Raw genomic sequence first — 112,914 nt, 5'->3', positions numbered from 1 at the left:
CCTCGGTCCTGCAGCCCGACGCCGCGACCGCCGCGCAGACCCCCGGCGCCGAACCGAGGAACGCCCCCGCCCACATCGCGCCGCCCGACCCGGCCGCCGTGGTCTTCCCCCTGGAATGCGGCCCGGTCAAGGCCGTCGTGCAGAAGGAGGCGACCGGCGACCTCGACGGCGACGGCCGTCCCGAGACGGTGGCGGTGGTGCACTGCGACGCCCCCATGGGCACCCCGCCCGACGGCGTCTACGTCCTCACCCGCGGCACCGACGACGCCAAGCCCCGCGTCGTGGCCACCCTCGTGAACCCGGCGGACCGCCGCACGGCCACCGCCCTCGCCGTACGCGGCGGCGAAGTCCACGCCACACTGCTCGGCTACTCGTCGGCCGACGTGCCCAGTTGCTGCCCCGACGTCACCGACGACGTGAAGTGGCAGTGGAAGAACGGCGCGTTCGTCCGCGACACGCCGTCCCAGGCACGCACCGTGTGACCGACGACCCCGATAACCCCGGGACAGATGAGGTGACCCGCCACACGGTAGTCACTCAGCGTACGGATTGAGTTACATTTTGGTCACTCTGCGTCCGGGCCGTAGACCTCGGCCCTGTCCGAAACGCGACGCACATGGATGCACTCACCCGGACACTCCTTCGCGGAGTCGACCACGTCCGTGAGGAGCGGCAACGGCACGGGCGTTGCCGCCCCCGGACTCTGCAGCAGCTCGTCGCCGACGCCCTTCACATAGGCCAGACCGTCGATGTCCAGCTCGAACACCTCGGGCGCGTACTGCGCGCAGATGCCGTCACCGGTACACAGGTCCTGGTCGATCCAGACCTCCAAGGCCTCGCCGTCGACTCCGGCCTCCTGCTGCACGCTCATCTCTCCTGCCGTCTCCTGCGCCCGAGCCGACCGGGAATCCGGCCAGCTCTGACGGGTGTTGAACGCTTCGACCCTACCTCCGCCTGGGTTCCATCCACGTTCCGTGGGTATTCCCCTGGCGTGAGGGAGAGCGCAAGGGTGAAGATCGGACACACCCCGACAGTCTTTGTGATCTAGGGGTTTCAATCGACACCCACCCAGGTAGGGTCTGGAAGCGTCCAGCTCCCCTTGGAGGAGGTGAGGACCGTGGCAGCCCACGACGACGACATGAACCGCGGCATCCGCCCGGGACGCGGGTCCGAGGACCCGGCCGGGCAGGTGGCCTACCTTGAGCAGGAGATCGCCGTCCTGCGACGCAAGCTCGCCGAATCTCCGCGGCACACGAGAATTCTCGAAGAGCGGATCGTCGAACTGCAGACCAACCTGGCCGGCGTGTCCGCCCAGAACGAGCGACTCGCCAGCACCCTCCGCGAGGCCCGCGACCAGATCGTGGCCCTCAAGGAGGAGGTCGACCGGCTGGCCCAGCCACCGGCAGGCTTCGGCGTCTTCCTGCAAGCCAACGAGGACGACACCGCCGACATCTTCACCGGCGGCCGCAAACTCCGGGTGAACGTCAGCCCGAGCGTCGAGCTCGACGAGCTACGGCGCGGCCAGGAAGTGATGCTCAACGAAGCACTCAACGTGGTCGAGGCCATGGAGTACGAGAGCGTCGGCGACATCGTCACCCTCAAGGAGATCCTCGAGGACGGCGAGCGAGCCCTGGTGCTCGGGCACACCGACGAGGAGCGCGTGGTGCGGCTCGCCGAGCCGCTGCGGGGCGTCACCATCCGCCCCGGCGACGCCCTCCTGCTCGAACCCCGCTCCGGCTACGTCTACGAGGTCGTCCCCAAGAGCGAGGTCGAAGAACTCGTCCTCGAAGAGGTCCCCGACATCGGCTACGAGCAGATCGGCGGCCTCGGCGGACAGATCGAGATGATCCGCGACGCGGTCGAGCTCCCCTATCTCTACCCCGACCTCTTCAAGGAGCACGAGCTGCGTCCCCCCAAGGGCGTCCTGCTCTACGGGCCCCCCGGATGCGGCAAGACACTCATCGCCAAGGCGGTCGCCAACTCACTGGCCAAGAAGGTCGCCGAAGTGACCGGCCAGGCCGCCGGCAAGAGCTTCTTCCTCAACATCAAGGGCCCCGAGCTCCTCAACAAGTACGTCGGCGAGACCGAGCGGCAGATCCGCCTCGTCTTCCAGCGAGCCCGTGAGAAGGCCAGCGAGGGCACCCCCGTCATCGTCTTCTTCGACGAGATGGAATCCCTCTTCCGCACCCGCGGCTCCGGCGTCAGCTCCGACGTGGAAAACACCATCGTCCCGCAGCTGCTCGCCGAGATCGACGGCGTCGAAGGCCTGCAGAACGTGGTCGTCATCGGCGCCTCCAACCGCGAGGACATGATCGACCCCGCCATCCTGCGCCCCGGCCGGCTCGACGTGAAGATCAAGATCGAGCGTCCGGACGCCGAAGCGGCCAAGGACATCTTCGGCAAGTACCTCACCGAACGCCTCCCGCTCCACGTCGACGACCTCGCGGAGCACGAGAAGGACAAGGCGGCCACCGTCCAGAGCATGATCCAGACGGCGGTGGAACAGATGTACGCCGAATCCGAGGAAAACCGCTTCCTGGAGGTCACCTACGCCAACGGCGACAAGGAAGTCCTCTACTTCAAGGACTTCAACTCCGGCGCCATGATCGAGAACATCGTGGGCCGCGCCAAGAAAATGGCGATCAAGGACTTCCTCGAAAAGAACCAGAAGGGCCTCCGCGTCTCCCACCTCCTCCAGGCATGCGTGGACGAGTTCAAGGAGAACGAGGACCTGCCCAACACCACCAACCCGGACGACTGGGCCCGCATCTCCGGAAAGAAGGGCGAACGGATCGTGTACATCCGTACGCTCGTCACCGGAAAGCAGGGCGCCGACACCGGACGCTCCATCGACACGGTGGCGAACACCGGTCAGTACCTGTAAAAGGCGGGGCGGCTGCGGGTCCCCACAGCGGGTACCCGCAGCCGACTGTTTTCCGGAGCCCCGACTGGAGCAAGGCAATGCCGCAAATGATCTCCCCACCAGCGCAAAGGCGTTCTAGGCTCTTCCATACCGCCGAGTCGCGCAGTGCGGGGACGGGCACCGCACACGCATCGGAGCGCCAGCGGTACGCGAGCGGCACCCACCACGGGCGCCGCCGGGCAAGGAGGGCCGCATGACCGTACGGCGAGTAATGGGCATCGAGACGGAGTACGGAATCTCCGTCCCCGGCCACCCCAACGCCAATGCCATGCTCACCTCATCCCAGATCGTCAACGCCTACGCGGCGGCGATGCACCGGGCCCGCCGGGCCCGCTGGGACTTCGAGGAGGAGAACCCGCTGCGGGACGCGCGAGGCTTCGACCTCGCCCGGGAGGCCGCCGACTCCAGCCAGCTCACCGACGAGGACATCGGCCTCGCCAACGTCATCCTCACCAACGGAGCACGGCTCTACGTCGACCACGCCCACCCCGAATACAGCGCCCCGGAGGTCACCAACCCCCGCGACGCCGTCCTGTGGGACAAGGCCGGCGAACGCATCATGGCCGAGGCCGCCGAGCGGGCCGCCCAGCTGCCCGGCGCCCAGCCCATCCACCTCTACAAGAACAACACCGACAACAAGGGCGCCTCCTACGGCACGCACGAGAACTACCTGATGAAGCGGGAGACCGCCTTCTCCGACATCGTGCGCCACCTGACGCCCTTCTTCGTCTCCCGCCAGGTCTTCACCGGCGCCGGCCGCGTCGGCATCGGCCAGGACGGCCACGAACACGGCTTCCAGATCAGCCAGCGCGCCGACTACTTCGAGGTCGAGGTCGGCCTGGAGACGACGCTGAAGCGGCCCATCATCAACACCCGCGACGAACCGCACGCGGACGCCGAGAAGTACCGGCGCCTCCACGTGATCATCGGTGACGCGAACCTCTCCGAGATCTCGACCTACCTGAAACTGGGCACGACCGCCCTGGTCCTGTCCATGATCGAAGACGGCTTCATCGCGGTCGACCTGGCCGTGGACCAGCCCGTCCGCACCCTCCACCAGGTCTCGCACGACCCGTCCCTGAAGCGCCTGGTCACCCTCCGCAGCGGCCGCACACTCACCGCCGTCCAGCTCCAGATGGAGTACTACGAGCTGGCCCGCAAGTACGTGGAGGAACGCTACGGCGCCGACGCCGACGACCAGACCAAGGACGTCCTCGGCCGCTGGGAGGACACCCTCAACCGGCTCGAGAACGACCCGATGAGCCTGGCCGGCGAACTGGACTGGGTCGCCAAGCGGGAACTCATGGAGGGCTACCGGCGCCGCGACGACCTCGACTGGGACGCCGCCCGGCTCCACCTCGTCGACCTCCAGTACGCCGACGTACGGCCCGACAAGGGCCTCTACAACCGCCTGGTCGACCGCGGCCGCATCAAGCGGCTCCTGGACGAGAACGAGATCGAGCGGGCCCGCACCAAGCCGCCGGAGGACACCCGCGCCTACTTCCGCGGACGCTGCCTGGAGCAGTACGCGGACGACGTCGCGGCGGCCTCCTGGGACTCGGTGATCTTCGACCTCCCGGGGCGTGACTCCCTCCAGCGGGTCCCAACCCTGGAACCGCTTCGCGGAACGCGTAATCACGTCAAGGAGCTCCTGGACCGCTGCCGCACCGCGGAAGACCTGGTCAGGGTCCTCACCGGCGGGTGAGCGGACGGAACGGGTACACGAACGAGACCGTCGGACGGGGTGGAAACCCACCCCGTCCGGGAACCATCGAGATGGCCCCCGTTCGTTGGAGAAACGCGGGGCCGATGTCGGACCCGGCTTGTAGGGTCTGATCTTGACCGAGCAACTGTGTCGGGCGAACCGAGCGGGGTGAGGGTTATGGCGACCAAGGACACCGGCGGCGGACAGCAGAAGGCCACCCGGTCCAACGAGGAGGTCGAGGAGCAGGCGCAGGACGCGCAGGCCTCCGAGGACCTCAAGGAACGCCAGGAGAAGCTGAACGACGACGTGGACTCCGTCCTGGACGAGATCGACGATGTGCTCGAAGAGAACGCAGAGGATTTCGTACGCTCGTTCGTTCAGAAGGGCGGCGAGTAGCCTTCGGAACGAAGGCTACAACGGGGGTTCGCTTGTCGATCGAAGATTCTGGTAGGCGTTGCTCGCGGTGCAAGGACCATAAGCCGCGGGCGGCGTTCGCACGGAACAAGGCGATGCGTGACGGGCTGCAGGCCTACTGCCGGGAATGTGCTGCGGCCTATCACCAAGAACGCCAGGTGGCCAAGGGGCGCAACGTCCGCCCGCGAGTGGAGGTGCCCGAGGGGCATAAGCTCTGCCGGACGTGCGGGGACATCAAGCCCCACAGCGAGTGGCCCCGGAACCGCACAGCTTCAGACGGTCTGGCGACGCTCTGCAAGTCGTGTAAAGCGGCGCAGGGGCGAGCAGGCCATCTGAAGCGTCAGTACGGCATCACCGAAGCAGAACGTGATGCCCTGATCGCAAGTCAAGGCGGCGTCTGCTGCATATGTCTTGCCGCTCCCGCCGCACACGTGGATCACTGCCACGAGACGGGTAGGGTCCGTGGCGTACTGTGCTTCAGCTGTAACGCAGCCCTGGGGCAGTTCAAGGATCGGCCCGATGCCATAAGGCGGGCTGCAGCTTACGTGGAAGGAATCGCGTGGAAGCCAACACTCGTAGCACCGGGCGTCTACCAGCTGCCTTCCTGACGCCTGGGTCCTCCTCCTTCATGGACTTCCTCGGCGAGCACCAGCCGGAGATGCTCCCGGGCAACCGGCAGCTGCCCCCGGTGCAGGGTGTCGTCGAGGCGCCGCACGGCACGACGATCGTGGCGGTGACGTTCCCGGGTGGTGTGGTCCTCGCCGGTGACCGGCGGGCCACGATGGGCAACATGATCGCCCAGCGGGACATCGAGAAGGTCTTCCCGGCCGACGAGTACTCGGCGGTGGGCATCGCCGGTACGGCGGGGCTGGCCGTGGAGATGGTGAAGCTGTTCCAGCTGGAGCTGGAGCACTTCGAGAAGGTCGAGGGCGCGCAGCTGTCCCTGGAGGGCAAGGCGAACCGCCTGTCCACGATGATCCGGTCGAACCTGGGCATGGCGATGCAGGGGCTCGCCGTGGTGCCGCTGTTCGCGGGGTACGACGTGGATCGCGGCCGGGGGCGGATCTTCTCGTACGACGTGACGGGCGGGCGGTCGGAGGAGCAGAGCTACGCGACCACGGGGTCGGGGTCGATCTTCGCCCGTGGTGCGATGAAGAAGCTGTTCCGTGAGGATCTGACCGAGGAGCAGGCCACGACGCTCGTGGTGCAGGCGCTCTACGACGCGGCGGACGACGACTCGGCGACCGGTGGTCCCGATGTCGCGCGCCGGATCTACCCGATCATCACTGTGATCACCGAGGACGGCTTCCGCCGGCTGGGTGAGGACGAGTCTTCGGCGCTCGCCCGCTCGGTGCTGGAGCGGCGGCTGGAGCAGCCCGACGGTCCGCGGGCCGCGTTGCTGTAGCGGGCGGCGGTCGGTCGTGTTGTCAGGTGGTTCAGTGACTTCTCCAGAAAGGGACGGATAACCGGTGTCGACGCCGTTCTATGTCTCACCCCAGCAGGCGATGGCGGACCGGGCGGAGTACGCCCGCAAGGGCATCGCGCGTGGCCGCAGCCTGGTCGTGCTGCAGTATGCCGACGGCATCGTGTTCGTCGGCGAGAACCCGTCCCGTGCGCTGCACAAGTTCTCCGAGATCTACGACCGGATCGGCTTCGCGGCCGCCGGCAAGTACAACGAGTACGAGAACCTGCGGATCGGCGGGGTGCGCTACGCCGACCTGCGTGGTTACACCTATGACCGGGATGACGTGACGGCTCGAGGTCTGGCCAACGTCTACGCGCAGACGCTGGGCACGATCTTCTCCAGTCAGGCCGAGAAGCCGTACGAGGTGGAGCTGGTCGTCGCCGAGGTCGGTGAGAGTGCCGACGGGGACCAGATCTACCGGTTGCCGCACGACGGTTCGATCGTGGACGAGCACGGTTCGGTCGCGGTCGGGGGCAATGCCGAGCAGATCAGCGGGTTCCTGGATCAGCGGCATCGTGACGACATGACGCTGGCCGAGGCGCTGAAGCTGGCGGTGCAGGCGCTGTCCCGGGACACGAACGGCAGTGAGCGGGAGATTCCGGCGGAGCGGCTGGAGGTCGCGGTGCTGGACCGTACGCGGCCGCAGAAGCGGAAGTTCAAGCGGATCGTGGGGGCTCAGCTGTCGCGGTTGCTGGATGCGGGCGCGGGAGCCGGGGCCGGGGCCGGTGACGATGCTGAAGACCTGGCCCTGCCGGACGAGGACGAGGGCGACAAGTAGCGGGGAGCCGCTGCGCGAGAGCCTTCGAGCGGCGCCGGGTGCCATGTGCCCCGGCGCCGCTCAGGTTTGTGCCGGTGGCGCCGTGGAGCCCCGTACGACGAGGTGCACCGGGATGTCACCCTCCTGCGGGGTCCGTCCTTCCATGACGGCCAGCAGAGCCCGCATCCCGCGCTCGCCGAAGAGTTCCGCGTCGAGGCGTACGGTCGTCAGTTCGGGGTCGATGGCGGTGGCGAGGCCGAGGTCGTCGAGGCCGGTGACCGACAGGTCGTCCGGGATGCGCAGCCCTGCCCGCCTCGCCGCTTTGTAGGCGCCGGCCGCGAGTTTGTCGTCGTCGCAGACGAGTGCGGTGGGCCGGGGGCCGGGAGCGGCGAGGGCGGCCTCGGTGGCGGTCAGAGCGCCGTCGATGGAGATGGGGGCGCGGGCGGTGCGCAGGTCGGTGCCGGGGGTGTTTCCCAGCCGCGCGGCCAGTTCGCGGGCGCGGATCTCGAAGGTCCACGACGGTACGTCTGCGGCGAGGTGCAGGAAGCGTCGGTGGCCGAGGGCCAGGAGGTGTTCGGCGACCTGGCGGATGCCGTCGGTGATGTCGAGGTTGACGGTGGCGGCGCCGAGGCTGCCTTCGGGGTCGCTGTCGAGCATGACGAGGGGGAGCTGGTCGCCCCGGATGGCGGTGAGTGCGTCTGCGGCCATGGAGGAGGCGATGACGCCGTCGAGGGCGGCCTGGGCGGAGGCGAAGGGGTCTCTGGCGGGGCCGACGCCTTCGGGGGAGGGGTAGAGGACGACTCCGAAGCCGTGTTCGGCGGCGACTCGTGCGGCGCCGGTGTAGACCTCCGCGAAGAACTCGGTGGTGAGTGCGGGGACGACCAGCAGGACGGTGCGGGTGCGGCCGAGGCGGAGGTTGCGGGCGGCGAGGTTGGGGCGGTAGCCGAGCTGGTGTGCGGCGTCGCGGACGCGCTGTGCGGTGGGTTCCGAGACCCGGCCGCGCCATTTGTCGCCGAGGACCAGGGAGACGGCGGCCTGGGAGACGCCGGCGGCCTGGGCGACGTCGCGGCTGGTGGGGCGGGTGCTGCCTCGTGCCACCGTTCGGCCTGCGCTTTCGTCTGGTCGTCTGGACTCGTGAACAGCCGCCATGGTACGTATGACGGAACACGTTATACGTAAAACCTCGTGGGGCTCGTTCGGAAGGGGCTGTCGTGGTCGCCGGGTACCTGGACATTCTTCGGGCGCGGCACGCCGTCCGGCTGCTCGTCGGCACGCTCGTGGGGCGGCTGCCGAACGCGACGGCGGCGATCGCGATCGTGCTGTTCGTGCGCGCGGAGGGCGGTTCGTACAGCCTCGCGGGTGCGCTGGCCGCGGTGTACGGCGTCGCCAACGCGGTGGGCCAGCCCGTGCTGGGGCGGCTGGTGGACCTGCACGGGCAGCCGCGGGTGCAGTTGCCGGCCGCGGTGCTGTCGGCGCTGGCCATGGGCGTCTTCGCCTTCGCCGGTACCGGGCAGGCCGCCGTCGCGTACCTCGCCGTGGGTGCCGCCGGGCTGTTCACGCCGCCGCTGGAGGGCGGCCTGCGGGCGTTGTGGCCCAGCGTGCTGCGCAAGGAGGACCAGGTGCACACGGCGTACGCGATGGACGCCGTGGCCCAGGAGGTCATGTTCACGGTCGGGCCGTTGCTGGTGACGGTGTGCGTGTCGCTGTGGTCGCCGCAGGTGGCGCTGCTCGTGCTGAACGCGGTGGGTGTGCTCGGGGCGCTGTCCGTGGTGGTGTCGCCGCCGTCGCGTGCGTGGCGGTCGGCGCCGCGCGAGGCGCACTGGCTGGGTGCCCTGCGTTCGTCGGGGCTGCTGGCGCTGCTGGGCGCTTTCCTGTTCATCGGGATGGCGCTCGGGTCGATCACCGTGGCGTCCGTGCCGTACGCGGACGAGCACGGCGGTGACGCCGTCTACGGCTGGCTGATGGCCGCGCTCGGGCTCGGTGCGCTGGTGGGCGGTGCCGTGTACGGGGCGCGGCAGTGGACCGGTGAGCCGGCGCGGCGGCTGCGGCTGCTGGTGGCCCTGCTGGCGGTGTGTTACCTGCCGTTGACGCTGATGCCGGGTGTGGTGGCCATGGTGCTGCTCACGGTGGTCGCGGGTGTGTTCCTGGCGCCGTGCATCGCCTGTGCGTTCGTCCTTGTCGACGTGCACGCGCCGCGGGGCACGGTGACGGAGGCGTTCTCGTGGCTGGTGACGACCTTCACGGTGGGTGCCTCGGTGGGGACGGGTCTCGCGGGGCCGGTCGTGGAGCACGGCGGGGCGCTGTGGGGGTTCGCGGTGCCCGCGGCGGCCGGCGGTGTGTCGCTGCTCGTCCTGATGTGCACCGGGAGGGTCCTCGCAGCTCCCGTGCGGGCGGCGGTGGTTGCGGCTTCATCGGAAAATGATCCAAACCGTGCCGTCGAACCCCGTTTCAGTTCGGGTCATCAGGCGTAATGTTCAGTCATGGACCGCCGCATTTTCGGGCTGGAGAACGAGTACGGCGTCACGTGCACGTTCAGGGGACAGCGCCGCCTGTCGCCTGACGAGGTGGCGCGGTACCTCTTCCGCCGTGTCGTGTCATGGGGCCGCAGCAGCAATGTCTTTCTGCGCAACGGGGCCCGCCTCTATCTCGACGTGGGATCGCATCCGGAATACGCCACACCCGAATGTGACAACGTGACCGAACTCGTCACCCACGACAAGGCGGGCGAGCGCATTCTCGAAGGACTCCTGGTGGACGCCGAACGACGCCTGCACGAGGAGGGAATCGCGGGCGACGTCTACCTCTTCAAGAACAACACCGACTCCGCCGGCAACTCCTACGGCTGTCACGAGAATTACCTCGTGGCCCGGCACGGGGAGTTCTCGCGGCTCGCGGACATCCTCATCCCGTTCCTGGTGACGAGGCAGTTGCTGTGCGGTGCGGGCAAGGTGCTGCAGACACCGCGTGGTGCCGTGTACTGCGTCAGCCAGCGGGCCGAGCACATCTGGGAGGGCGTCTCCTCGGCGACGACGCGTTCCCGGCCCATCATCAACACCCGTGACGAGCCGCACGCGGACGCCGAGCGTTACCGGCGGCTGCACGTCATCGTGGGTGACTCGAACATGTCCGAGACGACGATGCTGCTCAAGGTCGGCGCCACCGACCTGGTGCTGCGCATGATCGAGGCGGGCACGGTGATGCGCGACCTGACCCTGGAGAACCCGATCCGGGCGATCCGCGAGGTCAGCCACGACATCACCGGGCGGCGGAAGGTGCGTCTGGCCAGCGGCCGGGAGGCGTCCGCCCTGGAGGTGCAGCGGGAGTACTACGAGAAGGCCGTGGACTTCTGCGAGCGCCGCGGCATCCGCACGGGCACGGTCGAGCGGGTGCTGGAGCTGTGGGGTCGCACGCTGGAGGCGATCGAGACCGAGGACCTCGACCGCATCGACACCGAGATCGACTGGGTCATGAAGTACAAGCTCCTGGAGCGGTACCGGGCCAAGCACAACATGACCATGTCGCACCCGCGGGTCGCGCAGATAGACCTCGCCTACCACGACATCCACCGCCGTCGTGGTCTCTACTACCTGCTGGAGAAGAAGGGCCAGGCCGCCCGGGTCGCCAACGACCTGAAGATCTTCGAGGGCAAGTCGGTGCCGCCGCAGACCACTCGGGCGCGGCTGCGCGGCGACTTCATCCGGCGTGCTCAGGAGCAGCGCCGTGACTTCACCGTCGACTGGGTCCACCTGAAGCTCAACGACCAGGCGCAGCGCACGGTGTTGTGCAAGGACCCGTTCCGTTCGGTGGACGACCGGGTGGAGAAGCTGATCGCCGGTATGTGAGCCCGGCGGAAGGGTGAGACGGATGTTTCTCCCGTGAAAGGGCGGAACGTCACAAGGGCACCGTACGTTAGCCGTACGGTGCCCTTCTCACGCCGTAGAGTTGCGCGCACGCCATTCATGACATGAACACCGACCGACACCGATACGAGGCCCCCACCGTGCGTCGACGCTCACTCCTCATCGCCGTCCCCGCCGGACTGGTCACGCTCGCCGCTTGCGGTGACGAAGACTCCGGCTCGAGCAGCGCGGGCGACAGCGCGACGCCGGAGGCGTCGGGCACGTCGGCACCGCCGCCCCCGAAGATCGTCGACGGCCCGCTGCCGGCGATCACCGCGGGGACGAAGTTCGACGAGAAGCCGACGGTCGCCAAGGGCAGCGGGGACCCCTCCAAGGATCTCGCGGTGAAGACGGTCATCGCCGGCGGCGGCAAGGCCGTCGCGGAGAACGACTTCGTGTCGGCGAACTACCTGGGCCAGGTCTGGACGAGCGCCAAGGTCTTCGACAACTCCTACGACCGCAAGACACCCCTGATCATCCAGCTCGCCCAGGGCAGCATCATCGACGGCTGGCGGTACGCGCTGGCCGGCAAGAAGACCGGCAGCCGCGTCCAGTTCTCCGTGCCGCCGGCCTACGGGTACGGCGAGCAGGGCAACGAGCAGGCGGGCATCAAGGGCGACGACACGCTGGTCTTCGTCGTGGACGTGCAGGACACGTTCAACGCGAAGAGCTCCGCCAAGGGCAAGGAGGCCGCTCAGGACGACGCCGCACTGCCCAAGGTCGGCACCAACACCGACGGCAAGGCGCCCTCCATCGAGGTGCCGAAGGCCGACGCGCCGAAGAAGCTCGTCGCCGAGTACGTCCTGGAGGGTGACGGCGCGGAGGTCGGCGCCCAGGACAGCGTGCTCGTGCAGTACAAGGGCGTGGTCTGGGACGGCGGCAAGGAGTTCGACTCGACGTACGGCAGGAAGGAGCTGACGTCGTTCTCGCTCCAGCAGGTCGTCAAGGGCTGGGCGCAGGGCCTGACCGGCAAGAAGGTCGGCAGCCGCGTCCTCATCGTCATCCCGCCGGACCTGGGCTACGGCGACAACCCGCCGCAGGGCAGCGGCATCGAGAAGGACTCCACGCTGGTGTTCTCCGTGGACATCCTCGCGAAGATGTGACGCCCCGGGATGTAAGACTTGGGGACGTTGCCTTTTCGCAGACAAGCAGGAGCTGAACACGTGAGCATCGACAAGCCCGAGGTCGACTTCCCGGGCGGCGAGCCCCCGGCGGACCTCGAGATCAAGGACATCTGGGAGGGCGACGGCCCGGTTGCCGAGGCCGGTCAGACCGTGACCGTCCACTACGTGGGCGTGACCTTCAGCACGGGCGAGGAGTTCGACGCCAGCTGGAACCGCGGTGCGCCGTTCCGCTTCCCGCTCGGTGGCGGCCGCGTCATCAAGGGCTGGGACCAGGGTGTGCAGGGCATGAAGGTCGGTGGCCGCCGCCAGCTGACCATCCCGGCCCACCTCGCCTACGGCGACCAGAGCCCGGCCCCGGCGATCCCGCCCGGCTCGACGCTGATCTTCGTGGTCGATCTGCTCGGAGTCTGATCGGAGTCCGAGGGACAGCGATCAGAGCCGGTCACCTGGGGTCCATGCCCGTCCGGGCATGGGCCCTCGGCTTTTGCGGGGCCGCCGCGGGGCGGTACGGTCATCCGTCGTAAGCACCATAGGGAGAAGGGCGTCGATGGCCATTGCCAAGGCCGAGCGGCTGATGAACCTGGCGCTGTGTCTGCTGGGGACACGGCGGCCACTCAGCAAGCGTGAGCTGCGCCAGTCCATCGAGGCCTACCTGGAGGCGGGCTCCGACGACTCCTTCAACCGCATGTTCGAGCGGGACAAGGACGACCTGCGGGAACTCGGGCTGGTCATCGAGACCGTGGAGAGCCTCGACGGCGAGGTCGGCTACCTGGCCCGCCGCGACAGCAACCGCCTGCCGCCGATCACCCTGGACGCCGAGGAGGCCGCCGCGCTGGGACTCGCCGCCAAGGTGTGGCAGCAGGCCCGCCTCGCCGGTGCCGCCAGCGGCGCCCTGCAGAAGCTGCGCGCGGCCGGACTGCCCGAGGACGTCGACCCGTACGAGGCGCACAGCGCGCTGGAGCCCCGTATCCCGGTGCACGAGGCGGCCTTCGAGCCGCTGATGCTGGCCTGCCGCGACCGTCGGCCGGTCGTCTTCGACTACCGCAAGGCCAACGCCGCCCAGCCCGAGGCCCGGCACGTGGAGCCGTGGGCCCTGGAGTGCTGGCGCGGCCACTGGTACCTGGCCGGTTTCGACCGGGACCGTGGCGCGGAACGGGTCTTCAGGCTGTCCCGGATCACGGGGAAGGTGCGCTCGCGCGGGGCGCGGTTCACCGCTCCCGTGCCCGACGTGGTCACCGTCCGCGAGACGGTCGCCAGCTGGGCGGGGGAGACCGCCGACCGTTCCGCGCTGATCCGGCTGCGCACGGGCGCCGGCTACCCCCTTCGGGCGAAGGCGACCGTGGTGCGGGAACTCGGTGACGGCTGGGACGAGTTGCAGATTCCGTACGGGCACGGTCTGGACGCGTGGCTGGTGGAGTTCGGGCCGGACGTGGTGGTGCTGGAGCCGGCGGAGCTGCGCGCGGACGTGGTGGACCGGCTGCGTGCCGTGGCCAAGGGCTGAGGGGGAGCGGACAACACAGTGGCAGGCAAACCGGTCAGGCCCGTGAACGCCATCGACCAGACCCGGCGGATGCTGTCCTTGGTGACGTATCTGCGCGAGCGCCCCGGCGCCCGGGTCGAGGACGTGGCGCGCGCCTTCGGCATCACCGAGGACGAGCTGGTCTCCGACCTCGATGTGCTGCCGATGTGCGGCACCAGCTTCCGCGGCGGCGACCTCCTCGATATCGACACCGACGGCGAGCGCATCTGGTGGCACAATCCGGCCGCTCTGGGCGCGGACGCCGCCGAGCCGCTGCGGCTGGCCGCCGACGAGGCGACCGCGCTGCTGGTGGCCGCCCGGGCCGTGGCGACCCTGCCGGGGCTGCGGGAGAGTGACCGGCAGGCGCTGCTGCGGGCGACGGCCAAGGTGGAGACCTCGGCCGGCGAGGCCGCGGGCGCCAGCTCGCGGCTGTCCGTCACCTTCGAGTCCGAGGGCGGCGTCTTCGCCGATGTAGACCGGGCGATCTCCGAGCGCCGCCGCCTGTGGATCCGCTACTACTCGCCGGCCCGTGACGAGGTCACCGAGCGCGAGATCGACCCCATCCGCCTGGTCAGCGTCGGCCACACCTACGTGGAGGCCTGGTGCCGCCGCTCCGAGGCCCGGCGCACCTTCCGGCTCGACCGGGTCGCCGAGATCCGCATCCTGGACGAGCCGTCCGCGCCGCCCGAGGTGGAGCTGCGGGACCTGTCGGAGGGGCTGGTGCAGCCCGCCGCCGAGGATCCGGAGGTCGTGATCGAGGTCGGCCCCGGCGGACGCTGGGTCGCCGAGTACTACCCGCACGACAGCGCCGATGAACTTCCCGACGGCGGACTGCGTATCACCCTGCGCACGCCCGACCCGGCCTCGCTGCGGCGGCTGGCGCTGCGGCTTGGGCGCGACGGCCGGATCGTCTCGCCGCCGGAGCTCGCCGGCAGCGCACGGCAGGCGGCCCGCGATGCGCTGGCGGCGTACGACGGGATCGAGGCGGCCGGAGCGTCCCGCGGCACGGGTGAGGGACGGCACGAGCGTGAGGGGCGGGAGCGGGAACTGTGAGCGACTCCGTGGGGCCGGGTGCGGCGGGCATGACGGCGGCGACCGCGTTCGCCGGCATGAGACGCGTCCCTCCGGTCGTGTTCAAGGCCGGCTGCCCGGACTGCCGCGGCCGGTTCGAACTCGCCGCGAGCGCGCTGCGCCTGGCGATCGGCGCCACGAGCCGCACCACGTTCTACTCGTTCACGTGCCCCGAGTGCGGCTCCGCCGTGCGCAAGCCGGCGGGGGAGCGGGTCGTGGAGCTGCTCACGGGCGGCGGGGTCAGGACCCTTCGGCTGCACTCCACGGTCTAGGCTCGACGTCATGTTCTGGCCGATGTTCGCGGTTGCCGTGGGTTTTGTGTCTCTCGCCGTGCTCGCGGTGCTCGCCGTGAAGGTGTTCGTGGAGGCGCAGCGCCTGGGGCGGCAGGTGACGGACTCGGCCCACCGCATCAGCCGGGCCGCTGAGGACCTGGAACGCGCGACCGAGAGCGCCACCCGCGCCGTGGACGCGCTGTGACCCGCGGTTTGGGGCACTTCGCCCTGTCACGTCACAGGTCGCTGAAGGTACGCTGCTCGTCGCGGACCGGAAAACGAGGCCCGGCCGCGGACGGGAGTACGCACGGGGATTGCCTCACGTTCACCCCTGAGCGTTACGATCGCTGCACAAGACGATCGATCGGACGCATGTCCGACCGGTCGGACAGCACCCCCACCCAGCCGCCTCGGTGAGAAGGTAAAGACTTATGTTCGGAAGGCTCGGCGCCCCCGAGATCATTCTCATCCTCGTCGTCATCATCCTGCTGTTCGGCGCGAAGAAGCTTCCGGACATGGCGCGCTCGCTGGGCAAGTCCGCCCGCATCCTCAAGAGCGAGGCCAAGGCGATGAAGAGCGAGAGCAAGTCCGACGACTCCGCTCCGGCGGATCCGCCCAACCCCGAGCAGTCCGCGGCGAAGCGCACCATCCAGGCCGCCCCCGGCGACGTGACCAGCTCCCGGCCGGTCACCGAGCCGACGGACACGACCAAGCGCTGACGCAGGGCCGGTGACCTCCGGCCCGCCGCACGAGATGGGAACGTGGGTTGCTGAAGTCTGCCCGCAACAAGGAGAGGGACCCCGAGGGGCGGATGCCCCTCGCGGAGCACCTTCGTGAGCTCCGCAACCGGCTCGCGAAGGCCCTGCTGGCCATCGTCGCCGTCACCGTCGTCGCCGCCTTCTTCTACGAGGAGATCATCAACGTCCTCACGGAGCCGATCCTCGAGTCGATCGGCTGCGAGAAGTCGTTCGCGGAACTGGCCGAGGCGAAGGCCGGCTCGGAGCCGTGCGCGCAGATCACCCTCAACGGTCTGCTCGGTCCCTTCACCCTGGCCCTGAAGGTGTCCCTGACGGCCGGCATCGTGCTGGCCTCCCCGGTCTGGCTCTACCAGCTGTGGGCGTTCGTCGCCCCGGGCCTGCACAAGAGCGAGAAGAAGTACGCCTACGCGTTCGTCGCCACCGGCGCGCCGCTCTTCCTCATCGGTGCCTACTTCGCCTACGCGGTGCTGCCCACCTCGGCGAAGGTGCTGATCGAGTTCACGCCGAGCAACGTCGACAACCTGCTGCCGCTGGACGAGCTGCTCGACCTCGTCACCCGCATGGTGATCGTCTTCGGCCTCTCCTTCGAACTGCCCCTGCTGCTGGTCATGCTCAACCTCACCGGAGTGCTGACCGGCAAGCGGATGCTCGGCTGGTGGCGTGCCATGATCATGGGTATCACGCTGTTCGCGGCGATCGCCACGCCGAGCACCGACCCCTTGACGATGGTCATGCTGGCCGGGCCGATCTGGGTGCTGTACTTCGCCGCGGTCTCCGTCTCCCTGCTGAACGACCGCCGCAGGAGCCGTCGCGAGGCCCTCGAGCCCGACGACGACGAGGCGTCCGAGCTGGACCTCACGCCCGAGGACATCGGCGAGATCGAGCCCGTGACCACCGCCCGCGCCCTGCCCGAGCAGGCCACGAAGGACCGGGTCAACGGCTACGACGACGTGACCTGAGGCACACCGGGGCGGTGACGGCACACGCGTCGCCGCCCCCGGGAGGGGCCGCACGGAGCCGATCCCGATAATGATCGTCCTGTTGTCAGTGCGGCCCGGTACGCTCGAAAGCACGATGACAGAGGATCTCTCCCCGGCCGAGCGGTATGCGGCAGCGCGGCGACGCGCTGTCGAGCAGGCCACCGCGCTCGCCTCGTTCCGCGAGATGTACGACTTCGGCCTCGACCCCTTCCAGATCGAGGCCTGCCAGGCACTCGAGACCGGCAAGGGCGTGCTGGTGGCCGCGCCCACCGGTTCGGGCAAGACGATCGTCGGCGAGTTCGCCGTCCACCTCGCCCTCCAGCAGGGCAAGAAGTGCTTCTACACGACGCCCATCAAGGCGCTGTCGAACCAGAAGTACGCCGACCTGTGCCGCCGCTACGGCACGGACAAGGTGGGCCTGCTCACCGGCGACAACAGCGTGAACTCCGACGCCCCGGTGGTCGTGATGACCACCGAGGTTTTGCGGAACATGCTGTACGCGGGCTCGCAGACCCTCCTGGGCCTCGGGTACGTGGTCATGGACGAGGTGCACTACCTCTCCGACCGCTTCCGCGGCGCCGTCTGGGAGGAAGTGATCATCCACCTCCCCGAGTCCGTGACCCTGGTGTCACTCTCGGCCACCGTGTCCAACGCGGAGGAGTTCGGCGACTGGCTCGACACCGTGCGCGGCGACACCCAGGTGATCGTCTCCGAGCACCGGCCCGTGCCGCTGTTCCAGCACGTGCTGGCCGGGCGCCGGATGTACGACCTGTTCGAGGAGGGCGAGGGTCACAAGAGGGCCGTCAACCCGGACCTGACGCGCATGGCCCGCCTGGAGGCCAGCCGCCCCTCGTACCAGGACCGGCGGCGCGGCCGGCACATGCGGGAGGCCGACCGCGAGCGGGAGCGCAGACAGCGCTCGCGCATGTGGACGCCCGGCCGTCCCGAGGTCATAGAGCGGCTCGACGCCGAGGGACTGCTGCCCGCGATCACCTTCATCTTCAGCCGGGCCGCCTGCGAGGCCGCCGTGCAGCAGTGCCTATACGCCGGGCTGCGGCTCAACGACGAGGAGGCGCGGCACAAGGTCCGCGCCCTGGTCGAGGAGCGCACCGCCTCCATCCCCACCGAGGACCTGCACGTCCTCGGGTACTACGAGTGGCTGGAGGGCCTGGAGCGGGGCATCGCCGCCCACCACGCGGGCATGCTGCCGACCTTCAAGGAGGTCGTCGAGGAGCTCTTCGTCCGCGGGCTGGTCAAGGCCGTCTTCGCCACCGAGACCCTCGCCCTCGGCATCAACATGCCCGCCCGCTCGGTGGTGCTGGAGAAGCTCGTCAAGTGGAACGGCGAGCAGCACGCCGACATCACCCCCGGCGAGTACACCCAGCTCACCGGCCGGGCCGGCCGGCGCGGCATCGACGTCGAGGGCCACGCGGTGGTGCTATGGCAGCGCGGCATGAACCCTGAGCACCTCGCCGGGCTCGCCGGCACGCGCACGTATCCGCTGCGCTCCAGCTTCCGGCCGTCGTACAACATGGCCGTCAACCTGGTCGAGCAGTTCGGCCGGCACCGCTCCCGGGAACTGCTGGAGACCTCCTTCGCGCAGTTCCAGGCGGACAAGTCGGTCGTCGGTATCTCCCGGCAGGTGCAGCGCAACGAGGAGGGCCTGGAGGGCTACAAGGCCTCCATGACCTGCCACCTCGGGGACTTCGAGGAGTACGCGCGGCTGCGCCGCGAGCTGAAGGACCGGGAGAACGAACTCGCCCGGCAGGGCGCCAACCAGCGGCGCGCCGAGGCCGCCGTGGCGCTGGAGAAGCTGAAGCCGGGCGACGTCATCCACGTGCCGACAGGCAAGTACGCGGGCCTCGCCCTGGTCCTGGACCCGGGCCTGCCCGCCGGGCGGTCCAACGGCCACCGCGGCTTCGAGCAGCACGACGGGCCGCGCCCGCTGGTGCTCACCGCCGAGCGGCAGGTCAAGCGGCTCGCGTCGATGGACTTCCCGGTGCCGGTCGAGGCCCTGGAGCGGATGCGCATCCCGAAGTCCTTCAACCCGCGCTCGCCCCAGTCCCGCCGCGACCTCGCCTCCGCGCTGCGGACCAAGGCCGGGCACATCCCGCCGGAGCGGGCTCGCAAGAAGCGCTCCCAGGCCGCCGACGACCGGGAGATCGCCCGGCTGCGCAAGGCGCTGCGCGCGCACCCCTGCCACGGCTGCGAGGACCGCGAGGACCACGCCCGCTGGGCCGAGCGCTACCACCGGCTGCTGCGCGACACCTCGCAGCTGGAGCGGCGCATCGAGGGCCGGACGAACACCATCGCCCGCACCTTCGACCGGATCGTGGCGCTGCTGACGGAGATGGACTACCTGCGCGGCGACGAGGTCACCGAGCACGGCAAGCGCCTCGCGCGGCTCTACGGCGAGCTGGACCTGCTGGCCAGCGAGTGCCTGCGCGAGGGCGTCTGGGAGGGGCTGTCCCCGGCCGAGCTCGCCGCCTGCGTCTCGGCGCTGGTCTACGAGTCCCGGGTCGCCGACGACGCGATGGCCCCCAAGGTGCCCTCGGGCAAGGCCAAGGCCGCGCTCGGCGAGACCGTCCGCATCTGGGGCCGGCTCGACGCCCTGGAGGAGGACTTCCGGATCCGCCAGACCGAGGGCGTCGGCCAGCGCGAGCCCGACCTCGGCTTCGCCTGGGCCGCGTACATGTGGGCCTCCGGCAAGGGCCTCGACGAGGTGCTGCGCGAGGCGGAGATGCCGGCCGGTGACTTCGTGCGCTGGTGCAAGCAGGTCATCGACGTCCTCGGCCAGGTCGCGGCCGCCGCGCCGGGTGAGGGATCGACGGTCCCGAAGAACGCGCGCAAGGCGGTCGACGGACTGCTGCGCGGAGTGGTCGCCTACTCGTCGGTGGGCTAGCTCACGCGGTCAAGAAGACCCGGCGGTTTCACCGCCGGGCCTTCTTGCTGCGTGGATTCCGAACACCCGGACCCAATTACAGTGCGTGTTCGAATGCTCTCTCCGTGTGTAAATAGGTCCGAGGCTACTCCAGCCCCCGCGTCCGTTTCAGGCGCTTGCTGAATATGACACGGCGATGATCCGCTCGGACTAAGCTCGCCCGCAGCGCACCGAGTTGGGGTGAAATCGCGCGTTTGTTCCTCACGCGCCGAAGATCCCGACAACTCCCAGAGATACCCCACCGCAAGCTCCCCCATCCCCGCCGATTCGTTTTCAGAGGGCCTACATGGTGAGTGTTGATTCCCCTCCAGGGCGCCGCGAACTTCCCTACGCGCGCACACTGTTGCTGCCGGCCATACTGATGGCCGCGGCCACCGGGGCCGCCGTCGCCCTCGTGACGGAACCGGCCCGGCTCGCCGTCGGCCTGTGCGGCGCCCTCGCCACCCTGCTGGTGAGCCTCGCGGGCGCCGAAGTGGTGCGCCGGGGCCGTGAGATGCGAGTGATGCGCGAGGAGCACGCCCGCAACAGCGCGTATCTGGAACGACGGGCCGCGAGCCACTACGACGAGATGGTCCGGCTCGGCGGCGAAGTCATCCCCAACGCGCTGGACTTCATGCGCCGGGGCCACACGCCCGCCGAGGTGATGCGCCGCATCGCTGAGCTGGACCCCTCCTACGCCGAACTCGGCGAGCCCCAGCGCAAGCTGATCCGCATGGTCTGCCAGATGGTCGACCACGAGGACTCCATGCGTGAGTCCGCCGAGCGCTCCTTCGTCGACATCGCCCGCCGCGTCCAGGCCATCGTCCACCAGCAGAACAAGGAACTCCGCGAGATGGAGGAGGACCACGGGCGCAACCCCGAGGTCTTCGACGACCTGCTGCGCATCGACCACGGCACCGCGCTGATCGGCCGCCTCGCCGACTCGATCTCCGTCATCGGCGGCGGCCGGCCCGGCCGCCAGTGGCCCGAACCGGTCGCCCTCTACAGCGTGCTGCGCGGCGCGATGTCCCGCATCCTGCAGTACGGCCGGATCAACCTGGCCTCCATCGCCAAGGTCAACATCAAGGGAACCTCCGTCGAGCCGGTCATCCACGCCGCGGCGGAACTCCTCGACAACGCCACCCGCTACTCGCCGCCCGGCGCCAAGGTGCACGTCACCGCGACCGAGGTGCAGAGCGGCGTCTGCATCGAGATCGAGGACGCCGGCGTCAGCCTCAGCGAGGAGTCCCGCGCCCGCATCGAGGGCCTGCTGGAGGACGCCAAGCGCGGCACCGACGTGCAGGACCTCGCCCAGCACCCGCGCCTGGGCCTGTCCGTAGTCGGCCGGCTGTGCACCCAGTTCGGCATGGACGTCGCGCTGCGCGCCTCGGCGTACGGCGGCGTCCGGGCCATCCTCATCGTGCCCAGCAAGATGATGACCACCGAGCCCGGCGTCGGCCTCGCCCACGGCATCGGTGCCACCGCCATCGGCACCCCCGGCCCGGACGTGCTCCCCGGCCCCGAGCGCAAGCCCAAGAAGCGCCGTCCCACCAGCCCCCGCATCCCGGCGGGCGTCTCCTTCGAGGACGACGTGCCGGAGGTCACCGAGTGGACGGCGGGCGGCCTCCCGCAGCGCCGCAGCCGGGTCAAGATGCCGCTCAGCCAGCGCCTGGCCGAACAGGCGAAGTGGGAGCGGGAGGACGCCGAGCGCGAGGCCCGCCTCGCCGCCGAGCGGGCCCGCAACGGCATCCCGGCGCCCGCCCCGGAACCCGAACCGGAGAAGACCGAGGAACTCCCGCCGGGGCACTGGATCGGCGCCTTCTGGGAGGGCCTCAAGCAGTACCCGGGCATCACCCAGGCCCACCAGCAGTCCAGCAGCAGTGAGCCGGCCCACGCCCCGGCCGACGACGAGGGGAACCTCAAGTGATCGAGCAGCAAGGCAAGTTCGACTGGATGCTCAAGGATCTCTACGACGGTGTTCCGGGCATCGAGATGATCGTGGTGCTGTCCGCCGACGGCCTGCGCATCGCCCGCTACTCCGGTGATCCGGACGCCGCCGACCGGGTCGCCGCCGCCTGCGCGGGCCTGCAGAGTCTGGCGGGCGCGGTCGCGCAGGAGATCCCGACCAGCGACGGCGACATGAAGATGGTCCTGATCGAGATGAACGGCGGCTACTTCTACCTGATGGCCGCCGGCCCCAACGCCTACCTCGCCGTGCTCTCCGACGTCTGCTGCGAGCCCGGCAGGATGGGCCTGAGCATGGCCGACCTGGTCGCCCGGATCGGTCCTCACCTGACGAGCCCCGCCAGGCGCAACGGGCAGACCGTATGACTCCTCCCCAGCGCCAGCGGCGATCCCCCGGGCAGCAGCCCCCGGCCTCGTTACCCGCCTCCGGCCCGGCCAAGGAAGGCGAGAACCGCAACCCCGAGCGGCTGTTCGTCATCGGCGGGGACGACGCCGGCGAGCGCGCCGACATCGACCTGGTGACGCTGATCGTGGCCCGCGCCGAGCCGCCGGTGTCCGCCACCCCGGAACAAGCGGCCGTGCTGCGGCTGTGCGTCGCGCCCCTGTCCGCGGCCGAGCTGTCGGCCTATCTGAGCCTGCCGTTCAGCGTGCTGACCGTGCTGCTCACCGACCTGCTGGCGAAGGAACTGGTGCAGGCCCGCGCCCCGATCGTCCGTCAGAAGGTCGCCGACCGAAACCTCCTCGAAGCGGTGATGCATGGACTTCAACGACTCTGACACGATCCCGGGCCCACGGACGGAGGACCGGCTGCCGCACACGGCCGAGGCCGCCGTGAAGATCGTCATCGTGGGCGGCTTCGGGGTCGGCAAGACCACCATGGTCGGCTCGGTCAGCGAGATCAGACCGCTGACCACCGAGGAGACGATGACCCAGGCCGGCATCGGCGTCGACGACAACTACGGCTCGGCCTCCAAGACCGCCACCACGGTGGCCATGGACTTCGGCCGCATCAGCATCACCGACGAACTGGTGCTCTACCTCTTCGGCACACCCGGCCAGGAACGCTTCTGGTTCCTGTGGAACGGGCTGTTCGAGGGGGCCCTCGGCGCGGTCGTCCTCGTCGACACCCGGCGCCTGGAGGTGAGCTTCGACGTCATGGGCCGGCTGGAGGAGCGCGGCGTGCCCTTCGTGGTCGCCGTCAACTCCTTCCCGGACGCCCCCCGCTACCCCCTGGCGGAGCTGCGGACCGCGCTCGACCTGTCGGAGGAGATCCCGATCCTCGACTGCGACGTACGGCGCCGCGCCTCCAGCCGGGACGTCCTGCTGACCCTGATGCGCTTCCTGCACTCCCTCGCCATGAAGGGCGCGCTCACCTGACCCGTCGAGGCCGGACGACCCCCGGCCCACACCCCTTTCTTGCGGAGCGACACTGTGACGCCTGAACGCCACGCCCCCACCTCCACGGGCGACCCCCTCCTCGAACCACCGCCCGGCTGCCCCGCGCACGGCCTCGGACCGGGCAGCCCCGGACCGGGCAGCCTCGGACCGGGCGGACTGCACCGGCTGCACGAGGCGGAGGACCTGGAGGAGCTGTACGAGAGGCTGCGCGAGCAGCACGGGCCGGTGGCCCCGGCGCTGCTCCACGACGACGTACCGGTGTGGGTGGTCCTCGGGCACGCCGAGAACCTGCACATGGTGAGCACGCCCGCCCAGTTCTGCCGTGACAGCCGCATCTGGACCCCGCTCAACGAGGGCATGGTCAAGCCCGACCACCCGCTCATGCCGCACATCGCCTGGCAGCCCATCTGCTCGCACGCCGAGGGCGAGGAGCACAAGCGGCTGCGCGGCGCGGTCACCAGCGCCATGTCCGACATCAACTACCGGGAGCTGCGCCGCCACATCAAGCGGTACACCCAGCGCCTCGTCAACAGGTTCTGCGAGGAGGGCCGCGCCGACCTGGTCGGCCAGTTCGCCGAGCACCTGCCGATGGGCGTGATGTGCCACCTCCTCGGCATGCCGGAGGCGTACAACGACCGGATGGTGGAGGCGGCGCGGGACGCCCTCAAGGGCACCGAGACCGCGCTCGCCAGCCACGCCCACCTCATGGACGTCCTGGGCCGGCTCGCCGCCGAGCGCCGGGCCCGTCCCGGGGACGACATCGCCGGCCGGCTTGTCAGCCACCCGGCGGGACTCACCGACGACGAGGTGAGGGAGCACCTGAGGCTGGTGCTCCTCGCGGCGTACGAGGCGACCGTCAACCTCATCAGCAACGTCCTGCGCGTGGTGCTCACCCACCCCGGCTTCCGCGCCCAGCTCAGCGGCGGCCAGATGCCGGTGTTCGAGGCGGTCGAGCAGTCCCTGTGGGACGAGCCGCCGTTCAGCACCGTCTTCGCCTACTTCGCCAAGCAGGACACCGAGCTGGGCGGGCAGCGCATCCGCGCCGGCGACGGGCTGCTGCTGGGCATCGCGCCCGGCAACGTCGACCCGCGCATCCGCCCCGACCTGGAGGCGAGCATGCAGGGCAACCGCGCCCACCTCGCCTTCGGCGGCGGACCGCACGAATGCCCCGGCCAGGACATCGGGCGGGCCATCGCCGACGCCGGCATCGACGCGCTGCTGATGCGGCTGCCCGACGTCCAGCTCGACTGCGACGAGGACGACCTGAAGTGGCGGTCGTCCATCGCGTCACGGCACCTGGTGGAGCTGCCGGTGCGGTTCGAGCCCAAGGCGCAGCAGGACATCAGGTCGCAGCCGAGCCACGCCCCGGGCGCCTCGGAGCGGACCGACTGGCACATCGGCATGCCCCGCCGGAAGGAACGGCCCGAACCCGAGGTCTCCGCGCGGCCGCCGGAGCCCGTGTCGTTCACGGCCGCGCAGCCCCAGCCGGGGCCGGCGCCACAACCGCCCCGTCCGCGCGGTGCCTGGCAGCGCTTCCTGCTCTGGTGGCGCGGCTACTGACGCCCCGGCCCGGCGGCGTACGCCGCCCAGTCGTCGTACGCCGTCCAGGCGCCCAGGGACCGGGCGCTGCGGAACAGGTGCTCCCGCCCGGTGACCGGATCGGTGAACGCCAGCTCCCGTGCCAGCAGTTGCAGCGGGCGCCGGAAGTCGCCGGGCGGCACGGGCGGCGTGACCTCGGGGTAGAGGGGGTCGCCGAGGATCGGCAGGCCGAGCGCGTTCATGTGGACGCGCAGCTGGTGGGTCTGTCCGGTGCGGGGCACCAGCCGGTACCTGCCCAGCCCGCGGTCCCGGCCGGGGCCGCCGGCCGGGCGGTGCTCGATCAGCTGCACGCGGCTCACCGCGTTCGGCTCGCCCTCGACCTCCCGGGCGGCCAGGACACCGCGTTCCTTCAGGATCCGGCTGCGTACGGTCCGGGGCAGGGCGAGCGCGGGGTCGTACGGGGCGACGGCCTCGTACGCCTTGCGCACCAGCCGGTCGCGGAACAGACCCTGGTACGCGCCGCGCTCCTCGGGGCGCACCGTGAACAGCACCAGTCCCGCGGTGAGCCGGTCCAGGCGGTGCGCGGCGCCGAGGGACGGGACGTCCAGCTCGCGGCGGAGCCGGGCGAGCGCGGTCTCGGTGACGTGGCCGCCGCGCGGCGTGGTGGCCAGGAAGTGCGGCTTGTCGACGACGACGATGTGCTCGTCGCGGTACACGGTCTCCAGCGGGAACGGCACCGGCACCTCGGCGGGCAGCTCCCGGTGGAACCACACGTACATCCCGCCTTCGTAGGGGGCGTCGCCCGGCACCGGCCGCCCGTCCGCGCCCACGACCAGCCCGCTCTCGAACATGTTGTCGACCACCCCCGGTCCGGCGCCGGACAGCCGCTCCGTCAGGTGTTCCCGCACCGTGCCCCACGCCCCGCCCGCGGGCAGCCGCACCCGCACCGCGTCGACCCCGTCGCGCTGGGGGAGGGGTGAGGGCGGGGGAGCGGTGCGGCGTCTCATCGCCTGCCAGCGTACGAAATCCGCTGGGCCGCCGGCCGCACCCGTTGGCAGGATGCCGGCATGCCCTACCTGACGAGCCCGGTCCTGCCCCCGGGCACCCTCTCCCGCACCCCGCAGCCCACGCTCCCCACCGGCGACGGGCTGCTGCTGCGCCCGTGGCGCACGGCGGACGCGCCCGCCGTCCACGCGGCCTTCCAGGACCCGGTGATGCACCAGTGGCACATCCGCGCCGCCGACTCCGAGGAGGAGGTGCGCGGCTGGATCGCCGAATGGCAGCGAGGGTGGCAGCAGGAGCGCGACGTCCAGTGGGCCGTCGCCGACGCGGCCGGCGACCGGCTGCTCGGCCGGGTGGCGCTGCGGCAGGTGGAGCTGGGCGACGGGGTCGCCGAGGTCGCCTACTGGACCACGGCGGCGGCCCGCGGCCGTGGCGTCGCCGCCCGCGCCACGCGGACGCTGGCCCGCTGGGCCCTGGACGACATCGGCTTCCAGCGTCTGGAACTGTCCCACGCCGTCGCCAACGAGGCCTCCTGCCGGGTGGCCGCCAAGGCGGGCTTCGCCCTGGAGGGCACCAAGCGCAGCGCCCTGCGGCACGCCGACGGCTGGCACGACATGCACCTGCACGCGCGGATACGCGGCGACTGAGCGGGGTCCCGGAACCCCGCGTACTCCGGGCCCGTAGCCGTAGCCGTAGCCGTAGCCCGGAGTGCTACGCCGCCGAGGCGGTGCCCTCCTGCTCGGCCTCGATGCGGGCGTTCCACTCCGGCTTCGACGCCTGCCAGCCGTCCTCGTTGTGGCCGAGGCGCCAGTACCCGGAGATGGAGAGGTCCTCGCGGGGAATTCCGCGCTCCACCCGCAGGAGCTTGCGCAGTTCCTTCACGCAGGCCGCCTCGCCGTGCACGAAGGCCTGCACCCGGCCCTCGGGGAAGTCCAGGCCGCGCACGGCCTCGACCAGGGCCCGGCCCACCGGACGGCCGTCGCGGTGCAGCCAGACGACCTCCACGTCGGAGTCGATCTTCTGCTCCTCCTGGGGGCCGTCGACCTCGACGAAGGCGAAGGCGCGGGCACCGTCGGGCAGCGCCTCCAGGGACCGGGCGATCGCGGGCAGGGCGCTCTCGTCACCGGCGAGCAGGTGCCAGTCGGCGGCGGGGTCGGGGGCGTAGGCGCCACCGGGGCCCAGGAAACGCACGGTCTCGCCCGGCTGGACCCGCTTGGCCCAGGGCCCGGCCAGTCCCTGGTCGCCGTGGATCACGAAGTCCAGCGTCAGCTCTCGGTGCTCGGCGTCCCACTGGCGCACCGTGTAGGTCCGGGTCACCGGCCAGTGCTCGCGCGGGAACTCCTCGCGGATGCGTTCCATGTCGAAGGGCTCCGGGTAGGTCACGCCCTCGGCCGGGAACAGCAGCTTCACGTAGTGGTCGGTGCAGGTGTCCGCCGAGAAGGCGGACAGTTCCCCGCCGCCGAGCACCACGCGCTGCATGTGCGGGGTGAGCCGCTCGGTGCGCACCACCTGCGCGGTGTGCGGCTTGCGCGGTTTGCGTCCCGGACGGTCTGCCATGACGGCCTCCCTGCTCCCTGCGTGGGGGTTCCCTGAGTTAGGTATACCTAAGTTAGCATCCCCGCCTCGCTCGCCGCGTCATGGACGAAGAGCTCCTCGACGTGCCCTCCCGCGCGCAGGTTACGGCTTCCCCTCCTCGGAACTCCGATTCACCGGGCGAGCCTTGCCCGCCCGTACGGCACGCCTCAGGCGGAGAGTGTCGTCAGCAGCCGCTGCAACGAGCCGCCCAGCCCCCAGCGCGCCGCCAGTCCGTCCAGTGCCGCCGCGTCCCGGGGAGCGCGCGGCAGCGCGGTGTCGACGTCCGGCAGCGGTACGTCGTCGGCGACCCGGACGACCTTCGGGGCGACCGCGAGATACGGCTTGGCCTCGGTCAGGCGCTTGCGCTGCGAGGGCGTGAGCCTCGCCCGCGGGTCGTCGACCGCCGCCTGGATCCCGGCCAGGTCCCCGAACTCGGCGAGCAGCTTGGCCGCCGTCTTCTCGCCGATGCCCGCCACGCCCGGCAGGCCGTCGCTCGGGTCGCCCCGCAGCAGCGCCAGATCGGCGTACCCGCGCCCGTCGACGCCGTACTTCTCCCGCAGCGCGGCCTCGTCGGTGAGCGCGAGGGTGCCGACACCCTTGAGGGGGTACAGCACCCGCACGCCCCGCGCGTCGTCCACGAGCTGGTAGAGGTCCCGGTCGCCGGTGACGATGTCGACGGGCCCCGCCGCCCGCGCGGTATAGGTGCCGATGACGTCGTCCGCCTCGTACTCCGCCACACCGACACGGGCGATGCCGAGCGCGTCGAGGACGGCCTCGATGACCGGGACCTGCGGCGAGAGCGTGTCGGGGACCTCCTCGGTGTCGGGGCCCGACGCCTGCTCCTCGGCGACGCGGTGCGCCTTGTAGGTGGGGATCAGTTCCACCCGCCACCCCGGTCGCCAGTCGGCGTCCATGCAGGCGACCAGGTGGTCGGGCCGGTGGTCCTTCACCAGGCGGTCGATGAAGTCGAGGAGTCCGCGCACGGCGTTCACGGGCGTGCCGTCGGGTGCCTTCACGGAGTCCGGCACGCCGAAGTAGGCGCGGAAGTAGAGGGAGGCGGTGTCGAGGAGCATCAGTCGTCCGGTCACACCTCGCATCATGCCCCAGGGGATGTGGGCGATCGATGGAGGGTGTGTGAACTGGGTCACTCAAATGTTTGGCCCATAAAGATCGGGGCAGGCGCGCAGCCGGGCCGAAGCTGGTTGATGCATTCAACTGTTAGCGAGTCTTCGTATCGAAGATCCCTCGCTCGACGAGTCTGCGCATGAGCGAGTCTTCACGACCCTGTCCCTGCCCCCGATCCAAGAGGTAAGCGTGTCAGCCAGGCTAGAGGCCGAGAACCTGTACAAGGTCTTCGGCAGGAAACCGGACCAGGCAGTCGAACGACTGCGCAAGGGGGCAGCAGACCGGGAGGAACTGCGCGCCGACGGAACCACGGCCGCCGTCATCGACGCGTCCTTCACCGTGGAGCCCGGCGAGATCTTCGTGGTCATGGGCCTGTCCGGGTCCGGCAAGTCCACGCTGCTGCGCATGCTCAACGGTCTGTCGGAGCCGACCGCCGGACATGTCCGCTACGGCGGCCAGGACCTCACCGAGCTCAGCGACCGCGAGCTGCGCGAGGTCCGCTCCAAGAAGATCAGCATGGTCTTCCAGCACTTCGCGCTCTTCCCGCACCGCAGCGTCCGTGACAACGCCGCCTACGGCCTTGAAGTGCAGGGCGTGCCCCGCGCCGAGCGCGAACGCCGCGCCGACGAGGCGCTCGCCCTGTGCGGCCTGGCCGGCTGGGAGAAGTCCTGGCCGGACGAGCTGTCCGGCGGCATGCAGCAGCGTGTGGGTCTGGCCCGCGCGCTCGCCACGGACGCCGACCTGCTGCTGATGGACGAGTCCTTCAGCGCCCTCGACCCGCTGATCCGCCGCGACATGCAGGACCAGCTGCTCGACCTGCAGAAGACCCTGAAGAAGACCATCGTCTTCATCACCCACGACCTCAACGAGGCCATGCGCCTGGGCGACCGCATCGCCGTCATGCGTGACGGCGAGATCGTGCAGATAGGCACCGCGCAGGACATCCTGATACGTCCCGCCAACGACTACGTCGCCTCCTTCACCCAGGACGTCGACCGCTCCCGCGTGCTCACCGCGCGCGCCGTCATGGAGACGGAGCTGCGCGGCGACGAGGCCGACTGCGGCTGCGAGACCGCCACGCCCGACACCCCGTTCGCGGAGCTGTGCGCGATCAGCGCCCGCGTGCCCCACTCGGTGGCCGTGCTCGACGGCGACCGCCGGCTGGTGGGCGTCGTCCCGGCCCGGCGTCTCGTCGGCTTCCTCGGCGACGAGGACACGGCCCCCGCCGTCTGCGACACCCCGCGCGACAAGGGCGGCGAGAAGGTGATGTCCCGTGCCTAGGATTCCTCTCGGTGACTGGGTCAACAGCGCCGTCGACTGGCTGCTCGACAACGTCTCCTGGCTCTTCACCTTCCTCAAGAGCATCTTCACCGGCGCCTACGACGGCATCAACGCCGTCCTCCAGGCGCCCGAGCCGCTGCTGCTCGCCGGCATCTTCGCCGTGGTGGCCTTCTGGCTGCGCGGTGCGCTCGCCGGTGTCCTCTCCTTCGCCGGGTTCGCCTTCATCGACTCCATGGGTCTGTGGGAGAACGCGATGGTGACCCTGGCGCTGCTGCTGGTCGCCACGATCATCGCCCTGGTCGTCTCGGTGCCGGTGGGTATCTGGGCGGCCCGGTCCGACCGGGTCAGCGCGGTCGTCCGGCCGGTGCTGGACTTCATGCAGACGCTGCCCGCGATGATCTACCTCATCCCGGCGATCCTGTTCTTCGGGACCGGCTCCGCCCCGGGCATCGTGGCCACCCTGATCTTCGCGCTCGCCCCCGGCGTGCGCATGACCGAGCTGGGCATCCGCCAGGTCGACAAGGAACTGGTCGAGGCCGCCGAGGCCTTCGGCACCACCCCCCGCAACACCCTGCTGCGGGTCCAGCTCCCGCTCGCGCTGCCCACGGTGATGGCGGGCGTCAACCAGGTCATCATGCTCGGCCTGTCCATGGCCGCGATCGCCGGCATGGTCGGCACCGGTGGCCTCGGCGGCGACGTCATGGAGTCCATCGGCCAGCTCAACGTCGGCCTCGGCGCCGAGGCCGGTGTCGCCATCGTGATCCTCGCGATCTACCTGGACCGTATGACCAGCGCGCTGGGCACGCACGTCTCGCCGCTGGGCCGCCGCGCCGCCGCCAAGGCCCGCGCCGCCAAGGGCCTGAAGATCTGGTCCTACCGCCCCCAGCCGCAGGTCGCCGTGATCGGCATCGTCATCCTCGGCCTGGTGGCCGGCGGCATGGGCGTCTTCGGCGGCAGCGGCGAGAAGTCCGAGACGGTGGCCGGCGGCAAGAACGTCGGCGAGGGCAAGAAGATCTCCATCGGCTACATCCCCTGGGACGAGGGCGTCGCCTCCACCTACCTGTGGAAGGAGATCCTGGAACAGCGCGGCTTCGAGGTCGAGGCCAAGCAGTTCGAGGCCGGCCCGCTCTACACCGCGCTCGCGCAGGGCAGCATCGACTTCCAGACCGACTCCTGGCTGCCGACGACCCACGAGCAGTACTGGAAGAAGTACGGCAAGCAGCTGGAGGACCTCGGCTGCTGGTACGACGAGACGTCGCTGGAGCTGACCGTGCCGGCCTACATGGAGGACATCGACTCCATGGAGGACCTCAAGGGCAAGGCCGACCTCTTCGGCGGGAAGATCACCGGTATCGAGCCCAGCGCCGGTGAGATGAACCTGCTCAAGAGCAAGGTGCTCAAGGAGTACGGCCTCGACAAGGAGTACAAGGTCGTCGACAGCTCCACGCCGGCGATGCTGGCCGAGCTGAAGCGGGCCTACAGCAAGAAGGAACCGATCGTCGTCACGCTCTGGTCGCCGCACTGGGCGTACAACGACTACGACCTGAAGAAGCTGAAGGACCCGAAGGGCTCCTGGGGCAAGGGCGACGGCGTGCACACGCTGTCCCGCAAGGGCTTCTCGGACGACAACCCGGTCGTCACCAAGTGGCTCAAGGACTTCTCCATGACGGAGAAGCAGCTCACCAGCCTCGAGGCCGAGATCAACAAGGCCGGCAAGGGCAACCAGCAGGACGCCGTCCGCACCTGGCTGAAGTCCAACCCGGGCGTCGTCGACAAGCTCGCCCCGGTCCAGGGCGGCTCCGGCGCCACCCCGGCCGAGGCCAAGCGTCCGCTGGACGTCGCCTGGTTCCCGTGGGAAGAGGACGTCGCCGTCACCTACCTGTGGAAGAACGTCCTGGAGCGGCGCGGCTACAAGCTGAACCTGAAGCAGATGGACGTCGGCCCGGTCTACACCGGACTCGCCTCCGGTGACCTGGACCTCAACTTCGACGCCTGGTTGCCCCACGCCCAGAAGAACTACTGGGACAAGCACAAGAACAACCTCACCGACCTGGGCACCTGGTACGAACCGACCTCCCTGGAGATCGCCGTCCCCTCGTACGTGAAGGACGTCAAGTCCCTCGCGGACCTCAAGGGCAAGGCCGACCTCTTCGACGGGAAGATCATCGGCATCGAACCCGGCACCGGTCAGATGCAGCTGGTCAAGAACGACGTCCTGCCGGCCTACGGCCTTGAGGACGAGTACGAGGTCGTCGACGGCTCCACCCCGGCGATGCTGGCCGAGCTCAAGCGCGCGCTGGCGAAGAAGGAGCCGGTCGCGGTCACGCTCTGGTCCCCGCACTGGGCGTACAGCGAGTACGAGCTGACCAAGCTGAAGGACCCGAAGAAGTCCTTCGGCGCGAACAACACGATTCACACCATCGCCAGCAAGGCGTTCCCCGAGCAGTACCCGCAGCTCACCGAGTGGATCAAGAACTTCCGCATGAGCGAGGACGAGCTCGGCACCCTGGAGGCGGAGATCAAGGACCGTGGTCAGGGGCAGGAGGAGGAAGCCGTGGCCGCGTGGCTCGAAGAGCACCCGGACATGGTCGGCCGGATGACCCCGCAGTAGGACCACCGGCGCCCCGAGGGGTGGGCCCGGGACGCGCTTCCTTTCGAAGCCGCGTCCCGGGCCCAGCCCTTTGACGTGTGCGGTCGGCACACGGTAAGGATTCGGTCAACCACGGAGCGCCAACCCACCGCCCGAGCCTCACGCGACCGGGACATGAGGGACTGGCGGGAACACGTGGGACCGTCCGGACCTTGAACCGGTAAGGCGTCCGGCACCGCCGACGGGAGGCCCTGGGATGGCGAGAAACGTGAGATCGCGGCCACCGCACCGTGACGTCGATGTGACGGCCGCGTGAAACGGTTTGCCGAACATGCGTAGGGTGCAGAGAACTCATCAGGGATACGGCGACGGGTGAAGGAGGGAGCCGGAGCGATGGGCGACCACAAAGAGCAGCAGCTCCGGGTGGGCGCGGCCGTACGGCGGCGGCGCCGGACCCTCGAACTCACCCTCGCCGTCGTCTCCGAGCGCAGCGGCCTGTCCGTGCCCTTCCTGAGCCAGATCGAGAACGACCGGGCCCGGCCCAGCCAGAGCTCCCTGGAGAAGGTGGCCGACGCCCTGCGCACCACCGCCGTCGAACTGCTCGCCGCCGCCGACCCCGCCTGCAGCGTGGACGTGGTACGCGCCGAGGACCCCGACCCCGAGCTGGCCCCCAGGGTGCGCTCGCTGGTGCGCGGGCACCACCAGATGCACGCCTCGGAGTTCACCGGCGACCACGACGCGGGCCGGGAACTGCAGTACCGCAACGACCAGTTGATGTTCGTCACCGAGGGCGCCGTGGAGATCGAGGCCGAGGGCCGCGCCTACCGGCTCGGGCGCGGCGACACGCTGTACCTGACCGGCGGGGTGCGGCACCGCTGGCGGGCCACGGTGCCCGACACCCGGCTGATCGTGGTCGCCGTCGCCGAGCACATCGAGGCGGTGCGGGAAGGGCCCCGCAGGTGAGGGTGGTCTCGCTGGTGCCGTCGCTGACCGAGGCGGTGGCCCGTACGGTGCAGGGCGCCCTGGTCGGTGCCACCGACTGGTGCACCCACCCGGCCGGTCTCGACGTCGCCCGCGTCGGCGGCACCAAGAACCCGAAGACCGACCGCGTCCTCGCCCTCGCCCCCGACCTGGTGATCGCCAACGAGGAGGAGAACCGCGCCCCGGACCTGGACGCCCTGCGCGCGGCGGGCGTCGAGGTGCTGGTGACCGAGGTGCGCACGGTCCCGCAGGCCTTCACCGAACTGGCCCGCGTGCTGACCGCCTGCGGGGCGCCGTCCCGCCCCCGGTGGCTGGACGAGGCGGAGGCCGCCTGGACCGCTCCGCCCCGCCCCGAGCGGCGCACCACGGCCGTCGTACCGATCTGGCGCAGGCCCTGGATGGTGCTGGGCAGCGACACCTTCGCGGGCGACGTACTGGCCCGCCTCGGCGTCGACCACCTCTACGCGTCCCACCCCGAGCGCTACCCGAAGGTCCCGGTCGAGGAACTGCGGGCGGCCCGCCCGGACCTGGTGGTCCTGCCGGACGAGCCCTACCGCTTCACCGCCGACGACGGCCCGGAGGCCTTCCCCAGCCTGCCCTGCGCCCTCGTCGACGGGCGGTACCTCACGTGGTACGGGCCGTCGCTGGCGAAGGCGCCCCGGGTGCTGGACGCGGCCCTGCGAGCAGCACGCCGCTGAACAGGCCCCGCGCGGTGTGCACGGCCGCGACGGCCCAGGCGGTGACGAGGACGCCGTACAGGACGACGGCGAGCACGTCGTAGGCGGCGAGCCCGGTGTGCCGGGCCAGCGCCGCGGCGCCGGTGACACAGGTGCCCACCGGGAAGGTGAACGACCACCAGGTCATCGAGAAGCCCATGCCCTCCCGGCGCGCCCGCACGACGTGGGCGACGGCGAGACACAGCCACATCAGCGCGAAGCCCGTCACCGGCACGCCGTACAGGACGGCGAGGACCCCGAACCCCTCGGCGTACGGTCCCGGCAGGACCCCGGGGGCCACGTCCGCGAACTTCCCGACGGCGGTGGTCGACTGCCCGAGCGGGCCGAGCACCAGGAACAGCGACGGGGTGAGCGCGAGCGGCAGCGGGCCGCCGGTGAGCAGCCGGCCGAAGATCACCGGCAGGGTCACCAGGGTCGCGAGCAGACTCACCCCGAACATCGCGACACAGGCGAGCAGCAGCGTCTCGCGGGGCTGTCCCGGCGGGAGGTGCGGCACGAGCAGCGGCCCCACGGCCGCGGACACCATCGGCGCGACCAGCGGCAGCAGCCATACCGGACTGGCCTGCCCCAACTCTGTCCGGTGCCGTACGGCCATCAGATAGGGCACGGCGACCGCCGCCGCCAGCCCGACGACGGTACCGGCGGTGAACAGCACGGTGTCCAGGGCCACCGCGGCCGAGGTGCCGATCCAGTCCCGGCCGACGGTCACGGCGCCGCCGCCGACAGCCAGCAGCGCCATCGCCAGGCAGCCGTAGAAGGGGGCCGCCGCCGGGTCGAGCAGATGGGCGCGGGCCTGGTCGCGGTGGTGCAGCCAGTGCAGGGACCGGGCCACCAGCAGGACCGCCAGCAGCGCGAGCGACAGGGCCCAGACGGCGGTGCAGAGGGCCCGCAGCCCGGGCACCTGCCAGGGGAGCGCGGCTCCCGCGGTGCCGACGATGGCGGTGCCCATGACGCAGGCGTACCAGTTGGGCCCGAGGTGACGGACGGCCGGGACCCGCCGGGACGGGACGGAGGTGGGTGACAAGGGCTGGGCTGCGGTGACCATGTGTCCACGGTCCCGGCGGCAGAAGCCGCTGACCAGGGACCATGTCCCTATGAGGGCATAAGCTGGGGTTATGAGCAGCGGTGCGGGCGGTACGAACGGTACGGGCGACGCGGAGGGCGGGTACGACGTACGGGGGCGGCACGTGACGGGCTCACTGGCGCACCGGGTGCCGGATCTCGGGGCGCTGGAGCTGCTCCTGGCCGTGGCGCGGCTCGGCAGTCTCGGCGGCGCGGCGCGGGAGCTGGGCATCACCCAGCCGGCCGCCAGCAGCCGCGTCCGCTCGATGGAACGGCAGCTGGGCGTCGCTCTGGTGGACCGCTCGCCCCGCGGCTCCCGGCTCACTGACGCCGGCGCACTCGTCACGGACTGGGCGCGCCGGATCGTGGAGGCGGCCGAGGCGTTCGACGCGGGCGCGCAGGCCCTGCGGGACCGGCGGGACTCGCGGCTGCGGGTGGCGGCGAGCATGACGATCGCCGAGTACCTGCTGCCGGGCTGGCTGGTCGCGCTGCGCACCCAGCTGCCGGACACCGCGGTGTCGCTGCTCGCCGGAAACTCGGCGGTGGTGGCGGAGCGGCTGCTGGCCGGCGAGGCCGACCTGGGCTTCGTGGAGGGGGTGAGCGTCCCGGCGGGCCTCGACTCCGCGGTCATCGCCCACGACCGGCTGATCGTCGTGGCGGCACCGGGCCACCCGTGGACCCGGCGCAGGCGTCCGCTCCAGGCGGCGGAACTGGCGGCGACCCCGCTGATCCTGCGGGAGAAGGGCTCGGGTACCCGGCAGGTCCTGGACGCGGCTCTGGGCGGCCTGGCCCGCCCCCTGATCGAACTCTCGTCGACCACCGCGGTGAAGGCCGCCGCCGTGAGCGGCGCCGGCCCCTCCGTCCTGAGCGAACTCGCCGTCGGCGAGGAGCTGTCCAACCGGCGCCTGGTGAGCGTCCCGGTCGCGGACGTCGCCCTGGCCCGCGACCTGCGCGCGGTATGGCCCACGGGCCACCGCCCGACGGGCCCGGCCCGGCAGCTCCTGTCCCTGACGCGGGGGTAGGGGCGCGGGGCGGGCGGTGACGGGCCGGGGGCTGAGCGGGCCCCTCGCGCCGTCGTGCCCGTCGTGTCCACCGGGCCGCCGTGCCGTCGTGGCCGCCGTGCCGGCCGGCGTCAGGCGGAGCGGCGGACGGTCGCGTGCGCTGTGCCGGGGGCCGGCTGGCCCCGGTATGCCCGGCGTCGGCCCACGCGATGGGCCTGGAGCCGCGGCCGCCGAGAGGGGCGGCCGACCGCGCGTGCGGGGAGCACGGGGCGGAGTCGGCCGACTTGCTCCGGTGTGTGTCGGGCACGAGTGCCGGGGGCCGCCGGCGTACGGATGCCTGCCGCCCGGAAGTGGCGGCGCGTCGCCCGTCCGGCGCTCCGGCCGCGCGGGTCAGCCCGCCCCCGCCGCCTCCACCAGGGCCCGCATCACCCGTACGTCCTCGCCCATCTCCGGATGCCACTGCACCCCGAGGACCCAGCCGGGCCCGGACGGCAGTTCCAGGGCCTCCACCGTGCCGTCCGCCGCGTGGGCCGCGGGGACCAGGCCCGCGCCCAGCCGGTCCACCGCCTGGTGGTGGTAGGTCGGGACGAACAGCTCCTCGGGCACCACACCCGCGTACAGCGTCCCCGGCACCGGCTTGACCGGGTGGCCGCCGAAGACGCCCACCACCTCGGCGTGGCCGTCGATGTGCTGGACGAGGGTGCCGCCGAGCGCGACGTTGAGCAGCTGCATGCCCCGGCAGACGCCCAGCAACGGGACGCGCGCGGCCAGGGCCGCCTCGATGAGCGCCAGTTCCCAGGTGTCCCGGGCCCGGGCGGGAGGGCCGGTGCGCGGGCCGGGCTCGGCGCCGTAGCGGGCCGGCTCCACGTCCGGGCCGCCCGCGATCACCAGCCCGTCCAGGCGGGCGACGGCGGCGGCGGCGTGCTCCGGCGCGTCCGGCGGGAGCATCGCGGCCAGTCCGCCCGCCCGCTGCACGAGCCGCGGATACCCGGCCGGCAGCAGCGCCGCCTCCAGCTCCCACACGCCCCAGCGCGCGCCGTGCTCCAGATACGTGCTGACGCCGATCAGTGGCCTGCCCGCCATCGTCCGACCTCCCGCGGCCTGCCCGCAATGGACCGTACGCATACCTTTGCCGGGAAGGCCTCCCGAGGCAAGACGCCCGCCCGCGCTCACGCCAGGAACCCGCGCAGCAGCGCCGCCGTCCCCGCGCAGTGCTCCCGCGTGATCTCCCGCGCCCCGTCCGCGTCCCCGTCGAGCACCGCCTCCACCAGCGCCGTGTGCTGACGCTGGGAGTGCTCCAGGTTGCGCACCAGCAGCGGGATGCAGTCCAGGAGGTCGTTGAGGGTGGCCCGGACGGCCGCGTACTGGGCGGCGAGGGCGGGCGAGCCGCACAGTTCCCCCAGGGTGAGGTGCAGCATCGTGTCCAGCCGCCGGTACTCCGCCAGCGGCGCCTCCCGCGTGCCGGCCAGCGCCGCCCGCAGCCGCGCCGCCTGCGCGCCGGTCAGCCCGTGCGCCGCGCACAGCCCGGCCGCGCCCACCTCCAGCACCTCCCGGAAGCGCAGCACGTCCTCGAGGTCCACCCCGGCGACTCGGCGCCGCAGTTCGTCCTCGCCGCCCGCGTCCGTCCGCGGCAGCACGAACGTTCCGCCGTACCGCCCCCGCCGCGCCTCCACGAGCCCCTGGTCCTGAAGCACCCGCAGCACCTCGCGCAGCGTCACCCGGCTGATCCCCAGCCGCTCCGCCAGCTCCCGCTCGGCCGGCAGCCGCTCGCCCCCGGACACCAGACCCAGCCTGACGACCTGGAGGATCTGCTCCAGCGCCTCCTCGAACCCGTTGCCGGCCCGCACCGGCCGCAGTACCGGCGCGAGCCGGTCCGTCACGCTCCCCGGGGTTTCCTCCGGCATGCGGCCGCGCCCCCTTTCCAAGCAATGGTCCGCCGCAATACCTTATGGCTCCCGGCCGAAGGAGGCTCCCCCCGTGGCAGCAGACCGCACGCCCCCGCTCGGGGTCGAGGAACTGCACGCCCTCGTCGCCGCCGGCGACCTCGACACCGTCGTCCTGGCCTTCCCCGACATGCAGGGACGCCTCCAGGGCAAGCGTTTCGCCGCCCGCTTCTTCCTCGACGAGGTCCTGCGGCACGGCACCGAGGGCTGCAACTACCTGCTCGCCGTCGACGCCGACATGAACACCGTCGACGGCTACGCGATGTCCTCCTGGGACCGCGGCTACGGCGACTTCGCCATGCACGCCGACCTGGCCACCCTGCGCCGCCTGCCGTGGCACGAGGGCACCGCGCTGGCCGTCGCCGACCTGGCCTGGGAGGACGGCTCCCCGGTGCTCGCCGCGCCCCGCCAGATCCTGCGTCGCCAGCTCGAACGCCTCGCCGGGCACGGCCTCACCGCGCGGGCCGGCACCGAGCTGGAGTTCATCGTCTTCCGCGACACCTACGAACAGGCCTGGGACGCCGGCTACCGCGGCCTGACCCCGGCCAACCAGTACAACGTCGACTACTCGGTCCTCGGCACCGGCCGCGTCGAACCCCTGCTGCGCCGCATCCGCAACGAGATGGCCGGCGCCGGCCTGACCGTCGAGTCCGCCAAGGGGGAGTGCAACCCCGGCCAGCACGAGATCGCCTTCCGCTACGACGAGGCCCTGGTCACCTGCGACCAGCACGCGGTCTACAAGACCGGGGCCAAGGAGATCGCCGCCCAGGAGGGCATGTCCCTCACCTTCATGGCCAAGTACAACGAACGCGAGGGCAACTCCTGCCACATCCACCTCTCGCTCGCCGACGCCGACGGCCGCAGCGTCATGGCCGGCGACGGGGAAGGCGGCATGTCCGACGTCATGCGGCACTTCCTCGCCGGACAGCTCGTGGCCCTGCGCGAGTTCTCCCTCCTGTACGCCCCGCACATCAACTCCTACAAGCGCTTCCAGCCCGGCTCCTTCGCCCCCACCGCCGTCGCCTGGGGCCACGACAACCGCACCTGCGCCCTGCGCGTCGTCGGCCACGGCCGCTCCCTGCGCTTCGAGAACCGGCTCCCCGGCGGCGACGTCAACCCGTACCTAGCGGTGGCCGGCATGGTGGCGGCGGGCCTGTACGGCGTCGAACAGCGGCTGGAGCTGCCCGAACCCTGCCCCGGCAACGCCTACGCCGCCGACTACGAACACGTCCCGGCCACCCTGCGCGAGGCCGCCGAGCTGTGGGAGAACAGCACCCTCGCCAAGGACGCCTTCGGGGACGAGGTCGTCGCCCACTACCGCAACATGGCACGCGTCGAACTCGACGCCTACGACGCCGCCGTCACGGACTGGGAACTGCGCCGCTCCTTCGAACGCATGTGAGGCACCGTTGTCCGACCTGCCCGACCTGCTGCGTGTACTGAACCCCGCCACCGAAGAGGTCGTCGCCACCGTCCCCGCGGCATCGGCGTCCGACGTCGACGCCGCCGTCGTACGGGCCGTGCGGGCGCAGGCCGGCTGGGCCGCCCTCGCCCCCGGCGACCGCGCCCGGCTGCTGCGCCGCTTCGCCGCCGCCGTCGACGGCCACCTGGAGGAACTGGCCCGGCTGGAGGTCATGGAGGCCGGGCACACCGTCGGCAACGCCCGCTGGGAGGCCGGCAACGTCCGCGACCTGCTCGACTACGCCGCCGGGGGAGTGGAGCGGCTCACCGGACGGCAGATCCCGGTCGCGGGCGGGCTCGACGTGACGATCCTCGAACCGCTGGGCGTGGTCGGCGTCATCGCCCCCTGGAACTTCCCGATGCCCATCGCGGCCTGGGGCACCGCACCGGCGCTGGCGGCGGGCAACGCCGTGCTCCTCAAGCCCGCCGAGACCACCCCGCTGACCGCGCTCCGCCTGGCCGAACTGGCCCTGGAGGCAGGCCTTCCCGAGGGACTGTTCCAGGTCCTGCCGGGGCACGGACCGGTCGCGGGTGACGCCCTCGTCCGGCACCCCGGCGTCGCGAAGATCGTCTTCACCGGCTCGACGGCCGTGGGCCGGCGGGTGGCCGCCGAGGGCGCCGCCCTCCTCAAGCCCGTCACCCTCGAACTCGGCGGCAAGAGCCCCAACATCGTCTTCGCCGACGCCGACCTGGAGGCCGCCGCGGCCGCCACCCCCATGTCCTTCCTCGACAACTCCGGCCAGGACTGCTGCGCCCGCACCCGCGTCCTCGTCCAGCGCACCGTGTACGACCGTTTCCTCGCCCTCCTGGCCCCCGCGATCGAGTCCGTCCGCGTCGGCGACCCGGCCGACGAGAGCACCGACATGGGCCCGCTGATCTCCCGCGCCCAACTGGACCGCGTCCGCTCCTACGTCCCCGACGACGCCGACGCCATCCGCGGCAAGGCCCCCGAGGGCGGCCCCGGCTTCTGGTTCCCGCCCACCGTCCTCACCGGCGTGGACGCGCACGCCCGCGTGGCCGTCGAGGAGGTCTTCGGCCCCGTCGCCGTCGTCCTGCCCTTCGAGGACGAGGCCGACGCGGTCCGCCTGGCCAACGCCACCGACTACGGCCTCTCCGGCTCGCTGTGGACCCGGGACGTCGGACGCGCCCTGCGGGTGTCGAGCGCGGTGCGCGCCGGGAACCTGTCGGTCAACTCCCACTCCAGTGTGCGCTACTGGACCCCGTTCGGCGGCTTCGAGCAGTCCGGTCTCGGCCGCGAACTCGGCCCCGACGCGCTCACCGCCTTCACCGAGACCAAGAACGTCTTCATCAGCACGGAGGCATAGCCACTCATGACCGAGGACATCATCTGCCGCCGTCTGGCCGGCCGCACCGCCGTCGTCACCGGGGCCGGCAGCGGCATCGGCCTCGCGTCCGCCCGCCGGCTCGCCTCCGAGGGCGCCCACGTCGTCTGCGGCGACGTGGACGAGACCCGGGGCAAGGCGGCGGCCGAGGAGACCGGCGGCACCTTCGTCAAGGCCGACGTGACCGACCCGGAGCAGGTGGAGGCGCTGTTCGAGGCGGCGTACGACACCTACGGCAGCGTCGACGTCGCGTTCAACAACGCCGGCATCTCGCCGCCCGACGACGACTCCATCCTGGAGACGGGACTGGAGGCCTGGAAGCGCGTCCAGGAGGTCAACCTCACCTCCGTCTACCTGTGCTGCAAGGCCGCCATCCCCTACATGCGGCGCCAGGGCAGGGGCTCGATCATCAACACCGCGTCCTTCGTCGCGCGGATGGGTGCCGCCACCAGCCAGATCTCGTACACCGCGTCCAAGGGCGGTGTCCTCGCCATGTCCCGGGAACTGGGCGTGCAGTTCGCGCGGGAAGGCATCCGCGTCAACGCCCTGTGCCCCGGCCCGGTCAACACCCCGCTGCTGCGGGAGCTGTTCGCCAAGGACCCGGAGCGGGCCGCACGCCGCCTCGTGCACATCCCGCTCGGGCGGTTCGCCGAGGCCGAGGAGATCGCCGCCGCCGTCGCCTTCCTGGCCAGCGACGACTCCTCCTTCGTCAACGCCACCGACTTCCTGGTGGACGGCGGGATCTCCGGGGCGTACGTCACACCGCTGTAGACCGGGGCGGGCGGCGTCCTACAGTGCCGGAATGAGCATGACGCCGCCGCCCGGCTGGTACCCCGATCCGTCGGCCCCGCACCAGGAACGCTGGTGGGACGGCACGGCCTGGACGGAGCACCGTCGCGTGCCCGGGGCCCCCGCCGGATACGGGCCGCCCACCGGGTACGGGCCCCCGGAGCCGCCGCCGTCGTCGACCGTGCCGCTGTTCACCGGCGGCGGCCCCGGGCAGCGCGGGCCGGCGGGCGGCGGCGGGCGGGCCAGGGCGATCGCCCTCACCACCGCCGCGGCGGTCCTGGTGGCGGCGGTCGTCACCGGTGTGTTCCTCCTGGGTGAGGACGACGGCGACGCACCCGAGGCACGGACCCCGCCGGTCACGGCCACCACCGGCGCCCCGGCGCCGACGAGTACGCCACCGTCCTCCTCACCGGCCGCTTCCGAATCCTCCGCCGACGACCCGGCCGTGGTCGAGGACCCGCTGAACGGCATCACCTTCCCGCTGCCGGACGGCTGGGTGCGTCCCCGGTACATCGCCGAGGACGACGTCATGATGACCACGGACGGCACCTACGACTGCCCCGGCGACGGCGGCGTCTGCCGGCACGGCCTGGTCATCTCGCGCACCGTCACGGGCAGCACCGAGTCCTCCCCGAAGGCCCTCGCCGAGCAGGACATCGAGGACGCGGCCGAGGACGCCTACGACCGCGATCCGGTCGGCGGCGAACCCTTCGGCGGCATCGAGTCCCACGAACAGGTCGGGGCAGGACCGGTCGCGGTCGCCGGACGCGCCGGGTACTACGTGCGCTGGCGGGTGACGACGGCCAAGGGCCCCGGCGGCTACGTACAGTCGCTGGTCTTCCCCTCCACCGTCGGCACCGAGTCCCCGATCCTCGTCCGCTACGTCTTCGACGCGGGCGAGGAGGGACCGCCGCTCGCCGTGATGGACGAGATCACCGACGGCATCCGGCCCGTCGGCGACGCGGACACGGGCGGTGGCGTGGGCAGCGGCATCGGCCCGTCCGACTGAGCCGCCGGGCGGCGGGTCAGAGGAAGGTGTGCCCCTCGCCCCGGTACGTCGGCACCGTGGCCGTCACCGCGTCCCCCTCCACCAGGTGCAGGGTGTCGAACCGTTCGCACAGCTCGCCGGCCTTGGCGTGCCGGAACCACACCTTGTCGCCGATCAGCAGATCGTCGGCCGGAGTGCCGAGCAGCGGCGTCTGCACCTCGCCGGCGCCCTCCTGGGGGTCGTAGCGCAACCCCTCGGGGAGGTACGGCACGGGCAGCCGGTCCTTCCCGGCCGCACCGGAGGCGGGGTAGCCCCCGCCGAGCACGGTCACGGCCCCGACCCCCGGGCGCCGCACGACGGGCTGGGCGAACAGCGCGGCGGGACGGCCCCGGAACGACGTGTAGTTGTCGAACAGCCGCGGCACGTACAGCCCCGACCCGGCGGCGATCTCGGTGACCGCGTCCTCCGCGGCGGTGTGCTGCACGCTGCCCGTGCCGCCGCCGTTGACGAACACCAGGCCGGGCGCCACGGCCCGGACCGCCCGCACCACCGCCGCGCGCCGCTCGGCCAGTTCCCGGCGGGCGGCGGCCTGCATCAGCCGCACGGCACGCGACCGCAGCGGCCGCCCCGCCACCGCGTCCCCGACACCGGCCACATGCCCCTCGTACGCCATGACGCCGACGACCTCGAAGCCGGGCCGGCGGGCCACCGAGCGGGCCAGGTCGGCGACTTCGGCGGGGGAGTGCAGCGGGGAGCGCCGGGCCCCGACCCGCACCCGCCCGCCGAGCAGCTTCAGCGAGGTGTCCAACTCCAGACACACCCGCACGACTTCCCCGCCGCCGTCGCGCGCCGCGTCGATGAGGTCCAGCTGCGCCGGGTCGTCGATCATCACGGTGACGGCGGAGGCGAGCTTGGGATCGGCGGTCAGCTCGGCGTACCGGGCGCGGTCCGCCGACGGGTAGGCGAGCAGCACGTCCTCGAAACCGGAGCGCGCCAGCCACAGGGACTCGGCCAGCGTGAACGACATGACGCCCGCGAAGCCCTCCCGGGCCAGGACCCGTTCCAGCAGCGCACGGCAGCGTACGGACTTGCTGGCGACCCGGACCGGCTTCCCGCCGGCCCGGCGCAGCAGGTCGTCGGCGTTCGCGTCGAAGGCCTCCAGGTCCACGATCGCCACGGGGGCGTCCAGATGGGCGGTGGCCCGGTCGTAGCGGGCCCGGTCGGCGGCGCGTGCGGTCATGACCGCAGCCTGCCAGACAGGATTACCGCAGGGTAGGGGGACGTTCCGGGCCAATGCCACGGGCGCGCGGACTGGTTCCCCGCCGGGCGGGGTCACGCCGTAGAGTGACGCGCACGCACGGCGGGGCGACCCCGGCGGCCGGGCCCCCGGGGCTCAGGCCGGGATGGCGGTCCTCCCGTGCGGGTATGCGTGCCCGGGACGGAACGTTCCGCGCCGGGCCGGGGCAGGAGACGACATCACCGGCCCGCGCCGGAGAATCGGCCCGGGCCCGAGGAACGGGGGGTGCATGAGCACGGAAGCGCGCCGCGCCTCCCTCCCCCCACGCCCCGACACCCCACCCAACTCTGCGGCTCCGCCCCGCCCCGGGACGCCGCCTTCGGCGAGGGCGGTTCAGTCCCAGGGCGACGAACGCCTGCGCTCCGGCGGTGAGCTGCGCGGCGACGCCTCGCTCCAGCCGGGAACGCCGTCTTCGCCGGAAGGTCCGTCCGGTACGGGTGAGCGCTCCGGGGGCGGACGCCGCCCGGACACCCCGCCGCGCCCCGCGGCGCCGCCGTCCACGGGAGCCCCGCCCCGCCCGGACGGGCACCCCGGCTCCCCGGGGCCCTCGGCCGCACCGGACCGTCGGCAGGCGCCGCCCCGCCCGACGGCGACGCCGCACAGCGGTGCCGCGGACAGCGGCCGCCCGCACGAATCCGCGTCCCCGGGCAGCGGTCGCGTACCCGCACCCCCCGCTGACGGCCGGGAGGGCGACTGGGCGGCGCCGCGCGGGGAGGGAAACCGCGCAGAGACGCGTCGGGCCAGTGACTCGTACACCCCGCACACCTCGGACGGCGCCCCACACCACTTCCCGCGTTTCCGGGCCACCGATTCCGCGCCGCCGCCCCGGGCGTCCGCCCGCTTCCCGGACACCCCGCCGACCGTCGGCCGCGAGGCCGGTGAGGGAAGCGGCACGCCGCGGACACCGCACCGGACGACGCCCGCGTCCCCGTCCGTCGGCCCCGGCGCCCCCGCCGAGGCCTCCCGGGCGGGCGCCGCACCCGCCCCGTCGCCCCGCCGCCGTCCTGCCGTGCCCGCGACGCCCGCGTCCCCGTATGCCGGGGAGCCCTCCGGGAGTGGCACGCCGCAGACACCGCACCCGACGACGCCCGCGTCCCCGTCCGTCGGCCCCGGCGCCCCCGCCGAGGCCTCCCGGGCGGGCGCCGCACCCGACCCGTCGCCCCGCCGCCGTCCTGCCGGGCCCGCGGAGCACGCGTCCGAGACGACCAGGCGTCTCCGCCCCGTCCCGGCGGAGCCGGAGCCGGATCGGGCACCCGCACCGGAGTCCGCAGCCGCGCCCCGCCCCGCCCCCCGCCCTGCGGACGAGGCGGCCGCCGCCCCCGACCCCGCGCTGTCCTGGAGCGCCCCGGTGGCCCCGGGCGACGGGCGGCCCTGGGTGTCGTTCGGGGAGCCCGAGGGGTACGACGGACTCGCCCGGCCGCGTTCGCTCGGTGGGCGCGGCAGGCCCCAGGCGGTCGCCGCGGCCGTCTGCCTCGTACTCGGGCTGGGACTGGTCACCGGCGCCGTGACCGGCAGCTGGCTCGCCGGGGACTCCGGGGACGGCGGCGCGCGCGACGCGTTCGCCGCGGCCGGGGACCTGTGGCACAGCGTGCCGGTCGACCAGCTCTTTCCGCCCACCGTCCAGGGGCGGGGCGCCGGCCCCGGTGGCGCCGACCGCACCTGGACCCGGGTCGCCGTCGCCCCGGACGGCGACTGCGCCGGCGCCTTCGACCCGCTGCTGGCCAAGGTGCTCGACCCGGTCGGCTGCACGCGCCTGCTGCGCGCCACCTACACCGACGCCACCCAGAGCCACGTCACCACCGTCGGCCTGCTCTTCGCCAAGGCCGACGCCGCCGCCATGACCGCGCTGGCCGGCCGGTTCGAGAAGGAGGGCCTGGGCCGCCGTGCCGACCTCATGCCGCTGCCGTACGCCGCCGAGGGCACCGTCGCCGCCGGGTTCGGTGCGCCGCAACGGGCCTCCTGGACCGTCTCTGTCCTCACCGACGCCCCGGTGGTCGTCTACGCCGTCTCCGGCTGGGCCGACGACCGCACCGTCGACGAGCCCGAGCCCGCCGAACAGGCCTTGGAATCCGGCGCCGCCTCGGCCCCCGCCCAGGCCGGCCTCGGCCACGAGGCGCAGGGCCTCGCCGACCGCGTCGAACGCGCCCTGCGGGGGAACGTCGGCGCGCCCACGGAGCACCCCTCGTGAACACCAACGGAACCCGTGCGACGGGAGCCCTGAGCCTCCTCCTCGCCGCCGCCCTCGTCCTGGTCCCGGCACCGGCCGCGCACGCCGACGGCATCCGCGCCCAGCAGTGGTCCCTGGACGCCATGCACACCGCGAAGGCGTGGCAGACCACCAAGGGCGCCGGCGTCACCGTCGCCGTCCTGGACACCGGCGTCGAGGCCGACCACCCGGACCTGGCCGGCAACGTCCTCACCGGCAAGGACCTGGTCGGCTTCGGCGCGAGCGAGGGCGACCGCGCCTGGGCCCGGCACGGCACCGCCATGGCCGGGATCATCGCCGGTCACGGCCACGGGCCCGGCAACTCCGAGGGCGTCATGGGCGTCGCCCCGGAGGCGAAGATCCTGCCCCTGCGCGTCATCCTGGAGGACGGCGACCCCTCCCGCGCCAAGGCCCGCAAGACCCGCGGCAACGCCCTCGCCGAAGGCATCCGCTGGGCCGCCGACCACGGCGCCGACATCATCAACCTCTCCCTCGGCGACGACTCGGCCTCCGCCCACCCCGAGCCCGCCGAGGACGAGGCCATCCAGTACGCCCTGAAGAAGGGCGTGGTCGTCGTCGCCTCCGCCGGCAACGGCGGCGAGAAGGGCGACCACATCTCCTACCCGGCGGCCTACCCGGGCGTCATCGCCGCCACCGCCGTCGACCGCTACGGCACCCGCGCCTCCTTCTCCACCCGCCGCTGGTACGCCACGGTCAGTGCCCCCGGCGTCGACGTGATCATCGCCGACCCCGACCACCGCTACTACGAGGGCTGGGGCACCAGCGCCGCCTCCGCCTTCGTCTCCGGCGCCGCCGCCCTGGTGAAGTCGGCCCACCCGGACCTCACCCCGGCCCAGGTCAAGAGCCTCCTGGAGGACACGGCCCGCAACGCCCCGGCCGGGGGCCGCGACGACTCCCGCGGCTACGGCTTCGTCGACCCCGCCGCCGCCATCGAGGCGGCCGGACGGCTGAAGCCGCAGGGCCTGAGGTCGGCGGCGTACGGCGAGAAGTACTTCGGCCCGGGCCCGGACGCCCCCGCCTCCGACGACGGCACCTCGGCCTGGGCGGCGCCCCTGGCGGGCAGCGCGGGCGGCGTCATGATCGTCGCGGCCGTCGTCCTGTGGCGCGGCCGCCGCGAACGCTACGACGACTTCTGACCCTGGTCGGCGCTGCCCGCCGACGCGAACACGGACACCGCCGCCTTCGCCGCCTCCTCGGTCAGCGAGACCCCCTCCGCCATGGTCGTGCTGCCCCGCGAGACCACCGCGACCAGGAGGTCGTGGCCACCGGACGTGACCCGGCCGATGCTGTTGACCACCCACAGCCCGGTGGTGCTGCGCCGCAGCCAGCCGTTCTTCAGCGCCCACGCCGAACCGTCGGCCGCCGCCGACACCCCCCAGCGCTGCCCCGGGGCTATCCGCTCCATCAGCCCCCGCACATACGCCCGTGACGCCTCGCTCAGTTGCGAACCGTCCGCCACGAACACCTGCCGCAGCAGGGCGACCTGATCGGCGGGCGTCGTCTGCGTCATCCCCCACACCGGTCCCTCACCGCCCTCGGTCGAGGTCAGCCCGAAACGTTCGTTGGCCGCGTCGAGCCCGTCCGCCTTCCCGATCGACTCCCAGAGCGCGGACGTCGACGCGTTGTCGCTCTTCTCGATCATCGCCACGGCGTACGCCTTCTCCGCCGCGGTCAGCGTCCGCCCCGCGTCCTGTGCCTGGAGAAGCAGCGCGGCCAAGATGTCGACCTTGACAATGCTCGCCGTGGCGAAGGGGCCCGCGCCGTACGAGGCGCCATCCTCGGTTTCCGGGTCGAGCACCGCCACCGCGATCTCGACGCCGTCCGCCACGGTCACCGACGACATGGCCGCGGCCAGCCGCGGGTCTCGGTCCTGGACCGGCTCGAGCGCCTTCACCGATGCCTCCGCTGATGCCTTCACCGACGCCTTCCCTCCTGCCGGTACCGCGGCCGACGAGGGCGCGGCGTCACCCGCGCCGGAGCGCGCGTGCCCTGGCCAGTACACCGTCCAGGCGGCCGTACCGCCCGCGACACCGAACGTGACCAGGGCACACCACATCAGGGCGCGTCGCCGCCGCGCTCGTCGGACCCGCCGGGCTTGCCGTCTTCGCTGGACTCTGGAAGGCTCCATGGCCGCGATCTTAGGCATGGGCTTCACGCTCGGTGACGCGGAGTAGGAGTGGCCCAGCAGCCGTGAGAGGCCGGTGAGGACGGCCGTCCGGCCCCCGATAGGCTCGGGGACCGTGGCGAACAAGAACATCCCCGACTCCGCCTTCTCCGACGACGACGGCTCCGCCGACCCCCGGCTGAGCGCCGCGCTCGCCGCCTGGGCCGAGGACCGCACCGCCCTGGCACCCGTGCTGGAGGCGCTGAAGAGCGCCCGGCTGCTCGTGCCCGTGGTGGCCGTCCTCGGTGAGGTGGAGGAGGACGAGAACGGGCTGCGCCGCGAGAAGACCAGCGACATGGCCGTACCGACGCTCAAGGCCGGCGGCCGGACCGGGCTGCCCGCCTTCACGTCCACCGAGTCGCTCGCGCGCTGGGACCCGAAGGCCCGCCCCGTGGCCGTACCCGTGCATCAGGCGCTCCAGGCCGCCGCGCACGAGAAGGCGGACACCGTCGTCCTGGACCTGGCCGGACCGGTGCCGTTCGAGCTGACCGGACGGGTGCTGCTCGCACTGGCCGAGGGACGTACGACGACCGACCCGCTCGCCGACCCGGCCGTCGCCGACGCCGTACGCGCCGCCCTGGCCGCCGAGCCCGCCGTGCTGCGCGCGCACCTCGGGCCGGGACAGGCCGACGGCACCCTCGCGCTGCTCCTGGACCCCGGGGCCGAACCGGCGCGGGCCGCCCGTGCCGTCGCCGAGCGGCTGGCCGCCGACGAGACACTGAGGGCCCGCCTGGTGCGCGGCCTCGACCTGGCACTGCTGCCGGCCGGGGCGATGCCGCCGGGCGAGCCCTTGTACGTGCGGGGCAGCTAGGCCCTGTCCGGCGGATCATGCCGCAGACGCGTGGGCCGGCACGCCCTCCCCCACTGCCTGAAGGGCGTGGGAGGTGCCCCCCCAGCGGCGTTGTCGTCGGTTGCCGACTCCCGCACGCTCGGCTTCGCTCGCGCTCACCTGCGCCGACGAGGCGCCGCACCTTTCCTGCGACCTGAATCCGCCGGACAGGCCCTGAGCTCGGGCCGGCCGGAGCCGTTTCAGCTGTAGACCGGGCCGGTGTACTTCTCGCCCGGACCCTGGCCCGGCTCGTCCGGGACGAGCGACGCCTCGCGGAAGGCCAGCTGGAGCGACTTCAGGCCGTCGCGCAGCGGCGCCGCGTGGAACGAGCTGATCTCGGTCGCCGTCGCGTCCAGCAGACCGGCCAGCGCGTGCACCAGCTTGCGGGCCTCGTCCAGGTCCTTGTGCGCCTCGCCCTCCTCGGTCAGTCCGAGCTTCACGGCGGCGGCGCTCATCAGGTTGACGGCGACCGTCACGATCACCTCGACGGCCGGCACCTCGGCGATGTCGCGGGTCATGGCGTCGAAGTCGGGATTCGCCGAGGATTCAGGAGGGGTCTCACTCATGCCGCTCACGATAGGCGCAGGGCGGCCCGCCGCCCCACTCGGTCTCGGTTAGCCGTTCCCCCGCCGAGCTGCTAACCTTGTGTAACGACCGGTCGGACACGCGCGCCCCACGGCAGCGAGCCCGGCCCACAAGTGGAGGCTCCGAACTCCCACCTGGCCGTCCTCAGGACGGCGGGTCACCGGTCAGGCGGTCCCGTCCCAGCGGCGGCGGCCGGCCCGAAATCGCGCCCCGCGATCACATCGCGGCGGTGCTCCGGTAGTAACGAGGAGCCCCGCCTGTGATCGTCCGGGGCATTTTTGTTGCGCCGGCGCGGTTAGGTCTATCGAACACAGACGTTACGCGGCTGTCCGCCAGACCGTCGCGTGGTGCTACCGAGGAGGATCCATCAGCGCCGAGCCCCGCATCAACGACCGGATTCGCGTTCCCGAGGTGCGACTTGTCGGTCCCAGCGGCGAGCAGGTCGGGATTGTCCCGCTTGCCAAGGCCCTGGAGCTTGCGCAGGAGTACGACCTCGACCTCGTCGAGGTCGCGGCGAACGCCCGTCCGCCCGTGTGCAAGCTCATGGACTACGGGAAGTTCAAGTACGAGTCGGCCATGAAGGCCCGTGAGGCGCGCAAGAACCAGGCGCACACGGTCATCAAGGAGATGAAGCTCCGGCCGAAGATCGACCCGCACGACTATGACACCAAGAAGGGTCACGTCGTCCGGTTCCTCAAGCAGGGCGACAAGGTCAAGATCACGATCATGTTCCGTGGTCGCGAGCAGTCCCGGCCGGAGCTCGGCTACCGACTGCTGCAGCGTCTCGCGGAGGACGTGGCCGACCTCGGGTTCGTGGAGTCGAACCCGAAGCAGGACGGCCGCAACATGATCATGGTCCTCGGTCCGCACAAGAAGAAGACCGAGGCGATGGCCGAGGCTCGCCAGGCGCAGGAAGCCCGCAAGGCGGACGCGAAGGCCAACCCCGGCAAGTCGCAGAACGCCGCGGAGACCGACGCCGTGGACGCCGAGGCCCCGGCCGAGGCTCCCGCAGAGGCGTGACCCCGGGGGGCTCCGGCCCCCAGGACGTAACCGATACAAGAGCGATGCTCCACCGTGCCCGGTTTCACGACCGGGCATCGGAGCGCCACCGACGAGGAGAGAACGGCGCTATGCCGAAGAACAAGTCGCACAGCGGTGCCAGCAAGCGCTTCAAGATCACCGGCTCCGGCAAGGTGCTCCGTGAGCGCGCCGGCAAGCGCCACCTGCTCGAGCACAAGTCGTCCCGCGTGACGCGTCGCCTCACCGGCAACGCCGAGATGGCCCCGGGCGACGCCGCGAAGATCAAGAAGCTTCTCGGCAAGTGACGTACGGGCGCCACTGAGCGCCGTACGGCAGGACCGGGACCCATTCGACACCGGGCCGCGTGAGCACCACCGCGGCCCCGCTACAAGGAGTTAACAAGTGGCACGCGTCAAGCGGGCAGTCAACGCCCACAAGAAGCGCCGGGCGATCCTCGAGCAGGCCTCCGGCTACCGCGGTCAGCGTTCGCGCCTGTACCGCAAGGCCAAGGAGCAGGTCACCCACTCGCTGGTCTACAACTACAACGACCGCAAGAAGCGCAAGGGTGACTTCCGCCAGCTGTGGATCCAGCGCATCAACGCCGCTGCCCGCGCCAACGGCATCACCTACAACCGCTTCATCCAGGGTCTGAAGGCCGCCAACATCGAGGTGGACCGCAAGATCCTGGCCGAGCTGGCCGTCAACGACGCCAACGCGTTCGCCGCGCTGGTCGAGGTCGCGCAGAAGGCGCTGCCGAGCGATGTGAACGCGCCGAAGGCGGCGTGACGCTGCGCTGGCTTGAGCCGTAGTCGAAGGGACCCGCAGGCCTGAAGCCTGCGGGTCCCTTCGATTGCCGTTGTTCGGTTCGTCGTCTGCCGCGGGTCCGTTGGAGCTGGTCGCGCAGTTCCCCGCGCCCCTGAGGGGGCGCCTCAGCCCGCGTCGATTTACTTGTAAAGGTGAGTAGAGTGCGTCCCGCCTCCCCCGAGCTGATCTCCCCCCGGTCCCCCCGTGTGCTTGCCGCGCGGCGGCTGGCCAAGCGGAACTTCCGGGGGAAGGAGCGGCTGTTCCTGGCCGAGGGGCCGCAGGCCGTGCGGGAGGCCGCCGGGTACGGGGAGACGCTGGTCGAGCTGTTCACCACCGTCGAGGCGGCCGAGCGGTACGCCGACATCGTCGGGGCCGCACGGGACGCCGGGGCCCGGGTCCACCTCGCCGCCGAGGCGGTGATCGAGGACATCTCCACCACCGTCACCCCGCAGGGCCTGGTCGGGGTCTGCCGGTTCCTGGACACGCCGTTCGAGGAGATCCTCGCCGCCAGGCCGAAGCTGGTCGCCGTCCTCGCCCACGTCCGCGACCCCGGCAACGCCGGCACCGTACTGCGCTGCGCCGACGCCGCCGGCGCCGAGGCCGTCGTGCTCACCGACGCCTCCGTCGACCTGTACAACCCGAAGGCCGTACGCGCCTCCGTCGGCTCCCTGTTCCACCTGCCCGTCGCCGTCGGCATCCCCGTCGAGCAGGCCGTGGCCGGGCTCCGGGACACCGGGGTGCGTGTCCTCGCCGCCGACGGGGCGGGCGAGGACGACATCGACGCCGAGCTGGACGCGGGCACCATGGGCGGCCCCACCGCCTGGGTCTTCGGCAACGAGGCCTGGGGACTGCCGGAGGAGACCCGCGCCCTCACCGACGCCGTCCTGCGCGTCCCGATCCACGGCAAGGCCGAGAGCCTGAACCTCGCCACCGCCGCCGCCGTATGTCTCTACGCGTCGGCGCGTGCACAGCGCGCCGCCGGAGGGTGCCGCTCCGTCACCGAGGCCTAGTAGGGTGACCAGCTCAGGGCCCCCGCACGGCTGAGAGGTGGGGTACGGGGATGAGCGTCGGCACGAGCAGCGCACCGGGAGCACGGGAAGCGCCGCGTCCGCCCGCGCCGCGCACGCCCGGTGATCCCGCCGGCCTCGGCATCGACCCGGACCAGCTGCCCGACGGGCTCGTCGTCGCCGACGAGCACGGCCGCGTCGTCTGCTTCAACTCCGCCGCCGCGCGCATCACCGCCACCCCCGCCGACCAGGCCCTCGGACAGCGGCTGGAGACGGCGCTGCCCCTGGAGGACCTGGAGGGCGGGCGCTGGTGGCAGTTGACCGACCCCTACGGCGGCCTCGCCATCCGCGTCCGCCAGCCCGAGCGCAACCTCCTGCTGCCCGGCGGCCGGGAGGTCCTCGTCTCCGCCCGCTACGTCCGCGCCCAGCGCCTCGGCCCCGTCCACCGCGTCGTCGTCACCCTCCGCGACACCGAGGCCCGGCGCCGCACCGAACGCAGCCACGCCGAGCTGATCGCCACCGTCGCCCACGAGCTGCGCTCCCCGCTCACCTCCGTCAAGGGCTTCACGGCCACCCTGCTGGCCAAGTGGGAGCGGTTCACCGACGACCAGAAGCGGCTGATGCTGGAGACCGTCGACGCCGACGCCGACCGCGTCACCCGCCTCATCGCCGAGCTGCTCGACATCTCCCGGATCGACTCGGGCCGCCTCGAGGTGCGCCGCCAGCCCGTCGACATCGGCGCCGCCGTCGGCCGCCACATCCAGGCGTACGTCGCCGCCGGCCAGGAGGCCGACCGTTTCCTGCTCCGCCTCGCGCAGCCGCTGCCCGACCTGTGGGCCGACCCGGACAAGATCGACCAGGTGCTCAGCAACCTGCTGGAAAATGCCGTGCGGCACGGCGAGGGAACCGTCACCATTGACGTCACGCCCACGGAGTCACCCCGCGAGGGGGAGGACACCGGCACGTCGGTCACGGTGAGCGACGAGGGGGCGGGCATCCCGGAGGAGTCCATGAACCGCGTCTTCACCCGCTTCTGGCGGGGCAGCAAGCGCGGCGGCACCGGCCTCGGGCTGTACATCGTCAAGGGCATCGTCGAGGCCCACGGCGGCACCATCACGGTCGGACGAGCCGCCGGCGGCGGCGCGGAGTTCCGATTTACGTTGCCCGTGGCGGCACCGGCCTACCTGGCCTGAGCACCGCGGGCGCATTCGCCTCCCTCCGCCCCGTTAGACTCGGCCATTGGCACCTTTGTGTCCCGCAGGCGGAGACGCTCGACGCAGACGCTTCGTCCACGAGCCGGTGACGGGGACCATCAGCCAGCCAATCGGAAGCACGGGAAGAGATGTCGGCACCGAATAAGTCGTACGACCCTGTCGAGGTCGAGGCGTTGAAACCGGAAGAGATCGAGCGCATGCGGGACGAGGCGCTCGCCGCCTTCGCCGCCGCGGACTCCCTCGACGCGCTCCAGGAGGCCAAGGTCGCCCACACCGGCGGCACCTCCCCGCTGTCGCTGGCCAACCGCGAGATCGGCGCCCTGCCCCCGCACGCCAAGGCCGAGGCCGGCAAGCGCGTCGGCCAGGCCCGCGGCGCCGTGAACAAGGGCCTCGCCGCCCGCCAGGCCGAGCTGGAGGCCGAGCGCGACGCGCGCGTCCTGGTCGAGGAGGCCGTGGACGTCACGCTGCCCCACGACCGCGTCCCGGCCGGCGCCCGCCACCCGCTCACCACGCTCTCCGAGCGCATCGAGGACGTCTTCGTGGCCATGGGCTACGAGGTCGCCGAGGGCCCCGAGGCCGAGGCCGAGTGGTTCAACTTCGACGCCCTCAACATCGGCCCGGACCACCCGGCCCGCGGCGAGGCGGACACGTTCTTCGTGCGGGGCGAGCAGGGCGGCTCCGAGTCCGGCGTCGTGCTGCGCACCCACACCTCGCCCGTGCAGATCCGCTCCGCGCTCTCCCGCGAGCTGCCGGTCTACGTGATCTGCCCCGGCCGCGTGTACCGCACCGACGAGCTGGACGCCACGCACACCCCCGTCTTCCACCAGGTCGAGCTGCTCGCCATCGACGAGGGCCTGACCATGGCGGACCTCAAGGGCACCCTGGACCACATGGTCCAGTCGCTGTTCGGCGCGGAGATGAAGACCCGGCTGCGGCCGAACTTCTTCCCCTTCACCGAGCCGTCCGCCGAGATGGACATGCTCTGCTACGTCTGCAAGGGCGCGTCCGTCGGCAACCCCGACCGGCCCTGCCGCACCTGCTCCAGCGAGGGCTGGATCGAGCTGGGCGGCTGCGGCATGGTCAACCCGCGGGTGCTCACCGCCTGCGGCGTCGACCCCGAGAAGTACAGCGGCTTCGCCTTCGGGTTCGGCATCGAGCGGATGCTGATGTTCCGCCACAACGTCGAGGACATGCGAGACATGGTCGAGGGTGACGTCCGGTTCACCCGGCCGTTCGGGATGGAGATCTGATGCGGATCCCGCTTTCTTGGCTGCGGGAGTACGTCGACCTGCCGGCGACGGAGACCGGCCGTGACGTACAGGCCAAGCTCATTTCGGCCGGGCTGGAGGTCGAGACCGTCGAGCACCTCGGCGCCGACCTCAAGGGCCCCCTCGTCGTCGGCCAGGTGCTGACCATCGAGGAGCTGGAGGGCTTCAAGAAGCCGATCCGCTTCTGCACCGTCGACGTCGGCCAGGCCAACGGCACCGGTGAGCCCCAGGAGATCGTCTGCGGCGCCCGCAACTTCGCCGTCGGCGACAAGGTCGTCGTGGTCCTCCCCGGCGCCACCCTGCCCGGCGGCTTCTCGATCAGCGCCCGCAAGACCTACGGCAAGACGTCCCACGGCATGATCTGCTCCAGCGACGAGCTGGGCATGGGCGACGACGGCACCCACGGCATCATCGTGCTGCCGCCCGAGACCGAGGTCGGCAAGGACGCCATCGAGCTGCTGGAACTGGTCGACGAGGTCCTGGACATCGCCGTCACCGCCAACCGCGGCGACTGCCTGTCCATCCGCGGCGTCGCCCGCGAGGCCGCCATCGCCTACGGCCTGCCGCTGCGCGACCCGGCCCTGCTGGACGTGCCCGCGCCGAACGCCTACGGCTACCCGGTGAAGATCGCCGACCCGAGCGGCTGCGACCGCTTCACCGCCCGCACGGTGACCGGCCTCAGCGCCGAGGCGCGCTCCCCGATCTGGCTCCAGCGCCGGCTCCAGAAGGTCGGCATGCGCCCGATCTCCCTCGCCGTCGACGTCACGAACTACGTGATGATGGAGCTGGGCCAGCCCCTGCACGCCTACGACCGCTCCCTGGTCCAGGGCACGATCGGCGTCCGCCGCGCCGAGGAGGGCGAGACGATCGTCACCCTCGACGGCACCGAGCGGAAGCTGCACGCCGAGGACCTGGTCATCACCGACGACCGTGGCCCGATCGGCCTCGCCGGTGTCATGGGCGGCGCCAACACCGAGATCGCCGACCACGGCGACACCGAGAACGCGACGAGTGACGTGGTCATCGAGGCCGCCCACTTCGACCAGGTGGCCATCGCGCGCACCGCCCGCCGGCACAAGCTGTCCTCCGAGGCCTCCCGCCGCTTCGAGCGCGGCGTCGACCCGCAGGCCGCGGCCGCCGCCGCGCAGCGCACCGTCGACCTGCTGGTGCTGCTCGCGGGCGGCACCGCCGAGGCCGGCGTCACCGAGATCAGCGCCCCGCCCGTGCCGCACACCATCACCGTGGCGGCCGACCACCCCGACAAGGTCGCGGGTGTGGCGTACGGGCGCGAGACCGTCGTACGCCGCCTCCAGGCGGTCGGCTGCGACGTGTACGGGCAGGACGAGCTGATCGTCACCGTCCCGTCCTGGCGGCCAGACCTCGACGACATCAACGACCTCGCCGAAGAGGTCATCCGGCTGGAGGGCTACGAGAACCTGCCCTCCACGCTGCCCCGGCCCCCGGCGGGCCGCGGCCTGACCGCCCGCCAGCGGCTGCACCGCCGGGTCGGGCGTGCCCTGGCCGGTGCCGGTTACGTCGAGGCGCCGAACTACCCGTTCGTGAGCGAGCAGGTCTTCGACCAGCTCGGCCTGGACGCCGACGACCCGGCCCGCCGCGTCGTCAAGCTGGTCAACCCGCTCAGTGACGAGGAGCCCGCGCTGCGGACCTCGCTGCTGCCGGGCCTGCTCGGCGCCCTGCGCCGCAACGACGGCCGCGGCTCGCACGACCTGGCCCTCTTCGAGACCGGCCTGGTCTTCCACCCGCGCGACGAGCAGCGCGTCGCCGCCAACCTGCCCGTCGACCGGCGCCCCAGCGAGGACGACCTCGCCGCGCTGGACGCCGCGCTGCCCGACCAGCCGCGGCACGTCGCCGTCGTCCTGGCCGGCGCCCGCGAACAGGCCGGCTGGTGGGGCAAGGGCCGTCCGGCCGACTGGGCCGACGCGGTCGAGTCCGCCCGGACCGTCGCCCGCGAGGCCGGCGCCGAACTGGGTATCCGCAAGGGCCAGTACGGGCCGTGGCACCCGGGCCGCTGCGCCGAGCTGTTCATCACCGTGGACGGCGAGGACCGCGTCGTCGGACACGCCGGTGAGCTGCACCCGCGCGTCCTGAAGACGCTGGGCCTGCCCGCGCGCACCTGCGCGATGGAGCTGGACCTCGACGCGGTGGCGGGCGTCGGCGACGACACCCCGCAGGCGCCGGGCATCTCCACGTTCCCGGTCGCGACGCAGGATGTCGCCCTGGTCGTCGAGGAGTTCGTCCCGGCGTCGGAGGTCGAGGCGGCGCTGCGCGAGGGCGCGGGGGAACTGCTGGAGTCCATCCGGCTGTTCGACGTCTACGCCAACGCGGAGCAGCTGGGTGAGGGGCGCAAGTCCCTCGCGTACGCGCTGCGCTTCCGCGCGGGGGACCGGACGCTGACGGTCGACGAGGCGTCGGCCGCGCGCGATGCCGCGGTTGCCCTCGCGGGCGAGCGGGTCGGAGCGGTGCTGCGCAGTTAGGGGTTCGCGTTCGCCCGAGGGGCGGGGGGCTTCTGCCGATTGGCGACTGCGGGTAGCCGGTGGCTGGTCGCGCAGTTCCCCGCGCCCCTGGGGGACGTCACCCTGACGCCGATAAGGGGCGCGGGGAACTGCGCGAGCAACCACGACGCGCCCCGCACTCGACGACGCACCCGCACCCTGAACGGCGTTCACTCGCCCCGCACAACCGGCGGAGCCGTCCGCCCCGCCACGGAGTGTCGGGCAGGCAGCTGGGCGGACGGCGTGCACTCGGGCCGCCGCACTGTACGAGGGGGAGCCGGCGGCCCGGCCGGCCTCTTTCGAGGCCCTTCAGTCAACCGGCCCCGAACTCTCCGCGACAGCGCGCACACGCTGCGGATGCGCGTACTCCGTTCACACCCCGTGTGAAGACCGACGCACTACGCTGTCGGCACCGAGTCACCGGGGGCACCCATGCAGCCCAACACCCTGCTCGACGCGATCCTCGACGAGGCCGGGATCTCGCACGCGGGACTGGCCGCGCACGTCAACCAGGCGGGCCGGGCCCGGGGGCTCGTACTGAGGTACGAACACACCGCCGTCGCACGGTGGTTGAAGGGGCAGCGGCCGCGCGGCCAGGTGCCCGACCTGATCTGCGAGGTCCTCGCGGCCCGGCTGCACCGGTCCGTCACCCTCGACGACATCGGCCTCGGTGTCCCCGGCGAACCGGCCGCCCCGCACACCGGTTCACTGTCCGGGTTCGTGGAGCGGGCCACCGCCCTGTGGCGCTCCGACCAGCAGCGGCGCCCGCACATCCTCGGCGCCCCCGCGCTCACCGGCACGCCCGCCGTGATGCCGGTGTGGGAGTGGGAGAACCCGCCCGAGGACGTCGACGTCTCACGCGGCGGCCGGCACCCAGTCACCCCGGCCGACCTGGAGTTGCTGCGCTGCGCCCGTGCCCACTACGAGCAGATGTACCGCAAGGCCGGCGGCATGGCGACCCGCTCCCGCATCGTCGGGTTCCTCAACTCCGAGGCCGCCCCGCTGCTGCGCGGCAGCTACACCGACGCCACCGGCCGCCAGCTCCACCGCGCCACCGGCGGCCTGGTCGCGGTCGCCGGCATCTGCGCGTACGACTCCGACGCGCACGGCCTCGCGCAGCGCTACTTCCACCAGGCCCTGCGGCTGGCGAAGGCCAGCGGCGACCGGGGCCTCGGCGCCTACGTCATCGCGCTGCTGGTCAACCAGGCGCTGTTCATGCGGGAGTACCGGCAGGCCGTCGCCTTCGCCGAGGCCGCCCTGCGCACCGCCGGTCCGCACACCACCCCGGCGCTCGCCTCCGACCTGTACGCGATGCAGGCGAAGGCGTACGCCCACCTCGGCGACGGCACGAGCGCGCTGTCGTGCATCCGGCGGGCCGAGCAGGCCGCCGAACGCATCCGGCGGGGCTACGAACCCGACGAGACCGGCTATGTCCAGCCCGGGCTGGTCAACGTCCAGGTGGCGGAGGCGCTGCTGAGCCTCGGCGAGCTGACGGCGGCGGCCGAGCACGCCGCCGCGGCCGTCGACAACCCGGCGCACGACCGCGGCCGGGTGCACCGGCTCGCCATGCTCAGCACGATCGAACTGCGCCAGGGCAACGCCGACAAGGCGGTGGCCACCGCGGTGGAGATGACCGAACAGGCCCGGGGAATGGAGTCCCAGCGCCTGCGCGACCGACTCCGCGCGGTGCGCGAGCACCTGGTGCGCAGCGGCTGCGCCGGTACGGCCGAGGCCGCCGAACTCATCGACGGTGCGCTGCGCGTACCGCTCTGACGTCCCGGCCCGGGCCCCATTGCGCCACCGCTGCGCCCAGAGCGGGCACCGTGCGCCTGCTGTGGGGCCGCTCCGGCTGCGATATTGCCACCTACCTCAGGAAAGGTGGCAGAACCGTGCAGTGGACGAAGCAGAACGAACAAACTGTGTACTCAAACCGCTGGTTCAGCGTCAATCTGGCCGATGTCGGGCTGCCGGACGGCCGGCACCTCGACCACTTCCTCATACGCATGCGCCCCGTGGCCGTGGCCACGGTCGTGAACGAGGCCGACGAGGTCCTCCTGCTGTGGCGGCACCGCTTCATCACCGACAGCTGGGGCTGGGAACTCGCGGCCGGCGTAGTCGAGGACGGCGAGGACGTCGCGGTGGCGGCGGCCAGGGAGCTGGAGGAGGAGACCGGCTGGCGGCCGGGGCCGCTGCGCCACCTGATGAGCGTGGAGCCGTCCAACGGGCTCACCGACGCCCGGCACCACGTCTACTGGGCCGGGGAGGGAACGTACGTCGGACACCCCGTGGACGACTTCGAGTCGGACCGCCGGGAATGGGTCCCCCTCAAGGTCGTTCCCGACCTGGTCGCCCGCGGGGAGGTCCCGGCCGCCAACATGGCGGCCGCGTTACTCCTGCTGCACCACCTCAGGTCCCAGAGCCGTCAGCCGTAGGTGTAGAAGCCCGAGCCGCTCTTGCGGCCCAGCCGGCCCGCGTCGACCATGCGCTGGAGCAGCGGGGGAGCGGCGTACAGCGGCTCCTTGTACTCCTCGTACATCGAGTACGCGACCGAGGCGACCGTGTCCAGGCCGATCAGGTCGGACAGCTTCAGCGGGCCCATCGGGTGGGCGCAGCCCATCTCCATGCCGTTGTCGATGTCCTCGCGGCTGGCGATCCCCGACTCGAACATCCGGATCGCCGAGAGGAGGTAGGGGATGAGCAGCGCGTTGACCACGAAGCCGGAGCGGTCCTGGGCGCGGATGGCGTGCTTGCCGAGCACCTTCTCGGTGAACAGCTGAGCCCGGCTGAGCGTGCCCTCGGAGGTGGTGAGCGCCGGGATCAGCTCGACCAGCTGCTGCACGGGGGCCGGGTTGAAGAAGTGGATGCCGATGACGTGGTCGGGCCGCGAGGTGGCGACGGCCAGCTTCACCAGCGGGATCGAGGAGGTGTTGGAGGCCAGGATGGCGTCCGGCCGGGTCACGACCTGGTCCAGCACCTGGAAGATCTCGGTCTTGACCTGCTCGTTCTCGACGACGGCCTCGATCACCAGATCACGGTCGGCGAACTCGCCGAGGTCGGTGGTGAAGCTCAGCCGCGCCTGCGTCGCGTCCCGCTCCTCCTCGGTGATCTTCCCGCGCTCGGCGGCCTTGGTCAGCGAGTTGTACAGCCGGGTCCGGCCGATCTCCAGCGCCTCGCCGGTGGTCTCGGCGACCATCACGTCCAGACCGGAGCGGGCGCACACCTCGGCGATGCCCGCTCCCATCTGACCGCAGCCCACCACGCCGACGCGTGCGATATCTCCCGAGATGCCGGTCACATCGTCCCTTTCGCTGACTCCACGGCTGGCAGCACGCACGCCGGGGTCCCCGGTGCCTGCTCCGATCGAGCACGTTACCCCCGAATGGTCACGGATCCGTCTCCCGGGTCCGGCATGCTGAGTGCCCGTACACGATCCGTGACCGTGCGGATCCGCAGCGTTCAGGAGGTCTCCCCATGGGCGGTGTCTCGCGTCGTGCCTTCGCGGTGGCGGCGTTGTCGGCGTTCACGATGGCGCCCCGGGCGTCGGCGACGCCGGTTCCCTCGGCCGTACCGGGCCCCGCGGAGGGACCCCGCGGGGGCGGCGTGGCCACCGCCGGGATGCGAGGCATGTGGCTGGCCACCGTGGCCGGCCGCGACTGGCCCAGCCGCGCGGGGCTGCGCGCGGCCGAGCAGCGGGCGGAGCTGGTCGAGTACCTCGACACGGCGGTCCGGCACGGACTCAACACGGTGATCTTCCAGGTGCGGCCCACGGCCGACGCGCTGTGGCCCTCGGCGTACGAGCCCTGGTCGGAGTACCTGTCCGGCAGCCAGGGCCGGGACCCGGGCTGGGACCCGCTGGGCACGGCCGTCGAGGAGGCGCACGCCCGCGGCCTGGAGCTGCACGCCTGGTTCAACCCGTACCGCGTCGCCACGCACGACGTCCCCAGCCGCCTGGTGCCGTCCCACCCCGCGCGCAAGCACCCGGAGTGGGTGGTGCCGTACGGCGGGAAGCTCCACTACAACCCGGGGCTGCCCGAGGTCCGGGCCTTCGTCCAGGACGCGATGATGGACGCCGTCGAGAAATACGCCGTGGACGGCGTCCACTTCGACGACTACTTCTACCCCTACCCGGTGGCGGGCCAGAGCTTCGACGACGGCGGGACGTTCAGCACGTACGGCGGCGGCTTCGCGGCCAAGGCGGCCTGGCGGCGGAACAACATCGACCTGCTGGTGCGCGAGACCGCGGAGCGGGTGAAGAAGATCCGGCCCGCCGCCCGCTTCGGCGTCAGCCCCTTCGGGGTGTGGCGCAACGCCGCCACCGACGCCGCGGGCTCGGACACCAAGGCCGGCGTGCAGACCTACGACGACCTGCACGCGGACACCCGTAAGTGGGTGCGCGAGGGCTGGATCGACTACATCGTGCCGCAGCTGTACTGGCACATCGGTCTGGAGGCCGCCGACTACGCCGAGCTCGTGCCGTGGTGGGCGGAGGTGGCCAGGGGGAGCCGGACCGAGCTGTACGTCGGCGAGGCGCTGTACAAGGCCGGTGACCCGGCGCAGGGCGCGGCCTGGCAGGACCCGGCGGAACTCTCCCGGCACCTCACCCTCGCCCAGCGGCACCCCGAGGTGCGCGGGCACGTCTACTTCTCGGCGAAGGACGTGGCCGACGACCGGATCGGCGCGATGGCACGGGTGAACGCCGACCACTACGCGCGGCCGGCCCGCGCCCCGCGCCCCTGAGAAGTAGGGCTACAGCCGGATCTCCCTGTGCCGGATCTCCGAGTCGGGGCCGGGCGAGCACACCGCCTCGTGCCCGTCCTCGAACCGGACCCGGTACGGGGGAGCGCCTTCCTTGCCCATCACTTCGACGATCTCCGCGACCTTGTCGTGCTCACCCACCACCCGGCCGTGCTGGATCAGCTGGTCGCCCTTGGTTGCGTGCATCTGTGAGGCCTCCTCACGTGTGTGCCGCTCAGCCCCGGGCCCGCTGGGTGACCGCGATGCACACCAGTACCGCCGCGGCCGTCAGCGGAGCGGCCACCGTCAGGTGCTCGCCCAGGAGAAGTACCGACCACACCAGTGTGAGCAGCGGCTGCGCCAGCTGCAACTGGCTGGCCTTCGGAATGCCGATCGCCGCCATGCCCCGGTACCAGACGACCAGCCCAAGGAACTGCGAGCCCACCGCCACCCACAGCAGCCCGGCCACCCCGTGCCCCGTCAGGTGCACCGGCTCGAACGACAGGGCCACGGCCGCCATCGGCACCGTCACCGGCAGGCACAGCACCAGCGCCCAGCCGATGACCTGCCAGCCCGGCATCACCCGGGCCAGCCGTCCGCCCTCGGTGTAACCGGCCGCGCACACCAGCAGTGCCCCGAAGAGGTAGGCGTCGGCCGTGGTCAGGGCGCCGCCGCTCTGCTGCACCGTGAAGGCGATGACCGCCGCCGCGCCCGCCAGCGCCGCGATCCAGAAGGTGCGCGAGGGGCGGGTGCCGATGCGCAGCGCGGACAGCAGCGCGGTGGTCAGCGGAAGCAGCCCGACCACGACGGCGGCGTGCGCGGTCGTCGAGGTCTGCAGGGCGAGCGTGGTCAGCAGGGGGAAGCCCAGGACGACGCCCGCGCCCACCACCGCCAGCCCGAACCAGTGCCGCCGCTCGGGAAGGGGCACGCGCAGTGCCAGCAGACAGCCCCCGGCGATCACCGCCGCGAGGATCGAGCGCACGGCGATGAGGGACCAGGGGCCGAAGCCCTCCAGCCCCCAGGCGGTGGCGGGGAAGGTGAGCGAGAAGGCGACGACGCCCAGGGCCGCCTGGAGGGTGCCGAGGGACCGGATGCCGGACGCGGTGTCCGGGCTGTCCACTGCTATCGCCGAAGGGCGGGTAGCGCTACTCTGTGCTCTCATGCAAGAGCGTAGCAGTGTCGCTGACCTGGTGAACCAGCTGAGGAGTGAGCTCGACCGCTACTCTCCCGGCGGAAAGCTCCCCTCCAGCCGGGCCCTGGTCGACCGTTTCCGGGTGAGCCCGGTGACCGTCTCCCGCGCCCTGGCGCAGCTGGCCGCCGAGGGGCTGGTGGTCACCCGGCCCGGCGCTGGTGCCTTCCGCGCCCGGCCGCGCTCGTCCGCGACGTCCGGCGGCGACACCTCCTGGCAGGAGGTCGCGCTCAGCGCCGACGGCGCCGCCGACCTCGTACCGCGCTCGGTGGACGCCTCCGGGGTCCTGGTCTCGCTGGCCGCCCCGCCGCCCGGCGTCGTGGAGTTCAACGGCGGCTACCTGCACCCCTCGCTGCAGCCGGAGCGGGCGATGGCGGCGGCCCTGTCCCGGGCCGGGCGGCGGCCCGGTGCGTGGGGCCGGCCGCCGATGGAGGGGCTGCCGGAGCTGCGGGAGTGGTTCGCGCGCGGCATCGGCGGGGCCATCACGGCGGCGGAGGTGCTGGTCACCTCGGGCGGACAGTCCGCGCTGACCACCGCCCTGCGCGCCCTCGCCCCGCCCGGCACCGCCGTCCTCGTCGAGTCCCCGACGTACCCCGGCATGCTGGCCATCGCCCGGGCGGCCGGCCTGCGCCCCGTGCCGGTCCCCGTCGACGCGGACGGAGTGCGTCCGGCGCTGCTCGCCGACGCCTTCCGGGCGACCGGCGCCCGCGTCTTCGTCTGCCAGCCCCTGTTCCAGAACCCGACCGGCGCCGTCCTCGCCCCCGAGCGGCGCGGCGAGGTGCTGCGCATCGCCCGCTCGGCCGGCGCCTTCGTCGTCGAGGACGACTTCGTGCGGCGGCTGGTGCACGAGGACGCGGGGCCGCTGCCCGCCCCGCTCGCCGCCGACGACCCGGACGGCGTCGTGGTGCACGTCTGCTCGCTGACCAAGGCGACCTCGCCGAGCTTCCGGGTGAGCGCCCTGGCCGCGCGCGGACCGGTGCTGGAGCGGCTGCGGGCCATCCAGGTCGTCGACACCTTCTTCGTGCCCCGCCCCCTCCAGGAGGCGGCACTGGAGCTCGTCGGCTCGCCCGCCTGGCCCCGCCACCTGCGCGCGGTCTCGGCGGAGCTGAAGGCCCGCCGGGACGCGATGACGTCCGCCCTGCGCCTGCACCTCCCTGAGATCTCCCTGGCGCACATTCCCTCCGGCGGCTACCACCTGTGGCCCCGGCTGCCCGAGGGCACGGACGAGACCGCCCTCACCGCGGCCGCCCTGCGCGCGGGCGTCGCGGTCACCCCGGGCCGCCCGTACTTCAGCGCCGAGCCCCCGGCCCCCCACCTGAGGCTGAGCTTCGCGGCGGTGGCGGGCGCCGGCGAGATCGCGGAGGGTGTACGGCGCCTGCGCACGGCCTGCGCGGAGGTGTGGGGGCGGCGCCCGTGAACCCCGCGGGCTCGACGCGGCCCCGCCACCCTGCGAGCATCCCCGCATGATCCCCACGCCGAGCCTGCCCGAGGGCTACGAGATCTCCACCGACCCGCACCGCATCGACGCCGCACGCGTGCACCGCTGGCTGTCCACCGACGCGTACTGGGCGCTCGGACGCTCCCGGGAGAAGCAGGACCGCGCGATCGAGGGCTCGCTCAACTTCGGCGTCCACGAGGAGCTGACCGCACAGCAGGTGGCGTACGCGCGGGTGATCACCGACCGGGCCACCTTCGCCTGGCTGTGCGACGTGTACGTTGACCCCTCGGTGCGCGGCAAGGGCATCGGCACGGCACTGGTCGCGGCGGTGCGCGAGCACCTGCGGCCGTACGGACTGCGGCGGATCCTGCTGGCCACGCACGACGCGCACGGCGTTTACGAGAAGCTCGGCTTCACGGCACTGGACCGGCCGGACCAGTGGATGGCGCACACCTTCGGCCCGTGAAGCCGGGCGCACCCTCGGTAACCCACAAGTAACACCTCTTGACCTGCGGACCCCCGCGCAGCACCATCACCGCATGGCGCTTCGGGTCACGTTCGTCGCGGCCGCACGCAGCTCACCGCTGCTCGCGGAGCGCTTCGACGACGACCGGCCGCTGGACCAGGCCGGCTGGGACGAGGTACTGCGGGTGGCGGGCGACCTGCTGCCGCTCGCGGCGGCCGAGCTGCGCTACTGCTCGCCGACGCCCCGCAGCCGCGCCACCGGTGACGCGATCGGCTGCTGCCCCTTGGTGCAACTCGCACTCAGGGACTGCGACATGGGCCGCTGGCGCGGACTGACCCTCGGCGAGGCCATGGCCCGGGAGCCCGGGGCCGTCGATGCCTGGCTCGCCGATCCGCGGACCGCGCCGCACGGCGGGGAGTCGCTGCTGGGCTTCATCACCCGCGTCGGCGGCTGGCTCGACACGCGCCCCGGCGAGGACGGCGACCGCATCGTCGCCGTGGCCGAGCCGTCCGTGATCCGGGCCGCTCTGGTCTACGTCCTGAAGGCGCCGCCCGCGACGTACTGGAACCTGGACGTGCGCCCGTTGTCGACCACGACCGTCACCGGTCGCGCGGGCCGCTGGAACCTCCGTCTGGAAGGAGCCGCTGCCTAGGGCCCGTCCGGCAATCATGCCGCAGACGCGGGGGCCGGCACGCCCTCCCGCACTCTCGACTCCGCTCGAGCGCAGGGACCCCCATGCGCGGGAGGGGCCCCCATCGCCCCAGCTCACCCGCGCCGACGAGGCGCCGCACCTTTCCTGCGACCTGATCCGCCGGACAGGCCCTAACCCGCCTCGCGGGTGTAGTCCGTGACGAGCAGCAGGTCCTTCGCCGGGCCGCCCACCCGCCACACGGTCCGCCAGCGGTCCGGGTCCCGGACGGTGAACTCGCCGCGGTAGAGGTCGGCGGCGCACGGATGGTCGGCCACGTGCCGGCCCGACGTCAGGTCCAGGCCGTGGAAGGGCCGCCCGTCCGCGAAGCGCACGTCGGCGGTGCCGGGCCCGGCCCCCGGTGCGTAGCGCAGCGTCCGCTCGGCGGGGCGGGTCACGCCCTGCCAGGTGAAGGCCCCGGACTCCCGGCTCAGCAGCCCGCCGTCCGCGAGCGCGTCGAACGCCGTCGCGCCATCGAAGCGGCCCTCCGCCCCGCTCGCCAGGTCCCGCACCGTCCGCTCGGTGCGCCACCGGCCCGCGAGATACGCCAGCACGTCCGGCACCGGCCACAACTCGCCCATTTCCACCCGCTTTCCGCCTCCGGCCCCCTGGTTGCCGCGCGACCCATTGACGCGCCTCCACCCCCTCTCTATCTTGCCGTTCGAAGTGCTGACCAATGTCCGATATTTCGAACGACCAGAGAGCCGCGGAGTATCCATGTCATCCCTGTCACGCACCCGCTGGAGAGTCGGTCTCGGCGCGACCGCCCTCCTGACGGCGTCCGCCCTGCTGCCGTCCCCCGCGCACGCGGAGGCCGCCGCCACCGACTACACGATCACCGTCGACCCGTCCGCCGAGGGCGCCGCGATCGGCGACACGATGTACGGCGTCTTCTACGAGGACATCAACCGGGCCGCCGACGGCGGACTGTACGCCGAGCTGGTGCAGAACCGGTCCTTCGAGTACTCGACCGCCGACAACGCCTCGTACACGCCGCTCACCTCCTGGACGGCCGACGGCACCGCCGAGGTCCGCGACGACGCCGGCCGCCTCAACGAGCGCAACCGCAACTATCTCTCCCTGGGAGCTGGTTCCTCCGTCGCCAACAGCGGCTACAACACCGGAATCCACGTGGAGAAGGGAAAGAAGTACGACTTCTCGGTGTGGGCCCGCGCCGGGAGCGGCACGACCCTCACCGTCACCCTTGGGGACGCGGCGGGCCCGCTCGCGAAGACGCGCCAGGTCGCCGCCGAGGGGGAGTGGCGCAAGTACACCGCCGCCTTCACCGCGACCCGCACCAGCAACCGCGGCCGCCTCGCCGTCGCCACCACCGCCCCCACGGCCCTCGACATGGTGTCCCTCTTCCCCCGCGACACCTACAAGGGCCAGTCCAACGGCCTGCGCAAGGACCTCGCCGAGAAGATCGAGGCGCTGAACCCCGGCTTTCTGCGCTTCCCGGGCGGGTGCCTGGTCAACACCGGCTCCATGGAGGACTACAGCGAGGCGAGCGGCTGGGAGCGTGAGCGCAGCTACCAGTGGAAGGACACCGTCGGGCCGGTCGAGGAGCGCGCCACCAACGCCAACTTCTGGGGCTACAACCAGAGCTACGGCCTCGGCTACTACGAGTACTTCCGCTTCGCCGAGGACATCGGCGCGATGCCGCTGCCCGTCGTACCGGCCCTGGTCACCGGCTGCGGCCAGAACAAGGCCACCGACGACGACGCGCTGCTGAAGCGGCACATCCAGGACACCCTGGACCTGATCGAGTTCGCCAACGGCGCCCGGACCAGCGAATGGGGCGCGAAGCGCGCCGAGATGGGCCACCCGAAGCCCTTCGGCCTCACCCACATCGGCGTCGGCAACGAGGAGAACCTCCCCCGGGAGTTCATGGCCCGCTTCGAGCAGTTCCGCGCCGCCATCGAGGCCGAGCACCCGGACATCACCGTCGTCTCCAACTCCGGCCCGGACGACTCCGGCACCACCTTCGACACCGCCTGGCAGCTGAACCGCGAGGCCGGCGTCGACATGGTCGACGAGCACTACTACAACAGCCCGCAGTGGTTCCTCCAGAACAACGACCGCTACGACTCCTACGACAGGAACGGCCCCAAGGTCTTCCTCGGCGAGTACGCGTCCCAGGGCAACGCGTGGCGGAACGCGCTCTCCGAGGCCGCCTTCATGACCGGCCTGGAGCGCAACGCGGACGTCGTCGAGCTCGCCTCCTACGCCCCGCTGCTCGCCAACGAGGACTACGTGCAGTGGAGCCCGGACATGATCTGGTTCAACAACCACGCGTCCTGGGGCTCGGCCAACTACGAGGTCCAGAAGCTCTTCATGAACAACACCGGCGACCGGGTCGTCCCCTCCACGGCGACCGGCACACCGGCCGTCAGCGGCCCCATCACCGGCGCTGTCGGCCTGTCGACGTGGGCGACCAGCGCGGCGTACGACGACGTGCGGGTGACGTCGGCGGACGGGGAAACCCTGCTCTCCGACGACTTCTCCGGCGACGCGTCGCAGTGGAGCCACACGGGCGCCGGCTCCTGGACCGTCCAGGACGGCGCGTACGTCCAGACCGACACCGCGGCCGAGAACACCATGGTCACGGCCGGTGACCCGGCCTGGCAGAACTACGACCTGCACGTGCGGGCCACCAAGAAGTCAGGCAACGAGGGCTTCCTGATCGCCTTCGGCGTCAAGGACACCGGCAACTACTACTGGTGGAACCTGGGCGGCTGGAACAACACCCAGTCCGCCGTCGAACAGGCCTCGGACGGCGGCAAGTCGACGCTTCTGTCCAAGGCGGGCTCGATCGAGACGGGCCGCGCCTACGACATCGACGTCAAGGTGCGGGGCCGCCAGGTGACCCTCTACCTCGACGGCGAGGAGTGGGGCAGCTTCACCGACGACAAGCCCGCCGAGCCGTTCCGCCAGATCGTCACCGAGGACGACCGGACCGGCGAGCTGATCGTCAAGGTCGTCAACGCCCAGGACACGGCGGCCCGCACCGCCGTCGACCTCGGCGGCGCCAAGGTCGCCCGCAAGGCCCGCGTCACCACGCTGGCCGCCGACCAGGACGCCGTGAACACGGAGACGGACACCCCGGTCACCCCGGTACGGTCCACCTTCTCCGGGGTGGCGAGCGAGTTCACGTACACCTTCCCGGCGAACTCGGTGACCTTCCTGCGGATCAGGCAGCGGTAGTCATCGGCCGGCCTGGGGCGGCCTCACCAGTGGGCGCGGTCGTCCCAGGCCTCGAATCCGGCGAATGCCGGCGGCGCCCTCTGCGGAGCATGGCGCGGCCACACGACCAGTCTCCTCGACGCTCATTGGTGGCAGAACACGCACCCCTCCCAGTACGGCAGCCCGCTCAGCACCCGGTGCCGTACGCAGCAGGCCATGAGGGGCGTGTCCGGGAGCGCGTCGTCGGGGTCGGCGTCGGCGGGGTCGAAGGCCGCGACGATCTCCCGGAACCGCCGTACGTACCCCTCGGCGAACGGCGGCTCGTAGTCCAGCTCCTCCCACCGGTGGCGCCGCGCCGCCAGATCCAGAACGTTCAGCACGAACGCCTTCGCCGCAGCCCGCTCCTCACTCGTGGCGCCCCAGTCGAGGTCCGCCAGGTCGAACCCGACGGCCCCGTGCCCCATCATGCTCTGGTCCTGCATCGCCACCAGCGCCGCGAACCGGTGGTCGCAGGGCCCGTCGGCCAGTGCCGACACGGCGAGGGTCAGCACGTCGACGAAGACGGCGGTGCCCCCGTTGGACAGGTACAGGGTGTCGCCGCCGGCGCCGAACGTGTTGCCCATGGCGGGCAGGCTACGGGGTGACCGAGCACTTCGTCGGAGGACCCGGGCGGCTCAGGCGTCCAGGGGGCGCCAGGCGAGGCCGGTGCCGTCCCGCCGGACATGTCCGAACACCACGTCGGCGAAGTGGATACCGAAGCCGATCGTGCCGGGCTCTTCCAACTCGGAGACGAGACGCCGGCGATGGCCGGCGGCCCGGGCGGGATCGTGGTCGAAGGCCGAAGACCATTCGGGGTGGTCGATCTGGATCGGCGAGTGCAGGGCGTCGCCGAAGGCGATCAGCCGCTGACCACCTGAGGTGATCATGTACTCGGCATGCCCGGCTGTGTGGCCGGCGGTGATCCGCATCCGTACACCCGGGAAGATTTCCTGCCCGTCCGCCACCGTACGGACGCGCGCCGCGAGCCCGGTGACCTCCTCGGCCATGCCGTCCGCCGCAAGCAGGTCGCACTGTGCCCATTCCGGCTCGGACACAAGGTAGTCGGCATGGGCGAACGCGGACCGGGCGCCGCCCGGGGCGGGGTGCCAGGCCCAGCCGATGTGATCGGGGTGGAGATGGGTGAAAGCGACCGCTCCGATGTCCTCGGGCCGTCGGCCGAGTCCGGCCAGGCTGTTCAGGAGCGCGCCCCCATGGATGGCACCGCGCGGTCCGTCCGGCGCGGGCGGCCAGGACTGAGGCCCGAACCCAGCGTCGATCAACAGTGCGCGGTCGCCGTTCTCCACCAGCAGGCCGCCGATGCTCGCCACGAGACTGCCGGACTCGTCCAGGAACTCGGGACGGTCGGCCCACACCTCGTCGGTGGTGTCGGGGAACAGATCACGCGGCCTGAGCCGCACCGCCCCGTCCGGCACGTAGGACACCCTCGTGTCGCCCAGTCGCACCGAACGGATGCCCGCCGGCCGCCGCAGTCGCTCATCCCGGTCAATCGTGGAGTACGCCATGGCGTCACCATAAACATCAAGTTAGAACCATGCAAGTTAGAATCATGTGAACTTGAAATATTCTCGCTTGATGGACTTGCTAGGGTGGGATGCATGACGACGCCCTCGGAGCCGCACGCCATCGCCGAGCGGGAGCTGTGTGGTCTGGTGACCGGGCTGGCCCAGCAGATCGCCGTCCACGTGCGTGAACGCGCCGTCACTCTGAACCTCACCGCGGCCCAGGCGACCGCGTTGCGGGAGATGACTGGGCCGATGACCATGCGAGAGCTCGCCCAACGCATGACCTGCGAGCCGTCCAACGCCACCTTCGTCGTCGACAAGCTGGAGAAGCAGGGCTTGGTCGAACGTCGTGCGCACCCCACCGATCGCCGCGCGAAGCAACTGGTCCTCACCGCGGAAGGCGGCGCCCTCCGGGAGCGGCTCCTCGATCTCCTCGCAGAGGGCTCACCGCTGGCCGGCCTCGGCCCTGAACAGCAGCGCGTTCTTCAGGGTCTGCTTGAGCAGGCAATGGTGCGCCCGTAACCGAGGACGGCAAGGCAACGGTCACTCCGCCGGTTCAGGGCTGCTGCGCCGGCCGGCGTTGAAGCGTGCCTTCTTCTGGCGGTTCCCGCACGTGTTCATGTCGCACCACCTGCGGGTGCGGCTGCGGCTGGTGTCGAAGAAGGCGGCTCGGCAGGTCGGTGACGCGCACAGGGCCAGCCTTCCGTCCCGCTCGCCCGAGACCACGCTGATCGCGTCGGCGGCGATCACGCCGAGGGCGTCTTCCACGGGGGAGGTGGGGTCGAGCCGCCAGTGCCGCTTGCCCTCGGGCGTCAGTACGGCCGCGGCCCGCCCCTGGGTGCTGCGGTCGTTGATCACGCGGACGGCGGCCGCGGGGAGGGTGTCCTGGAGCGCGGCCGCCGTCGCGACGGCGTGGATCGACTCCCTCAGTTCCCGGGCGAGGTCGAGCTGGGCGGTGGTGCAGGAGTCCACGGCGAGGCCGTACACGGCCAGCCAGTCGACGAGCCGGTGCGGCACGGGAATCCGCTCCACGGCGTCGCCGTGACGCTCCGACAGGGTCCCCGTGAAGCTGGTCGCCAGCACCGAACCGAGGCGGAAATCAGGGAAGTCGGCACGCATGGAACCACCATAGCCGGTTGCGGTGTGGCTCGGACGCCTGCTAGAACCGTCATAGCCGGTTCCGCGAACCAGGAGGTCTCATGTCCGGTCCAGTCAGTGACGTGCAAGCATTCGAATCCCGCGCAACCGACGCCGACCTCGACGATCTGCGCGCGCGGCTGGCCGCGGCGCGGCTGCCGGAGGCCGAGACGGTCCTCGGCGCCGGGCCCGGCTCCCGCCGATGGGAGCAGGGGGTTCCGCTCGCCGACCTCGTCGATGTCGTGAACTACTGGCGCACCGGGTACGACTGGCGTTCGTTCGAAGCGCGCCTCGACCGGATCGGCCAGTTCCGTACGACCGTCGACGGTCTGGGTATCCACTTCCTGCACCGCCGGTCCGCGCGCGCGGACGCCACTCCGCTGATCATGACGCACGGCTGGCCGGGGAGCGTCGCCGAGTTCACCGACGTGGTGGAGGAGCTGGCGGATCCGAAGGACGCGGACGCGCCGGCGTTCCATGTCGTGGCGCCGTCGCTGCCGGGCTTCGGGTACAGCGACAAGCCCGCCGTCACCGGCTGGGGGACCGAGAAGATCGCGGCCGCATGGGTCGAGCTGATGGGGAGGCTCGGCTACGGCAGGTTCCTGGCCCACGGCGGCGACTGGGGAGGCAACATCACCACGGTCCTCGGCGGCAGGTTCCCGGCGCACGTTCTCGGTATCCACACGACGTTCGCGGAGGCGCCGCCCGGGTTGACGACGGATGGGCTGACGGCGGTCGAGCGCCGGTGGACCGAGGAGACCCGCGACTTCTGGCAGCGCCGCGCGGCGTACGCCAAGCAGCAGGCGACCCGGCCGCAGACCATCGGCTACTCGCTCGTCGACTCACCGGTCGGGCTCCTCGCCTGGATCCTCGACAAGTTCGCCGACTGGTCGGATACCGAGGACAGCCCGTTCGAGAGGATCTCCAGGGACCGCATTCTGGACGACGTCACCCTGTACTGGCTGACGCGGACCGGTGCGTCGGCGGCCCGCATCTACTACGAGAGCCACAACTCACTCGACCCCGGCCTCCGGGTGGACGTCCCCTCTGCCATCACCATGTACCCGCGCGACATCGAGAAGAGCCCGCGCCCCTGGGCGCAGGAGAGGTACCGCCGGATCGTCCGCTGGAGGTCACCCGAAGCCGGGGGGCATTTCCCGTCGCTGGAGGTCCCCCGGTATTTCGTCGAAGACCTGCGCGAGGGCCTCGCGGCAGTGCTGGCCGCTCGGGAGATTGCATAGAACGCAGCAGATTGCATAAACGTGCAGCGTTACGTATAGTCATGCCATCACGGATGGAGGATGTCATGGCGGTACGTGCGGCGGTGGCCGGAGCGAGTGGGTACGCGGGCGGTGAGCTGCTGCGTCTGCTGCTCGCGCACCCCGAGGTCGAGATCGGCGCCCTGACCGGCAACTCCAACGCGGGACAGAAGCTCGGCGCCCTGCAGCCGCACCTGCCGCCGCTGGCCGGCCGGGTGCTGGAGCCGACGACGCCCGAGGTGCTCGCCGGGCACGACGTGGTGTTCCTCGCGCTGCCGCACGGCCAGTCCGCCGCCGTCGCCGAGCAGCTCGGCCCGGACGTACTGGTGATCGACATGGGCGCCGACTTCCGGCTGAAGGACGCCGCCGACTGGGAGAGGTTCTACGGCTCCCCGCACGCCGGCACCTGGCCCTACGGCCTTCCCGAACTGCCGGGTGCCCGCGCCGCGCTGGAGGGGTCCAAGCGTGTCGCGGTGCCCGGTTGCTACCCGACCGCCGTGTCCCTGGCGCTCTTCCCGGCCTACGCCGCCGCGCTCGCCGAGCCCGAGGCCGTGATCGTCGCCGCCTCCGGCACCTCCGGCGCGGGCAAGGCGGCCAAGCCGCACCTGCTGGGCAGCGAGGTCATGGGCTCCATGTCGCCGTACGGCGTCGGGGGCCTGCACCGGCACACCCCCGAGATGATCCAGAACCTCGGCGCGGTGGCGGGAGAGCCGGTCACCGTCTCCTTCACCCCGACCCTCGCGCCGATGCCCCGCGGCATCCTCGCCACCTGCACCGCCAAGGCCAGACCCGGGGTCACCGCCGAGTCCGTCCGCGCCGCCTACGAGAAGGCCTTCGCCGACGAACCCTTCGTGCACCTGCTGCCCGAGGGCCAGTGGCCGGCGACCGCGTCCGTCTACGGTTCCAACGCCGTTCAGATCCAGGTCGCGTACGACGCCGCCGCGGGCCGCATCATCGCGATCAGCGCCATCGACAACCTGGCCAAGGGCACCGCGGGCGGTGCCGTCCAGAGCATGAACCTCGCCCTCGGTCTCGACGAGACCACCGGACTGACGACGATCGGAGTCGCGCCGTGAGTGTGACGGCAGCAAAGGGATTCACGGCGGCGGGCATCGCCGCCGGGATCAAGGACAGCGGGAACCCCGACCTGGCCCTCGTGGTCAACAACGGCCCCCGACGCGCCGCCGCCGGTGTCTTCACCTCCAACCGCGTCAAGGCCGCGCCGGTGCTGTGGTCCGAGCAGGTGCTCAAGAGCGGGCAGCTGTCCGCCGTCGTCCTCAACTCCGGCGGAGCCAACGCCTGCACCGGCCCCAAGGGCTTCCAGGACACCCACGCGACCGCCGAGAAGGCCGCCGAGGTGCTGGGGACGGGTGCGGGCGAGGTCGCCGTCTGCTCCACGGGACTCATCGGCGTACTGCTGCCCATGGACAAGCTGCTCCCGGGCGTCGAGACCGCCGCCGGTCAGCTCTCCGAGCACGGCGGTGAGAAGGCCGCCATCGCCATCAAGACCACCGACACCGTCCACAAGACGTCCGTCGTCACCAAGGACGGCTGGACCGTCGGCGGCATGGCCAAGGGCGCCGGCATGCTCGCGCCGGGCCTCGCCACCATGCTCGTCGTGATCACCACCGACGCCGACCTGGAGGCCGACGCCCTCGACAGCGCGCTGCGCGCCGCCACCCGGGTCACCTTCGACCGCGTCGACTCCGACGGCTGCATGTCCACCAACGACACCGTGCTGCTGCTCGCCTCCGGCGCCTCCGGCGTCACCCCGGCCCACGACGACTTCGCAGAGGCCGTCCGTACCGTCTGCGACGACCTCGGTCAGCAGCTCATCCGGGACGCCGAGGGCGCCAGCAAGGACATCAAGGTCGAGGTCGTGAACGCCGCGACCGAGGACGACGCCGTCCAGGTGGGCCGCACCATCGCCCGCAACAACCTCCTCAAGTGCGCCATCCACGGCGAGGACCCCAACTGGGGCCGCGTGCTCTCCGCGATCGGCACCACCTCCGCCGCCTTCGAGCCCGACCGCCTCAACGTCGCCATCAACGGCGTCTGGGTCTGCAAGAACGGCGGCGTCGGCGAGGACCGCGAGCTGGTCGACATGCGCTACCGCGAGGTCCACATCGTCGCCGACCTCGCCGCCGGTGACGCCACCGCCACCATCTGGACCAACGACCTCACCGCCGACTACGTCCACGAGAACAGCGCGTACAGCTCATGAGTACGACCAGGAAGCACACCGCGCTCCCCAAGGCCCAGATCCTCATCGAGGCGCTGCCCTGGCTGACCCGGCACCACGGCAAGACGGTCGTCATCAAGTTCGGCGGCAACGCCATGGTGGACGAGGACCTGAAGGCCGCCTTCGCCCAGGACGTCGTCTTCCTGCGCCACGCCGGCCTCAAGCCGGTCGTCGTGCACGGCGGCGGCCCGCAGATCAGCAAGGCGCTCGACAAGGCCGGCATCGTCAGCGAGTTCAAGGCCGGCCTGCGCGTCACCACCGAGGACGCCATGGACGTCGTACGGATGGTGCTGGCCGGGCAGGTGCAGCGCGAGCTGGTCGGGCTGCTCAACCAGCACGGACCGCTCGCGGTCGGTCTCACCGGCGAGGACGCGCACACCATCACCGCCACCAAGCACCGGCCCGAGATCGACGGCGAGTCCGTCGACATCGGACGGGTCGGCGAGATCACCGAGATCGACACCGGCGCCATCGAGGCGCTGCTGGCCGACGGCCGCATCCCGGTCGTCTCCTCGATCGCCCGTTCCCAGGACGACGGACATGTCTACAACGTCAATGCTGATACGGCGGCTGCGGCACTCGCTGCGGCGCTCGGTGCCGAGACGCTCATGGTCCTCACCGACGTCGAGGGCCTGTACGAGGACTGGCCGCACTCCGACGAGGTGATCAGCCGCCTCACCGCCGCCCAGCTCGAGAAACTGCTGCCCGAGCTGTCCAGCGGCATGGTGCCGAAGATGGAGGGCTGCCTCCACGCCGTACGCAACGGCGTCACCACCGCCCGCGTCATCGACGGCCGGGTCCAGCACTCGATCCTGCTGGAGATCTTCACCGACGAGGGGATCGGCACGATGGTCGTGCCGGACGGACAGGGGGAGCCGTGAGCAACGCGGAGCTGACCGAGCGGTGGCAGGGCACGCTCATGAACAACTACGGCACGCCGCGCCTGCCGCTCGTGCGCGGAGAGGGCGCCCGGCTCTGGGACGCCGACGGCAAGGAGTACCTGGACTTCGTCGGCGGCATCGCGGTCAACGCGCTCGGCCACGCGCACCCGGCGGTGGTCGACGCGGTGAGCCGGCAGATCGCCTCCCTCGGCCACGTCTCCAACCTCTTCATCGCCGAGCCGCCCGTCGCCCTCGCCGAACGGCTGCTCCAGCACTTCGGCCGCGACGGCAAGGTCTACTTCTGCAACTCCGGCGCCGAGGCCAACGAGGGCGCCTTCAAGATCGGCCGGCTGACCGGGCGGCCACACATGGTCGCCACCGACGGCGGCTTCCACGGCCGCACGATGGGCGCCCTCGCCCTCACCGGCCAGCCCGGCAAGCAGGCGCCCTTCCTGCCGCTGCCCGGCGACGTCACACACGTGCCCTACGGCGACGCGCAGGCGCTGGCCGCCGCGGTCACCGAGGAGACGGCCCTGGTGATCATCGAGCCGGTCCAGGGCGAGAACGGCGTCGTCGTCCCGCCCCCCGGCTACCTGAAGGCCGCCCGCGCCATCACCGCCGCCACCGGCGCGCTGCTGGTGCTGGACGAGGTGCAGACCGGCGTCGGCCGGACCGGGCACTGGTTCGAGTACCAGGCGCACGAGGGCGTCCTGCCGGACGTCGTCACCCTCGCCAAGGGTCTGGGCGGCGGACTCCCGCTCGGCGCGACGGTCGCCTTCGGCCGCGCCGCCGAACTCCTCCAGCCCGGCCACCACGGCACCACCTTCGGCGGCAACCCCGTCGCCTGCGCCGCCGGACTCGCCGTCCTCGACACCATCGCGGACGAGGGACTGCTGGACAACGTCAAGCGGCAGAGCGAGAAGATCCGCGGCGGCGTCGAGGCGCTGGGCCACCCGTTGATCGACCGCGTCCGGGGCGCCGGCCTCCTCCTGGGTATCGTGCTCACCGAGCCGCTCGCACCCCGGGTGCAGCAGGCGGCTCAGGACGCCGGAATCCTGGTGAACGCGCCCGCACCCGATGTCGTACGGCTGATGCCGCCGCTGAACCTCGGCGACGACGCGGTGGACGCGTTCCTCGGGGCGCTGCCCGGCATCCTTGACCAGGCCCACGCGGCCGACGGGGACGGACGATCCGGAGAATGAGACGACGATGAGCCAGGCGCAGGAGCACGAGCAGACCGGTGGGCCTGCCGTACCGCAGACCCGCACCGCACGCCACCGCCGGATCGTGGACATCCTCAACCGGCAGGCCGTGCGCTCGCAGAGCCAGCTCGCGAAGCTGCTCGCCGACGACGGGCTGACCGTCACGCAGGCGACGCTCTCCCGGGACCTGGACGAGCTGAACGCGGTCAAGATCCGCAACAACGACGGCGACCTCATCTACGCGGTGCCCAGCGAGGGCGGTTTCCGCACCCCGCGGGCGCCGCTCGGGGAATCGGCGAAGGAGGAGCGGATGCGGCGGCTCTCCGCGGAGCTGCTGATCTCCGCGGAGGCGTCGGCGAACCTCGTGGTCCTGCGGACCCCTCCGGGAGCGGCGCAGTTCCTCGCCTCGGCGATCGACCAGGCGGAACTGCACGACATCCTGGGCACGATCGCGGGTGACGACACGCTGCTGCTGATCAGCAGGGAGCCGACGGGTGGGCAGGCGTTGGCGGACCATTTGCTGCGGTTGGCTCAGAACGGGGGGTGAGCGCGGCGGGGGCCGGTACCGGGGGCCGGGTGCGGGCGGTCGGTGGCTGGTCGCGCAGTTCCCCGCGCCCCTCGGGGGGTCGCAGTCACCCCAACCACCCCGCCAAACCCGCGGTGCACCGCACCCCACCCCCCGCCGTCACCAACAGCCCCTCCACTCCGTCCAGCGACTCCAGCCACCGCAACCCCTCCCGCGTCCCCATCGCGAACGCCGCCGTCGCCCAGCAGTCCGCCCACGTCAGCCGCGCCGCCACCACCGTCACCGACACCAGGTCGGTCACCGCGGGGCGCCCCGTGCGCGGGTCGACGATGTGCGCGCCCCGCTCCGCCGTGCCGGACGTCGCCACCGCCAGCTCGTCCGCCCCGGCCGCCGACACGACCGCCGCCAGCCCGCCCGGGCGCAGCGGGTCCGACACGCCCACCCGCCACGGCCGCCCCGCCCCCGGCGTCCCGAGCAACTGCGCGTCCCCGCCGCCGTTGACGCTCACCCCGCTCGCACCGGCCGCCGCGACCCGCCGGGCGGCGCACTCCACGGCCCAGCCCTTGACGATCCCCGTCGGATCGAGCCACCCCCGGTACGAGGGGCTGAACCAGCCGTCGCTCACCCGCTCCGCCTCCGCGGCCAGCTCCAGCACCTCGGCGACCTCGGGCACGCACTCCGCGAGAGTCGTCTCACCGCGCGCCAGCCGGGAGACCTCGCTGCCCTCCCGGTAGGTGCTGAACACCTCGTCGGCCCGCCGCAGTCCCGCCACCGCCTCGTCCAGCGCGGCCCGTACGGCCGTGGGTTCCCCGCCGCGGACGTCGAAGGAGAAGACGGTCCCCATTGTCTCCTCCACCCGACGTACCACGGCGGGAGCCTGTGCTGACTCGGCCACCGGATCAACCACCGGCCTGGTCCAGTGCGGACTGGAGCGACTGCTTGTATCCGGCGCTGGTGTAGGTGGCGCCGGAGACGGTGTCGATGTCGGCGTCGCCGGCGGTGATGGCGGCCTGGTTGAGTTGGGGTACGGCGTCGGCGGTGACCTGGTCGCTCTGTCCGCCCTTGGGGGCCTGTACGGCCTCCGCGCCGGTGATCTTCCCGCCGTTGACGGTGACCCGGACCTGCACGGGCCCGTACTGGGTCTGGGCGACGGCACCGGTGAGCGTCCGCGTGTCCGGGCCGCCGTCCGCCCCGGCCTTCACCTTGTCCAGTGCGGATTGCAGTGACTGCTTGTATCCGGCGCTGGTGTAGGTGGCGCCGGAGACGGTGTCGATGTCGGCGTCGCCGGCGGTGATGGCGGCCTGGTTGAGTTGGGGTACGGCGTCGGCGGTGACCTGGTCGCTCTGTCCGCCCTTGGGCGCCTGCACGGCCTCCGCGCCCGTGATCTTTCCGCCGCTCACCGTGAGCCGGACCTGCACGGGCCCGTACTGGGTACTGGCCGCGTCACCCGTCACCGTGCCGGCCCCGGCACCGCGCCCGCCCTGCGGCGACTGCGCGGCCACCGGCGGGGCCGCGCCGCCCGCCGCCGAGGCGGAGCCCGGGTCGGACGCCGGTTTCAGCGACAGCAGCAGCACGATCCCGGACACGGTGGCGGCACCGGCGAGCACGGCACGCCGGACGGGGTGGCTTTTCCTCATCTGTCCTGGACTCCTGATGTCCGTCGCTCACATCTCGAACGACTCGTGATGGATACGGCGGGCGGGGACTCCCGCGCCGCGCAGTGCCTCGTACACCGACTGGGCGAAGCCGGGCGGCCCGCACAGGAAGACGTCGTGACGCTCGACGTCCGGGATCTTGCGGCTCAGGGTCTCCGCCGAGATGTCGGGGCGCTCCCCGTCCGGGCTGTTGACCGCGTACATCAGCCGGGCGCCGCGCTCGTCGGCGATCCCGGCGAGCTCGTCCCACAGGGCCAGGTCCTGGGTGCTGTTGGCCCGGTAGAGCAGCGTGATGTCGCCGGACGCGCCGGGCAGCGTCTCGAACAGGGCCCGCATCGGCGTGATCCCGACCCCGCCCGCCACCAGCAGCACCTTGCCGCGGCTGCGGCGCTGGGCGGTCAGGGCGCCGTACGGGCCCTCCGCCCACACCCGGGTGCCGGGCTCCAGCTCGCGCAGCCGGGCGCTGTGGTCGCCGATGGCCTTCACAGTGATCCGCAGCATGTCCGGGCGCGGCGCCGCCGACAGCGAATACGGGTGGGAGCTGAACCGCATCCCCGGTGCCAGGAACCGCCAGCGGAAGAACTGCCCGGCCTCCGCGCCCATCCGGTGCAGCCGGCGCCCGCCGATCAGCACCGACACGATGCCGGGCGTCTCCTCGATCACCGCCTCGACCCGCATCCGGTGCCGCAGGTTGAGGCGCAGGGGAGTCAGGATGCGGTACCAGAGGACGAGCGCGGTCACCGCGCCGTACAGCGCGTACCAGACGGTCTTGGCGACCGGCTCGACGGCGAAGTCGTTGCCGGTGGTCAGCTGGTGCCAGAAGGTCAGGAACACCGCCGCGTAGGTGAGCAGGTGCACGTGGTACCAGGCGTCGTACGGGATGCGGCGGCGCACCGGGCCGGCGGACAGCAGGCCGATGAGGACCAGCAGGCCGGTGCCGATGGCGGCCTTGCCCATGTCCGGCAGCTGGTTGACCGAGTCGACGGTCTGCTGGACGACGTCGCCCAGTCCCTTGCCCGCCTGGGCGGCGTAGCCCCACATGATCAGGAAGACGTGGGCGAGGATGAGGCAGAGGGTGTAGCGGCCGGTCATGGCGTGCCAGCGGGCGACCCGGTCCGAGCCCACCCGCCGCTCCAGGGCGGGCACGCGCGCCATCTGGAGCACGACCAGCGCCATCAGGTACCCGGCGAGCAGCCCGGTGATCCGGCCCGCGTTCAGGATCATGCCGGTCCGGTCGGAGATGGCGGGCGTGTTGCGCCACCACAGCCACAACACGCCCGCCGCGCCCGCCCACACGGCGAGCAGCAGGGGGACGGCGGGGGAGCGGCGCGGGCGGATGCGCCGCATCGTCTGACGGCGGGCGGCACGGCCGCCGGCGAGCGTGGTGGTCACGGTTCCTCCGTGGGACTCGGCCCTTGGCCCACAGATACGCGCCGGGCCGGCCGAGCGTTCAGCGTTCGCCGGTCCCGTCGCCGCCGCTCAGTAGCGGTTGATCGCCGTGGCCCCGTCCCGGGTGCCGATGGCGATGTGCGGCCGCTGAGCCGGCTCGGCCCACCGCAGGATCCGCCGCATCGCCTCGCGCGGCACCGACACGCAGCCCGCCGTCGCCCCCCGCCCGTCGACGTGCAGGAAGATGCCCGCGCCGCGGCCGCGTACCGGGCGGTCGTAGTTGAAGCCGACGACCAGGGCGTGTGCGTACTGCGCCCGGTAGGTGATCAGGTGCTCGGCCTCGGTGGCGCGGCAGTCGGCGGGGCGGGGTTCGGTCCAGCGGTTGTAGGCGCGGGAGGCGTTGTCCTGGCACCACCAGGAGTCCTGGCGCACCGGGCGGTACCGGTACTCCGTCCCGCGCGGCGCGGGCTCGATGCCGAAGGCGTACGGGAGGTCGTACAGGCCGGTCGGGGTGGTGTTCGTGCCCTGCTCGCGCGTCGCCCCGTCGGTGAGGCCGCCCGCACCGAAGCGGGCGGGTGCGGAACCGGCCTTCACCCACCGGCCGCCCGCGCCACCTCTGCGGTCCCACCAGGTGACCCGGCCCTCGGTCGAACCGGTGCCGGGCGCGACGGCGGTGATCAGCTGGGTGCCGCCGCCGGTGTCCGCCATGCGCGCCGGCAGGGGCCGTGGACCGGACCCGCCGGGGGGCGCGGCACCGAGCACGAGGAGGGAGGCGGACAGCAGGACGGCGACGACACCGGGGCGCATGGCTCAGACGCTAGGGCCTGTCCGGCGGATCAGGCCGCAGGAAAGGGGCTGTGTCTGATCAACGCTGGTGAGCGGGGGCTGGTGCGTCCAGCTGCAAGGCGGAGGAGGGCGTCGACGCGGAGCGTCGGCAACCGACGACAACGCCGCAGATGGGCGTGCCAGCCCCCGCGTCTGCGGCCTGATCCGCCGGGCAGGCCCTAAGGCGGGGGCAGCGGCAACGGCAGCCCGGGAAGGCCGTCCATGCTCGTCGCGATGTACTCCTTCTTGGTGAAGTACGCGCTGAGCGAGGCGTCGTCCTCGCGCGCGAAACGCTTGCCGTGCAGATCCCGGTCCGACTCGTACGCCATGAAGGGGACGCCGTAGCCGCAGGTGTCCCGGACCAGTTCGGCGGTCACGACGATGACGGCGCGCAGCCCGTGCTCGCTCGGGTCGATGTCCGGGAAGTGGGTGAGCAGCTCCGGGAAGCGGGGGTCGTCGCGGAAGACCGGCTCGCCGCGGCCGTGCACCCGGACGATGTTCGGCGGCCCCTGGAAGGCGCACCACATCAGGGTGATCCGCCCGTTCTCGCGCAGGTGGGCGATGGTCTCGGCGTTGGAGCCGGCGAAGTCGAGGTAGGCCACGGTGAGTTCGTCGAGCACGGCGAAGCTGCCCGTGAGGCCCTTGGGGGAGAGGTTGACCGTGCCGTCGCCGGCCAGCGGCGCGGTGGCGGTGAAGAAGACGGGCTGAGCTTCTATGAAGGTGCGGAGTCTGCCGTCGATGCGTTCGTAAGTCTTTCCCATGTCTAACGATTATGAGGGTGCGGGGCGCGCTGTGTGTCGCCTACCTGCGAAATTGACGAAGCATGCAGAGTTCTGCATACTCATGCATAACACTGACCGTACGGTGAGGAGCGACCCAAGTGAGCAGCAACAGCGGTGACGTCCGGCTCTGGGGCGGCCGTTTCGCCGACGGTCCCGCCGAGGCGCTGGCGAAGCTGTCCGCGTCCGTCCACTTCGACTGGCGGCTCGCGCCCTACGACATCGCCGGCTCGCGTGCCCACGCGCGCGTGCTGCACAAGGCGGGGCTGCTCACCGAGGACGAGCTGACCCGGATGATCGCCGGGCTCGACCGGCTGGAGTCCGACGTCGCCGACGGCTCCTTCACCGGCACCATCGCCGACGAGGACGTCCACACCGCCCTGGAGCGCGGGCTGCTGGAGCGGCTCGGCCCCGACCTCGGCGGCAAGCTGCGTGCCGGCCGGTCCCGCAACGACCAGGTGGCCACCCTCTTCCGCATGTACCTGCGGGACCACGCCCGTACCGTCGGCGGCCTGATCGCGGACCTCCAGGACGCGCTGGTGGGCCTCGCCGAGGCCCACCCGGACGTGGCGATGCCCGGCCGCACCCACCTCCAGCACGCCCAGCCGGTGCTCTTCGCCCACCACGTCCTCGCCCACGTCCAGGCGCTCGGCCGGGACGCGGAGCGGCTGCGGCAGTGGGACGAGCGCACGGCCGTGTCGCCGTACGGCTCGGGAGCGCTCGCGGGCAGCAGCCTCGGCCTGGACCCGGAGGCAGTCGCCCAGGACCTGGGCTTCGAGCACGGCAGCGCGGGCAACTCCATCGACGGCACGGCCTCCCGCGACTTCGTCGCCGAGTTCGCCTTCATCACCGCGATGATCGGCGTCAACGTCTCCCGGATCGCCGAGGAGATCATCATCTGGAACACGAAGGAGTTCTCCTTCGTCACGCTGCACGACGCCTTCTCCACCGGCTCGTCGATCATGCCGCAGAAGAAGAACCCGGACATCGCCGAGCTGGCCCGCGGCAAGTCCGGCCGCCTCATCGGCAACCTCACCGGCCTGATGGCCACCCTCAAGGCCCTCCCCCTCGCGTACAACCGCGACCTCCAGGAGGACAAGGAGCCGGTCTTCGACTCCATCGACCAGTTGGAGATCCTGCTCCCGGCCTTCACCGGCATGATGGCCACCCTCACCGTGCACCGCGAGCGGATGGAGGAGCTGGCCCCGGCCGGCTTCTCGCTCGCCACCGACATCGCCGAGTGGCTGGTGCGGCAGGGCGTGCCGTTCCGCGTCGCCCACGAGGTGGCCGGCGAGTGCGTGAAGGTCGCCGAGGCCGAGGGCAAGGAGCTGGACGAGCTCACCGACGAGCAGTTCGCCAAGATCTCCGAGCACCTCACCCCGGAGGTCCGGCGCGTCCTCAACGTCCCGGGCGCCCTCGCCTCCCGCGACGGGCGCGGCGGTACGGCGCCCAGCGCGGTCGCCGTCCAGCTGGCCGAGGTGAAGGCGGACGTGGCGGCCCAGCACGCGTGGGCGAACGCCAAGAAGTAGCAGCCGGTGTGCCCGAAGGGCATCACGGTTACGTTGGTCAACAGCTCAGCAGCTGCAACAGCTTCAGCAGTCGACCGAACGGAGCCCGCGATGCCCTTCGCCCGCCTGGCCGCGGCGACCACCCCCACCTGCCACATCGGACTGGGTCTCGCCGCCGTCGGCCGCCCCGGCTACATCAACCTCGGCCGTGACCGGGACCTGCCGGCCGACCGCACCGTCGAAGCGATGCGCGAGCGCACCCACGACCTCCTGGACGCCGCCTACGCCCAGGGCGTCCGCTACTTCGACGCCGCCCGCTCCTACGGCCGCTCGGAGGAGTTCCTGGCCGGCTGGCTGAGGGACCGCCCCGACATCGACGACGTCGTCGTCGGCAGCAAGTGGGGCTACACCTACACGGCCGAGTGGTCCGCCGACGCCGACCAGCACGAGGTCAAGGACCACGGCGCCGCCACGTACGAGCGTCAGCGCGCCGAGACCGACGCCCTGCTCGGGGGCCGGCTCGACCTCTACCAGATCCACTCGCTCACCCCCGACAGCCCGGCCCTCACCGACAAGGACCTGCACGCGAAGCTGGCCGAGGCCGCCGCGCGGGGCGTCACCATCGGCTTCTCCACCAGCGGCCCCGCCCAGGCCGACGCCATCCGCGCGGCGCTCGCCGTGACCGTCGACGGCGAACCCCTCTTCCGCACCGTGCAGTCGACGTACAACATCCTGGAGACGTCCGCCGGGCCCGCGCTCGCCGAGGCGCACGACGCGGGGCTCACCGTGATCGTCAAGGAAGGCATGGCCAACGGCCGTCTCGCGGAGCCGCACGCGCCCTACGCACTGAAGGTCGTGGCGGAGGAGACGACCCTGGGCTGCGACGCGGTCGCCCTCGCACTGGTCCTGCGCCAGCCCTGGGCCGGCGTCGTCCTCTCCGGAGCCGCGACGGTGAACCAGCTCGGCTCCAACCTGCACGCCGCCGTGGTCGACCTGGACGACGACCAGGTGGCCCGCCTCGACGCGCTCGTCGAGGACCCGCGCGCCTACTGGGAGCGGCGCGGGCAGCTGCCCTGGCACTGAGCCTGACTCCGGCCGCGTGACTGACCCTGAGAGGTGAGTCACGTATGCCTCTGATGAGACAAAGATGTCTCATGTGGGTTATCGTTGTCTCATGGCCGTCGATCGTGAACAGGTACTGCGCAGCGCCGCGGCCCTGCTGACCCGGAAATCCACCGCGACCATGGACGAGGTCGCGCGGGCCGCCGGGCTCAGCCGGGCCACGCTGCACCGGCACTTCGCCGGACGCGACGCCCTCGTCCGGGCGCTGGAGGAGCTCGGCATCGCCGAGTGCGAGGCGGCCCTGGAAGCGGCCCGTCCGGACGAGGGGCCGGCGGCCGACGCGGTGCGCCGGCTCGTGCGCGGCATCGAGCCCTCCGCCGCCCTGCTCGCCTTCCTCTACACCGAGAACCAGCTGTTCGAGGGCGAGGAGCAGAACGAGGGCTGGGCGCGCATCGACGCCCGGCTCACCGACCTGTTCCGCCGGGGCCAGGAGAGCGGTGAGTTCCGCATCGACCTCACCCCGGCCTGGCTCACCGAGGCCCTGTACGGCCTGCTGGGCGCCGCCGCCTGGGCGGTGGCCGAGGGCCGCGTGGCCCGCAACGACTTCAACCACATGATCGTCGAGCTGCTGCTCGGCGGCGCGCTTCGGAGAGAGTGAACCATGACCCGCACCCCGCAGTCGGCGCAGACGACCGAGGCGGTGAAGCGCCCCGGCCGCTGGCTGGCGCTCGCCGTCCTCGTGCTGGCCGTACTGCTGGTGGCCGTCGACGCGACCGTACTCGGTCTCGCGACCCCCTACATCAGTGAGGACCTCGCCCCCTCCAGCACCCAGCTGCTGTGGATCGGCGACGTCTACTCCTTCGTCATCGCCGGTCTGCTCGTCTCCATGGGCAGCCTCGGCGACCGGATCGGCCGCAAGCGGATCCTGCTCATCGGCGCCACGGCGTTCGGTCTGATCTCCGTCCTCAACGCCTACGCGCACACCCCCGAGCTGATGATCGTCGCCCGGGCCCTGCTCGGCGTTGCGGGCGCCACCCTGATGCCCGCCACCCTCGCGCTGATCCGCAACCTCTTCCACGACCCGCGCGAACGCTCTCTCGCCGTGGGCATCTGGGGCGCCGCGGCCTCGGCGGGCGCGGCGGTCGGTCCGGTCGTCGGAGGCTTCCTGCTGGAGCACTTCTGGTGGGGCTCGGTCTTCCTGATCAACCTGCCCGTCATGGCCGTCCTGGTCCTCGTCGGCGTCAAGCTGCTGCCGGAGTCGCGCAATCCGGACCCCGGCCCGTGGGACCTGCTCAGCGTCGTCCTCTCCCTCGTCGGCATGGTCGGTGTCGTGTACGCCGTCAAGGAGGCCGCCGCGCACGGATTCGCGTGGGCCACGCTCGCCGCGGGCCTGCTGGGCGCCGCCGCGCTCTACGGCTTCGTCCGCCGTCAGCTGACCATGCCGACCCCGCTGCTCGACATGCGGCTGTTCCGCAGCCGCGGTTTCAGTGGCGCGGTCCTGGCCGACCTGCTGACCATCCTCGGCCTGTCCGGGCTGGTGTTCTTCCTCTCCCAGTACCTGCAACTGGTACAGGGCAGGCGCCCCTTCGAGGCGGGCCTGGCCGAACTGCCCGCCGCGATCGGTGCGGTGGTGGCGGGTTTGCTCGCCGGCCGCGCGGCCCGGCGCTTCTCGGTCCGCTCGGTCGTCTCCGGCGGACTGGCCGCCGTCGGTCTGGCGCTGGCCGCGCTGACCGTCATCGGCCAGCACACCGGGTACCCGCTGCTCGGTGCCGCCCTGCTGGTGGTCGGCGTCGGCGCCGGCCTCTCCTTCACCGTCACCGCCGACGTGATCCTCTCCAGCGTGCCCAAGGAGCAGGCGGGCGCCGCCTCCGCGGTCTCCGAGACGGCCTACGAACTCGGCGCCGCCCTCGGCATCGCCGTGCTCGGCTCCATCGTGACCGGTGTCTACCGCGACTTCACCGGCCCGGCCGGCACCCCGGACGCGGCCCACGAGTCACTGGGCGGTGCGGTGGAGGTCGCCGCCCACCTGCCGGCCCCGTCGGCCGGGGCGCTGCTGGACGCCGCCCGCCAGGCCTTCGTCGACGGCCTGACGCTCGCGGCGGGCGTCGGCGCGGCGGTGCTGCTGGCCGCCGCGGGCGCCGCCTGGTTCCTGCTGCGGGGCCAGCGCCTGGAGGACGGGGTGGAACACCCGTAGCCGTACGGCGGCCTCAGGGCCGGACAGGTGGACGGCGGGCCGCTCACCGAGCGGCCCGCCGTCCACCTGCGTACGTCGCGCGGCCCTACGCCGCCTTCGCCTTGCTCGCGTACATGTCCACGTACTCCTGGCCGGACAGCCGCATGACCTCGGTCATCACGGAGTCGGTCACGGCCCGCAGGACGTAGCGGTCGCGGTCCATGCCCTCGTAGCGGGAGAACTCCATCGCCTCGCCGAAGCGGACGGTGACCTTGCCGGGCCGGGGCAGGCCCGCGCCGCCCGGCTGGAGCTTGTCGGTGCCGATCATGGCGAACGGGACGACGGGGGCCCCGGTCATCAGGGTCAGCCGCGCGATGCCGGTGCGGCCCCGGTAGAGGCGGCCGTCGGGGGAGCGGGTGCCCTCCGGGTAGATGCCGAAGATCCTGCCCTCCTCCAGCACCCGGCGGCCGGTCATCAGTGCCGCGACCCCGCCCCGGCCGCCGTCGCGGTCGACCGGGATCATGCCGACGCCGGTGAAGAACCAGGCCATCAGCCGGCCCTTGAAGCCCTTGCCGGTGACGTACTCGTCCTTGCCGATGAAGACGACCTGCCGGTCGCAGACGAGCGGGAGGATCATCGAGTCGATGAAGGTGAGGTGGTTGCCGGCCAGGATCACCGGGCCGTCGCCCGGGATGTTCTCCACGCCCTCCACCCGTGGGCGGAACATCAGGCGCATGATCGGGCCGAGCACTGCCTTGATGAGCGCGAAGCGGGACAACGGGTCCTCCGGTGTCGGGGATGCGGTATGAGTCTGTGCAGGTGAGGACATTACTCGCGGCGCGGGGGATCGCGCACGTCGGGTCACCCGGACCTTACGCAGTGTTGACGTGCGTTCACCTGCGGTGCAGGGGCGTTTCGCGGAGGTGATGGCGGCCCGGCGTGTGAGACAGCTCGCATCCCGGCGCCGGTGAGGCACCGCCACGGCGAAACCCGCGGCCACCGACCGCGTACCCCGGCTCGCCGCTCCGAAGCCGACGGCACGTCACACCTCCCGTCCCACCGGCCACTCCACGCCCGTACGACATCCCGGCGCACCCGCGTGTTCCCGTCGCGGTCTCCCACTCGTCATGTACGCGCCCCTACGATCGGCCCGCACCGACGGTCAACGACAGGAGGCCCTGATGGGAACGCAGGAGTCGGACGAGCAGACGGGCGGCACCGGACGGCGGGCGCTCCTCGGGGCGGCGGTGCTCGGCGCGGGCGGAGCCGTACTCGGCCTGTCCGGTACGGCGAGAGCCGCCGACCCCCGGCACGGCGGCGGACGCGGCGGGGGCGTGAAGAGCCTGCCCGTCCCGACGGTCATCGGCCACCGCGGCGCCAGCGGCTACCGCCCCGAGCACACCTTCGGCGCCTACGAACTCGCCCTCGACATGGGCGCCGACATCGTCGAGGCCGGCGACCTGGTCCCCACCAGGGACGGTCACCTGGTCTGCCGGCACGAGCCGGAGATCGGCGGCACCACGGACGTCGCCGACCACCCCGAGTTCGCCGACCGCAAGCGCACCAAGTCGCTCGACGGCGTCTCCGTCACCGGCTGGTTCACCGAGGACTTCACGCTCGCCGAGCTCAAGACGCTCCGCGCCACCGAGCGCATCCCGGCCAACCGCCCGCACAACACCCTCTACGACGGCCGCTGGGAGATCCCCACCTTCGAAGAGGTGCTCCGCTGGCAGAACGAGCAGACCCGCAAGCGCGGCAAGCAGGTCTGGATCTACCCCGAACTCAAGCACCCCACCTACTTCCGGGGGCTGGGCCTGGGTACGGAGGAGCGGCTCGCGCGGCTGCTGCGCAAGTACGGCAAGGACCGGAAGAACTCGCCCGTCATCATCCAGTCCTTCGAACCCACCAGCATCCAGCGGATGAACAGGCTCGTCGGCAACCCGCTGGCCGTCCTGCTCTCCGGCGCCAAGAGCCGCCCCTGGGACTTCGTGGAGAGCGGCGACCCGCGCACCACCGCCGACCTCATCACGCCCGAGGGCCTGAAGGAGATCGCCTCCTACGCGCAGGGCATCGGCCCGACGCTGGACCTGATCATCCCCAAGGACTCCGCCGGGCGGCTCACCGAGCCGACCACCCTGGTCCGCGACGCGCACCGCGCGGGCCTGATCCTGCACCCGTACACGATGCGCAACGAGAACCCTTTCCTGCCCGCGGACTTCCGCGAGGGCAGCGACCCCGACGCCTACGGTGACGTGTTCGGCGCGTTCCGAACCTACTTCGCCACCGGCATCGACGGAGTCTTCACCGACCACCCCGACACCGGCGTACTGGCCCGAGAGGACTTCCTCGACGGCTGACTGGTCGACGGCGGACTCGTCAACAACTGAGCGTCCGACCCCGGTTGGGGTGACCTTCGGCCGCCCGGGCAACCCACCGCCCGGGCGGCCGCGTCGATCCGCATATGACATCCGACCTGGTCGCCGCGCTGCATCCTCTGCTCACCGCCGAGGCCTCCGCCGAGGCATATGCGTCCGGAACCGAGCCCGGTGACCTGGAACAGGCCGTCTGGCTGCGCCTCCTCGAGCGGCTGGAGGCCGAGGGACCGCCCCGCGACCCCCATGGCTGGCTGCGCAGCGCCGTGCGCACCGAGGCCCGCCTCACCCGCCGGGCGGGCCGCGACGAACGGCCGTACGACACCGAACCCGCCGGCGCCGCCGAGCACCAGCCGGAACAGCTCGTCCTCGCCGCCGACCGCCGCCGCGCCCTGCGCGACGCCGTGCGCCGGCTGCCCGGCCGCTGCCCCCGGCTGATCGAGGCCCTGCTGTCGCCGAAAGACCTCACATACCGGGAGATCGCGGGGGAGTTGGGTATCTCACAGGGCAGTCTCGGCCCGGAACGTTCCCGATGTCTGGGATGTCTGCGGCGATTGCTGACGCCGGAGGTTGCGGTGCGCCGAGGACGGGGATAGGAGTGGGGGACCACAGCGGATCAGGTGAGCGGGAGGCATGCACACATGGGCATGAGCGTGACCATCTCGGCGGCGACCGAGCAGGATGCCGAGCAGATCTTCCGGCTGCAGTACCTCTGCTTCCAGAGCGAGGCGGCGCTGTACGGCAACTACCGCATCGACCCGCTCGTCCAGACCCTCGACTCCGTGCGCGAGGAGGTCGCCGGTGACTGCGTCTTCGTCGCGCGGCTCGGCGACGAGGTCGTCGGTTCGGTGCGCGGGCGGGTGACCGAGGACGGGGCCGCGTCCATCGGCAAGCTCTGCGTCCACCCCCGCCTCCAGGGGCACGGCATCGGCGCCCGGCTGCTGCGCGCGGCGGAGTCGGCGCTCGCCGAGGAGCGCGGCGCCAAGCGCTTCCGCCTGCACACCGGCCACCGCAGCGAGAGCAACCTGCGGCTCTACCGGCGGGTCGGCTACGAGACGGTCGGGACGGCGCAGGGCGCGGACGGCGTGCCCATGATCGTCCTGGAGAAGGCCGCCGGGGAGTACGCCGCCACGGCCTGAGCGGACACCTACTCGGTGCGGGCCCGGCGCAGCCAGTACAGGGCCGACAGCGGCAGCAGCACCGGGATGAAGAGGTAGCCCATCCCGAAGTCCGACCACACGGTCGCGTCGGGGAATGCGGACGGTTCCACCAGGGTCCAGGTGCCGACCGCGACGACGCCCACCAGCTCGGCGGCGCAGCACACCAGCGCCGCCTTGCGGGCCGTCTCGCCGCCGCGCACCAGGGTGTAGGTGATGAAGCCGTAGACGATGCCCGCGAGCGCCGAGAGCGTGTAGGCGAGCGGCGCCCGGTCGAACTCGGTCGCGATCTGGTACGCGGACCGCGACACCGCGCCGACGACCATCACCCCGTACAGCCACACCAGCAGGATGCCCGGGCCGCTGATCAGCCCCTTGCGGTCCGGCCGCTGCTCCGTCGTCGCCATCTCAGCCTCCCCAGATGTCGAACAGCCGCACCTCGAGGACGGCGAGGACGACGCCGCCGGCGGCGACCGTCACCGAACCCCAGCGGGTGCGCTCGGCCAGCGACATGAAGCCCGCCGCCGGTACACAGGCGAAGGCGCCCAGCAGGTACGCCACGAAGATCGTGGTGCCCTGCTCCGGCTTCTCGCCCCGCGCCAGCAGCACGATCCCCGCGATCAGCTGGATCAGTGCCAGCACCGAGACCACGGCCATGCCGATGAAGTGCCAGTCCTTCGTCGGCTGGTCACGGTAAGCCGCCCAGCCGCACCAGGCGGCGAGCAGCAGCGCGGCGACCCCGGTCACCAGCGTCAGGACGTCAAGCATGGCAGCGACCCTATTACGCCCCAAAAGCCTCGCCGGCCCCGGCCCCGCCCCGCACCGGTCCACCGTGGCGTTGGCCACAGCCCGCACGCCCGCCGGACGCGCGCCCGGCCCATGGCCGGCGAGGCGGCGGCCTTGTCGGCACTGGTCACCGGAGCCCGAGCAGGAACCTCCGCCCCTGGTCGCCGGCGCGTCGGTGTCCGGTCACCGCCCACGGCTGTCCAGCATCCGGACAGCCGTCTCCGGTCAGGAGCGTACGTCTGCTTTACTGATCGCATGAGCACGACGAGCGACCGCACCCCTGCGACCGAGGCGACGATGACGCCCGGTGCTCGTTGTATGTGCCGAATGTGCGCCTTCTAGAGGGCCCCCGCACCACCTGAGCCTCGCGCCCCGAAGCGAGCGCCCGCCCGAGTCCGCCCATGCGCCCCGCGCCCGCGGCCGGGCCACGCCCCGCGCACACGTTTCTCCCCGGTTCACCGCCACCGCGCATCGCCACCGCGAGAACCGTGCCGCGTTCCGAAGGTCCCCAAACCCCGAAGAACAACGCCCCCGTGCCCGGCGCCACACCAGAGCGCCGCGCACTCGACAGTGACGGAAACCCACGTGATCACCACATCGGGCCTGACCAAGGTCTACCGCTCCCGCGGCCGCGAGGTCACCGCCCTGGACGGCGTCGACCTGCACGTCCGCGAGGGCGAGGTGTACGGCGTCATCGGCCAGTCCGGCGCCGGCAAGTCCTCGCTCATCCGCTGCGTCAACCTCCTGGAGCGCCCCACCGCCGGCACGGTCACCGTCGCCGGCCAGGACCTCACCGCGCTGGCGGGCCGCGGCCCCCGCGCCGGCCGGGAACTGCGTCAGGCGCGCAGCCGTATCGGCATGGTCTTCCAGCACTTCAACCTGCTCTCCTCCCGGACCGTGCAGGACAACGTCGAACTGCCGCTGGAGATCCTCGGCAAGACCGGGAAGGAACGTTCCCGCAAGGCGCTCGAACTCCTCGACCTGGTCGGTCTCGCCGACAAGGCGAAGGCGTACCCCGCCCAGCTCTCCGGCGGCCAGAAGCAGCGCGTCGGCATCGCCCGCGCCCTGGCCGGCGACCCCAAGGTGCTGCTCTCCGACGAGGCCACCAGCGCACTCGACCCGGAGACCACCCGCTCCATCCTCCAGCTGCTGCGCGACCTCAACCGGCAGCTCGGACTGACCGTCCTGCTCATCACCCACGAGATGGACGTCGTCAAGAGCATCTGCGACTCGGCCGCCCTCATGGAGAAGGGGCGCCTCGTCGAGTCCGGCACCGTGAGCGACCTGCTCGCGACGCCCGGCTCCGAACTGGCCGCCGCCCTCTTCCCGGTCGGCGGCGAGGCGTCCGGGGACGACCGCACCGTCCTGGACGTCACCTTCCACGGCGAGGCCGCCACCCAGCCGGTCATCTCCCAGCTGTCCCGCACCTACAACATCGACATATCGATCCTGGGTGCCGCCATCGACACCGTCGGCGGGCTCCAGGTCGGCCGCATGCGCATCGAACTGCCCGGCCGCTACGAGGACAACGTCGTGCCCGTCGGCTTCCTGCGCGAGCAGGGCCTCCAGATCGACGTGATCGACCACGACCCCGCGCAGGGCTCCGTGCTGGTGAAGGAAGGTGCCAAGTGACCTGGTCCGAGATGCAGCCCCTGCTGGAGCAGGCCTGTCAGGAGACCCTGATCATGGTCGGCTGGTCGACCCTGATCGCGATCGTCGGCGGACTCCCGCTCGGCATCCTGCTCGTCCTCACCGACAAGGGCGGGCTGCTCCAGAACACCGTGGTGAACAAGGTCATCGGCCAGATCGTGAACGTCGGCCGCTCGCTGCCGTTCATCATCCTCATGGTCGCCCTGATGAGCTTCACCCGCTGGGTCACCGGCACCACCATCGGCAGCGAGGCCGCGATCGTGCCGCTCGCCATCGGCGGCATCCCGTTCTTCGCGCGGCTGGTCGAGACGGCCGTCCGCGAGGTCGACGGCGGTCTGGTCGAGGCCGTCCAGGCCATGGGCGGCAACACCTGGACCGTGGTCCGCAAGGTCCTGGTGCCCGAGGCGCTGCCGTCGCTGATCGCCTCCACCACGACCACGGTCATCGCCCTCATCGGCTACTCCGCCATGGCCGGCACCGTCGGCGGCGGCGGCCTCGGTGACCTCGCCGTCCGCTACGGCTACAACCGCTTCGAGTCCGGCCTGATGTGGGTCACCGTCGCGATCCTCGCCGTCGCCATCTCGCTCATCCAGTTCGCCGGCGACGCCGCCGCCCGCGCTCTGCACCGCCGCGGCGGACGTTCCGGCGCCGCGCCCCGGCTGCGGCTGCTCAAGGCCAAGGAGCCCGCCGCGGCCGACGTCGGCAAGGTCGCGTAGCGCGCTCCTCGCCTCCCCAAGACTCCCCGCCGGACACAGGGCGGGGTCGCACCACCTGAAGGAAAGGCACTTTTCGTGCGTAACACCGCCAAGATCACCACCGCCGTCCTCGCCACCGGAGCCCTCACCCTCGGGCTGTCCGCCTGCGGCTCCGACAAGGACACCGCCTCCGACACCTCCGGCCCGCTGGTCGTCGCCGCCAGCCCCGTCCCGCACGCCGAGATCCTCAACTACGTCAAGGACAACCTGGCGCAGAAGGCGGGCCTCGAACTGGAGGTCAAGGAGGTCACCGACTACGTCACGCCGAACACCTCCACGGAGGACGGCTCGGTGGACGCCAACTTCTTCCAGACCACCCCGTACCTCGACGACTTCAACAAGAAGCGCGGCACTCACATCGCGTCCGTCGTCGACGTGCACCTGGAGCCCCTCGGCCTGTACTCCAACAAGGTCGACAAGGCCGCGGACCTGAAGAGCGGTGCGACCGTCGCCGTCCCCAACGACACCGTCAACGAGGGCCGCGCCCTGCAGCTGCTGGCCGCGAACGGGCTCATCACCCTCAAGGACGGCGTCGGCACCACGGCGACCCCGGCGGACATCACCAAGAACCCGAAGAACCTCAAGTTCAAGGAGCTGGAGGCGGCCACCACGCCGCGCTCCCTGGACGACGTCGACGCCGCGGTGGTCAACGGCAACTACGCCATCGAGGCCGACCTCAAGCCGGCGGAGGACGCCCTCGTCCTGGAGTCCGCCAAGGACAACCCGAACAACAACCTCCTCGCCGTCAAGGAGGGCAACGAGGACGACCCGCGGGTGAAGAAGCTCGCGGAGCTCCTCACCTCGCCCGAGGTGAAGAAGTTCATCGAGGACAAGTACGACGGCGCCGTGCTGCCCTCGTTCTGATCCCCTCCGCACCCGCCACGGGGTCCGCTCCGCCGGAGCGGACCCCGTGGTGCGGTCGCGTGCTCACATGCTGCATGCTGGGCAGTTCGAGCAGGCCCTGACGGTCACACAGGTTACGGAGCGGCGCATGACGAGCACCTTCCCCAACATCTCCATCAGCACGGAGCGGTTGGTGCTGCGTCCCCTCGACGAGGACGACGTCCCCGCCCTCACCGCCATGATGAACGACGAGCAGGTCGCCGCCTGGACCCACGTCCCGCAGCCCTTCACCGAGCGGCACGCCGGTACCTGGATCGGCGAGTACGCTCCCGCCGAGCGCACGGCGGGCCGGGGACTCGACCTGGCCGTCACCGAGTTCCTCACCCAGCGGCTGGTCGGCGTCATCCAGCTCACCAAGACCAACTGGCACGTACGGTCCACCGAGCTGTCGTACATCGTCGCCCCCTGGGCCCGCGGCGAGGGCTACGCCTCGGAAGCGGCGCTCGCCACCGCCCAGTGGCTCTTCGGCGACCAGAAGTTCGAGCGCCTCGAGCTGCGCACGGCCGCCGACAACACCGCCTCCCAGCAGGTCGCCCAGAAGATCGGCTGCATCAGCGAGGGTGTCCTGCGCAATGCCTGCATAGCCCGCGTCCGCACCGACGACGAGGTGTGGACGGACGTACGCACCGACTTCATCGTGTGGAGCCTGCTGCCGGAGGACCTCGAGGGCGCGTCCGGGCCGCTGACCGACGACGGCGGTTTCAGCACCTTCACCGACTGGAACTGATCCCCGGACCGGCGCACCGGCGCCGCCGACACCCCGCCCGGGGGCCGCACCGGGGTACCCTCACGGGACACACCCGCGAACGGTTCCGCGACACGACCTGCAAGACCCCTGGAGACTGACGACGATGGCCGACCGGGTCACGGTGATCGGCTGGGACGGTTCGCCGCTGACCGCCGCGGCACGCTCCGCACTGGGCGCGGCCACCCTCGTGGCCGGTGCCGCACACCACCTGGCACTTCCCGAGGTGCCCCCCGCCGCCGAACGCGTCCGCCTCGGCAGCGTCGCCCTCGCCGCCCGCCGCATCGCCGCCCACCGGGGCACCGCGGTCGTACTCGCCGACGGCGACCCCGGCTTCTTCGGCGTCGTACGCACCCTGCGGGCCCCCGAGTTCGGCCTCGAGGTCGAAGTCGTCCCCGCCGTCTCCTCCGTCGCCGCCGCCTTCGCCCGCGCCGGCATGCCCTGGGACGACGCGCATGTGGTCGTCGCCCACCCCCGCACCCTGCGACGCGCGGTGAACGTATGCCGGGCCCACACCAAGGTCGCCGTCCTCACCTCCCCGGGCGCCGGTCCCGCTGAACTCGGCCTGCTCATGGAGGGCATCCACCGCACCTTCGTCATCTGCGAGGAGCTCGGCACCGCGCGCGAACAGGTCACCGTCGTCACCTCCGAGAAGGCCGCCGACCACACCTGGCGCGACCCGAACGTCGTCATCGTCGTCGGCGGGAGCACCGGCCCGGGGGCGACGGGCGACGGCGCCGGCTGGATCGCCGGCCGGGGCCCCGCCGCCGGACCGCGCGGCTGGTCGCTGCCCGCCGAGGCGTACGGCGGTGACCTCGGCGAGGGCGAGACCGAGCTGCTGCGCACGGCCCAACTCGCCCGGCTCGGGCCCCGCCCCGGCGACCTCGTGTGGGACATCGGCTGCGGCGGCGGCGCCTTCGCCACCGAGGCCGCCCGCGGCGGCGCCGCCGTCATCGCCGTCGACCGGGACCCGGACGCCTGCGCCCGCACCGAGGCCACGGCCCGCCACTTCGGCGTCCAGCTCCAGATCGTGCACGGCACCGCCCCGCACGTCCTGGAGGACCTTCCCGAACCCGACGTCGTGCGCGTCGGCGGCGGGGGAGCGGCCGTGGTCTCCGCGGTCGCCGACCGCCGTCCGCAGCGCATCGTCGCGCACGCCGCGACCCGCGACGCGGCCGAACTCGTGGGCAGGGACCTGACGGAGCACGGCTACCGGGTCGAGTGCGCCCTGCTGCAGTCCGTGGGACTCGACACCCGGGCCTGGACGGAGACGGAGCGGAGCGTTGCGTTCCTGCTCAGCGGGGTACTTCCGGACCGCGCCCCGTGATCGGTTAGTCGTACCGCGCGGGGTAGGCTGGCGGATTGTTGTACCGCGCTCGGACACCTGGCACTTCGCCGGTCAATGTCCGCAAAAACCGCCCTCTTACGGGCTGGGTGTGGTACGGCAAGAACCGGAGGACGCGCAACGTGGCGCAGTCCACAGCGGGCCGTCGCGGATCAAGCTGTCGTGACGGGGCAACGACCGCGACAATGCCACTCAATGGCTTTGTCGTCATTTTCGACGGGTCGTTCGTGCCGCTGGGCACGCACGCTCGTTCTCACTACGGGGCGGTCGGTGCGCCGTCCCGGGCGAGCTGGTCGTAGAAGCACTAACCGATGGGCGAGGGGTTACGCATGACCGACACCGGCCAGATCCCGGGCGAGGGGCTGCCGGAGAACGCAGGCATGGTGGAGCAGCCGGGCGTCCCCGCACCCGGCGCGTACACCTACCTCTCCGAGACCACCGCCGAGGACGAGGACCTGTTGTTGCTGCCGGGAGCCCAGAGTGCCTGGGGCAACGAGGTCGCGCCGCCCGCGCCGGAGCCGGTCGTCGAGACCGTGCATCAGCCGGGTCCGCACGAGATGTCCGGCCGTGACAGCGGCGCGGTCGATCTCAGTGGCGTCCGTCCGCCCGAGCCGTCGCCGCAGCCCGCCTCCGTCCCCGCTCCGCCGCGCAGGCCCCTGCACCTCGGTCCGCCGATCCCCGACACCTCCGCCAGCCCGGTCCGCTCGCTCGCCGACCGCGGCCCGGCCGACGCGCCGGTGCGTCACGCCGGTCCGCCGGCCGCCGGTCCCGAGTACCTCGACGCCCCGCAGACCGCCGCGACGCCTCCGCAGGGGGCGGCGCCCTGGGGCGCCGCGCAGGCGGCTCCGCAGACCCAGCAGCCGGCGGAGGTGCCGGTGGGCGCCGGGGCAGTGCGTGCGGAAACGGTTATTCCGGTAGCGGACCAGGCCGCCCAGCCGGTGGGTGCCGCCCAGGCGCTGGTGACCCGCGTGGCCACGGAGGCCGTGGCGGCGACGGGCGGGGAGCCCGGGGAGAGCGGGCAGAGCGGCGAACCGGGCGAGCCCGAGGTCCCGGCCGCGGACACCCACGCCGGCGTCCCGGACCCGGCATTGAGCGCGCCGGGCGACGCGGACGGCGCCGGTTTCCCACCGGGTGCCGAGGCGGCGCACGTCAAGGGAACGCCCGAGGACGGCGACGGGACGCGGGAGGCCGTGGCCGAGCCGGCGGCGGAGGAAGAGACCGCTCCCGAGGCCGTGGCAGCGCGCCCGGCCGAGGAGGCGCCGGCACCCGATGCGGTGACCGAGCCGACGGCGGACGAAGCGCCCGCACCCGGAGCCGTTCCGGGGCACGAAGCCGAGCAGATGACCCAGGCGGCACTCCCGGAGACGGGAGCGGAGGAGGCGGTTGAGCCGGCCCCGCTCCTTCAGTCGGCCCCGACCCCGGAGGCGGGCCCCGTGCAGCCCGTGGCGGAGGCCGCCGGGGAGCCGGTGGCGGCGGTGGCCCAGGACGTCAGCACCCCCGCGGGAGTCTCGCCCGAGGCCGTGCCGGTGGTGGAGCCGGCCGACGCTCCCGAGACTGTGCAGGAAGGTGAGCCGGGGGAGGCTGCCGACGCCGCGCAGACGGTCGAGCCGGCCGACGGCCGGGGGCCCGTACAGACGGTCGAGCCGGCGGACGGCCAGGGGCCCGCACCGACGGTCGAGCCGGCCGACGCCGCGGAGCCGGTGCAGGCGGTGGAGCCGACCGGGTCCCCCGAAGCCGCGCAGGAAGGCGAGCCGACACGGGTACCGGGCACCGCGCAGGCGGCCGGTGCGGATCAGGCTCCCGAGCCCGTGCAGACGGTCACCGAGCCGGCGGAGGCTGCCCAGCCCGTGCAGTCGGCCGAGCCCACCGAGGCCGTCCAGCCAGTGCCGCTGGCCGAGCCCACCGAGGGTCCCGAGCCCGCAGCGCTGCCGGCCGAACCCGTCGAGGTGCCCGGACCGCAGGAAGTCCCGCCCGCCGAGGCGCAAGTGACCGAGGCCGCCCGCACCGCCACCCCCTCCGAGGCCCACCTGACACCCGGCGAACCCGCCGGACACGTGCCGTCCCCGGAGCCCGGGGCCGCCGACGGGCAGCCCGCACCGGCGCCCGAGGCGACCGCACCGTCGGAGAGCTCGGCGCGGCCCGTTCCGGTGGCCGAGGACCACCCGCACGCGGACGTGCGGGCCGCCGCAGCCCAGGACGGCGCCGTCGCGCAACCCGCCGCGCAGGAACCGGACCGCCCTGCCACCGACGCGCAGCCCGCTCAGGGCCCCCAGTCCGTCGCCGGCACCTACGTAGCACCGGAAGCCGACGTAGCGCCAGCAGCGGAAGCTCCGCACACCGCGCCCGAACCCGCAGTGGCCGTCGCGGCGCCGGCGGACGGTGTCCAGCCGCACCCCGACCAGCCCGTGGGCCAGTTCGTGCCGGTCGACGGCGGCCAGGTCCCGACCACCCCGCACCTCGCACCGACGCCCCCCGAGGCACTCGTCGTACCGCCGGAGACGTGGGACACCCAGGCGACTCCGGCGACTCAGGAGGCCCCGGAACCCGTCGCCCCGGTCCCCGCCCCTCGTGAGGCGGACCCCGAGGTCGCCCAGAACGCCGACGACCTGGACACCCGGGCCGACCAGGAGGACCCGGAAGACCCGGAGGGCGTGAGCACGGCCGCGGAGGCGGACGCACGGCGCTCCACCGGCCCGGCGGCCCCCGCCTACGCCGACGCCGAACGCGAGGCCGTCCTGAAGGTCATGCGCGAACGCCGCGACATCCGCAACGGCTTCCGCGGCGACCCCATCCCGCACGAGGTGCTGCTCCGCGTCCTGGAGGCCGCCCACACCGCGCCCTCCGTCGGCCACTCGCAGCCCTGGGACTTCGTCGTCATCCGCTCCGCCGACACCCGCCGCGCGATGCACGAACTGGCGATGCGTCAGCGCGACGCGTACGCGAAGTCGCTGCCCAAGGGCCGGGCCAAGCAGTTCAAGGAACTGAAGATCGAGGCCATCCTCGACACCCCGGTCAACATCGTCGTCACCGCCGACCCGACGCGCGGCGGCCGGCACACCCTCGGCCGCCACACGCAGCCGCAGATGGCGCCGTACTCCTCCGCGCTCGCCGTCGAGAACCTCTGGCTCGCCGCCCGCGCCGAGGGCCTCGGCGTCGGCTGGGTCAGTTTCTTCGACGAGCGCGAGATGGTGCGGGCCCTCGGCCTGCCCGAACACCTGGACGTCGTCGCCTACCTGTGCGTCGGGTACGTCGACGAGTTCCCGGACGAGCCCGAGCTGATGCAGGCAGGCTGGTCCAAGCGCCGCCCGCTGTCCTGGGTGGTCCACGAAGAAACCTACGGGCGCCGCGCCCTGCCCGGAGAGGAACCGCACGACCTGCTCGCCGAGACCGTCGCACAGATCCGCCCGCTCGACGCCAAGGCGCTCGGCGAGGCATGGGAGCGCCAGAAGCGCATGACCAAGCCGGCCGGCGCGCTCGGCATGCTGGAGATCATCTCCGCGCAGCTGTCCGGGCTGTCCCGGCAGTGCCCGCCGCCGATCCCCGAGCCCGCGGCCGTCGCGGTCTTCGCCGGCGACCACGGAGTGCACGCCCAGGGCGTCACCCCCTGGCCGCAGGAGGTCACCGCCCAGATGGTGGCCAACTTCCTGGGCGGGGGAGCGGTCTGCAACGCCTTCGCCACCCAGGTCGGCGCCGAGGTCTGCGTCGTGGACGTCGGTGTCGCCACCGACCTGCCCGCCACGCCCGGCCTGCTGCCCCGAAAGGTCCGCGCGGGCACGTCCGACATGACGGCCGGCCCCGCGATGACCCGTGAGGAGGCCAAGCAGGCCATCGAGGTCGGCATCGAGACCGCCCGCGACCTGGTGGCGGCCGGCAACAAGGCGCTGCTCACCGGCGAGATGGGCATCGCGAACACCACCGCGTCCGCCGCGCTCATCTCCGTCTTCACCGGCGCCGACCCGGCCGAGGTCACCGGCCGCGGCACCGGCATCAACGACGAGACGCTCGCCCGCAAGACCGAGGTTGTCCGCCGCGCGCTGGAAGTCCACCAGCCGGACCCGGCCGACCCCATCGGCGTCCTCGCCGCGGTCGGCGGCTTCGAGCACGCGGCCATGGTCGGCCTGCTGCTCGGCGGTGCCTCCCTGCGCACGCCGGTGATCCTCGACGGCGTCAGCGCCGGCGCCGCCGCACTGGTGGCCCGTGCGATCGCCCCCGAGGTCCTGGCGGCCTGCATCGCGGGTCACCGCAGCGCCGAGCCCGGCCACGTCGCCGCGCTCAACAAGCTCGGCCTGCGCCCCCTGGTCGACCTCGACCTCCGCCTGGGCGAGGGGACGGGCGCGCTGCTCGCCCTCCCGATGGTGCAGAGCACGGCCCGAGCGATGCACGAGGTGGCGACGTTCGACTCGGCGGGGGTAACCGAGAAGTAGGGGTCAGCCAGAAGGCTGGGCGGGGCATTTCCGGGGTGCCGAACCGGCGGACCGGTGGTTGCGGGTGGACACGGCCACCGGTCCGCCGGGTAGGCACCCGGCAACGAGGTCCAGCCACCGGACCACCCGAGCCCCCGCTCCCGGCCGCACCTTAAAATGCGCACGTCAGCGCCTCCGCACCGCCGCTTCCAAGAGGAGCCGTCCACTCATGGCCGAACACCCCGCCTACCCCGTAGGCCTCCGTCTGACCGGCCGCCGCGTGGTCGTCCTCGGCGGCGGCCAGGTGGCCCAGCGCCGCCTCCCCGCCCTCATCGCGGCGGGCGCGGACATCCGCCTCGTGTCCCCGGAGGCGACCCCCTCGGTCGAGGCCATGGCGGACGCGGGAGAGATCACCTGGGAGCGGCGTCCGTACGCCGAGGGCGACCTCGCGGACGCCTGGTACGCCCTGATCGCCACCAGCGACGCCGAGGCCAACACCGCCGCCTCCGCCGAGGCCGAGCGGCACCGCGTGTGGTGCGTCCGCTCCGACGACGCCGACCGGGCCACCGCCTGGACCCCGGCGACCGGCCACAGCGAGGGCGTCACCGTCGCCGTGCTCACCACGAACGCCCGCGGCCGGGACCCACGGCACACCGCCGCCATCCGCGACGCGGTCGTGGAGGGCCTGCGTGACGGCACCCTCGTCGCCCCGCACCACCGCACCCGCACCGCCGGAGTCGCCCTGGTCGGCGGCGGACCCGGCGACCCGGACCTGATCACCGTCCGGGGCCGCCGGCTGCTCGCCGAGGCCGACGTGGTCATCGCCGACCGGCTCGGCCCGCGCGACCTGCTCGCCGAACTGCCGCCGCACGTCGAGGTCATCGACGCGGCGAAGATCCCCTACGGGCGTTTCATGGCCCAGGAGGCCATCAACAACGCGCTGATCGAGCACGCCAAGCAGGGCAAGGCGGTCGTACGGCTGAAGGGCGGAGACCCGTTCGTCTTCGGCCGGGGCATGGAGGAGGCGCAGGCGCTGGCCGAGGCGGGCATCCCGTGCACCGTCGTCCCCGGCATCTCCAGCTCCATCTCGGTCCCCGGTGCGGCCGGCATCCCGGTCACCCACCGGGGCGTCGCCCACGAGTTCACCGTGGTCAGCGGCCATGTCGCCCCCGACGACGAGCGTTCCCTGGTCGACTGGCCGTCCCTCGCCAAACTCACCGGCACGCTCGTGATCCTCATGGGTGTCGACAAGATCGGCAGGATCGCCGAGACCCTCGTCGCGCACGGCAGGTCCCCCGGGACGCCGGTCGCCCTCGTCCAGGAGGGCACGACGGCCGCCCAGCGTCGGGTCGACGCGACCCTCGCCACGGTCGCCGAGACCGTCGTCGCCCAGGAGGTCAAGCCGCCCGCCGTCATCGTCGTCGGCGAGGTCGTCGGCGTAGGCCCGCACGGGACCGGTGCGTGACATGGCGGACCTCGTCACCATCCACGACCCCGACGACCCGCGGCTGCACGACTACACCGGCCTGACCGACGTCGAACTGCGCCGCCGCCGCGAACCCGCCGAGGGCCTCTTCATCGCCGAGGGCGAGAAGGTCATCCGACGGGCCGGCGAGGCGGGCTACGCGATGCGCTCGATGCTGCTCTCCGCGAAGTGGGTCGACACCATGCGCGACGTCATCGACGAGGCCCCCGCACCGGTGTACGTCGTCGACCCGGCGCTCGCGGAACGGGTCACCGGCTACCACGTGCACCGCGGCGCGCTCGCCTCCATGCAGCGCAAGCCACTGCCGACGGCGGCCGACCTCCTGACCACCGCCCGGCGCGTCGTCGTCATGGAGTCGGTCAACGACCACACCAACATCGGCGCCATCTTCCGCTCCGCCGCCGCCCTGGGAATCGACGCGGTACTCCTCTCCCCGGACTGCGCGGACCCGCTGTACCGGCGCAGCGTGAAGGTCTCGATGGGCGCCGTCTTCTCCGTGCCGTACGCCCGCCTCGACACCTGGCCGGCCGGCCTCGCGACGGTCCGCGAGTCGGGCTTCACGCTCCTCGCCCTCACCCCCGACCAGCGGGCCAAGTCCCTCGACGAGGCCGCCCCGCACCGCATGGACCGGGTGGCCCTGATGCTGGGCGCCGAGGGCGACGGCCTGTCCCGGCGGGCCCTGGCGGCGTCCGACGCGTGGGTCCGCATCCCGATGTCCCACGGTGTCGACTCCCTGAACGTGGGCGCGGCGGCAGCGGTCGCCTTCTACGCGGTGACGACGGGCCGGCCCTCGGCGTAGCGGGTGCGGGAAGCGATCCAGGCTCCCTTAGAGACCGGACACCTGACGCTGCCCGGGCGTGTCGTCCCGTACGTCCACCCGTACGTCCACCTGCTCGTGCTGCGTCCGGACCCCCTCCCGCTCGTCGCCGAGCCCCCGGGACGGCCCCTGGCAGCCCTGCGCGGCGGCGATGCCCAGCGCGACCAGCAGCGTCACGACCACGAACACGGTCAGGCGCTGCCGCAGCAGCCGCGGGTTGGCGGGCCGCCGCCAGCCGGTCCCGGTGGTCCTCGGCGCCGTACGCCCGGCCCCGCTGCGCGGCGAGGACCGGCCGCCGCTGTCGTGGCGGGACCCGTTCCGTCCCGGGTTGCCGCGGGAGGGGGTCGTGGACCGGGAACCGCCCCGCGAGCCCGCACCGCCACCGCGTGACGCGCTGCCACCCCGCGCCCCGGACCCTCCCCGCGACGGTGTGCCACCGCGCGAGGGTGTGCCACCCCGCGACACTTCGGGACCACGGGCGGGCGCAGGGCCGCGGGAACCGGACGCGCTCCTCGGAGCAGGTGTACCCGGCGCACCCGGCCGCCCCTGCGGGCGCCGCTGTGCGCGCTCCGGGTAGGTGTCGGCGAGCCGCCCCGTCGGCATGTCCGCCTCCGCGCTGCGCGGCGCCGGAGGCCGTACGTCGGCCAGGCCCTGGGCCTCCCGGGCGGCGATCTCCTTGAGCCGCAAGGACAGTTGCAGTGTGCTCGGGCGCTCCTCGGGATCCTTGGCCAGGCAGGCCCGGACCAGCGGAGCGATGGCGTCCGGGACGCCGTGCAGCTGGGCCTCCTCGTGCACCACGCGGTACAGCATCACCTCGGAACTGCCGTGCCCGAAGGGCGAGTCGCCCATCGAGGCGTACGCCAGTGTGGCACCGAGCGAGAACACGTCCGTGGCCGGTGTGACCGCCGCCCCCCGCACCTGCTCCGGCGCGAGGAACCCGGGGGAGCCGACCGCGGTGCCGACGTGGGTGAGCGTGGAGGCGCCCGTGGCCCAGGCGATGCCGAAGTCGATGATCCGCGGCCCCTTCGGGGACAGCAGGATGTTGGACGGCTTCAGGTCCCGGTGGACCACCCCCGCCTCGTGCACGGCGACCAGTCCCTCGGACAGGGCGGCACCCACCGCGGCGACGTCGGCCGCACCGAGCGGGCCTCCGTCGACGACCTTGTCGTGCAGAGAGGGGCCGGGCACGTACTGCGTGGCGAACCAGGGGCGGTCCGCCTCCAGGTCCGCGGCGACCAGACGTGCGGTGCAGCCGCCCCGGATGCGCCGGGCCGCGGAGACCTCGCGTGCGAACCGCGAGCGGAACTCCTGGTCCTCGGCCAGATCGGGCCGGATGACCTTCAGCGCGACCCGCTGCCCCTTCTTGTCGGAGCCCAGGTAGACCACGCCCATTCCGCCCGCGCCGAGCCGCCTGTGAAGCCTGAACGAGCCGACGACGCGCGGGTCCTCGCGCCTCAGGCGCATCATCGCCATGTTCATCCCCGCTGCCCGGTCCCTGTGACGAGCCACAGCTTACGTTTCCACGGCCGCCCGCGCGCAGAGGCCGCGCCCTCTCGGGGCGAGGGATTGTCAGTGCCGGGTGGGAGAGTTGAGGGGCGGTCAGGGAACGCGGGCGCTGTCCGGCCCGGACACACGGGTGATCCCAACCGGCCGTCGTAGCGCGGGGATTGGGATGGGCGTGAGTGTTCGGACGGAAGCGGCGCGGGGCGCCGTGGAGCCGTCGAGCCGGTGAGACTCCGCGGCGTGACGGCGGGCGGGGACGTGCGGTGGGCGGAGGCGGAGGTGCGCCGGGACAGGGCTGGAGTGAGGGATGTCACCGGACAGTACGGAGAAACCGGGACGCAGGGGGCACCCCTTCCGGGAAGACCCCGAGGTCCGGGACCCGGTCTCCACCCAGGGGAGTACGCCCCGGGGCATGGCTCATCCTCCGGGAGGCCCGGCATTCGGTACGAGGGCATGACGTCCGGAGAGTGCCGGGCGCCTAGATTTGAGGTCAAGCGGCGGGTGCAGCACTCGTCCCCCGAGGTCAGACGCCCGCCGCTGCCAGAACAACGGAAACGGTCAGGAGAGGGACCATGGCCCAGACGGTACCGCGGACGCTGGTCCGCACACGCGACAGCCGCCGTCAGGGACGCCGTCACCCCTTGGTGGCGACGGTCATGGCCCTGCCCCTGGCGGTCCTGCTCCTCCTCGTCTTCGACGGGTGGGAGACAGTGGCCACACAAGCGTCGTCCGTGGGTGTGATGCTGGGGCGCTGAGCGGCGACCCCAGGCCCGGAAGAGCGGTCCGGGCGGGGACATCCATCCATGAAACCCCGTGGGGACGGGGGTGCGGCGGACGGCAAAATGCCGGCGCAGCTGGGGAGCTGCGCCGGCATTGCTTTTCCGGCCGGCCCGCTGCCGCGCGCCTCCCCGGACCCGCAGGCCCATCCTCGGGCGGGGACACTCGAGGGTGGCAGGCCCATCCTTCGGGGGCGCCCCTGGTACGGCAGGCTCACCCTTTGCCGGAAGGGCCTGGACCGCAGGCTCGCCTTTCGGCGGGAGCGTCCTGGACGGGAGGCCCTTGCTTCGGCGGGAGTGCCCGGACCGTGGGCCCATCCCCGGGCGGGAGCGCCCCGGACGGCAGGCTCGCCCGGCCGGCAGCAACGCCCCGGACCCCAAGCCCACCCCCAGGCAACGCCCCAACCGCAGGCCGGCGGGAGGGCACCCCGCCCGGCAAGGGACCCGCACACGAGTCCCCGGCGGCGGAACACCTGCGTACGCTCACCCCGTGACGACGGACGCCCTCCTCCCCGCCCTGACGCTCCGCGTCAGGGAAGCAGCCCACGCACGCACCCCGGTCTGCCCCTGCGGAGCGGCCGCCACTCCGGGCGACAGCACCCTCGCCGACCGCCCCGACGGCACCGTCGTCCGGCATGCCGGGACCGTCGCCAAGGCCCACGCGGCTGACGCCGACGCCGCCGAGCTGGCCCGTCGTGTCACCGTCGCCGCCCGGCTCCCCGGCGTCCTGCTGCCCCCGCTGCGCCCGTCGCCCGTCGCCCTGCACGGGCGACTCGTCACGTACTGGCCCTACGGCACCCCCGTCGACCCCGAGGACCCGGACGCCGCGCCGTGGGAGGCCGCCGCCACCCTCCTCGCGCGCCTGCACCGGACCGCCGCCCCCACCGCCGTACCTCCCATGCGCGGCCCCGCGAAGGCGGCCCGCGCAGTCGCCCGCCTCCGGACGACCGCCCCGCACCATCCCGCCACCGCCCCCGTCCTGCGGGCCTGGGCCGCCCTCCCGGCATGGGCCCGCGGCGAGGCCGCGATGCCGGACGCGGCCGGGCTCTGCCACGGCGACTTCCACCTCGGCCAGCTCGTGCGCCACCCCTCGCCCGACGGCTCATGGCTGCTGATAGACGTGGACGATCTCGGGACCGGTGCCCCGGCCTGGGACCTGGCCCGCCCGGCCGCCTGGTACGCGTGCGGACTCCTCCCGCCCGAGGACTGGCACCGCTTCCTGACCGCCTACCGCGCGGCCGGCGGCCCGGCCCTCCCGTCCCACGAGGACCCCTGGCCCGCGCTGGACGTTCCGGCCCGCGCCCTCACCGCGCAGACCGCCGCCCGTGCCGTCACCAAGGCCGTCGCGGCGGGCCGCATCCTCGACGAGGTGGAGCAGTCCCTGGTCGACGCCTGCTCCCGCATGAGCTCCGTCAGCCCTTCCGCCCCGCACGGTTGAACCGAATTTCCGCGACGTAGGGTGCAACCGACCCGTAGCCGGACAGAGTCTGTCCTGGCGATACGCGAAGCAGGACCGACCGGCGAGGAGTTGAGCCGACGATGCAGTGCCCCAAGTGCCGTGCACCGATGCACACCTACAACCGCAACGGTGTTCAGATAGAGCAGTGCAGCGGCTGCCGAGGGATCTTCCTGGACTACGGCGAGCTGGAGTCGCTGACCCGCCTGGAGGCCCAGTGGTCCCAGCCCGCCCCGCCGGCCCCGCCCGCCGCCCCGCAGGCCTACCCGGCCGCTCCCGCGCCCGCCTGGGGCGCCCCGCACGCCGGCCACGGCCACCACGGTCACCACCGCCACAAGAGCTTCGGCCACATGCTCTTCTCCAGCTGACTCGCTGATCCGAGCCACGACGAAGCCCCCGGCCGTACGAGACGGCCGGGGGCTTCGGTCGGTGTGGACGATACTGGGATTGAACCAGTGACCTCTTCCGTGTCAGGGAAGCGCTCTCCCGCTGAGCTAATCGTCCTGGGAGCACCAGGTGCGGTACTGCGTGCGCGATACTGGGATTGAACCAGTGACCTCTTCCGTGTCAGGGAAGCGCTCTCCCGCTGAGCTAATCGCGCGGGGATCCATACGGATCAGTGATCCTTGCGGACCAGTGGACGATACTGGGATTGAACCAGTGACCTCTTCCGTGTCAGGGAAGCGCTCTCCCGCTGAGCTAATCGTCCTTGGAGGTGGAGACGGGATTTGAACCCGTGTAGACGGCTTTGCAGGCCGTTGCCTCGCCTCTCGGCCACTCCACCAGGAGTGTAGAGGGCCCGGGAGGCCCCCTGTTCCTGCGAGCGGACGACGAGGCTCGAACTCGCGACCTCAACCTTGGCAAGGTTGCGCTCTACCAACTGAGCTACGTCCGCCTGTCGGTTCGGTCCGCTTCCGCGTCCCGGCGACGTGTTGAACTCTAGCGGATTCCTGAGCCAGTACAAAAACGCGTTTGTGCAGCGTGCTGCGGTGCGTCCGCCCGAGGACCTGGTCAGGGCACCCGGAAGGACACGTTCGGGTCACCTCCGGGCCACCGTCCTAGACTCGGACACGTGCTCGACCTCCCTCCCCTCGCCCGCTTCGGCGAGCGTCTCGCCACCGGTCTCCTCGACGTCACCAGCGATCCCGCCGCCCTCGAATCCGAGGGTTTCTGGGCCGTCTGCGCGGACTTCGAGGGCCGTCTGACCTGCGCACGCTTCGCGGACGTACGGACGCGGCCGGTGCCGACTCCCGCACCCGGCCGGTGGCGGGGACCGGCCGTCGGCGACTGGACGTCCTCCCTCGACCACGCCGCGTACACGGCGGCCGTACGGCGCATACGCGAGCACATCGCCGCCGGCGAGGTCTACCAGGCAAACCTCTGCCGGGTGCTCTCGGCGCCCGTCGGCCCCGGCGCAGACGTGGACGCCCTCACCGCCCTGCTGGCCCGCGGCAACCCGGCGCCGTACGCCGGGACGATCCGGCTGCCCGGCCACGGTGTCGAGATCGCCACCGCCTCGCCCGAGCTGTTCCTGCGCCGCGCCGGCCGGACCGTCGAGTCCGGGCCGATCAAGGGGACCGGACGGACCGAGGCCGACCTGCTGGAGAAGGACTACGCCGAGAACGTCATGATCGTGGACCTCGTCCGCAACGACATCGGGCGGGTCTGCGCCACGGGCAGCGTGACCGTCCCCGACCTCTGTGCCGTCGAGAAGCACCCGGGCCTCGTGCACCTGGTCTCCTCGGTCCGCGGCGAGCTGCGCGCCGACGCCGGCTGGCCGGAGCTGTTCGCCGCGGCCTTCCCGCCGGGGTCCGTCACCGGCGCCCCCAAGTCCAGCGCCCTGCGGATCATCGAAGCCCTGGAGACCGCGCCCCGGGGCCCGTACTGCGGCGGCATCGGCTGGGTCGACGCCGACCGGGGCACCGCCGAGCTCGCCGTCGGCATCCGCACCTTCTGGATCGACCGTGCCGAGGGGGTGCTGCGCTTCGGGACCGGCGCCGGCATCACCTGGGGGTCCGACCCGGAGGGGGAGTGGCGGGAGACGGAACTGAAGGCGTCCCGGCTGCTCGCGGTAGCGTCGGGGACGTACGAGGTGAGTGGAGAGGGAACACAGGCGTGAAAATCTGGCTCGACGGCGGGCTCCAGGACATCGAGTCCGCCCGCGTCTCCGTCCTCGACCACGGGCTGACCGTGGGCGACGGCATCTTCGAGACCGTGAAGGCGGTGGACGGCAGGCCGTTCGCCCTGACCCGGCACCTCGACCGGCTGACCCGCTCGGCCCGCGGCCTCGGCCTGCCCGCCCCCGACCTCGACGAGGTCAGCCGCGCCTGCGCCGCCGTCATCGAGGCCAACCCCATGCCGCTGGGCAGGCTGCGCATCACGTACACCGGCGGTCACGGCCCGCTCGGATCCGACCGGGGGGAGCACGGCACGACCCTCGTCGTCGCCCTCGGCGAGACCGGCCGGCGCCCCGACTCGACGGCCGTGATCACGGTGCCGTGGACCCGCAACGAGCGCGGCGCGCTCACCGGCCTGAAGACCACCTCCTACGCGGAGAACGTCGTCGCCCTGGCCCGCGCCCGCGAACGGGGCGCCACCGAGGCGCTGTTCGGCAACACGGTGGGGCAGCTGTGCGAGGGCACCGGCTCGAACGTCTTCGTCGTCCTCGACGGCGAGATCCACACCCCGCCGGTCGCCTCCGGCTGCCTCGCCGGGATCACCCGCGCCCTGGCCGTCGAGTGGACCGGTGCCCGCGAGACCGACCTCCCGATGGACGTCCTGGACCGCGCCGACGAGGTCTTCCTGACCTCCACCCTCCGGGACGTGCAGGCCGTGCACCGCGTCGACGACCGCGAACTGCCGGGGGCCCCGGGGCCGGTGACCGCCAAGGCCATGCGGATCTTCGAGGAGCGGTCCGGCAACGACCTGGACCCGTAAAGCGCGCCCGCAGACCGGGAACGCCTCGAAAATGAGGCTGACTCGAACTCCGTCACCGGGTAGAACTCCGGTGATGACCACCACCCTGCGGCCGACCGAGCCGCTCCAGCGCGCCGCCGACGGGACGCGTTCGCGCCACTACCAGGTGTGCGTGAACAGCCGGTCCGTCGGCGCGATACACCTCGGCACCTCACAGGCCTTCGGCGATGCGGTGGCCGTGATCCACCACCTGAGCATCGACGAACCGGACCGGCGGCGCGGCCGTGGCACGGTGGCGGCCCTCGCGGCCGAGGAGGTCGTACGGGGCTGGGGCTGCCGGCGGATCGAGGCGAACCTGGCTCCCGACGCCCACGCGGGCCTGCGTCTCACGGAGGCGCTCGGCTACGTCGTGCGCAACCGCGCCATGGCCAAACCGCTCGACGGCACCGCGCCCGCCCTGCCCGCGGGCAGCCGGGCACGGCCGATGACGGCCGACGAGTTCGCCACCTGGCACGCCCACCAGTCGCAGCAGTACGCCCGTACCTGGATCGAGCGGGGTGTCCCCGAGGACGAGGCGTACGCGAAGGCGCGCAGAGATCACGAGCTGTTGCTGCCACAGGGGCAGGACACCGAGAACATGCTGTTCAGCGTGGTGGAGCACGAGGGGGCGCGGGTCGGCGTCCTGTGGCTGGCGCTGCGCGAGGACCGCGCCTACGTCTTCGACGTCGAGACCGACGCGGCGCACCGGGGCCGGGGGCACGGACGGACGCTCATGACGCTGGCCGAGGCCCAGGCCGTCGACGCCGGCCGGCGACTGATCGGTCTCAACGTCTTCGCGGGCAACACCGCGGCCGAACGGCTCTACGAGTCGCTCGGCTACGAGACCACGCGCTACTACTGCAGCAAACCGCTGCTGTAGGCGTACGCCCGGGCGGCGCCGGTCCGTCAGTCCTGCCGCTCGGCCAGCAGCCGGTCCGCGATCCGCTCGACGCGCTCGCGCAGCCCTTCCTGGCTCTTGCCGCCGTCGAGGCGCTCGCCGCCGATCACGTACGTGGGGGTGCCGGTCACGCCGATCGCCTTGCCCTCGGCCTGGTCGGCGTCGACGATCAGGATGTGCCGGCCGTCGATCAGGGCCGTGTCGAACTCCTCGGCGTCCAGTCCCAGTTCCCGGGCGACCTCGACCAGGAAGGGTTCGCCCTCGCGGTCCAGCTCGGCGACCCGGTTCAGCACGGCCTCCGCGTACGGCCATCCCTGCCCCTGTGCCGCGGCCTCCTCGGCGGCCTGCGCGGCGGCGAAGGAGTGCTTGTGCTTCTCCAGCGGGAAGTGCCGCAGCCGCAGCTCCAGACGGTCGCCGTAGCGGGCGCGCAGGGCGCGGAGGTCGTCCAGGGCGGTGTGGCAGTCCGTGCACTGGAGCTCGCACCAGACGTCGAGGACGGGGGCGGCGGGCCGGGCGGGGGAGGAGTCGCTCATGGCCCCATTCTCCCAGCCCGCAGGGTGTCGTCCCGACCAGGTCGTACGGCGGCCACCGGCACCTGGGGAGGACCGGACCCCGAGATCTCCCTGATCTCGGGGTCCGGGCATGGCCTCACGGCGTCCCGACGGTGCAGGATGGAAGGGACGAAGTACTCATGCCCGACCGACCTGCCCTGGAGGACCGGATGATTGCCGAGACCGTCTGCTCCGCGGTGTCCGCGGCCGGCCTGGGCATCGCGGCGGTCACCGCGTACCGCAGGCGTTTCCTCACCGCGGCCCGTATCGCCGCCTACTCGCTGGTCCCCGTCGGCCTGGTCATGACCGGAGTGGTCGAGTGGCTGGCGGACACGGCGTTCAGCCCCGTGGCCTGGGCCGGCTTCGCGGTGCTGGGCGTGTCGTGGGCGCTGTTCATGACCACGCGTGCCGTGGAGCGCCGCCGCGGCGGCACCCGCAAGGATCGGAAGGAGGCCCGCGCCGCGGCACAGCGTGACGCGGTCGCCCCGGCGGCCTCGGAGCCCTCCCTCGGCGCAGGTGCCCGTCCGGCCGCCCGGCCCGCCTCCCGACCGGCCAAGCCGTCCGGCGGCGAGGACGACTTCAGCGACATCGAGGCCATCCTCAAGAAGCACGGCATATGACCGTCGTTGCCGGTGTTCGCCGCCGGCGCCGAGGCCGGGGCTGAAACGACACAGCGGTCCGAGGTCGTCAGAGCGCGCTCCGTAATGATCAGGATCCGGACGAACATTGCGGAATTCAACGAACTCCCGGTCTTCGCTGGCGTGTTGATCGCGTAGGCCCTGGTCACTGCGTCATCATCACGGCGAGATGCCGGACACCACTCAGCTGGATACCCAGCTGAACACGAGACAGAGCGAAACCACGCGGGCGCAGGACGAACCGCGCGGCTGCCTCTTCGCCCTTTCCCAGCCACCGCTCATGATCTTCCTTGCGGTGATCGGGT

At 72.1% G+C, this 112,914-nt stretch carries 108 protein-coding genes and 5 tRNA genes (2 of these 113 only partly in view); 80 read left to right on the top strand and 33 right to left on the bottom strand.

Annotated elements, in window-relative coordinates; translation table 11 throughout:
* Positions 1–482: the 3' portion of a hypothetical protein gene (locus AMK11_RS28505; RefSeq protein WP_073730948.1), read on the top strand. Its footprint begins 97 nt before the window's first position; only the last 482 of its 579 coding nucleotides appear in the window; the start codon falls outside the window, past its left edge; it ends in the stop codon at positions 480–482.
* Between the two features lie 83 nt (positions 483–565).
* Here AMK11_RS28505 and AMK11_RS28500 read toward each other — a convergent pair whose 3' ends face one another.
* Positions 566–871 (bottom strand): ferredoxin, encoded by a 306-nt coding sequence (locus AMK11_RS28500; protein WP_073730947.1) that lies wholly within the window; start codon positions 869–871, stop codon positions 566–568.
* 246 nt (positions 872–1,117) lie between these two features.
* On the opposite strand from AMK11_RS28500, the gene arc reads away from it, so the two are divergent.
* The 6 genes from arc (at position 1,118) to prcA (ending at position 7,285) form a co-directional block, all read left to right on the top strand.
* A complete protein-coding gene (gene arc / locus AMK11_RS28495; protein WP_073730946.1) occupies positions 1,118–2,884 on the top strand; it encodes a proteasome ATPase in 1,767 nt (588 codons plus the stop codon).
* A 232-nt stretch (positions 2,885–3,116) separates the two neighbouring features.
* On the top strand, positions 3,117–4,628 hold the full coding sequence (gene dop / locus AMK11_RS28490) for a depupylase/deamidase Dop (RefSeq protein ID WP_338012661.1): 1,512 nt from the start codon (positions 3,117–3,119) through the stop codon (positions 4,626–4,628).
* A gap of 177 nt (positions 4,629–4,805) precedes the next feature.
* A complete protein-coding gene (locus AMK11_RS28485) occupies positions 4,806–5,024 on the top strand; it encodes a ubiquitin-like protein Pup (RefSeq protein WP_073730944.1) in 219 nt (72 codons plus the stop codon).
* Between the two features lie 113 nt (positions 5,025–5,137).
* A complete protein-coding gene (locus AMK11_RS28480; RefSeq protein ID WP_383582800.1) occupies positions 5,138–5,650 on the top strand; it encodes an endonuclease VII domain-containing protein in 513 nt (170 codons plus the stop codon).
* Positions 5,602–6,447 (top strand): proteasome subunit beta, encoded by an 846-nt coding sequence (gene prcB / locus AMK11_RS28475; protein WP_073730942.1) that lies wholly within the window; start codon positions 5,602–5,604, stop codon positions 6,445–6,447. Before AMK11_RS28480 ends, prcB begins: the two co-directional genes overlap by 49 nt.
* Before the next feature lie 64 nt (positions 6,448–6,511).
* Positions 6,512–7,285 carry a proteasome subunit alpha gene (prcA, locus tag AMK11_RS28470; protein ID WP_073730941.1) on the top strand — a complete coding sequence of 258 codons (774 nt, stop codon included), beginning with the start codon at positions 6,512–6,514 and terminating at the stop codon, positions 7,283–7,285.
* Positions 7,286–7,345: 60 nt separating this feature from the next.
* On the opposite strand, the gene AMK11_RS28465 is transcribed toward prcA, so the two are convergent.
* The gene (locus AMK11_RS28465; protein ID WP_073730940.1) at positions 7,346–8,362 is read right to left on the bottom strand and encodes a LacI family DNA-binding transcriptional regulator; all 1,017 of its coding nucleotides are present in this window, start codon (positions 8,360–8,362) and stop codon (positions 7,346–7,348) included.
* A 113-nt stretch (positions 8,363–8,475) separates the two neighbouring features.
* Here AMK11_RS28465 and AMK11_RS28460 point away from each other — a divergent pair, with 113 nt between their 5' ends.
* The 16 genes from AMK11_RS28460 to AMK11_RS28385 all read left to right on the top strand — a co-directional run bounded on the left by AMK11_RS28460 (position 8,476) and on the right by AMK11_RS28385 (position 24,730).
* Positions 8,476–9,735: an MFS transporter gene (locus tag AMK11_RS28460; RefSeq protein ID WP_073730939.1), complete on the top strand. Its 1,260-nt coding sequence runs from the start codon at positions 8,476–8,478 to the stop codon at positions 9,733–9,735.
* A gap of 9 nt (positions 9,736–9,744) precedes the next feature.
* Positions 9,745–11,106: a Pup--protein ligase gene (gene pafA, locus AMK11_RS28455; RefSeq protein WP_073730938.1), complete on the top strand. Its 1,362-nt coding sequence runs from the start codon at positions 9,745–9,747 to the stop codon at positions 11,104–11,106.
* Positions 11,107–11,264: 158 nt separating this feature from the next.
* A complete protein-coding gene (locus AMK11_RS28450; protein ID WP_073731082.1) occupies positions 11,265–12,266 on the top strand; it encodes an FKBP-type peptidyl-prolyl cis-trans isomerase in 1,002 nt (333 codons plus the stop codon).
* A 60-nt stretch (positions 12,267–12,326) separates the two neighbouring features.
* Positions 12,327–12,698 (top strand): FKBP-type peptidyl-prolyl cis-trans isomerase, encoded by a 372-nt coding sequence (locus tag AMK11_RS28445; RefSeq protein WP_003977188.1) that lies wholly within the window; start codon positions 12,327–12,329, stop codon positions 12,696–12,698.
* 136 nt (positions 12,699–12,834) lie between these two features.
* A complete protein-coding gene (locus tag AMK11_RS28440; protein WP_073730937.1) occupies positions 12,835–13,788 on the top strand; it encodes a helix-turn-helix transcriptional regulator in 954 nt (317 codons plus the stop codon).
* 18 nt (positions 13,789–13,806) lie between these two features.
* Positions 13,807–14,859 carry a helix-turn-helix transcriptional regulator gene (locus AMK11_RS28435; protein ID WP_073730936.1) on the top strand — a complete coding sequence of 351 codons (1,053 nt, stop codon included), beginning with the start codon at positions 13,807–13,809 and terminating at the stop codon, positions 14,857–14,859.
* Between the two features lie 29 nt (positions 14,860–14,888).
* The gene (locus tag AMK11_RS28430) at positions 14,889–15,149 is read left to right on the top strand and encodes a hypothetical protein (protein WP_073731081.1); all 261 of its coding nucleotides are present in this window, start codon (positions 14,889–14,891) and stop codon (positions 15,147–15,149) included.
* Positions 15,150–15,159: 10 nt separating this feature from the next.
* A complete protein-coding gene (locus AMK11_RS28425) occupies positions 15,160–15,354 on the top strand; it encodes a hypothetical protein (protein ID WP_073730935.1) in 195 nt (64 codons plus the stop codon).
* 226 nt (positions 15,355–15,580) lie between these two features.
* Complete coding sequence (gene tatA / locus AMK11_RS28420; RefSeq protein ID WP_073730934.1) at positions 15,581–15,868, top strand: Sec-independent protein translocase subunit TatA; 288 nt, start codon at positions 15,581–15,583, stop codon at positions 15,866–15,868.
* Positions 15,869–15,915: 47 nt separating this feature from the next.
* On the top strand, positions 15,916–16,866 hold the full coding sequence (gene tatC, locus AMK11_RS28415) for a twin-arginine translocase subunit TatC (RefSeq protein ID WP_073730933.1): 951 nt from the start codon (positions 15,916–15,918) through the stop codon (positions 16,864–16,866).
* A gap of 70 nt (positions 16,867–16,936) precedes the next feature.
* Positions 16,937–19,789, top strand: coding sequence for a DEAD/DEAH box helicase (locus AMK11_RS28410; protein ID WP_073730932.1), 2,853 nt, complete (start codon positions 16,937–16,939; stop codon positions 19,787–19,789).
* A gap of 325 nt (positions 19,790–20,114) precedes the next feature.
* A complete protein-coding gene (locus tag AMK11_RS28405) occupies positions 20,115–21,734 on the top strand; it encodes a sensor histidine kinase (protein ID WP_073730931.1) in 1,620 nt (539 codons plus the stop codon).
* A 26-nt stretch (positions 21,735–21,760) separates the two neighbouring features.
* Entirely contained in the window at positions 21,761–22,138 is a 378-nt protein-coding gene (locus AMK11_RS28400; protein ID WP_254400407.1) for a roadblock/LC7 domain-containing protein, read from the top strand.
* Positions 22,135–22,548: a DUF742 domain-containing protein gene (locus tag AMK11_RS28395; protein WP_073730929.1), complete on the top strand. Its 414-nt coding sequence runs from the start codon at positions 22,135–22,137 to the stop codon at positions 22,546–22,548. The genes AMK11_RS28400 and AMK11_RS28395 overlap by 4 nt, the downstream gene beginning before the upstream one ends.
* The gene (locus AMK11_RS28390; protein ID WP_073730928.1) at positions 22,529–23,149 is read left to right on the top strand and encodes a GTP-binding protein; all 621 of its coding nucleotides are present in this window, start codon (positions 22,529–22,531) and stop codon (positions 23,147–23,149) included. Before AMK11_RS28395 ends, AMK11_RS28390 begins: the two co-directional genes overlap by 20 nt.
* A gap of 54 nt (positions 23,150–23,203) precedes the next feature.
* The gene (locus tag AMK11_RS28385; protein WP_073730927.1) at positions 23,204–24,730 is read left to right on the top strand and encodes a cytochrome P450; all 1,527 of its coding nucleotides are present in this window, start codon (positions 23,204–23,206) and stop codon (positions 24,728–24,730) included.
* Here AMK11_RS28385 and AMK11_RS28380 read toward each other — a convergent pair.
* Positions 24,724–25,716, bottom strand: coding sequence for an RluA family pseudouridine synthase (locus AMK11_RS28380; protein ID WP_073730926.1), 993 nt, complete (start codon positions 25,714–25,716; stop codon positions 24,724–24,726). The two genes, AMK11_RS28385 and AMK11_RS28380, sit on opposite strands and share 7 nt — an antisense overlap.
* A gap of 60 nt (positions 25,717–25,776) precedes the next feature.
* On the opposite strand from AMK11_RS28380, the gene AMK11_RS28375 reads away from it, so the two are divergent.
* Positions 25,777–26,358, top strand: a complete 582-nt coding sequence (locus AMK11_RS28375) for a GNAT family N-acetyltransferase (RefSeq protein WP_073730925.1) — start codon at positions 25,777–25,779, stop codon at positions 26,356–26,358.
* 64 nt (positions 26,359–26,422) lie between these two features.
* Here AMK11_RS28375 and AMK11_RS28370 read toward each other — a convergent pair whose 3' ends face one another.
* Positions 26,423–27,268, bottom strand: coding sequence for a siderophore-interacting protein (locus AMK11_RS28370; RefSeq protein ID WP_073730924.1), 846 nt, complete (start codon positions 27,266–27,268; stop codon positions 26,423–26,425).
* Positions 27,269–27,453: 185 nt separating this feature from the next.
* On the bottom strand, positions 27,454–28,359 hold the full coding sequence (locus tag AMK11_RS28365) for a 5'-3' exonuclease (RefSeq protein ID WP_079187749.1): 906 nt from the start codon (positions 28,357–28,359) through the stop codon (positions 27,454–27,456).
* A gap of 241 nt (positions 28,360–28,600) precedes the next feature.
* Between AMK11_RS28365 and AMK11_RS28360 the strand changes: the two genes are divergently transcribed.
* The 4 genes from AMK11_RS28360 to AMK11_RS28345 all read left to right on the top strand — a co-directional run bounded on the left by AMK11_RS28360 (position 28,601) and on the right by AMK11_RS28345 (position 33,961).
* A complete protein-coding gene (locus AMK11_RS28360) occupies positions 28,601–29,692 on the top strand; it encodes a quaternary amine ABC transporter ATP-binding protein (RefSeq protein WP_073730922.1) in 1,092 nt (363 codons plus the stop codon).
* Positions 29,685–32,303, top strand: a complete 2,619-nt coding sequence (locus tag AMK11_RS28355; RefSeq protein WP_073730921.1) for an ABC transporter permease/substrate binding protein — start codon at positions 29,685–29,687, stop codon at positions 32,301–32,303. Before AMK11_RS28360 ends, AMK11_RS28355 begins: the two co-directional genes overlap by 8 nt.
* 372 nt (positions 32,304–32,675) lie before the next feature.
* Positions 32,676–33,245 (top strand): helix-turn-helix domain-containing protein, encoded by a 570-nt coding sequence (locus AMK11_RS28350; protein ID WP_073730920.1) that lies wholly within the window; start codon positions 32,676–32,678, stop codon positions 33,243–33,245.
* Positions 33,242–33,961, top strand: a complete 720-nt coding sequence (locus AMK11_RS28345) for a helical backbone metal receptor (RefSeq protein WP_073730919.1) — start codon at positions 33,242–33,244, stop codon at positions 33,959–33,961. The genes AMK11_RS28350 and AMK11_RS28345 overlap by 4 nt, the downstream gene beginning before the upstream one ends.
* Here AMK11_RS28345 and AMK11_RS28340 read toward each other — a convergent pair.
* Positions 33,888–35,045 carry a TDT family transporter gene (locus AMK11_RS28340; RefSeq protein ID WP_073730918.1) on the bottom strand — a complete coding sequence of 386 codons (1,158 nt, stop codon included), beginning with the start codon at positions 35,043–35,045 and terminating at the stop codon, positions 33,888–33,890. The genes AMK11_RS28345 and AMK11_RS28340 overlap by 74 nt on opposite strands.
* Positions 35,046–35,115: 70 nt before the next feature.
* Here AMK11_RS28340 and AMK11_RS28335 point away from each other — a divergent pair, with 70 nt between their 5' ends.
* Positions 35,116–36,084 carry a LysR family transcriptional regulator gene (locus tag AMK11_RS28335; RefSeq protein WP_073730917.1) on the top strand — a complete coding sequence of 323 codons (969 nt, stop codon included), beginning with the start codon at positions 35,116–35,118 and terminating at the stop codon, positions 36,082–36,084.
* A 369-nt stretch (positions 36,085–36,453) separates the two neighbouring features.
* Here the strand turns inward: AMK11_RS28335 and AMK11_RS28330 are convergent, their stop codons facing one another.
* Both AMK11_RS28330 and AMK11_RS28325 read right to left on the bottom strand, forming a co-directional pair.
* Positions 36,454–37,146: a gamma-glutamyl-gamma-aminobutyrate hydrolase family protein gene (locus AMK11_RS28330; RefSeq protein WP_073730916.1), complete on the bottom strand. Its 693-nt coding sequence runs from the start codon at positions 37,144–37,146 to the stop codon at positions 36,454–36,456.
* Between the two features lie 86 nt (positions 37,147–37,232).
* Positions 37,233–37,967: a FadR/GntR family transcriptional regulator gene (locus AMK11_RS28325; protein ID WP_073730915.1), complete on the bottom strand. Its 735-nt coding sequence runs from the start codon at positions 37,965–37,967 to the stop codon at positions 37,233–37,235.
* Between the two features lie 73 nt (positions 37,968–38,040).
* Between AMK11_RS28325 and AMK11_RS28320 the strand changes: the two genes are divergently transcribed.
* From AMK11_RS28320 to AMK11_RS28305, 4 genes are read left to right on the top strand one after another with little or no spacing between them, the layout of a single operon-like run.
* Entirely contained in the window at positions 38,041–39,408 is a 1,368-nt protein-coding gene (locus tag AMK11_RS28320) for a glutamine synthetase family protein (RefSeq protein ID WP_073730914.1), read from the top strand.
* Positions 39,409–39,424: 16 nt separating this feature from the next.
* Positions 39,425–40,792: an aldehyde dehydrogenase family protein gene (locus AMK11_RS28315; RefSeq protein ID WP_383582852.1), complete on the top strand. Its 1,368-nt coding sequence runs from the start codon at positions 39,425–39,427 to the stop codon at positions 40,790–40,792.
* A gap of 6 nt (positions 40,793–40,798) precedes the next feature.
* Positions 40,799–41,581: a 3-oxoacyl-ACP reductase gene (locus tag AMK11_RS28310; protein ID WP_073730912.1), complete on the top strand. Its 783-nt coding sequence runs from the start codon at positions 40,799–40,801 to the stop codon at positions 41,579–41,581.
* Positions 41,582–41,618: 37 nt separating this feature from the next.
* Entirely contained in the window at positions 41,619–42,608 is a 990-nt protein-coding gene (locus tag AMK11_RS28305; protein WP_073730911.1) for a DUF2510 domain-containing protein, read from the top strand.
* A gap of 16 nt (positions 42,609–42,624) precedes the next feature.
* On the opposite strand, the gene AMK11_RS28300 is transcribed toward AMK11_RS28305, so the two are convergent.
* A complete protein-coding gene (locus AMK11_RS28300) occupies positions 42,625–43,827 on the bottom strand; it encodes an amino acid deaminase/aldolase (protein ID WP_073730910.1) in 1,203 nt (400 codons plus the stop codon).
* A gap of 1,066 nt (positions 43,828–44,893) precedes the next feature.
* Between AMK11_RS28300 and AMK11_RS28295 the strand changes: the two genes are divergently transcribed.
* Together AMK11_RS28295 and mycP are read left to right on the top strand one after the other, a co-directional pair.
* The gene (locus AMK11_RS28295; RefSeq protein WP_241847101.1) at positions 44,894–46,072 is read left to right on the top strand and encodes a hypothetical protein; all 1,179 of its coding nucleotides are present in this window, start codon (positions 44,894–44,896) and stop codon (positions 46,070–46,072) included.
* The gene (gene mycP / locus AMK11_RS28290; protein WP_073730909.1) at positions 46,069–47,247 is read left to right on the top strand and encodes a type VII secretion-associated serine protease mycosin; all 1,179 of its coding nucleotides are present in this window, start codon (positions 46,069–46,071) and stop codon (positions 47,245–47,247) included. Before AMK11_RS28295 ends, mycP begins: the two co-directional genes overlap by 4 nt.
* On the opposite strand, the gene AMK11_RS28285 is transcribed toward mycP, so the two are convergent.
* Complete coding sequence (locus tag AMK11_RS28285; RefSeq protein WP_073730908.1) at positions 47,232–48,239, bottom strand: serine hydrolase; 1,008 nt, start codon at positions 48,237–48,239, stop codon at positions 47,232–47,234. The two genes, mycP and AMK11_RS28285, sit on opposite strands and share 16 nt — an antisense overlap.
* A 112-nt stretch (positions 48,240–48,351) precedes the next feature.
* Here AMK11_RS28285 and AMK11_RS28280 point away from each other — a divergent pair, with 112 nt between their 5' ends.
* Positions 48,352–49,086, top strand: coding sequence for an SseB family protein (locus AMK11_RS28280; protein ID WP_073730907.1), 735 nt, complete (start codon positions 48,352–48,354; stop codon positions 49,084–49,086).
* 218 nt (positions 49,087–49,304) lie between these two features.
* Here AMK11_RS28280 and AMK11_RS28275 read toward each other — a convergent pair whose 3' ends face one another.
* Positions 49,305–49,670 (bottom strand): DUF1844 domain-containing protein, encoded by a 366-nt coding sequence (locus AMK11_RS28275; RefSeq protein WP_073730906.1) that lies wholly within the window; start codon positions 49,668–49,670, stop codon positions 49,305–49,307.
* Positions 49,671–50,055: 385 nt separating this feature from the next.
* On the opposite strand from AMK11_RS28275, the gene infC reads away from it, so the two are divergent.
* The 9 genes from infC (at position 50,056) to AMK11_RS28230 (ending at position 59,947) form a co-directional block, all read left to right on the top strand.
* Positions 50,056–50,709, top strand: a complete 654-nt coding sequence (infC, locus tag AMK11_RS28270; protein ID WP_079187748.1) for a translation initiation factor IF-3 — start codon at positions 50,056–50,058, stop codon at positions 50,707–50,709.
* Between the two features lie 110 nt (positions 50,710–50,819).
* On the top strand, positions 50,820–51,014 hold the full coding sequence (gene rpmI, locus AMK11_RS28265; protein ID WP_003977225.1) for a 50S ribosomal protein L35: 195 nt from the start codon (positions 50,820–50,822) through the stop codon (positions 51,012–51,014).
* Between the two features lie 97 nt (positions 51,015–51,111).
* Positions 51,112–51,495 carry a 50S ribosomal protein L20 gene (gene rplT, locus AMK11_RS28260; protein WP_016642495.1) on the top strand — a complete coding sequence of 128 codons (384 nt, stop codon included), beginning with the start codon at positions 51,112–51,114 and terminating at the stop codon, positions 51,493–51,495.
* Between the two features lie 179 nt (positions 51,496–51,674).
* Complete coding sequence (locus tag AMK11_RS28255) at positions 51,675–52,523, top strand: TrmH family RNA methyltransferase (protein ID WP_073730904.1); 849 nt, start codon at positions 51,675–51,677, stop codon at positions 52,521–52,523.
* 50 nt (positions 52,524–52,573) lie between these two features.
* Positions 52,574–53,713: a sensor histidine kinase gene (locus tag AMK11_RS28250; RefSeq protein WP_073730903.1), complete on the top strand. Its 1,140-nt coding sequence runs from the start codon at positions 52,574–52,576 to the stop codon at positions 53,711–53,713.
* Positions 53,714–53,862: 149 nt separating this feature from the next.
* Entirely contained in the window at positions 53,863–54,984 is a 1,122-nt protein-coding gene (gene pheS, locus AMK11_RS28245; protein ID WP_073730902.1) for a phenylalanine--tRNA ligase subunit alpha, read from the top strand.
* Positions 54,984–57,497, top strand: coding sequence for a phenylalanine--tRNA ligase subunit beta (gene pheT / locus AMK11_RS28240; protein ID WP_073730901.1), 2,514 nt, complete (start codon positions 54,984–54,986; stop codon positions 57,495–57,497). Before pheS ends, pheT begins: the two co-directional genes overlap by 1 nt.
* A gap of 450 nt (positions 57,498–57,947) precedes the next feature.
* Positions 57,948–59,288: a transcriptional regulator gene (locus AMK11_RS28235; protein WP_073730900.1), complete on the top strand. Its 1,341-nt coding sequence runs from the start codon at positions 57,948–57,950 to the stop codon at positions 59,286–59,288.
* A 116-nt stretch (positions 59,289–59,404) separates the two neighbouring features.
* The gene (locus AMK11_RS28230; protein ID WP_073730899.1) at positions 59,405–59,947 is read left to right on the top strand and encodes an NUDIX hydrolase; all 543 of its coding nucleotides are present in this window, start codon (positions 59,405–59,407) and stop codon (positions 59,945–59,947) included.
* On the opposite strand, the gene AMK11_RS28225 is transcribed toward AMK11_RS28230, so the two are convergent.
* On the bottom strand, positions 59,938–60,810 hold the full coding sequence (locus AMK11_RS28225; RefSeq protein WP_073730898.1) for a 3-hydroxybutyryl-CoA dehydrogenase: 873 nt from the start codon (positions 60,808–60,810) through the stop codon (positions 59,938–59,940). The two genes, AMK11_RS28230 and AMK11_RS28225, sit on opposite strands and share 10 nt — an antisense overlap.
* A 176-nt stretch (positions 60,811–60,986) precedes the next feature.
* Between AMK11_RS28225 and AMK11_RS28220 the strand changes: the two genes are divergently transcribed.
* On the top strand, positions 60,987–62,252 hold the full coding sequence (locus tag AMK11_RS28220) for a glycoside hydrolase family 10 protein (protein ID WP_073730897.1): 1,266 nt from the start codon (positions 60,987–60,989) through the stop codon (positions 62,250–62,252).
* Positions 62,253–62,261: 9 nt separating this feature from the next.
* Here the strand turns inward: AMK11_RS28220 and AMK11_RS28215 are convergent, their stop codons facing one another.
* Positions 62,262–62,456, bottom strand: a complete 195-nt coding sequence (locus tag AMK11_RS28215) for a DUF1918 domain-containing protein (RefSeq protein ID WP_073730896.1) — start codon at positions 62,454–62,456, stop codon at positions 62,262–62,264.
* Positions 62,457–62,484: 28 nt separating this feature from the next.
* On the bottom strand, positions 62,485–63,411 hold the full coding sequence (locus AMK11_RS28210; RefSeq protein WP_073730895.1) for a DMT family transporter: 927 nt from the start codon (positions 63,409–63,411) through the stop codon (positions 62,485–62,487).
* On the opposite strand from AMK11_RS28210, the gene AMK11_RS28205 reads away from it, so the two are divergent.
* The 3 genes from AMK11_RS28205 to AMK11_RS28195 all read left to right on the top strand — a co-directional run bounded on the left by AMK11_RS28205 (position 63,410) and on the right by AMK11_RS28195 (position 65,994).
* Positions 63,410–64,855, top strand: coding sequence for an aminotransferase-like domain-containing protein (locus tag AMK11_RS28205; RefSeq protein ID WP_073730894.1), 1,446 nt, complete (start codon positions 63,410–63,412; stop codon positions 64,853–64,855). The two genes, AMK11_RS28210 and AMK11_RS28205, sit on opposite strands and share 2 nt — an antisense overlap.
* Positions 64,856–64,901: 46 nt before the next feature.
* Positions 64,902–65,342, top strand: a complete 441-nt coding sequence (locus AMK11_RS28200; protein WP_073730893.1) for a GNAT family N-acetyltransferase — start codon at positions 64,902–64,904, stop codon at positions 65,340–65,342.
* 73 nt (positions 65,343–65,415) lie between these two features.
* Positions 65,416–65,994, top strand: a complete 579-nt coding sequence (locus AMK11_RS28195; RefSeq protein ID WP_073730892.1) for a histidine phosphatase family protein — start codon at positions 65,416–65,418, stop codon at positions 65,992–65,994.
* A 170-nt stretch (positions 65,995–66,164) separates the two neighbouring features.
* On the opposite strand, the gene AMK11_RS28190 is transcribed toward AMK11_RS28195, so the two are convergent.
* Positions 66,165–66,611: a DUF6314 family protein gene (locus AMK11_RS28190; RefSeq protein WP_073730891.1), complete on the bottom strand. Its 447-nt coding sequence runs from the start codon at positions 66,609–66,611 to the stop codon at positions 66,165–66,167.
* 136 nt (positions 66,612–66,747) lie between these two features.
* Between AMK11_RS28190 and AMK11_RS28185 the strand changes: the two genes are divergently transcribed.
* Positions 66,748–69,234 carry an alpha-L-arabinofuranosidase C-terminal domain-containing protein gene (locus AMK11_RS28185; RefSeq protein WP_198941477.1) on the top strand — a complete coding sequence of 829 codons (2,487 nt, stop codon included), beginning with the start codon at positions 66,748–66,750 and terminating at the stop codon, positions 69,232–69,234.
* A gap of 122 nt (positions 69,235–69,356) precedes the next feature.
* On the opposite strand, the gene AMK11_RS28180 is transcribed toward AMK11_RS28185, so the two are convergent.
* On the bottom strand, positions 69,357–69,836 hold the full coding sequence (locus AMK11_RS28180) for a hypothetical protein (RefSeq protein ID WP_073730890.1): 480 nt from the start codon (positions 69,834–69,836) through the stop codon (positions 69,357–69,359).
* A 51-nt stretch (positions 69,837–69,887) separates the two neighbouring features.
* Positions 69,888–70,775 carry an MBL fold metallo-hydrolase gene (locus tag AMK11_RS28175; RefSeq protein ID WP_198941476.1) on the bottom strand — a complete coding sequence of 296 codons (888 nt, stop codon included), beginning with the start codon at positions 70,773–70,775 and terminating at the stop codon, positions 69,888–69,890.
* Positions 70,776–70,868: 93 nt separating this feature from the next.
* Here AMK11_RS28175 and AMK11_RS28170 point away from each other — a divergent pair, with 93 nt between their 5' ends.
* Positions 70,869–71,297, top strand: coding sequence for a MarR family winged helix-turn-helix transcriptional regulator (locus AMK11_RS28170; RefSeq protein WP_073730889.1), 429 nt, complete (start codon positions 70,869–70,871; stop codon positions 71,295–71,297).
* 21 nt (positions 71,298–71,318) lie between these two features.
* Here AMK11_RS28170 and AMK11_RS28165 read toward each other — a convergent pair whose 3' ends face one another.
* Positions 71,319–71,894: a CGNR zinc finger domain-containing protein gene (locus tag AMK11_RS28165; protein ID WP_073730888.1), complete on the bottom strand. Its 576-nt coding sequence runs from the start codon at positions 71,892–71,894 to the stop codon at positions 71,319–71,321.
* 80 nt (positions 71,895–71,974) lie between these two features.
* Between AMK11_RS28165 and AMK11_RS28160 the strand changes: the two genes are divergently transcribed.
* The 6 genes from AMK11_RS28160 to AMK11_RS28135 all read left to right on the top strand — a co-directional run bounded on the left by AMK11_RS28160 (position 71,975) and on the right by AMK11_RS28135 (position 78,043).
* Positions 71,975–73,153 (top strand): epoxide hydrolase family protein, encoded by a 1,179-nt coding sequence (locus tag AMK11_RS28160; protein ID WP_073730887.1) that lies wholly within the window; start codon positions 71,975–71,977, stop codon positions 73,151–73,153.
* Between the two features lie 65 nt (positions 73,154–73,218).
* Complete coding sequence (argC, locus tag AMK11_RS28155) at positions 73,219–74,247, top strand: N-acetyl-gamma-glutamyl-phosphate reductase (protein ID WP_073730886.1); 1,029 nt, start codon at positions 73,219–73,221, stop codon at positions 74,245–74,247.
* Positions 74,244–75,395, top strand: coding sequence for a bifunctional glutamate N-acetyltransferase/amino-acid acetyltransferase ArgJ (gene argJ, locus AMK11_RS28150; RefSeq protein ID WP_073730885.1), 1,152 nt, complete (start codon positions 74,244–74,246; stop codon positions 75,393–75,395). Before argC ends, argJ begins: the two co-directional genes overlap by 4 nt.
* Positions 75,392–76,294 (top strand): acetylglutamate kinase, encoded by a 903-nt coding sequence (gene argB / locus AMK11_RS28145; RefSeq protein WP_073730884.1) that lies wholly within the window; start codon positions 75,392–75,394, stop codon positions 76,292–76,294. The genes argJ and argB overlap by 4 nt, the downstream gene beginning before the upstream one ends.
* Positions 76,291–77,496: an acetylornithine transaminase gene (locus AMK11_RS28140; protein WP_073730883.1), complete on the top strand. Its 1,206-nt coding sequence runs from the start codon at positions 76,291–76,293 to the stop codon at positions 77,494–77,496. Before argB ends, AMK11_RS28140 begins: the two co-directional genes overlap by 4 nt.
* A gap of 7 nt (positions 77,497–77,503) precedes the next feature.
* Positions 77,504–78,043 carry an arginine repressor gene (locus AMK11_RS28135; protein ID WP_073730882.1) on the top strand — a complete coding sequence of 180 codons (540 nt, stop codon included), beginning with the start codon at positions 77,504–77,506 and terminating at the stop codon, positions 78,041–78,043.
* Positions 78,044–78,128: 85 nt separating this feature from the next.
* On the opposite strand, the gene AMK11_RS28130 is transcribed toward AMK11_RS28135, so the two are convergent.
* From AMK11_RS28130 to AMK11_RS28105, 5 genes are all read right to left on the bottom strand, one after another.
* Positions 78,129–78,866: an FAD:protein FMN transferase gene (locus AMK11_RS28130; RefSeq protein ID WP_073730881.1), complete on the bottom strand. Its 738-nt coding sequence runs from the start codon at positions 78,864–78,866 to the stop codon at positions 78,129–78,131.
* Positions 78,867–78,921: 55 nt separating this feature from the next.
* Positions 78,922–79,659 (bottom strand): FMN-binding protein, encoded by a 738-nt coding sequence (locus tag AMK11_RS28125; RefSeq protein ID WP_073730880.1) that lies wholly within the window; start codon positions 79,657–79,659, stop codon positions 78,922–78,924.
* A 27-nt stretch (positions 79,660–79,686) separates the two neighbouring features.
* Entirely contained in the window at positions 79,687–81,069 is a 1,383-nt protein-coding gene (locus tag AMK11_RS28120; protein WP_073730879.1) for a ferredoxin reductase family protein, read from the bottom strand.
* Positions 81,070–81,156: 87 nt separating this feature from the next.
* Positions 81,157–81,873, bottom strand: coding sequence for a L,D-transpeptidase family protein (locus AMK11_RS28115; RefSeq protein ID WP_073730878.1), 717 nt, complete (start codon positions 81,871–81,873; stop codon positions 81,157–81,159).
* A 197-nt stretch (positions 81,874–82,070) separates the two neighbouring features.
* Positions 82,071–82,652 carry a pyridoxamine 5'-phosphate oxidase family protein gene (locus tag AMK11_RS28105; RefSeq protein ID WP_073730876.1) on the bottom strand — a complete coding sequence of 194 codons (582 nt, stop codon included), beginning with the start codon at positions 82,650–82,652 and terminating at the stop codon, positions 82,071–82,073.
* Positions 82,653–82,771: 119 nt separating this feature from the next.
* On the opposite strand from AMK11_RS28105, the gene argH reads away from it, so the two are divergent.
* From argH to AMK11_RS28085, 4 genes are all read left to right on the top strand, one after another.
* Complete coding sequence (argH, locus tag AMK11_RS28100; protein WP_073730875.1) at positions 82,772–84,199, top strand: argininosuccinate lyase; 1,428 nt, start codon at positions 82,772–82,774, stop codon at positions 84,197–84,199.
* Between the two features lie 90 nt (positions 84,200–84,289).
* Positions 84,290–85,261: an aldo/keto reductase gene (locus tag AMK11_RS28095; RefSeq protein WP_073730874.1), complete on the top strand. Its 972-nt coding sequence runs from the start codon at positions 84,290–84,292 to the stop codon at positions 85,259–85,261.
* A 91-nt stretch (positions 85,262–85,352) separates the two neighbouring features.
* Positions 85,353–85,898: a TetR/AcrR family transcriptional regulator gene (locus tag AMK11_RS28090; RefSeq protein WP_241847100.1), complete on the top strand. Its 546-nt coding sequence runs from the start codon at positions 85,353–85,355 to the stop codon at positions 85,896–85,898.
* Between the two features lie 3 nt (positions 85,899–85,901).
* Positions 85,902–87,434, top strand: a complete 1,533-nt coding sequence (locus tag AMK11_RS28085) for an MFS transporter (RefSeq protein ID WP_073730872.1) — start codon at positions 85,902–85,904, stop codon at positions 87,432–87,434.
* An 85-nt stretch (positions 87,435–87,519) separates the two neighbouring features.
* Here the strand turns inward: AMK11_RS28085 and AMK11_RS28080 are convergent, their stop codons facing one another.
* On the bottom strand, positions 87,520–88,191 hold the full coding sequence (locus AMK11_RS28080) for a lysophospholipid acyltransferase family protein (protein WP_073730871.1): 672 nt from the start codon (positions 88,189–88,191) through the stop codon (positions 87,520–87,522).
* A 403-nt stretch (positions 88,192–88,594) separates the two neighbouring features.
* Between AMK11_RS28080 and AMK11_RS28075 the strand changes: the two genes are divergently transcribed.
* The 3 genes from AMK11_RS28075 (at position 88,595) to AMK11_RS28065 (ending at position 90,924) form a co-directional block, all read left to right on the top strand.
* Positions 88,595–89,770: a glycerophosphodiester phosphodiesterase gene (locus AMK11_RS28075; protein WP_073730870.1), complete on the top strand. Its 1,176-nt coding sequence runs from the start codon at positions 88,595–88,597 to the stop codon at positions 89,768–89,770.
* Between the two features lie 104 nt (positions 89,771–89,874).
* Positions 89,875–90,381: a sigma-70 family RNA polymerase sigma factor gene (locus AMK11_RS28070; RefSeq protein WP_073730869.1), complete on the top strand. Its 507-nt coding sequence runs from the start codon at positions 89,875–89,877 to the stop codon at positions 90,379–90,381.
* Positions 90,382–90,426: 45 nt separating this feature from the next.
* Entirely contained in the window at positions 90,427–90,924 is a 498-nt protein-coding gene (locus AMK11_RS28065) for a GNAT family N-acetyltransferase (protein WP_073730868.1), read from the top strand.
* 8 nt (positions 90,925–90,932) lie between these two features.
* On the opposite strand, the gene AMK11_RS28060 is transcribed toward AMK11_RS28065, so the two are convergent.
* Together AMK11_RS28060 and AMK11_RS28055 are read right to left on the bottom strand one after the other, a co-directional pair.
* Entirely contained in the window at positions 90,933–91,349 is a 417-nt protein-coding gene (locus AMK11_RS28060) for a hypothetical protein (protein WP_073730867.1), read from the bottom strand.
* Between the two features lies 1 nt (position 91,350).
* Complete coding sequence (locus tag AMK11_RS28055; protein WP_073730866.1) at positions 91,351–91,710, bottom strand: hypothetical protein; 360 nt, start codon at positions 91,708–91,710, stop codon at positions 91,351–91,353.
* 603 nt (positions 91,711–92,313) lie between these two features.
* Between AMK11_RS28055 and AMK11_RS28050 the strand changes: the two genes are divergently transcribed.
* From AMK11_RS28050 to AMK11_RS28015, 8 genes are all read left to right on the top strand, one after another.
* On the top strand, positions 92,314–93,360 hold the full coding sequence (locus AMK11_RS28050) for a methionine ABC transporter ATP-binding protein (RefSeq protein WP_073730865.1): 1,047 nt from the start codon (positions 92,314–92,316) through the stop codon (positions 93,358–93,360).
* Entirely contained in the window at positions 93,357–94,094 is a 738-nt protein-coding gene (locus AMK11_RS28045; protein ID WP_073730864.1) for a methionine ABC transporter permease, read from the top strand. The genes AMK11_RS28050 and AMK11_RS28045 overlap by 4 nt, the downstream gene beginning before the upstream one ends.
* Positions 94,095–94,169: 75 nt before the next feature.
* Positions 94,170–94,997 carry a MetQ/NlpA family ABC transporter substrate-binding protein gene (locus AMK11_RS28040; protein ID WP_073730863.1) on the top strand — a complete coding sequence of 276 codons (828 nt, stop codon included), beginning with the start codon at positions 94,170–94,172 and terminating at the stop codon, positions 94,995–94,997.
* Positions 94,998–95,124: 127 nt separating this feature from the next.
* Positions 95,125–95,763 carry a GNAT family N-acetyltransferase gene (locus tag AMK11_RS28035; RefSeq protein WP_073730862.1) on the top strand — a complete coding sequence of 213 codons (639 nt, stop codon included), beginning with the start codon at positions 95,125–95,127 and terminating at the stop codon, positions 95,761–95,763.
* A gap of 124 nt (positions 95,764–95,887) precedes the next feature.
* A complete protein-coding gene (gene cbiE, locus AMK11_RS28030; RefSeq protein ID WP_073730861.1) occupies positions 95,888–97,108 on the top strand; it encodes a precorrin-6y C5,15-methyltransferase (decarboxylating) subunit CbiE in 1,221 nt (406 codons plus the stop codon).
* Between the two features lie 347 nt (positions 97,109–97,455).
* Positions 97,456–101,550: a nicotinate-nucleotide--dimethylbenzimidazole phosphoribosyltransferase gene (gene cobT, locus AMK11_RS28025; RefSeq protein WP_073730860.1), complete on the top strand. Its 4,095-nt coding sequence runs from the start codon at positions 97,456–97,458 to the stop codon at positions 101,548–101,550.
* Positions 101,551–101,758: 208 nt separating this feature from the next.
* Entirely contained in the window at positions 101,759–102,994 is a 1,236-nt protein-coding gene (cobA, locus tag AMK11_RS28020) for a uroporphyrinogen-III C-methyltransferase (RefSeq protein WP_073730859.1), read from the top strand.
* Between the two features lies 1 nt (position 102,995).
* Positions 102,996–103,814, top strand: a complete 819-nt coding sequence (locus tag AMK11_RS28015; protein ID WP_073730858.1) for a TrmH family RNA methyltransferase — start codon at positions 102,996–102,998, stop codon at positions 103,812–103,814.
* Positions 103,815–103,841: 27 nt separating this feature from the next.
* Here the strand turns inward: AMK11_RS28015 and AMK11_RS28010 are convergent, their stop codons facing one another.
* Positions 103,842–105,311 carry a serine/threonine-protein kinase gene (locus AMK11_RS28010; RefSeq protein WP_073730857.1) on the bottom strand — a complete coding sequence of 490 codons (1,470 nt, stop codon included), beginning with the start codon at positions 105,309–105,311 and terminating at the stop codon, positions 103,842–103,844.
* 596 nt (positions 105,312–105,907) lie between these two features.
* Between AMK11_RS28010 and AMK11_RS28005 the strand changes: the two genes are divergently transcribed.
* The 3 genes from AMK11_RS28005 (at position 105,908) to AMK11_RS27995 (ending at position 107,935) form a co-directional block, all read left to right on the top strand.
* Positions 105,908–106,090, top strand: coding sequence for a hypothetical protein (locus tag AMK11_RS28005; protein ID WP_073730856.1), 183 nt, complete (start codon positions 105,908–105,910; stop codon positions 106,088–106,090).
* 511 nt (positions 106,091–106,601) lie between these two features.
* Positions 106,602–107,549, top strand: coding sequence for a phosphotransferase enzyme family protein (locus tag AMK11_RS28000; RefSeq protein ID WP_073730855.1), 948 nt, complete (start codon positions 106,602–106,604; stop codon positions 107,547–107,549).
* A gap of 101 nt (positions 107,550–107,650) precedes the next feature.
* A complete protein-coding gene (locus AMK11_RS27995; protein WP_073730854.1) occupies positions 107,651–107,935 on the top strand; it encodes a TFIIB-type zinc ribbon-containing protein in 285 nt (94 codons plus the stop codon).
* A gap of 64 nt (positions 107,936–107,999) precedes the next feature.
* On the opposite strand, the gene AMK11_RS27990 is transcribed toward AMK11_RS27995, so the two are convergent.
* The 5 genes from AMK11_RS27990 to AMK11_RS27970 form a co-directional block, all read right to left on the bottom strand.
* A tRNA-Val gene (locus tag AMK11_RS27990) sits at positions 108,000–108,071 on the bottom strand.
* 25 nt (positions 108,072–108,096) lie between these two features.
* Positions 108,097–108,168: transfer RNA gene (locus tag AMK11_RS27985), tRNA-Val, on the bottom strand.
* A gap of 36 nt (positions 108,169–108,204) precedes the next feature.
* Positions 108,205–108,276 (bottom strand) — tRNA-Val (locus tag AMK11_RS27980).
* A 1-nt stretch (position 108,277) separates the two neighbouring features.
* Positions 108,278–108,351 (bottom strand) — tRNA-Cys (locus tag AMK11_RS27975).
* Between the two features lie 38 nt (positions 108,352–108,389).
* Positions 108,390–108,462 (bottom strand) — tRNA-Gly (locus AMK11_RS27970).
* Between the two features lie 177 nt (positions 108,463–108,639).
* Between AMK11_RS27970 and AMK11_RS27965 the strand changes: the two genes are divergently transcribed.
* The 3 genes from AMK11_RS27965 to AMK11_RS27955 all read left to right on the top strand — a co-directional run bounded on the left by AMK11_RS27965 (position 108,640) and on the right by AMK11_RS27955 (position 111,402).
* Entirely contained in the window at positions 108,640–109,686 is a 1,047-nt protein-coding gene (locus AMK11_RS27965) for a chorismate-binding protein (protein ID WP_073730853.1), read from the top strand.
* The gene (locus AMK11_RS27960; protein WP_073730852.1) at positions 109,683–110,504 is read left to right on the top strand and encodes an aminotransferase class IV; all 822 of its coding nucleotides are present in this window, start codon (positions 109,683–109,685) and stop codon (positions 110,502–110,504) included. The genes AMK11_RS27965 and AMK11_RS27960 overlap by 4 nt, the downstream gene beginning before the upstream one ends.
* Positions 110,505–110,577: 73 nt before the next feature.
* Positions 110,578–111,402, top strand: coding sequence for a GNAT family N-acetyltransferase (locus AMK11_RS27955; protein ID WP_073731077.1), 825 nt, complete (start codon positions 110,578–110,580; stop codon positions 111,400–111,402).
* Between the two features lie 26 nt (positions 111,403–111,428).
* Here the strand turns inward: AMK11_RS27955 and AMK11_RS27950 are convergent, their stop codons facing one another.
* Positions 111,429–111,953 (bottom strand): DsbA family protein, encoded by a 525-nt coding sequence (locus tag AMK11_RS27950; RefSeq protein WP_073730851.1) that lies wholly within the window; start codon positions 111,951–111,953, stop codon positions 111,429–111,431.
* Positions 111,954–112,141: 188 nt separating this feature from the next.
* On the opposite strand from AMK11_RS27950, the gene AMK11_RS27945 reads away from it, so the two are divergent.
* Positions 112,142–112,591, top strand: a complete 450-nt coding sequence (locus tag AMK11_RS27945; RefSeq protein WP_073731076.1) for a hypothetical protein — start codon at positions 112,142–112,144, stop codon at positions 112,589–112,591.
* Positions 112,592–112,778: 187 nt separating this feature from the next.
* Positions 112,779–112,914, top strand: partial view of a hypothetical protein gene (locus tag AMK11_RS27940; RefSeq protein WP_073730850.1) — the 5' portion only. 44 nt of this gene lie beyond the right edge of the window; 136 of the gene's 180 nt are visible here — the first part of the coding sequence; it begins with the start codon at positions 112,779–112,781; the stop codon falls past the right edge of the window.

Source organism: Streptomyces sp. CB02414 (assembly GCF_001905385.1).
Lineage (GTDB): Bacteria > Actinomycetota > Actinomycetes > Streptomycetales > Streptomycetaceae > Streptomyces.
Note: the sequence above shows the minus strand (reverse complement) of the source record. Positions and strands in the feature narration are given on the sequence as shown.

Bases quoted from the DNA above. Each gene is read 5' to 3' on its own strand.
- AMK11_RS28035 (WP_073730862.1), top strand. From the start codon at position 95,125: ATGACGAGCACCTTCCCCAACATCTCCATCAGCACGGAGCGGTTGGTG.
- AMK11_RS28235 (WP_073730900.1), top strand. From the start codon at position 57,948: ATGCAGCCCAACACCCTGCTCGACGCGATCCTCGACGAGGCCGGGATC.
- AMK11_RS28185 (WP_198941477.1), top strand. From the start codon at position 66,748: ATGTCATCCCTGTCACGCACCCGCTGGAGAGTCGGTCTCGGCGCGACC.
- AMK11_RS28060 (WP_073730867.1), bottom strand. From the start codon at position 91,349: ATGGCGACGACGGAGCAGCGGCCGGACCGCAAGGGGCTGATCAGCGGC.
- AMK11_RS28215 (WP_073730896.1), bottom strand. From the start codon at position 62,456: ATGCACGCAACCAAGGGCGACCAGCTGATCCAGCACGGCCGGGTGGTG.
- AMK11_RS28210 (WP_073730895.1), bottom strand. From the start codon at position 63,411: ATGAGAGCACAGAGTAGCGCTACCCGCCCTTCGGCGATAGCAGTGGAC.
- AMK11_RS27955 (WP_073731077.1), top strand. From the start codon at position 110,578: ATGACCACCACCCTGCGGCCGACCGAGCCGCTCCAGCGCGCCGCCGAC.
- AMK11_RS28250 (WP_073730903.1), top strand. From the start codon at position 52,574: ATGAGCGTCGGCACGAGCAGCGCACCGGGAGCACGGGAAGCGCCGCGT.
- AMK11_RS28410 (WP_073730932.1), top strand. From the start codon at position 16,937: ATGATCGTCCTGTTGTCAGTGCGGCCCGGTACGCTCGAAAGCACGATG.
- AMK11_RS28200 (WP_073730893.1), top strand. From the start codon at position 64,902: ATGATCCCCACGCCGAGCCTGCCCGAGGGCTACGAGATCTCCACCGAC.
- AMK11_RS28125 (WP_073730880.1), bottom strand. From the start codon at position 79,659: ATGAGGAAAAGCCACCCCGTCCGGCGTGCCGTGCTCGCCGGTGCCGCC.
- AMK11_RS28180 (WP_073730890.1), bottom strand. From the start codon at position 69,836: ATGGGCAACACGTTCGGCGCCGGCGGCGACACCCTGTACCTGTCCAAC.
- AMK11_RS28115 (WP_073730878.1), bottom strand. From the start codon at position 81,873: ATGCGCCCCGGTGTCGTCGCCGTCCTGCTGTCCGCCTCCCTCCTCGTG.
- AMK11_RS28425 (WP_073730935.1), top strand. From the start codon at position 15,160: ATGTTCTGGCCGATGTTCGCGGTTGCCGTGGGTTTTGTGTCTCTCGCC.
- AMK11_RS28010 (WP_073730857.1), bottom strand. From the start codon at position 105,311: ATGAACATGGCGATGATGCGCCTGAGGCGCGAGGACCCGCGCGTCGTC.
- AMK11_RS28085 (WP_073730872.1), top strand. From the start codon at position 85,902: ATGACCCGCACCCCGCAGTCGGCGCAGACGACCGAGGCGGTGAAGCGC.
- AMK11_RS28375 (WP_073730925.1), top strand. From the start codon at position 25,777: ATGCCCTACCTGACGAGCCCGGTCCTGCCCCCGGGCACCCTCTCCCGC.
- AMK11_RS28190 (WP_073730891.1), bottom strand. From the start codon at position 66,611: ATGGGCGAGTTGTGGCCGGTGCCGGACGTGCTGGCGTATCTCGCGGGC.
- AMK11_RS28275 (WP_073730906.1), bottom strand. From the start codon at position 49,670: ATGAGTGAGACCCCTCCTGAATCCTCGGCGAATCCCGACTTCGACGCC.
- AMK11_RS28430 (WP_073731081.1), top strand. From the start codon at position 14,889: ATGACGGCGGCGACCGCGTTCGCCGGCATGAGACGCGTCCCTCCGGTC.
- AMK11_RS28130 (WP_073730881.1), bottom strand. From the start codon at position 78,866: ATGGGGACCGTCTTCTCCTTCGACGTCCGCGGCGGGGAACCCACGGCC.
- AMK11_RS28015 (WP_073730858.1), top strand. From the start codon at position 102,996: ATGGCGGACCTCGTCACCATCCACGACCCCGACGACCCGCGGCTGCAC.
- AMK11_RS28395 (WP_073730929.1), top strand. From the start codon at position 22,135: ATGACTCCTCCCCAGCGCCAGCGGCGATCCCCCGGGCAGCAGCCCCCG.
- AMK11_RS28440 (WP_073730937.1), top strand. From the start codon at position 12,835: ATGGCCATTGCCAAGGCCGAGCGGCTGATGAACCTGGCGCTGTGTCTG.
- rpmI (WP_003977225.1), top strand. From the start codon at position 50,820: ATGCCGAAGAACAAGTCGCACAGCGGTGCCAGCAAGCGCTTCAAGATC.
- AMK11_RS28380 (WP_073730926.1), bottom strand. From the start codon at position 25,716: ATGAGACGCCGCACCGCTCCCCCGCCCTCACCCCTCCCCCAGCGCGAC.
- AMK11_RS28135 (WP_073730882.1), top strand. From the start codon at position 77,504: ATGAGCCAGGCGCAGGAGCACGAGCAGACCGGTGGGCCTGCCGTACCG.
- AMK11_RS28370 (WP_073730924.1), bottom strand. From the start codon at position 27,268: ATGGCAGACCGTCCGGGACGCAAACCGCGCAAGCCGCACACCGCGCAG.
- AMK11_RS27945 (WP_073731076.1), top strand. From the start codon at position 112,142: ATGATTGCCGAGACCGTCTGCTCCGCGGTGTCCGCGGCCGGCCTGGGC.
- cobT (WP_073730860.1), top strand. From the start codon at position 97,456: ATGACCGACACCGGCCAGATCCCGGGCGAGGGGCTGCCGGAGAACGCA.
- AMK11_RS28195 (WP_073730892.1), top strand. From the start codon at position 65,416: ATGGCGCTTCGGGTCACGTTCGTCGCGGCCGCACGCAGCTCACCGCTG.
- AMK11_RS28405 (WP_073730931.1), top strand. From the start codon at position 20,115: ATGGTGAGTGTTGATTCCCCTCCAGGGCGCCGCGAACTTCCCTACGCG.
- AMK11_RS28075 (WP_073730870.1), top strand. From the start codon at position 88,595: ATGGGAACGCAGGAGTCGGACGAGCAGACGGGCGGCACCGGACGGCGG.
- AMK11_RS28065 (WP_073730868.1), top strand. From the start codon at position 90,427: ATGGGCATGAGCGTGACCATCTCGGCGGCGACCGAGCAGGATGCCGAG.
- AMK11_RS28485 (WP_073730944.1), top strand. From the start codon at position 4,806: ATGGCGACCAAGGACACCGGCGGCGGACAGCAGAAGGCCACCCGGTCC.
- AMK11_RS28325 (WP_073730915.1), bottom strand. From the start codon at position 37,967: ATGCCGGAGGAAACCCCGGGGAGCGTGACGGACCGGCTCGCGCCGGTA.
- AMK11_RS28095 (WP_073730874.1), top strand. From the start codon at position 84,290: ATGCCCTTCGCCCGCCTGGCCGCGGCGACCACCCCCACCTGCCACATC.
- argC (WP_073730886.1), top strand. From the start codon at position 73,219: ATGGCGGTACGTGCGGCGGTGGCCGGAGCGAGTGGGTACGCGGGCGGT.
- AMK11_RS28285 (WP_073730908.1), bottom strand. From the start codon at position 48,239: ATGGAGCCTTCCAGAGTCCAGCGAAGACGGCAAGCCCGGCGGGTCCGA.
- AMK11_RS28500 (WP_073730947.1), bottom strand. From the start codon at position 871: ATGAGCGTGCAGCAGGAGGCCGGAGTCGACGGCGAGGCCTTGGAGGTC.
- cbiE (WP_073730861.1), top strand. From the start codon at position 95,888: ATGGCCGACCGGGTCACGGTGATCGGCTGGGACGGTTCGCCGCTGACC.
- argB (WP_073730884.1), top strand. From the start codon at position 75,392: ATGAGTACGACCAGGAAGCACACCGCGCTCCCCAAGGCCCAGATCCTC.
- AMK11_RS28300 (WP_073730910.1), bottom strand. From the start codon at position 43,827: ATGACCGCACGCGCCGCCGACCGGGCCCGCTACGACCGGGCCACCGCC.
- AMK11_RS28105 (WP_073730876.1), bottom strand. From the start codon at position 82,652: ATGGGAAAGACTTACGAACGCATCGACGGCAGACTCCGCACCTTCATA.
- dop (WP_338012661.1), top strand. From the start codon at position 3,117: ATGACCGTACGGCGAGTAATGGGCATCGAGACGGAGTACGGAATCTCC.
- AMK11_RS28165 (WP_073730888.1), bottom strand. From the start codon at position 71,894: ATGCGTGCCGACTTCCCTGATTTCCGCCTCGGTTCGGTGCTGGCGACC.
- AMK11_RS28330 (WP_073730916.1), bottom strand. From the start codon at position 37,146: ATGGCGGGCAGGCCACTGATCGGCGTCAGCACGTATCTGGAGCACGGC.
- AMK11_RS28055 (WP_073730866.1), bottom strand. From the start codon at position 91,710: ATGCTTGACGTCCTGACGCTGGTGACCGGGGTCGCCGCGCTGCTGCTC.
- AMK11_RS28305 (WP_073730911.1), top strand. From the start codon at position 41,619: ATGACGCCGCCGCCCGGCTGGTACCCCGATCCGTCGGCCCCGCACCAG.
- AMK11_RS28350 (WP_073730920.1), top strand. From the start codon at position 32,676: ATGGGCGACCACAAAGAGCAGCAGCTCCGGGTGGGCGCGGCCGTACGG.
- pheT (WP_073730901.1), top strand. From the start codon at position 54,984: ATGCGGATCCCGCTTTCTTGGCTGCGGGAGTACGTCGACCTGCCGGCG.
- tatA (WP_073730934.1), top strand. From the start codon at position 15,581: ATGTTCGGAAGGCTCGGCGCCCCCGAGATCATTCTCATCCTCGTCGTC.
- AMK11_RS28205 (WP_073730894.1), top strand. From the start codon at position 63,410: ATGCAAGAGCGTAGCAGTGTCGCTGACCTGGTGAACCAGCTGAGGAGT.
- AMK11_RS28390 (WP_073730928.1), top strand. From the start codon at position 22,529: ATGGACTTCAACGACTCTGACACGATCCCGGGCCCACGGACGGAGGAC.
- cobA (WP_073730859.1), top strand. From the start codon at position 101,759: ATGGCCGAACACCCCGCCTACCCCGTAGGCCTCCGTCTGACCGGCCGC.
- AMK11_RS28160 (WP_073730887.1), top strand. From the start codon at position 71,975: ATGTCCGGTCCAGTCAGTGACGTGCAAGCATTCGAATCCCGCGCAACC.
- AMK11_RS28340 (WP_073730918.1), bottom strand. From the start codon at position 35,045: ATGGTCACCGCAGCCCAGCCCTTGTCACCCACCTCCGTCCCGTCCCGG.
- AMK11_RS27950 (WP_073730851.1), bottom strand. From the start codon at position 111,953: ATGAGCGACTCCTCCCCCGCCCGGCCCGCCGCCCCCGTCCTCGACGTC.
- AMK11_RS28480 (WP_383582800.1), top strand. From the start codon at position 5,138: ATGCGTGACGGGCTGCAGGCCTACTGCCGGGAATGTGCTGCGGCCTAT.
- AMK11_RS28310 (WP_073730912.1), top strand. From the start codon at position 40,799: ATGACCGAGGACATCATCTGCCGCCGTCTGGCCGGCCGCACCGCCGTC.
- pafA (WP_073730938.1), top strand. From the start codon at position 9,745: ATGGACCGCCGCATTTTCGGGCTGGAGAACGAGTACGGCGTCACGTGC.
- AMK11_RS28090 (WP_241847100.1), top strand. From the start codon at position 85,353: ATGGCCGTCGATCGTGAACAGGTACTGCGCAGCGCCGCGGCCCTGCTG.
- AMK11_RS28365 (WP_079187749.1), bottom strand. From the start codon at position 28,359: ATGCTCCTCGACACCGCCTCCCTCTACTTCCGCGCCTACTTCGGCGTG.
- AMK11_RS28400 (WP_254400407.1), top strand. From the start codon at position 21,761: ATGCTCAAGGATCTCTACGACGGTGTTCCGGGCATCGAGATGATCGTG.
- AMK11_RS28175 (WP_198941476.1), bottom strand. From the start codon at position 70,775: ATGGCGTACTCCACGATTGACCGGGATGAGCGACTGCGGCGGCCGGCG.
- AMK11_RS28005 (WP_073730856.1), top strand. From the start codon at position 105,908: ATGGCCCAGACGGTACCGCGGACGCTGGTCCGCACACGCGACAGCCGC.
- pheS (WP_073730902.1), top strand. From the start codon at position 53,863: ATGTCGGCACCGAATAAGTCGTACGACCCTGTCGAGGTCGAGGCGTTG.
- AMK11_RS27995 (WP_073730854.1), top strand. From the start codon at position 107,651: ATGCAGTGCCCCAAGTGCCGTGCACCGATGCACACCTACAACCGCAAC.
- AMK11_RS28070 (WP_073730869.1), top strand. From the start codon at position 89,875: ATGACATCCGACCTGGTCGCCGCGCTGCATCCTCTGCTCACCGCCGAG.
- AMK11_RS28335 (WP_073730917.1), top strand. From the start codon at position 35,116: ATGAGCAGCGGTGCGGGCGGTACGAACGGTACGGGCGACGCGGAGGGC.
- AMK11_RS28220 (WP_073730897.1), top strand. From the start codon at position 60,987: ATGGGCGGTGTCTCGCGTCGTGCCTTCGCGGTGGCGGCGTTGTCGGCG.
- AMK11_RS28170 (WP_073730889.1), top strand. From the start codon at position 70,869: ATGACGACGCCCTCGGAGCCGCACGCCATCGCCGAGCGGGAGCTGTGT.